The organism is Micromonospora sp. NBRC 107095 (genome assembly GCF_030269705.1).
In the GTDB taxonomy this organism is placed as follows: Bacteria; Actinomycetota; Actinomycetes; order Mycobacteriales; family Micromonosporaceae; genus Micromonospora; species Micromonospora parva.
In genome coordinates this window covers 1-115,040 of record NZ_BSTU01000008.1, presented here as the reverse complement: position 1 = coordinate 115,040, position 115,040 = coordinate 1, and the positions used below count along the sequence as shown (strand labels likewise).

Annotated in this window: 106 protein-coding genes, 1 pseudogene and 1 riboswitch (1 of these 108 running past the window's edge); of the genes and pseudogenes, 23 read left to right on the top strand and 84 right to left on the bottom strand. The window is 72.7% G+C overall.

Annotation, left to right across the window (positions count from 1 at the left end):
* Both QSK15_RS31570 and QSK15_RS31565 read left to right on the top strand, forming a co-directional pair.
* On the top strand, positions 1–689 hold the 3' portion of the coding sequence (locus QSK15_RS31570) for a hypothetical protein (protein ID WP_285797692.1). Its footprint begins 46 nt before the window's first position; 689 of the gene's 735 nt are visible here — the last part of the coding sequence; the start codon falls outside the window, past its left edge; the stop codon is at positions 687–689.
* Positions 686–1,012 (top strand): transcriptional regulator, encoded by a 327-nt coding sequence (locus QSK15_RS31565; RefSeq protein WP_285797691.1) that lies wholly within the window; start codon positions 686–688, stop codon positions 1,010–1,012. The genes QSK15_RS31570 and QSK15_RS31565 overlap by 4 nt, the downstream gene beginning before the upstream one ends.
* Positions 1,013–1,027: 15 nt before the next feature.
* On the opposite strand, the gene QSK15_RS31560 is transcribed toward QSK15_RS31565, so the two are convergent.
* Positions 1,028–1,669 (bottom strand): hypothetical protein, encoded by a 642-nt coding sequence (locus tag QSK15_RS31560; RefSeq protein ID WP_285797690.1) that lies wholly within the window; start codon positions 1,667–1,669, stop codon positions 1,028–1,030.
* A 9-nt stretch (positions 1,670–1,678) separates the two neighbouring features.
* Entirely contained in the window at positions 1,679–2,179 is a 501-nt protein-coding gene (locus QSK15_RS31555) for a GNAT family N-acetyltransferase (protein ID WP_285797689.1), read from the bottom strand.
* Positions 2,180–2,320: 141 nt separating this feature from the next.
* Between QSK15_RS31555 and ppdK the strand changes: the two genes are divergently transcribed.
* Complete coding sequence (ppdK, locus tag QSK15_RS31550) at positions 2,321–4,981, top strand: pyruvate, phosphate dikinase (protein ID WP_285797688.1); 2,661 nt, start codon at positions 2,321–2,323, stop codon at positions 4,979–4,981.
* A gap of 11 nt (positions 4,982–4,992) precedes the next feature.
* Positions 4,993–5,445, top strand: a complete 453-nt coding sequence (locus QSK15_RS31545; protein ID WP_285797687.1) for a hypothetical protein — start codon at positions 4,993–4,995, stop codon at positions 5,443–5,445.
* Positions 5,446–5,488: 43 nt separating this feature from the next.
* Here QSK15_RS31545 and QSK15_RS31540 read toward each other — a convergent pair whose 3' ends face one another.
* Complete coding sequence (locus QSK15_RS31540) at positions 5,489–6,961, bottom strand: serine hydrolase domain-containing protein (protein WP_285797686.1); 1,473 nt, start codon at positions 6,959–6,961, stop codon at positions 5,489–5,491.
* 53 nt (positions 6,962–7,014) lie between these two features.
* A complete protein-coding gene (locus QSK15_RS31535) occupies positions 7,015–7,518 on the bottom strand; it encodes an ArsR/SmtB family transcription factor (protein WP_285797685.1) in 504 nt (167 codons plus the stop codon).
* 156 nt (positions 7,519–7,674) lie between these two features.
* On the opposite strand from QSK15_RS31535, the gene QSK15_RS31530 reads away from it, so the two are divergent.
* From QSK15_RS31530 to QSK15_RS31505, 6 genes are all read left to right on the top strand, one after another.
* Entirely contained in the window at positions 7,675–8,685 is a 1,011-nt protein-coding gene (locus tag QSK15_RS31530) for an alcohol dehydrogenase catalytic domain-containing protein (RefSeq protein ID WP_285797684.1), read from the top strand.
* Positions 8,682–10,973 (top strand): formate C-acetyltransferase, encoded by a 2,292-nt coding sequence (gene pflB / locus QSK15_RS31525; protein ID WP_285797683.1) that lies wholly within the window; start codon positions 8,682–8,684, stop codon positions 10,971–10,973. The genes QSK15_RS31530 and pflB overlap by 4 nt, the downstream gene beginning before the upstream one ends.
* A gap of 65 nt (positions 10,974–11,038) precedes the next feature.
* A complete protein-coding gene (pflA, locus tag QSK15_RS31520; RefSeq protein ID WP_285797682.1) occupies positions 11,039–11,755 on the top strand; it encodes a pyruvate formate-lyase-activating protein in 717 nt (238 codons plus the stop codon).
* Positions 11,756–11,917: 162 nt separating this feature from the next.
* Positions 11,918–14,533 (top strand): cation-translocating P-type ATPase, encoded by a 2,616-nt coding sequence (locus QSK15_RS31515; protein ID WP_285797681.1) that lies wholly within the window; start codon positions 11,918–11,920, stop codon positions 14,531–14,533.
* A 54-nt stretch (positions 14,534–14,587) separates the two neighbouring features.
* Complete coding sequence (locus tag QSK15_RS31510; protein WP_285797680.1) at positions 14,588–15,478, top strand: universal stress protein; 891 nt, start codon at positions 14,588–14,590, stop codon at positions 15,476–15,478.
* A 159-nt stretch (positions 15,479–15,637) separates the two neighbouring features.
* Positions 15,638–16,516: a universal stress protein gene (locus QSK15_RS31505; protein ID WP_285797679.1), complete on the top strand. Its 879-nt coding sequence runs from the start codon at positions 15,638–15,640 to the stop codon at positions 16,514–16,516.
* Here the strand turns inward: QSK15_RS31505 and QSK15_RS31500 are convergent.
* The 5 genes from QSK15_RS31500 to QSK15_RS31480 all read right to left on the bottom strand — a co-directional run bounded on the left by QSK15_RS31500 (position 16,509) and on the right by QSK15_RS31480 (position 20,541).
* A complete protein-coding gene (locus tag QSK15_RS31500; RefSeq protein WP_285797678.1) occupies positions 16,509–17,144 on the bottom strand; it encodes an FMN reductase in 636 nt (211 codons plus the stop codon). The two genes, QSK15_RS31505 and QSK15_RS31500, sit on opposite strands and share 8 nt — an antisense overlap.
* Complete coding sequence (locus QSK15_RS31495; RefSeq protein WP_285797677.1) at positions 17,141–18,283, bottom strand: LLM class flavin-dependent oxidoreductase; 1,143 nt, start codon at positions 18,281–18,283, stop codon at positions 17,141–17,143. Before QSK15_RS31495 ends, QSK15_RS31500 begins: the two co-directional genes overlap by 4 nt.
* A gap of 164 nt (positions 18,284–18,447) precedes the next feature.
* Positions 18,448–18,723 (bottom strand): ubiquitin-like small modifier protein 1, encoded by a 276-nt coding sequence (locus QSK15_RS31490; protein WP_030335746.1) that lies wholly within the window; start codon positions 18,721–18,723, stop codon positions 18,448–18,450.
* Positions 18,724–18,725: 2 nt separating this feature from the next.
* Positions 18,726–19,811, bottom strand: coding sequence for a WD40/YVTN/BNR-like repeat-containing protein (locus QSK15_RS31485; RefSeq protein ID WP_285797676.1), 1,086 nt, complete (start codon positions 19,809–19,811; stop codon positions 18,726–18,728).
* Between the two features lie 88 nt (positions 19,812–19,899).
* Complete coding sequence (locus tag QSK15_RS31480; RefSeq protein WP_285797675.1) at positions 19,900–20,541, bottom strand: DNA-3-methyladenine glycosylase; 642 nt, start codon at positions 20,539–20,541, stop codon at positions 19,900–19,902.
* A 150-nt stretch (positions 20,542–20,691) separates the two neighbouring features.
* Between QSK15_RS31480 and QSK15_RS31475 the strand changes: the two genes are divergently transcribed.
* The gene (locus tag QSK15_RS31475) at positions 20,692–21,117 is read left to right on the top strand and encodes a DNA-binding protein (protein WP_285797674.1); all 426 of its coding nucleotides are present in this window, start codon (positions 20,692–20,694) and stop codon (positions 21,115–21,117) included.
* 70 nt (positions 21,118–21,187) lie between these two features.
* Positions 21,188–21,541, top strand: a complete 354-nt coding sequence (locus QSK15_RS31470) for an MmcQ/YjbR family DNA-binding protein (protein ID WP_285797673.1) — start codon at positions 21,188–21,190, stop codon at positions 21,539–21,541.
* Positions 21,542–21,585: 44 nt separating this feature from the next.
* Here QSK15_RS31470 and argH read toward each other — a convergent pair whose 3' ends face one another.
* The 16 genes and pseudogenes from argH to QSK15_RS31390 form a co-directional block, all read right to left on the bottom strand.
* Positions 21,586–23,049 (bottom strand): argininosuccinate lyase, encoded by a 1,464-nt coding sequence (gene argH / locus QSK15_RS31465; RefSeq protein WP_285797672.1) that lies wholly within the window; start codon positions 23,047–23,049, stop codon positions 21,586–21,588.
* Positions 23,050–23,125: 76 nt separating this feature from the next.
* Complete coding sequence (locus QSK15_RS31460) at positions 23,126–23,641, bottom strand: arginine repressor (protein ID WP_285797671.1); 516 nt, start codon at positions 23,639–23,641, stop codon at positions 23,126–23,128.
* 104 nt (positions 23,642–23,745) lie between these two features.
* Positions 23,746–24,666: pseudogene (gene argF / locus QSK15_RS31455) on the bottom strand (ornithine carbamoyltransferase); the annotation flags it as partial.
* A complete protein-coding gene (locus QSK15_RS31450; RefSeq protein WP_285797670.1) occupies positions 24,663–25,892 on the bottom strand; it encodes an acetylornithine transaminase in 1,230 nt (409 codons plus the stop codon). The gene QSK15_RS31450 and the pseudogene argF, both read right to left, overlap by 4 nt.
* A complete protein-coding gene (argB, locus tag QSK15_RS31445) occupies positions 25,889–26,794 on the bottom strand; it encodes an acetylglutamate kinase (protein WP_285797669.1) in 906 nt (301 codons plus the stop codon). Before argB ends, QSK15_RS31450 begins: the two co-directional genes overlap by 4 nt.
* Before the next feature lie 173 nt (positions 26,795–26,967).
* Positions 26,968–28,140, bottom strand: a complete 1,173-nt coding sequence (gene argJ / locus QSK15_RS31440) for a bifunctional glutamate N-acetyltransferase/amino-acid acetyltransferase ArgJ (protein ID WP_285797668.1) — start codon at positions 28,138–28,140, stop codon at positions 26,968–26,970.
* A complete protein-coding gene (gene argC, locus QSK15_RS31435) occupies positions 28,137–29,138 on the bottom strand; it encodes an N-acetyl-gamma-glutamyl-phosphate reductase (protein WP_285797667.1) in 1,002 nt (333 codons plus the stop codon). The genes argJ and argC overlap by 4 nt, the downstream gene beginning before the upstream one ends.
* Positions 29,139–29,343: 205 nt before the next feature.
* A complete protein-coding gene (gene pheT, locus QSK15_RS31430) occupies positions 29,344–31,893 on the bottom strand; it encodes a phenylalanine--tRNA ligase subunit beta (RefSeq protein WP_285797666.1) in 2,550 nt (849 codons plus the stop codon).
* Positions 31,894–31,933: 40 nt separating this feature from the next.
* Positions 31,934–33,001 carry a phenylalanine--tRNA ligase subunit alpha gene (pheS, locus tag QSK15_RS31425; RefSeq protein ID WP_285797665.1) on the bottom strand — a complete coding sequence of 356 codons (1,068 nt, stop codon included), beginning with the start codon at positions 32,999–33,001 and terminating at the stop codon, positions 31,934–31,936.
* Between the two features lie 218 nt (positions 33,002–33,219).
* A complete protein-coding gene (locus tag QSK15_RS31420) occupies positions 33,220–34,017 on the bottom strand; it encodes a TrmH family RNA methyltransferase (RefSeq protein WP_285797664.1) in 798 nt (265 codons plus the stop codon).
* An 83-nt stretch (positions 34,018–34,100) separates the two neighbouring features.
* Positions 34,101–34,493, bottom strand: coding sequence for a 50S ribosomal protein L20 (rplT, locus tag QSK15_RS31415; protein WP_091095519.1), 393 nt, complete (start codon positions 34,491–34,493; stop codon positions 34,101–34,103).
* A 32-nt stretch (positions 34,494–34,525) separates the two neighbouring features.
* A complete protein-coding gene (rpmI, locus tag QSK15_RS31410) occupies positions 34,526–34,720 on the bottom strand; it encodes a 50S ribosomal protein L35 (RefSeq protein ID WP_030488428.1) in 195 nt (64 codons plus the stop codon).
* 20 nt (positions 34,721–34,740) lie between these two features.
* On the bottom strand, positions 34,741–35,388 hold the full coding sequence (gene infC / locus QSK15_RS31405) for a translation initiation factor IF-3 (RefSeq protein WP_030335715.1): 648 nt from the start codon (positions 35,386–35,388) through the stop codon (positions 34,741–34,743).
* A 550-nt stretch (positions 35,389–35,938) separates the two neighbouring features.
* On the bottom strand, positions 35,939–36,412 hold the full coding sequence (locus tag QSK15_RS31400; protein ID WP_285797663.1) for a PH domain-containing protein: 474 nt from the start codon (positions 36,410–36,412) through the stop codon (positions 35,939–35,941).
* A 219-nt stretch (positions 36,413–36,631) separates the two neighbouring features.
* Positions 36,632–37,477 (bottom strand): ATP phosphoribosyltransferase, encoded by an 846-nt coding sequence (hisG, locus tag QSK15_RS31395; RefSeq protein WP_285797662.1) that lies wholly within the window; start codon positions 37,475–37,477, stop codon positions 36,632–36,634.
* 48 nt (positions 37,478–37,525) lie between these two features.
* Positions 37,526–37,789: a phosphoribosyl-ATP diphosphatase gene (locus QSK15_RS31390; RefSeq protein WP_030335709.1), complete on the bottom strand. Its 264-nt coding sequence runs from the start codon at positions 37,787–37,789 to the stop codon at positions 37,526–37,528.
* 133 nt (positions 37,790–37,922) lie between these two features.
* Between QSK15_RS31390 and QSK15_RS31385 the strand changes: the two genes are divergently transcribed.
* Genes QSK15_RS31385 through QSK15_RS31375 form a run of 3 tightly spaced genes read left to right on the top strand, consistent with a single transcriptional unit; the run spans position 37,923 to position 40,375 of the window.
* Positions 37,923–38,786, top strand: a complete 864-nt coding sequence (locus tag QSK15_RS31385) for an ABC transporter substrate-binding protein (RefSeq protein WP_285797661.1) — start codon at positions 37,923–37,925, stop codon at positions 38,784–38,786.
* Positions 38,783–39,628 carry an amino acid ABC transporter permease gene (locus tag QSK15_RS31380; protein ID WP_285797660.1) on the top strand — a complete coding sequence of 282 codons (846 nt, stop codon included), beginning with the start codon at positions 38,783–38,785 and terminating at the stop codon, positions 39,626–39,628. Before QSK15_RS31385 ends, QSK15_RS31380 begins: the two co-directional genes overlap by 4 nt.
* A 3-nt stretch (positions 39,629–39,631) precedes the next feature.
* Positions 39,632–40,375: an amino acid ABC transporter ATP-binding protein gene (locus QSK15_RS31375; RefSeq protein WP_285797659.1), complete on the top strand. Its 744-nt coding sequence runs from the start codon at positions 39,632–39,634 to the stop codon at positions 40,373–40,375.
* Between the two features lie 17 nt (positions 40,376–40,392).
* On the opposite strand, the gene ribH is transcribed toward QSK15_RS31375, so the two are convergent.
* From ribH to rpe, 7 genes are all read right to left on the bottom strand, one after another.
* Complete coding sequence (gene ribH / locus QSK15_RS31370) at positions 40,393–40,893, bottom strand: 6,7-dimethyl-8-ribityllumazine synthase (RefSeq protein ID WP_285797701.1); 501 nt, start codon at positions 40,891–40,893, stop codon at positions 40,393–40,395.
* 2 nt (positions 40,894–40,895) lie between these two features.
* The gene (locus QSK15_RS31365; RefSeq protein WP_285797658.1) at positions 40,896–42,161 is read right to left on the bottom strand and encodes a bifunctional 3,4-dihydroxy-2-butanone-4-phosphate synthase/GTP cyclohydrolase II; all 1,266 of its coding nucleotides are present in this window, start codon (positions 42,159–42,161) and stop codon (positions 40,896–40,898) included.
* On the bottom strand, positions 42,158–42,841 hold the full coding sequence (gene pnuC, locus QSK15_RS31360; protein ID WP_285797657.1) for a nicotinamide riboside transporter PnuC: 684 nt from the start codon (positions 42,839–42,841) through the stop codon (positions 42,158–42,160). Before pnuC ends, QSK15_RS31365 begins: the two co-directional genes overlap by 4 nt.
* On the bottom strand, positions 42,841–43,479 hold the full coding sequence (locus QSK15_RS31355; RefSeq protein WP_285797656.1) for a riboflavin synthase: 639 nt from the start codon (positions 43,477–43,479) through the stop codon (positions 42,841–42,843). The genes pnuC and QSK15_RS31355 overlap by 1 nt, the downstream gene beginning before the upstream one ends.
* 1 nt (position 43,480) lies before the next feature.
* On the bottom strand, positions 43,481–44,542 hold the full coding sequence (ribD, locus tag QSK15_RS31350) for a bifunctional diaminohydroxyphosphoribosylaminopyrimidine deaminase/5-amino-6-(5-phosphoribosylamino)uracil reductase RibD (RefSeq protein ID WP_285797655.1): 1,062 nt from the start codon (positions 44,540–44,542) through the stop codon (positions 43,481–43,483).
* Positions 44,543–44,708: 166 nt separating this feature from the next.
* Positions 44,709–44,879: riboswitch (FMN riboswitch) on the bottom strand.
* A 78-nt stretch (positions 44,880–44,957) separates the two neighbouring features.
* Positions 44,958–45,914: a response regulator gene (locus QSK15_RS31345; protein ID WP_285797654.1), complete on the bottom strand. Its 957-nt coding sequence runs from the start codon at positions 45,912–45,914 to the stop codon at positions 44,958–44,960.
* 1 nt (position 45,915) lies between these two features.
* The gene (gene rpe, locus QSK15_RS31340) at positions 45,916–46,596 is read right to left on the bottom strand and encodes a ribulose-phosphate 3-epimerase (protein ID WP_285797653.1); all 681 of its coding nucleotides are present in this window, start codon (positions 46,594–46,596) and stop codon (positions 45,916–45,918) included.
* Between the two features lie 254 nt (positions 46,597–46,850).
* Between rpe and QSK15_RS31335 the strand changes: the two genes are divergently transcribed.
* Positions 46,851–47,741 (top strand): septum formation family protein, encoded by an 891-nt coding sequence (locus QSK15_RS31335; protein WP_285797652.1) that lies wholly within the window; start codon positions 46,851–46,853, stop codon positions 47,739–47,741.
* An 82-nt stretch (positions 47,742–47,823) separates the two neighbouring features.
* Positions 47,824–48,714, top strand: coding sequence for a septum formation family protein (locus QSK15_RS31330; protein WP_285797651.1), 891 nt, complete (start codon positions 47,824–47,826; stop codon positions 48,712–48,714).
* Positions 48,715–48,753: 39 nt separating this feature from the next.
* Here the strand turns inward: QSK15_RS31330 and QSK15_RS31325 are convergent, their stop codons facing one another.
* The 4 genes from QSK15_RS31325 to QSK15_RS31310 all read right to left on the bottom strand — a co-directional run bounded on the left by QSK15_RS31325 (position 48,754) and on the right by QSK15_RS31310 (position 54,196).
* A complete protein-coding gene (locus QSK15_RS31325; protein ID WP_285797700.1) occupies positions 48,754–50,232 on the bottom strand; it encodes an RsmB/NOP family class I SAM-dependent RNA methyltransferase in 1,479 nt (492 codons plus the stop codon).
* Complete coding sequence (gene fmt / locus QSK15_RS31320; RefSeq protein WP_285797650.1) at positions 50,187–51,113, bottom strand: methionyl-tRNA formyltransferase; 927 nt, start codon at positions 51,111–51,113, stop codon at positions 50,187–50,189. Before fmt ends, QSK15_RS31325 begins: the two co-directional genes overlap by 46 nt.
* Positions 51,114–51,118: 5 nt before the next feature.
* Positions 51,119–51,676 (bottom strand): peptide deformylase, encoded by a 558-nt coding sequence (def, locus tag QSK15_RS31315; RefSeq protein ID WP_285797649.1) that lies wholly within the window; start codon positions 51,674–51,676, stop codon positions 51,119–51,121.
* Between the two features lie 111 nt (positions 51,677–51,787).
* Positions 51,788–54,196 (bottom strand): ATP-binding protein, encoded by a 2,409-nt coding sequence (locus QSK15_RS31310; RefSeq protein ID WP_285797648.1) that lies wholly within the window; start codon positions 54,194–54,196, stop codon positions 51,788–51,790.
* Between the two features lie 294 nt (positions 54,197–54,490).
* Between QSK15_RS31310 and QSK15_RS31305 the strand changes: the two genes are divergently transcribed.
* Complete coding sequence (locus QSK15_RS31305) at positions 54,491–55,771, top strand: chymotrypsin family serine protease (protein ID WP_285797647.1); 1,281 nt, start codon at positions 54,491–54,493, stop codon at positions 55,769–55,771.
* 79 nt (positions 55,772–55,850) lie between these two features.
* Here QSK15_RS31305 and QSK15_RS31300 read toward each other — a convergent pair whose 3' ends face one another.
* The 15 genes from QSK15_RS31300 to pyrR form a co-directional block, all read right to left on the bottom strand.
* On the bottom strand, positions 55,851–56,834 hold the full coding sequence (locus tag QSK15_RS31300; RefSeq protein WP_285797646.1) for an AAA family ATPase: 984 nt from the start codon (positions 56,832–56,834) through the stop codon (positions 55,851–55,853).
* Positions 56,835–57,090: 256 nt separating this feature from the next.
* Positions 57,091–59,064, bottom strand: a complete 1,974-nt coding sequence (locus QSK15_RS31295; RefSeq protein WP_285797699.1) for a primosomal protein N' — start codon at positions 59,062–59,064, stop codon at positions 57,091–57,093.
* On the bottom strand, positions 59,061–60,254 hold the full coding sequence (gene metK, locus QSK15_RS31290) for a methionine adenosyltransferase (RefSeq protein WP_030335671.1): 1,194 nt from the start codon (positions 60,252–60,254) through the stop codon (positions 59,061–59,063). Before metK ends, QSK15_RS31295 begins: the two co-directional genes overlap by 4 nt.
* An 87-nt stretch (positions 60,255–60,341) precedes the next feature.
* Positions 60,342–61,550, bottom strand: coding sequence for a bifunctional phosphopantothenoylcysteine decarboxylase/phosphopantothenate--cysteine ligase CoaBC (gene coaBC, locus QSK15_RS31285; protein WP_285797645.1), 1,209 nt, complete (start codon positions 61,548–61,550; stop codon positions 60,342–60,344).
* 14 nt (positions 61,551–61,564) lie between these two features.
* The gene (gene rpoZ / locus QSK15_RS31280) at positions 61,565–61,828 is read right to left on the bottom strand and encodes a DNA-directed RNA polymerase subunit omega (protein WP_030335666.1); all 264 of its coding nucleotides are present in this window, start codon (positions 61,826–61,828) and stop codon (positions 61,565–61,567) included.
* A gap of 63 nt (positions 61,829–61,891) precedes the next feature.
* On the bottom strand, positions 61,892–62,425 hold the full coding sequence (locus QSK15_RS31275) for a nucleoside/nucleotide kinase family protein (RefSeq protein ID WP_285797644.1): 534 nt from the start codon (positions 62,423–62,425) through the stop codon (positions 61,892–61,894).
* A 25-nt stretch (positions 62,426–62,450) separates the two neighbouring features.
* Positions 62,451–62,768 (bottom strand): integration host factor, actinobacterial type, encoded by a 318-nt coding sequence (mihF, locus tag QSK15_RS31270; protein ID WP_030335662.1) that lies wholly within the window; start codon positions 62,766–62,768, stop codon positions 62,451–62,453.
* Positions 62,769–62,946: 178 nt separating this feature from the next.
* A complete protein-coding gene (pyrF, locus tag QSK15_RS31265) occupies positions 62,947–63,783 on the bottom strand; it encodes an orotidine-5'-phosphate decarboxylase (RefSeq protein WP_285797643.1) in 837 nt (278 codons plus the stop codon).
* A gap of 72 nt (positions 63,784–63,855) precedes the next feature.
* Complete coding sequence (locus QSK15_RS31260) at positions 63,856–65,130, bottom strand: adenosylmethionine--8-amino-7-oxononanoate transaminase (RefSeq protein ID WP_285797642.1); 1,275 nt, start codon at positions 65,128–65,130, stop codon at positions 63,856–63,858.
* Between the two features lie 285 nt (positions 65,131–65,415).
* The gene (locus QSK15_RS31255; protein WP_285797641.1) at positions 65,416–66,462 is read right to left on the bottom strand and encodes a quinone-dependent dihydroorotate dehydrogenase; all 1,047 of its coding nucleotides are present in this window, start codon (positions 66,460–66,462) and stop codon (positions 65,416–65,418) included.
* On the bottom strand, positions 66,459–69,806 hold the full coding sequence (gene carB, locus QSK15_RS31250) for a carbamoyl-phosphate synthase large subunit (RefSeq protein ID WP_285797640.1): 3,348 nt from the start codon (positions 69,804–69,806) through the stop codon (positions 66,459–66,461). Before carB ends, QSK15_RS31255 begins: the two co-directional genes overlap by 4 nt.
* The gene (gene carA, locus QSK15_RS31245) at positions 69,799–70,992 is read right to left on the bottom strand and encodes a glutamine-hydrolyzing carbamoyl-phosphate synthase small subunit (RefSeq protein WP_285797639.1); all 1,194 of its coding nucleotides are present in this window, start codon (positions 70,990–70,992) and stop codon (positions 69,799–69,801) included. Before carA ends, carB begins: the two co-directional genes overlap by 8 nt.
* The gene (locus QSK15_RS31240; RefSeq protein WP_285797638.1) at positions 70,989–72,266 is read right to left on the bottom strand and encodes a dihydroorotase; all 1,278 of its coding nucleotides are present in this window, start codon (positions 72,264–72,266) and stop codon (positions 70,989–70,991) included. Before QSK15_RS31240 ends, carA begins: the two co-directional genes overlap by 4 nt.
* On the bottom strand, positions 72,263–73,189 hold the full coding sequence (locus QSK15_RS31235; RefSeq protein WP_030335650.1) for an aspartate carbamoyltransferase catalytic subunit: 927 nt from the start codon (positions 73,187–73,189) through the stop codon (positions 72,263–72,265). The genes QSK15_RS31240 and QSK15_RS31235 overlap by 4 nt, the downstream gene beginning before the upstream one ends.
* Entirely contained in the window at positions 73,186–73,770 is a 585-nt protein-coding gene (gene pyrR, locus QSK15_RS31230; protein ID WP_285797637.1) for a bifunctional pyr operon transcriptional regulator/uracil phosphoribosyltransferase PyrR, read from the bottom strand. The genes QSK15_RS31235 and pyrR overlap by 4 nt, the downstream gene beginning before the upstream one ends.
* 288 nt (positions 73,771–74,058) lie before the next feature.
* On the opposite strand from pyrR, the gene bldD reads away from it, so the two are divergent.
* Entirely contained in the window at positions 74,059–74,547 is a 489-nt protein-coding gene (gene bldD, locus QSK15_RS31225) for a transcriptional regulator BldD (protein ID WP_007458348.1), read from the top strand.
* Between the two features lie 70 nt (positions 74,548–74,617).
* Here the strand turns inward: bldD and nusB are convergent, their stop codons facing one another.
* From nusB to QSK15_RS31200, 5 genes are all read right to left on the bottom strand, one after another.
* Complete coding sequence (nusB, locus tag QSK15_RS31220; RefSeq protein ID WP_285797698.1) at positions 74,618–75,028, bottom strand: transcription antitermination factor NusB; 411 nt, start codon at positions 75,026–75,028, stop codon at positions 74,618–74,620.
* Between the two features lie 23 nt (positions 75,029–75,051).
* Complete coding sequence (efp, locus tag QSK15_RS31215) at positions 75,052–75,609, bottom strand: elongation factor P (protein WP_007458344.1); 558 nt, start codon at positions 75,607–75,609, stop codon at positions 75,052–75,054.
* Positions 75,610–75,695: 86 nt separating this feature from the next.
* Positions 75,696–76,121, bottom strand: a complete 426-nt coding sequence (aroQ, locus tag QSK15_RS31210) for a type II 3-dehydroquinate dehydratase (RefSeq protein ID WP_030488396.1) — start codon at positions 76,119–76,121, stop codon at positions 75,696–75,698.
* On the bottom strand, positions 76,118–77,200 hold the full coding sequence (aroB, locus tag QSK15_RS31205; protein WP_285797636.1) for a 3-dehydroquinate synthase: 1,083 nt from the start codon (positions 77,198–77,200) through the stop codon (positions 76,118–76,120). The genes aroQ and aroB overlap by 4 nt, the downstream gene beginning before the upstream one ends.
* Positions 77,201–77,210: 10 nt before the next feature.
* The gene (locus QSK15_RS31200) at positions 77,211–78,209 is read right to left on the bottom strand and encodes a helix-turn-helix transcriptional regulator (RefSeq protein ID WP_285797635.1); all 999 of its coding nucleotides are present in this window, start codon (positions 78,207–78,209) and stop codon (positions 77,211–77,213) included.
* Positions 78,210–78,288: 79 nt separating this feature from the next.
* Here QSK15_RS31200 and QSK15_RS31195 point away from each other — a divergent pair, with 79 nt between their 5' ends.
* A complete protein-coding gene (locus QSK15_RS31195; protein ID WP_285797634.1) occupies positions 78,289–79,017 on the top strand; it encodes an alpha/beta fold hydrolase in 729 nt (242 codons plus the stop codon).
* Positions 79,018–79,043: 26 nt separating this feature from the next.
* Here QSK15_RS31195 and QSK15_RS31190 read toward each other — a convergent pair whose 3' ends face one another.
* From QSK15_RS31190 to QSK15_RS31085, 22 genes are all read right to left on the bottom strand, one after another.
* Positions 79,044–79,547, bottom strand: a complete 504-nt coding sequence (locus QSK15_RS31190; RefSeq protein ID WP_285797633.1) for a shikimate kinase — start codon at positions 79,545–79,547, stop codon at positions 79,044–79,046.
* Positions 79,547–80,725: a chorismate synthase gene (gene aroC, locus QSK15_RS31185; RefSeq protein ID WP_285797632.1), complete on the bottom strand. Its 1,179-nt coding sequence runs from the start codon at positions 80,723–80,725 to the stop codon at positions 79,547–79,549. Before aroC ends, QSK15_RS31190 begins: the two co-directional genes overlap by 1 nt.
* A 221-nt stretch (positions 80,726–80,946) precedes the next feature.
* Positions 80,947–81,870, bottom strand: a complete 924-nt coding sequence (locus tag QSK15_RS31180) for a glycosyltransferase family 2 protein (RefSeq protein WP_285797631.1) — start codon at positions 81,868–81,870, stop codon at positions 80,947–80,949.
* Positions 81,867–82,541 carry a glycosyltransferase gene (locus QSK15_RS31175; protein WP_285797630.1) on the bottom strand — a complete coding sequence of 225 codons (675 nt, stop codon included), beginning with the start codon at positions 82,539–82,541 and terminating at the stop codon, positions 81,867–81,869. The genes QSK15_RS31180 and QSK15_RS31175 overlap by 4 nt, the downstream gene beginning before the upstream one ends.
* Positions 82,538–83,017, bottom strand: coding sequence for a glycosyltransferase family 28 protein (locus tag QSK15_RS31170; protein WP_030335627.1), 480 nt, complete (start codon positions 83,015–83,017; stop codon positions 82,538–82,540). The genes QSK15_RS31175 and QSK15_RS31170 overlap by 4 nt, the downstream gene beginning before the upstream one ends.
* Before the next feature lie 216 nt (positions 83,018–83,233).
* On the bottom strand, positions 83,234–84,496 hold the full coding sequence (locus QSK15_RS31165) for a hypothetical protein (RefSeq protein WP_285797629.1): 1,263 nt from the start codon (positions 84,494–84,496) through the stop codon (positions 83,234–83,236).
* Positions 84,493–85,395, bottom strand: coding sequence for a sulfotransferase domain-containing protein (locus QSK15_RS31160; RefSeq protein WP_285797697.1), 903 nt, complete (start codon positions 85,393–85,395; stop codon positions 84,493–84,495). The genes QSK15_RS31165 and QSK15_RS31160 overlap by 4 nt, the downstream gene beginning before the upstream one ends.
* 8 nt (positions 85,396–85,403) lie before the next feature.
* Positions 85,404–87,041 (bottom strand): lipopolysaccharide biosynthesis protein, encoded by a 1,638-nt coding sequence (locus QSK15_RS31155; protein ID WP_285797628.1) that lies wholly within the window; start codon positions 87,039–87,041, stop codon positions 85,404–85,406.
* On the bottom strand, positions 87,038–88,330 hold the full coding sequence (locus tag QSK15_RS31150) for an O-antigen ligase family protein (RefSeq protein WP_285797696.1): 1,293 nt from the start codon (positions 88,328–88,330) through the stop codon (positions 87,038–87,040). Before QSK15_RS31150 ends, QSK15_RS31155 begins: the two co-directional genes overlap by 4 nt.
* Positions 88,331–88,398: 68 nt before the next feature.
* Positions 88,399–89,997, bottom strand: coding sequence for a lipopolysaccharide biosynthesis protein (locus tag QSK15_RS31145; RefSeq protein WP_285797627.1), 1,599 nt, complete (start codon positions 89,995–89,997; stop codon positions 88,399–88,401).
* On the bottom strand, positions 89,990–90,505 hold the full coding sequence (locus QSK15_RS31140) for an acyltransferase (protein ID WP_245233720.1): 516 nt from the start codon (positions 90,503–90,505) through the stop codon (positions 89,990–89,992). The genes QSK15_RS31145 and QSK15_RS31140 overlap by 8 nt, the downstream gene beginning before the upstream one ends.
* Before the next feature lie 131 nt (positions 90,506–90,636).
* Positions 90,637–92,574, bottom strand: coding sequence for a hypothetical protein (locus QSK15_RS31135; protein WP_285797626.1), 1,938 nt, complete (start codon positions 92,572–92,574; stop codon positions 90,637–90,639).
* 222 nt (positions 92,575–92,796) lie between these two features.
* Positions 92,797–94,503, bottom strand: coding sequence for a glycoside hydrolase (locus tag QSK15_RS31130; RefSeq protein WP_285797625.1), 1,707 nt, complete (start codon positions 94,501–94,503; stop codon positions 92,797–92,799).
* A gap of 117 nt (positions 94,504–94,620) precedes the next feature.
* Positions 94,621–95,448, bottom strand: a complete 828-nt coding sequence (locus QSK15_RS31125; protein WP_285797624.1) for a shikimate dehydrogenase — start codon at positions 95,446–95,448, stop codon at positions 94,621–94,623.
* Positions 95,448–96,641: an endolytic transglycosylase MltG gene (mltG, locus tag QSK15_RS31120; protein ID WP_285797623.1), complete on the bottom strand. Its 1,194-nt coding sequence runs from the start codon at positions 96,639–96,641 to the stop codon at positions 95,448–95,450. Before mltG ends, QSK15_RS31125 begins: the two co-directional genes overlap by 1 nt.
* On the bottom strand, positions 96,641–97,099 hold the full coding sequence (ruvX, locus tag QSK15_RS31115) for a Holliday junction resolvase RuvX (protein WP_124857577.1): 459 nt from the start codon (positions 97,097–97,099) through the stop codon (positions 96,641–96,643). Before ruvX ends, mltG begins: the two co-directional genes overlap by 1 nt.
* Before the next feature lie 72 nt (positions 97,100–97,171).
* The gene (alaS, locus tag QSK15_RS31110; RefSeq protein ID WP_285797622.1) at positions 97,172–99,850 is read right to left on the bottom strand and encodes an alanine--tRNA ligase; all 2,679 of its coding nucleotides are present in this window, start codon (positions 99,848–99,850) and stop codon (positions 97,172–97,174) included.
* Complete coding sequence (locus QSK15_RS31105) at positions 99,847–100,152, bottom strand: hypothetical protein (protein WP_285797621.1); 306 nt, start codon at positions 100,150–100,152, stop codon at positions 99,847–99,849. The genes alaS and QSK15_RS31105 overlap by 4 nt, the downstream gene beginning before the upstream one ends.
* Before the next feature lie 27 nt (positions 100,153–100,179).
* Positions 100,180–100,644: a DUF948 domain-containing protein gene (locus QSK15_RS31100; RefSeq protein WP_030335603.1), complete on the bottom strand. Its 465-nt coding sequence runs from the start codon at positions 100,642–100,644 to the stop codon at positions 100,180–100,182.
* A 149-nt stretch (positions 100,645–100,793) separates the two neighbouring features.
* Complete coding sequence (locus QSK15_RS31095) at positions 100,794–101,465, bottom strand: hypothetical protein (protein WP_285797695.1); 672 nt, start codon at positions 101,463–101,465, stop codon at positions 100,794–100,796.
* A 2,489-nt stretch (positions 101,466–103,954) separates the two neighbouring features.
* Positions 103,955–105,490: a replication-associated recombination protein A gene (locus tag QSK15_RS31090; protein WP_285797620.1), complete on the bottom strand. Its 1,536-nt coding sequence runs from the start codon at positions 105,488–105,490 to the stop codon at positions 103,955–103,957.
* Between the two features lie 74 nt (positions 105,491–105,564).
* Entirely contained in the window at positions 105,565–105,777 is a 213-nt protein-coding gene (locus QSK15_RS31085; RefSeq protein WP_124855015.1) for a hypothetical protein, read from the bottom strand.
* 140 nt (positions 105,778–105,917) lie between these two features.
* On the opposite strand from QSK15_RS31085, the gene QSK15_RS31080 reads away from it, so the two are divergent.
* A complete protein-coding gene (locus QSK15_RS31080) occupies positions 105,918–106,658 on the top strand; it encodes a GNAT family N-acetyltransferase (RefSeq protein WP_285797619.1) in 741 nt (246 codons plus the stop codon).
* 34 nt (positions 106,659–106,692) lie between these two features.
* Here QSK15_RS31080 and QSK15_RS31075 read toward each other — a convergent pair whose 3' ends face one another.
* The 4 genes from QSK15_RS31075 to aspS all read right to left on the bottom strand — a co-directional run bounded on the left by QSK15_RS31075 (position 106,693) and on the right by aspS (position 111,414).
* Positions 106,693–107,979, bottom strand: coding sequence for an MFS transporter (locus tag QSK15_RS31075; protein ID WP_285797618.1), 1,287 nt, complete (start codon positions 107,977–107,979; stop codon positions 106,693–106,695).
* Between the two features lie 26 nt (positions 107,980–108,005).
* On the bottom strand, positions 108,006–108,611 hold the full coding sequence (locus QSK15_RS31070) for an ArsR/SmtB family transcription factor (protein WP_285797617.1): 606 nt from the start codon (positions 108,609–108,611) through the stop codon (positions 108,006–108,008).
* A 62-nt stretch (positions 108,612–108,673) separates the two neighbouring features.
* Complete coding sequence (locus QSK15_RS31065; RefSeq protein ID WP_285797616.1) at positions 108,674–109,486, bottom strand: SDR family oxidoreductase; 813 nt, start codon at positions 109,484–109,486, stop codon at positions 108,674–108,676.
* A 104-nt stretch (positions 109,487–109,590) separates the two neighbouring features.
* Positions 109,591–111,414: an aspartate--tRNA ligase gene (gene aspS, locus QSK15_RS31060; protein ID WP_285797615.1), complete on the bottom strand. Its 1,824-nt coding sequence runs from the start codon at positions 111,412–111,414 to the stop codon at positions 109,591–109,593.
* Positions 111,415–111,568: 154 nt separating this feature from the next.
* Here aspS and QSK15_RS31055 point away from each other — a divergent pair, with 154 nt between their 5' ends.
* Complete coding sequence (locus tag QSK15_RS31055) at positions 111,569–112,303, top strand: DUF998 domain-containing protein (RefSeq protein ID WP_285797614.1); 735 nt, start codon at positions 111,569–111,571, stop codon at positions 112,301–112,303.
* Between the two features lie 85 nt (positions 112,304–112,388).
* Here the strand turns inward: QSK15_RS31055 and QSK15_RS31050 are convergent, their stop codons facing one another.
* Together QSK15_RS31050 and QSK15_RS31045 are read right to left on the bottom strand one after the other, a co-directional pair.
* Positions 112,389–113,435, bottom strand: a complete 1,047-nt coding sequence (locus QSK15_RS31050) for a S1 family peptidase (RefSeq protein ID WP_285797613.1) — start codon at positions 113,433–113,435, stop codon at positions 112,389–112,391.
* A gap of 377 nt (positions 113,436–113,812) precedes the next feature.
* On the bottom strand, positions 113,813–114,289 hold the full coding sequence (locus QSK15_RS31045; RefSeq protein ID WP_285797612.1) for a winged helix-turn-helix transcriptional regulator: 477 nt from the start codon (positions 114,287–114,289) through the stop codon (positions 113,813–113,815).
* A 55-nt stretch (positions 114,290–114,344) separates the two neighbouring features.
* Between QSK15_RS31045 and QSK15_RS31040 the strand changes: the two genes are divergently transcribed.
* Positions 114,345–114,851, top strand: a complete 507-nt coding sequence (locus QSK15_RS31040) for a PaaI family thioesterase (protein ID WP_279518525.1) — start codon at positions 114,345–114,347, stop codon at positions 114,849–114,851.
* Positions 114,852–115,040 lie beyond the last annotated feature (189 nt).

The following is a 115,040-nucleotide window of genomic DNA, read 5'->3' as shown; positions in this document are numbered from 1 at the left end:
TGGCGGCCGTGCGCGACCTGACACGCCAGGTCCGTGTCGCCCAGCGCGGCACATGGTTTCCGCTGCTGGTCTTCGCGGTGATCACCCTGGTCGCGATACCCGTCTACCGGTACGCCCCCTACCTCGATCTATTCGACACCTGCCGATCCCGCCCGCAGCAGACGGTCTGCGTGGCGCCCAACCCGGCGGAGCTCGGGTACTGGACGGTCGCGCTGGTGCTCGCCTACGCGGCGATCGCAGGCTTCTACGTAAGACAGGCCCGACGGCGTGGCGTGGGCACCCCGATCCGCCCCTACGTCATCGTCGGCATCGCGTTGGCCATTCTGATGGCGGCCGTGTCGATCTGGCAGACGTTCCACCCGCTCATCCCCGTCCCCGCCGACCCCTTCTCCACCGACCCGGTCGAGATCGAGGTCGGGCCGGCGGCATGGCTCGTCAACGGGCTGGCCAGTCCGATAGCGGTCATCGCGCTGGCGCTGCTGGTGCTCGCGTGGGTCGAACGCAACTGGGCGCTGCTGGCGTTCAGCCTCGTCTACCTGGCGATCGTGATGGTGCAGGGCGGCCAGTCCATCCACTCGGCCTCGCCGTGGTTCTTCCTGCCGCACCTGCTCGTCCCGGCGGCGCTGCTGCTGCTCGGCAGTGCCGCGTTCGCCCTGTTCCGGCAGACCGCCGAGGTTCCGGGGCGATGACCGACCATCCCACCAACGGCCTCGACGACGTGGTCCACCAGCGCGTCCGATTGGGCATCCTGACCATCGCGCACCAGGCCCGCCGGGTCGAGTTCGGTTTCCTGCGCACCACCCTGCAGCTGACCGCAGGCAACCTCGGGCAGCACCTGACCGTCCTGGAGAAGGCCGAGCTGATCCAGATCGAGAAGGGCTACGAGGGCAAGCGCCCACGCACCTGGGTGACTCTCACCGCTGCCGGCGAGGCGGCCCTGCGCGATGAGATCGCCTACCTCAAGCAACTCATCCAACAGGTCGAACAAGCGTCTGACGAACGAGATTCATGATCCGCGAGATGGGCCCTACGCCGTCGCGGTGGTCGGTGACGCCGGGAGATCGAGGACGTACGAGTCGCCCTCCGGGCGGAAGCCGAGCCGGTGGTAGTAGGGGGCGACCATCCCGGGTGGGCTGACCACCCGGTGGAAGCCGCGTTCGGTGAACAGGTGGCTGCGCCGGTAGACGAACTCGCCCGGGGTGAAGTCACGGAACTTCGGGGTCACGTAGTCCAGGTCGATCTGGGCGACGCCGGACGCCTCGGCGTGCGACAGCACCACACCGACCACCTCGTCGGCAGTCACCACGAGGAACGCCGAGCGCCCGGACGCGTCCGGATCCCAGCGGAAGCCGGGATTGAACCGGGCGATGTCGGCGGCGTGCACCCGCAGCGTGTGCGCGAGGAACTGGTCGCCGACGCCGACCTCCACCACCTGGTACGTCTTCTCGTCGTGCCGGGTGGCGAGCATCCCGCGCAGGTACCAGATGTTGATCGCCGCGAGCACGACGTTGAGCCCGACCATGGGCCAGACCTCGATCGCGGCGTTGTAGCCGATCAGCACGACGCAGCCGACGAGATTGATCGCGCGCAGTCGCAGCACGCGCGACTGCAGCAGCGACCAGACCAGCACCGCGGAGCCGGCCCAGCCGACGAGATCCAACCAGTTCACGTCGCGAGACTAGTGCCCGCCCAGGTCAGGGGCGTCGGCGGGCAGCTCCAGCAGCCACTCCTCGACGTCTTTGCCGCGGCCGTTGGCGTACCCCGAGTCCTCACCGACCACCACGAACCCGCACTTGCGTAGCACCGCGAGCGAGGCGGCGTTGTCCTTGGCGGCGCGGGCGTGCACCGGTCGGGGCAGCTCACGCAGCAGGGCGGCCAGGGCCGCCGTGGCGTGCCCCCGGCCCCAGCGTGCCGGGTCGATCCAGTAGCTGACCTCGGTCTGGTCGTCGACCGGGAAGGCGCTCACGTAGCCGACGACGTCGCCGTCGACCTCGACGGTGCGGACCAGGTTCGCCGGGTTGGTGAGCACCCGGGCCCAGTGCGCGGCGAACTCCCGGCGGTCGGACGGGTCCTTCGGGCCGAACGCGGCCATCCGGTTGGCCTCCGGGTCCTGCTGGTGCCGGAAGAACTCGACGAGGTCGTCCTCGCGGACCGGGCGCAGCCGCACATCAAAAGTCATCGGCCGAGGGTACGCAGAGGCGGTGACAGTACGGGACCTCTGACCCGCCGGCCGTACCATCCGGCCCTGCCGACGGCCCTCGACACATTGGTACGAACAGATGGAGAGGCCCGTGCGGTAACGAAAGTGGAGGTCGGAGCCATGCCCAAGTACGTCTACGACTTCATCGAGGGTGACCGGGGCAGGGCAGACCTGCTGGGCGGCAAGGGCGCGAACCTGAGCGAGATGACCAGGCTGGGGTTGCCGGTGCCGCCGGGGTTCACCATCAGCACCGACGCCTGCCGGGCGTACCTGGCGACCGGCGCACCGCCGGACGGGCTCTTCGCCGAGGTCAATGCGCATCTTCGGGATGTGGAGGCGCGACTGGATCGGCGGCTCGGCGACCCGCGCGACCCGCTGCTGCTGGCGGTCCGTTCCGGTGGGCGGTACTCGATGCCGGGGATGATGGAGACGATCCTGGACATCGGGCTCAACGACAACACGGTCGGCGGGTTGGCGGCGCACAGCGGTGACGCCCGGTTCGCCTGGGACTCGTACCGGCGGTTGATCCAGATGTTCGGCCGAACGGTGCACGGGCTGCCGGCGGAGGAGTTCGAACGGGAGCTTGAGGCCCTGCGCGCGACGGCCGGTCCGGCCGGGCCCAACGCCGAGCAGTTGCACGACCTGGTGGAGACGTACAAGAAGATCTTCGCCGCGCGGGTGGGGCACGAGTTTCCGCAGGCCCCGCACGAGCAGCTCTACCTGGCCATCCGGTCGGTGTTCGAGTCGTGGAACTCCCAGCGGGCACGGTTGTACCGCCACCAGGAGCACATCCCGGACGACCTGGGCACGGCGGTCAACGTCATGGCGATGGTCTTCGGCAACCTCGGCCCGGACTCCGGCACCGGTGTGGCGTTCACCCGTGACCCGGCCAGCGGCGCGCCCGGCGTCTACGGCGACTATCTCGCCAACGCCCAGGGGGAGGACGTGGTGGCCGGCATCCGCAACACGGTCGGCCTGCCCGAGCTGGCGCGCATCGACCCGGTGAGTTACCGCCGGCTGACCGAGATCATGGCGACGCTGGAGCGGCACTACCGGGACCTGTGCGACATCGAGTTCACCATCGAGCGAGGTCAGCTCTGGATGCTGCAGACCCGCGTCGGCAAGCGGACCGCCGCAGCCGCGTTCGTGATCGCCGCGCAGCTGGTCGACGAGGGGCTGATCACGCTGGACGAGGCGCTGCACCGGGTCAGCGGTGCCCAGTTGGCCCAGCTGATGTTCCCCGCGTTCGACCTGGCCGGTGCGCCGCGGCCGCTGGCCGTCGGCCTCGGTGCCTCCCCCGGCGCCGCGGTGGGGCGCGTCGTCTTCGACTCGGCAGCCGCCGAGGCGGCGGACGGACCGGTGATCCTGGTCCGCCGGGAGACCAACCCGGACGACCTGCCCGGCATGATCGCCGCGGCGGGAGTGCTCACCTCGCGCGGCGGCAAGACCTCACACGCCGCCGTGGTGGCTCGGGGTATGGGGCGTACCTGCGTCTGCGGGGCGGACGCGCTGCGCATCGACGCCGAGCGCGGCGAGTTCGCCGTCGGTGACCAGGTCGTCCGGGCCGGTGAGGTGGTCTCGATCGACGGGAGCACCGGGAAGGTCTACCCCGGCGAGTTGCCGGTGCAGCCCTCGCCGGTCGCCCGCTACCTCGCGGGTGAACTGGCACCAGAGGCCGACCCGCTGGTCGTGGCGGTGCACCGGCTGCTCGAACACGCCGACGCGGTGCGCCGGCTGGGCGTGCGGGCCAACGCGGACACCGGGGCGGACGCCCGGCGGGCACGACGCCTCGGTGCCACCGGAATCGGGCTGTGCCGCACCGAGCACATGTTTCTCGGGGCCCGTCGGCAGCTGGTGGAGCGGCTGATCCTGGCCGAGGGCCCGGACGAGGTGACCGCGGCGCTGGACGCGTTGCTGCCGTTGCAGCGGGCCGACTTCGTGGAGATCCTGACCGCGATGGACGGACTACCGGTGACGATCCGCCTCATCGACCCGCCACTGCACGAGTTCCTGCCGCCGCTGCACGAGCTGACCGCGCGGGTGGCCCGCGCCGAGGCACTCGGCGAGGATCCGGGCCGCGACGGCCGGCTGCTGGTCGCCGTACGCCGGATGCACGAGGCCAACCCGATGCTCGGGCTGCGCGGTGTGCGGCTCGGGCTGGTGATCCCGGGACTGTTCGCGATGCAGGTCCGGGCGATCGCCGAGGCCGCGGCGCAGCGGATCGGCGACGGCGGCGACCCGCGCCCGGAGATCATGGTGCCGTTGGTCGGCGACGTGCGGGAACTCCGCGCGGTGCGTGCCGAGATCGAGCCGGTCCTCGCCGGGGTGCCCGACGCGCCGGAGATCCCCCTCGGGACGATGATCGAGGTGCCGAGAGCGGCGCTGACCGCCGGGGAGATCGCCGGAGCGGCGCACTTCTTCTCCTTCGGCACCAACGACCTGACCCAGACCGCGTGGGCGTTCTCGCGCGACGACGTGGAGGGCTCGTTCTTCGACGCCTACCTGGAACGGGGAATCCTCGAGCTGTCTCCGTTCGAGCGCATCGACCCCGTCGGCGTGGGCCGCCTGGTCCGGCTGGCCGTCTCGGAGGGTCGGGCGGCCCAACCGAACCTCACCATCGGGGTCTGCGGCGAGCACGGCGGCGACCCCGACTCGATCGCGTTCTTCGCCGACGCCGGCGTGGACTACGTCTCCTGCTCGCCGTACCGGGTGCCGATCGCCCGGTTGGCCGCCGGACAGGCCGCCGTCCGCGCCACCACCGGTACGTCCGACTCCCGTTAGGAGGCAGCGCCATGACCGCGATCCTCAACCCGACCGGCGCGGCACCACTGAGCCCACCCGCACCCCGGCGGGTGCCCGAACCGCCGACCGCGCCGGTGACCGGAGCGCCGGTGGGCCCGGTGCTGGAACTGCCGGGCACACCGGCGAGCGCGCTGGTGCCGGTGGTCCGCGACGGCCGGGCGGTCGGCGCGTACGTCCTCTCCGGCGGTCAGGTCCGCTACCGGCCGGTGACCGACCCGGACCGGTTGCTCGCGGCGGCGACCGGGGCCTTCACGCTCGCGGTGCTCACCGCGGCCGTCGCCGTGGTCGGCCGCCGCAAGCCGCCCGCGATCGGCGCGGTGACGATGGGGCCGGGCGGCTGGGTCAGCCTGCGGGGTGTCCGCGCGCCGGCGCTGCGCCCGGCGACGCCGCGCCCGTGGTGGGCGCGGGCGCTGCGGGCGCACCGACTGGTCGTCGAACGCTGAGCGTGGACCGCCGAGGTCGAACCGTGGCTCCGGCGGTCCACGCTCAATCGCTGACGGCCGCGACCGCCAGCACGGCGGCGACCAGGGAACTCGCCACCGACAACAGCCGACGCCACGGCACCCGCGCGTCGAGCACCGGCAGGGCACGCCACCGGGTCGCCGCCAGGGCCACCCCCGCCGCGGACAGGCCGGCCCCGAGCGGCCACAGCCACGCCGGCACCACCAACCAGTCCCCCATGCGGTGGGCCAACCCGAGGTAGGCGAACGCCCACACCGACGCCGCCAGCAGCGTCACCCGGTCCAGTTCACGGCGGCGGGCGGTGCCGAGCAGGGACAGGCCGCCGAGGAAGGTGAAGGCCACCGCGAGACCGGCACCGATCCACCCGGGCACCACCGGTGCCGCAGCCCCGGCCTCCCGCTCCGACAACCCGAGCAGCCGCCGACCGATCGGATCGACCCCCCGGTCGGTGTTGCCGAGCACCACCACCGCCCTGCCGGTGGCCCGTTCGAAGCCGACGTAGGACCGAAACCCGCTGGTGGCGCCGTTGTGCCACACCACCTCGCGGTCACCGTGGCGGGTGGTGAACCAGCCGTACCCGATGCGGGTGTCGCCATCCTCGCGGAAGCGGGCGGTGGCGGCGTCGGCGCCCGGCGCGGTGCCGGCGAGGGTCGCAGCGGCCAAGCGGGCCAGATCCTCCGCCGTCGACCAGGGGCCGATGCCGGCCGGGGCGTACCCGGCGCCCGTCCAGGGGTCGAGCGGCCGGCCGCTGGCCCGGCTGCCCTGGGCGCGGTTGGCCGGCAGGTCGTCGGTGCGGGTGGCGACGACGGTGGCGGTCATCCCGAGCGGCCGGAGCAACCGCGTGTGCAGCAGGTCGGGGTACGCAACGCCGGCCTTCGCGGCGAGCGCATGGCCCAGCACGGACACCCCGACGTTGGAGTAGTGCACCTCGCCGCGCCCGCCGTCCGGGCTGACCCGGTCGCTGGTGCCGCGGAGGGTGTCGACGTCCTGCCCGGCGTACGGGTTGCCGCCGGAGACGTTGGCCCACATCAGGTGTGCCCAGGCCAGCGGGGAGCCGAGGGCCACCCGGGGCAGACCGGCACGGTGACTGGCCAACTCGGCGAGGGTGACCTCGCGGAGGGGACCGGTGACCGCGGGCCAGGTGGATTCGAGAGCGTCGTCGGGGTGGACGACGCCGGTGGCGGCCTGGTCGGCGAGGAGCATGCCGGTGAGCGTCTTGGTGACCGAGCCGATCTCGAACGGCGTGCCGGGCTCGACGGGCCGGCCGGCGGGATCGCGGTCGCCCAGGCCGGCGGTGCGGATCCGACCGTTCTCCACCAGGGCGACGGCGAGCCCACGGTACCCGGACGGGTCGGTCACGGCTGCTCGTGCGGCGTCGGCCAGCTCCGCGTCGCCGGTGGTGTGCGGGCCGAGTCGGGGCACCCGGGGCATCAGCGCGATCCCGACCAGGCCGGCGATCAGCGCGACGACGAGGGTGGTGACGGTCGTTCGGCGCATGGTTGTTCCCTCCTGGTGGTCGTCGCGTACCCGGCCGGACCGACGGGTGTGGGTCAGCGGCCCGCCGCGGTGAGGATGGCCAGCAGGGGCACCACGCGTTCGGCCGGTACCGCGTACCGCCCCCGGCCGGCGCTACGCAGCCAGCCGGCGGCGGTGATCTGGCGCAGGTGGTGGTGCAGTTGGCCGGTGGTGCCCAACTCCTCGATCTCGGCCAGCTCGCTGGTGCTCTGCCGACCGCCGAGGATCTCCCGCAGCAGGCGCAGCCGCACCGGGTGGGCCAACGCGGAGAGGGTGCTGGCCAACTCCGTCCAGTCGGCGGCGAGCAGGTCGTCGACGGTGCGGCCGTACTGCCAGTCGTAGTGCTGGTCGGCGACGCGGACGGTGCCGGTGTAGAGGACCGCGCCCGGCGCGCGGGTCGGCAGACGTTGCTTCAGGCCGTCGAGCGCCCAGAAGGTGCCCTCGGGGGCGGGCGGCGTCGGCGGTGCGACCGCCAACCGCTCGGTCAGCGTGGCGACCTGCTCCTCGAGTGCGGCCAGCCGCTTCTCCACTGCGCTCATAGTTCGATACTACGAAGTTACGTACTTCCGTGCAAGGCGCGGGCGCGAAACCCGTGACTTTGGTCCCGGCCGGTCGCGGTCTCGTGCCCCTGCCCCGCCCCGGCACCGCAGCCCACGCTGGTTATGGAAGCGGAGAAACGAGCCAGGAGGTCCCCGATGCGCGCAACCGTCGTCACCGCGTTCGACCGTCCACTGGAGATGTTCGACCTGCCCGTACCGGAGCCCGGACCCGGCGAGCTGCTGGTCCGGATCGAGGCGAGCGGGCTGTGCCACACCGACATCCACGCCGCTCGCGGGGACTGGCCGGTCCGACCGAACCCGCCGTTCGTGCCCGGCCACGAGGGCGTCGGCATCGTGGAACGGGTCGGTCCCGGCGTCACCGAACACGCCGTCGGCGACCGGGTGGCCCTGCCCTGGCTCGGCTGGGCCTGTGGCACCTGCTCCTACTGCGTGACCGGCTGGGAGACCCTCTGCGAGTCGCAGCGCAACACCGGCTACAGCATCGACGGCGCGCACGCGGAGTACGCGGTCGCCGCCGCCCGCTACGCGGTGCGGGTGCCCGAGGGGGTGGATCCGTTCGAGGCGGCACCGTTGACCTGCGCCGGGGTCACCACCTACAAGGCCGTGAAGGTGGCCGGGGTGCGCCCCGGCGACCGGGTGGCGATCTTCGGTATCGGCGGTCTCGGCCATCTCGCGCAGCAGTACGCGCAGCTCTTCGGCGGCGAGACGATCACCGTCGACGTCACGGCCGAGAAGCTCGCCCTGGCCACCGCGCTCGGCGCCACACACACCGTGAACGCCGGCCAGGTCGACCCGGTCGACGCGATCACCCGCCTCGGTGGGGCCGACGTGGCGATCGTCCTCGCCGCGAACCCGACCGTGATCGAGCAGGCGCACCGGTGCCTGCGTCGCGGCGGGCGGCTCGTGCTGGTGTCCCTGCCCAAGGAGAACACCATCAACCTGCCGGTCTTCGAGACGGTGCTCAAGGGGATCACGGTGGTCGGCTCGATCGTCGGCACCCGCGCCGACCTGGCCGAGGTCTTCCGGCTGCACGCCGCCGGTCGCACCCGAGTCGCCTACGAGACCCGCAAGCTCGACGAGATCAACACGGCGATCGAGGACGTCCTCGCCGGCCGGGTCACCGCCCGTCTGGTCCTGCAGCCATGACCACCGTCCGACCGTCACCCCCGAGCGCCCGCGCGAAAGCAGCCGTCGTCGACACCGCACCCCGCGCGCCCTGGCGTGGTTTCACCCACGGCAGGTGGCAGGACACCGTCGACGTCGCCGACTTCATCCGCGCCAACCACGAGCCGTACACCGGCGACGGCAGCTTCCTCACCGGGCCGACCTGCCGCACCCTGGAGGTCTGGGGCGCGCTGGCCGCGCTCTTCGTCGAGGAACGCCGACGGGGGGTCTTCGACATCGACACCACCACCCCGTCGACGATCACCGCGCACACCCCGGGCTGGATCGACCGGGACCGGGAACTCATCGTCGGCCTGCAGACCGACGCGCCACTACGCCGGGCCATCATGCCGAACGGCGGACTGCGGATGGTGGAGACCGCACTGCGGGCGTACGGGTACCAGCCCGACCCGTCCGTGCACCGGATCTTCACCAGCTACCGCAAGACGCACAACGACGCGGTCTTCGACGCGTACCCGGCCGACGTGCTGGCCGCGCGGCGCTCCCACGTCATCACCGGGCTGCCCGACGCGTACGGGCGCGGAAGGATCATCGGCGACTACCGCCGGGTGGCGTTGTACGGCGTGGACCAGCTGATCGCCGAACGCCGGACGATCCGGGCGTCCCTCGACGACCGGCCGTCGACCGACGACGTGATCCGCGACCGGGAGGAGGTGGCCGAGCAGATCCGCGCCCTGGACGAGCTGAGGCGGATGGCCGCGAGTTACGGCTACGACATCTCCGGGCCGGCCACGACCGGCCGGGAGGCCATCCAGTGGTTGTACTTCGCGTATCTCGCCGCCACCAAGGAACAGAACGGCGCGGCGATGTCGCTCGGGCGCACCGCCACCTTCCTCGACGTCTACCTGCGGCGGGACCTCGCCGAGGGGCGGCTGACCGAGATGGCCGCCCAGGAGCTGATCGACGACTTCGTGATCAAGCTGCGGATCATCCGCTTCCTACGGACCCCCGAGTACGACGAACTCTTCTCCGGCGACCCCACCTGGGTCACCGAGGCACTCGGCGGAATGGGCGCGGACGGACGGCCGCTGGTCACCCGCACCAGCTTCCGCTACCTGCAGACCCTCTACAACCTGGGCCCGGCCCCGGAGCCCAACCTGACCGTCCTCTGGTCACCTCGGCTGCCCGCCGGGTTCAAGCGCTTCTGCGCGCAGGTGTCGTTGGACACCAGTGCCATCCAGTACGAGAACGACGAGCTGATCCGCCCGGCGTACGACGACGACACCGCCATCGCCTGCTGCGTGTCGGCCCTGCGCGTCGGCCGGGACATGCAGTTCTTCGGGGCGCGGGCGAACCTGGCCAAGGCGCTGCTCTACGCGATCAACGGCGGTCGGGACGAGCTGACCGGCGAACAGGTCGCCCCGCCCACAGCAGCGCTGGACGGCGAGTTCCTCGACTACGACACCGTGCTGGCCGCGTACGACCGGACGCTGGACTGGCTCGCCGAGACGTACGTCGACGCCCTGAACGTGATCCACCACCAGCACGACCGGTACGCGTACGAGCGGTTGGAGATGGCGTTGCACGACCATCCGGCGCACCGGTTCATGGCCACCGGCATCGCCGGGCTGTCGGTGGCGGTGGACAGCCTCGCCGCGATCCGCTACGGCCGGGTGAGGGTGCTGCGCGACGCCACCGGCCTCGCGGTCGACTACGTCGTCGAGGGCGAACCCCCGACGTACGGCAACAACGACGACCGGGCCGACTCCATCGCGGTGTGGCTGACCGAGGCGTTCGCGGCGAAGCTGCGCCAGCAGCGCACCTACCGCGACGCCGAGCTGACCATGTCGGTGCTCACCATCACCTCGAACGTGGTGTACGGCAAGCACACCGGCAACACCCCGGACGGCCGGCGGGCCGGCGAACCGTTCGCGCCGGGCGCGAACCCGATGAACGGACGCGACACCCACGGCCTGGTCGCGGCGGCGCTGTCGGTGGCGAAGCTGCCGTACGACGCCGCCCGCGACGGGATCTCGCTGACCGGAACGGTCACCCCGGACGGGTTGGGGCGTACCCGCCAGGAGCGCATCGACAACCTGGCCGGGGTGCTCGACGGGTACACCGACGCCGGTGGGTTCCACCTCAACGTCAACGTCCTGGACCGGGCCACCCTCGTCGACGCGATGGCGCACCCGGAGCGCTACCCGCAGTTGACCGTGCGAGTCTCCGGGTACGCGGTGAACTTCGTCCGGCTCACGCCCGAGCAGCAGCGCGACGTGGTGTCGCGTACCTTCCACGGGTCGCTGTGACCGCCCGGCCGGTGCCGCCGCCCGGGTGCCGGCCCGGGCGGACCGACGTGCCGACCGTCGGGAGCGTGCACTCCTGGGACATCTCGGTGGGGGTGGACGGGCCCGGCGTCCGCTTCGTGGCGTTCCTCGCCGGCTGCCCACTGCGCTGCCGCTACTGCCACAGCCCGGACACGTGGTACCGGCGCAGCGGCCGGACCCGCACGGTCGACGAGGTGCTGGCCGAGATCGAGCGGTACCGACGGTTCATCACCGTCGCCGGTGGCGGGGTGACCCTCAGCGGCGGCGAGCCGCTGTCACAACCCCGGTTCACCGGCGACGTGCTGCGCCGCTGCCACGACCTCGGTCTGCACACCGCGCTGGACACGTCGGGGTTCCTCGGGATACGCGCCGACGACGCCCTCCTGGACGCCACCGATCTCGTGCTGCTGGACGTCAAGTCGTGGGACCCCGCGACGTACCGAGTGGTCACCCGGACCGGGTCGGTCGCGCCGACGGTGCGCTTCGGGCGTCGGCTGGCCGAGCGGGGCACACCCATCTGGATCCGGTTCGTGCTGGTGCCCGGCCTGACCGACGCGGTGGAGAACGTCGCGGGAGTCGCGGCCTTCGCCGCCGGGCTGGCCACCGTGCAGCGCATCGAGGTGTTGCCGTTCCACCGGCTCGGCGCGCACAAGTACGCCGAGCTGGGTCTCACCTTCCCCCTGGCCGCCACCGAGCCGCCCGACCCCGAGCTGCTGGCCCGGGTGCGCGGGCAGTTCGCCGAACGAGGGCTGGCCGTCTACTGAGGCGGCCTGCCAGACCCCACCCGACCCCTCCCGGGTACGCGGTGCGAGGGCCGTTGGTCCCGGGCCGCACGGGCGCAACGCCTCTGCCCGGCGCGATCGCACGGTCCGATGGTGGGACGGGACGGCGTGCCGACGACACGCCGCGAGACGGGGAGGTCACTGGTGACGACGATCGGCGGACGGGACGGGATCCTGGTGGACCACGTCGACCGGGACGTGTCGGTGGGGCTCGACGCGGTCGAGGCAGCCGCCCGTCTGCGCGCCACCGGCCCCAACACCGTCGCTCCGCCACCGCGCCAGCCGGTGACCGCACGGGTCCTGCACCAGCTCACCGACCCGTTGGTGGCGTTGCTGCTCGCGGCGGCGGCCATCACCGCGGCGCTCGGCGACTACCCGGACACGGCGGTGATCTTCCTGGTCGTCCTGGTGAACACCGTGATCGGCGTGGTGCAGGAGGTACGCGCCGACCGCGCCATCGCCGCGCTGGACCAACTCGCCGCGCCCACCGCACGGGTGGTCCGCGACGGCCGGGAACTGGTCGTGCCCGCCGCCGACATCGTGCGGGGTGACCTGGTCCGGGTCGAGGCGGGCGACGTCGTCCCGGCCGACCTGTCACTGATCGAGGCGAGCCGGTTGCACCTGGACGAGTCCGCACTGACCGGCGAGTCGGTGACGGTCGGACGTGTCGCCGGTGAGGAGGCGCTGGCCGGGACGGTCGTCACCATCGGCCGGGCGTCCGGCACCGTGCTGCGCACGGGAGCCGCGAGCGCCCTCGGTCGGATCAGCGCCCTGGTCGCGGGCACCCGGCCGACCGGCACTCCGCTGCAACGCCGACTCTCCGCCCTGGGTCGGGTGCTCGGCCTGGTCGCGGTGGCGGTGTCCGGGTTGGTATTCGCCATCGGGGTGGTCGGCGGCCGGCCCGTTGTCGACATGGCGATCACAGCGGTGAGCCTGGTGGTCGCCGCGGTGCCCGAGTCACTCCCGGCGGTGGTGACACTGGCCCTGGCACTGGGCGCGCGTCGGATGGCTGCCGCGCACGCCATCCCCCGTCAACTGCACGCGGTCGAGACTCTCGGCTCGGTCACGGTGATCGCTTCCGACAAGACCGGCACCCTCACCGAGGGGCGGATGGCGGTGCAGCAGGCGGTCACCGGCGACGGCACCCGGTACGGGGTCACCGGCAGCGGGTACGCCCCGACCGGCACCGTGCACCGGGACGGGCAGGCGGTGGCCGTACCGGACGGGCTGCGCCAACTGGCGCGGGCCGGGCTGCTCTGCAACGACGCCGCGCTGTCGCCGCCGGACGACGAGCGACCCGAGTGGGGCGCGGTGGGTGACCCGCTCGAAGCGGCGCTCGTCGCCTTCGCCGCCCGCTGTGGCCTCGACCCGCAGGCCACCCGCGCGGCCTGGCCCCGGGTCACCGAGCATCCCTTCGACCAGGCGCAGCGCCGGATGGTCACCGTGCACCGCTCCTGTGACCAGCGCTACCTGGTGGTCTGCAAGGGCGCCCCGGAAAGTGTCCTCGGCGCACCGCTGCTCGACGCCACCGACGAGGAGATCGCCGAACTGACGAGCACCGCCCACCGGCTGGCCACCGAAGGGTTGCGGGTGCTCGCCGTCGCCGCCGCCCTGGTGGAGACCGTGCCCGACCCCGCCTCCCCCACCGGGTTGCGGCCGGTGGGACTGGTCGCCGTGGGCGACCCGCTGCGCGAGGGCGCGCCGCGGGTCGCGGACAGCTTCGACACCGCCGGGGTACGGCTGCTGCTGATCACCGGAGACCACCCGGCCACCGCTACCGCGATCGGTGGTCGTCTCGGCCTCTGGCGCGCCGGCGACCCCCTCGCCAACGGCGACGACGACCAGGCGGCGCACCCGGACACCCGGATCTTCGCCCGGACCCAGCCGCAGCAGAAGCTCGACATCATCGCCGGTCTGCAGGCCCGCGGCGAGGTGGTGGCGATGACCGGCGACGGGGTCAACGACGCGCCAGCGCTGCGCCGCGCCGACATCGGGGTGGCCATGGGAGGCGGCACCGAGGTCGCTCGGCAGGCGGCCGACCTGGTGCTCGTCGACGACGAACTGAGCACAGTGGCCAACGCGATCGGCGAGGGTCGGCGCATCTACGACAACATCCGCAGGTTCCTGCGGTACGCCCTCTCCGGTGGGGTGGCGGAGATCCTGGTGATGCTGATCGGTCCGCTGTTCGGTCTGCCCGTACCGCTGCTGCCCGCCCAGATCCTCTGGATCAACCTGCTGACCCACGGGGTCCCCGGGGTGGCACTCGGCGCGGAGCCGGCCGAGCCCGGGACACTGCGCCGAGCACCTCGCTCACCGCAGGAATCGGTGCTCGGCGCCGGGCTCGGTCGCGACGTCCTGCTCACCGGTGCGCTGATCGCCGCCGTCGTGCTCGGCGCCGGGGTGTTCGCCGCCCACCGGGAGCTGCCCTGGCAGTCGGTGGTCTTCGTGGTGCTCGGGCTCGCCCAACTCGGTGTGGCGCTGGCCGTCCGGGCACCCCGGCCGGCGGGCACGCGAAGCGGGAACCCCGGCCTGCTCGTCGCGGTCGCGGTGTCGGCGCTGCTGCAGGTCGGTGGGGTGCTGCTCGCTCCGCTGCGGGACCTGCTCGGCACCGAACCGCTGGCACCGAGCGTGCTGCTGGCCTGCGCGGCGGTCAGCGTACTGCCGGGGCTGGTGCTGCGGTTGACCCGATCGTCGGCCACCGACACCGACCGGGGCGAGGACGGGACCAACGGCCGCCGCCCCCTTACCGTCCGCCCCTGACCGTCGGGCCGGCGCGCGACGAGGATGAAGACGGACGCAACGAAGGAGGACGTGATGACCAGCAGATCCGGTGCCCCCGTGGTGGTGGCCGTGGACGGTTCGACATCCGCGCTGGAGGCGGTGCGGGTCGCCGCCCGGGAAGCCGGGACGCGAGGCCGCCCGCTGCGGGTGGTGCACGCGTTCATCTGGCCGCTCTACGACGTGTCGCTCGCGCCGGCACCGGGCGCTCCCCTGCACGCCGGGCTTCGCCGACAGGCCGAGCAGGTGGTCGCCGAGGCGGTGACCGAGGCCGGCAAGGTGATGCCGGACGTCGCCGTCACCGGCGCGGTGGTCGACGGCGCGGCCACGCCGGTGCTCCTGGCCGAGGCCCGGGACGCGGCACTGCTGGTGCTCGGAAGCCGGGGCCTGGGCGGTTTCGGCGGACTGCTGATGGGCTCGGTCGCGGTGCAGGTCTCCGCCCACGCCGACTGCCCGGTGCTCGTCGTCAAGGGTGAGGCCCGCGCCGACGGGCCGGTCCTGGTCGGGGTGGACGGCTCGCCCCGGTCCGACGAGGCACTGGGTTTCGCCTTCGACGAGGCCTCGTTGCGGGGCACCGAACTGGTCGCCGTGCACGCCTGGATCATGCCGGTCCCGCCGAGCGACCTCCTGCCGGTGGCGTACGACGTGGAAGCGCTCGCCGCCGAGGAGGAGCGGGTGCTCGCCGAAGCCCTCGCCGGCTGGTGCGAGCGATACCCGGACGTGCCGGTGCGGCGCCGCGTCACGTACGGCGGACCGGCGAAGATCCTCGTCGAGGAGTCGGCCGCCGCGCAGCTCACCGTGGTCGGGGCGCGCGGTCGGGGCGCGCTGGCCGGCATGCTGCTCGGCTCGGTGAGCCACGCGGTGCTGCATCACGCGCACAGCCCGGTGGTGGTCGTCCGGCGTCGCCGCGAGGCCCGGCAGGGCTGACACCGGATGGCCCGGCGGCGCGCACCGGTGCCCCGACGCCGGCTCAGGCGACTCCGACGCCGGCTCAGGCTCAGGCGGAGGCGGTCGCTCGGCCCGGGCCGGCGCGTTCGACGGCGCGGCGGCCGGGTAACGCCGACAATGACCTGACCGACCCAGGGAGTGCCGATGAACCGACCTGTCGTGGTGGGTGTGGACGGATCGCCGTCCAGCCTCGCCGCCGCCGAGCACGCGGCCCGGGCCGCGCAGCTCCGGTCCCGGCCGCTGCTGCTGGTGCACGGCTACCTGCATCCGTTCGGCTACGGCGTGCCGCTCAACCCGTACGAGATCGGCGTGCCGGCGCCCTCCGAGGAGGCGCAGAAGATGATGGAGCGCACCGCGGCCGAGCTGGGCGAGCGGTGGCCCGGCCTCGCCGTCGAGGCGCGTCAGGTCGCCGGGGGCCCGGGCGCCACCCTGATCGAGGAGTCCCGCCGGGCGGAGCTGGTCGTGGTGGGCAGCCGTGGCCGCGGCGGGTTCGCCGGGCTGCTCCTCGGCTCGGTCGGCGCGCAGGTGGCCGCGCACGCGCACTGCCCGGTGCTGGTGGTCCGCCCGGACGAGCAGCCGATCCCAGTGGACGGTCCGGTGCTGGTCGGCGTCGACGGGTCCGAGTCGTCAGACCTCGCCGTGAGCGTCGGCGCCGACGAGGCGGCGCTGCGGGACGTGCCGCTGGTGCTGGTGCACGTCGTTGCCACGGACGGCGGCCGGACGGTGCCGGAGGAGATCGAGGAGTCGCAGGCCGCGCACCAGGCCGAGGCGGTGTGGCTGCTGGCCGACGCCTCCGCCGTGGTGCGCGCCCGGCATCCCGATCTGGTGGTGCGGGAGCATCCGGTCCGGGCGGCCGGCGCGGCCCAGGGGCTCATCGAAGCCAGCGGCGCGGCGGCGCTGCTGGTCGTGGGCACCCGGGGCCGGGCCGGGTTCGCCGGTCTGCTGCTCGGGTCGGTGAGTCAGGCGGCGATCCAGCACGCGCACTGCCCGGTGCTGGTCGCCCACCCGGTCAGCTGACCGTCGGGCTGTCGCCCCGGCCGAGCATCTGCAGGAAGTCGGTGGTGAGGGCGAACGGGTCGGCCGGCCCGGTGGCCGGTGGCCGGCGCTCGATCTGGTCGGCCAACTCCCCGGCGGCGCGTCGGATTCGCGCGCGCAGCGCGCCGTCGGCGGTGCCGTCGGACCAGTCCTCCGGGGCGGCGAAGACCGCGGTCGGGACCACCACCGACCGGAGGTAGGCGAACATCGGGCGGACGGCGTGCTCCAGAGCGAGGGAGTGTCGGGCGGTGCCGCCGGTGGCGCCGATCAGCACCGGCCGGTCGATCAGCGACTCGGCATCCAGCACGTCGAAGAAGGACTTGAACAGCCCGTTGTACGAGGCGCTGAAGATCGGGGTGACGGCGATGATCCCGTCCGCCCCGGTCACCGTGTCGATGACCTCGCGCAGCGCCGCGGGCGCGAACCCGGTGAGCATGTTGTTCACCACGTCGTGGGCGTACTCGCGCAGGTCGACGACGTGCAGCTGCACCTCGGAGCCGCGCCGGACCAACTCGTCGCGGGTGGCCGCGGCGAGCTGGTCGGCGAGCAGCCGGGTCGACGAGGGCTGGCTCAGCCCCGCCGAGATGACGGCCAGGCTGCGGCGGGTCATCGGGCCGCCCCCTCCGGCGCCTTGCCGGTCACGTCGTCGACGGCGTGCACGGTGCTGTCCTTGGCGCCGCCGGCGGCGGCGACCAGCGAGGCGTGCGTCGGCGCGGCCGGCACGTGCGCCGGACGCAGCGAGTCGAACTCCTTGCGCAGCACCGGCACGACCTCCTCGCCGAGCAGGTCGAGCTGCTCCAGCACGGTCTTCAGCGGCAGACCCGCGTGGTCCATCAGGAACAGCTGCCGCTGGTAGTCACCGACGTACTCGCGGAAGCCGAGCGTGCGGTCGATGACCTGCTGCGGGCTGCCCACGGTCAGCGGGGTCTCCCGGGTGAACTCCTCCAACGACGGCCCGTGCCCGTAGACCGGGGCGTTGTCGAAGTAGGGCCGGAACTCCCGGACCGCGTCCTGCGAGTTGCGGCGCATGAACACCTGCCCGCCGAGGCCGACGATCGCCTGGTCGGCGGAGCCGTGGCCGTAGTGCGCGAACCGCTGGCGGTACAGCCCGATCATCCGCTGGGTGTGCTCCTTGGGCCAGAAGATGTGGTTGGCGAAGAAACCGTCACCGTAGTAGGCGGCCTGCTCGGCGATCTCCGGGCTGCGGATCGAGCCGTGCCAGACGAACGGGGGCACGCCGTCGAGCGGGCGCGGCGTCGAGGTGAACGACTGCAACGGGGTGCGGTACTTGCCCTTCCAGTCGACCACGTCCTCGCGCCACAGCCGGTGCAGCAGGTCGTAGTTCTCGATGGCCAGGGGGATGCCGGCGCGGATGTCCTTGCCGAACCACGGGTAGACCGGGCCGGTGTTGCCGCGGCCCATCATGAGGTCCACCCGGCCACCGGACAAGTGCTGGAGCATCGCGTAGTCCTCGGCGATCTTCACCGGGTCGTTGGTGGTGATCAGCGTGGTGGCGGTGGACAGCAGCAGCCGTTCGGTACGCGCCGCGATGTAGCCGAGCATGGTGGTCGGTGACGACGGCACGAACGGCGGGTTGTGGTGCTCGCCGGTGGCGAAGACGTCCAGGCCGACTTCCTCGGCCTTCAACGCGATCGCGACCATCGCCTTGATCCGCTCATGCTCGGTCGGCTCCCGACCGGTGGTCGGATCGACAGTGACGTCACCGACGGTGAAGATTCCGAACTGCATGACCAGCTCCTCGCGTGTCAACCGGGTGCCGTCGTGGTACCCGGACGCAGGCCACAACTTATTTGACAACGCAACTATTCCGTGGGCGGGACGCCCCGCAGTGGCGCCGGTCACTCGCCGCAACCCGACATCCAGGTCGACACCGCCCGTCGGTGCCGGCGCGGTCAGCCGCCCGCGACCGAGGGCAACACCTGCACCTCCGCGCCGTCGCTGACCGGGGTGGCCAGACCGCCGGAGTGCCGGCAGTCCTCCCCGTCGACGAAGACGTTGACGTAGCGGCGCAGCTCGCCACGCTCGTCGCGGATGCGCCGAGCCAGCCGGGGGTGTGCGACGGCCATTTCGTCGAGGACCGCCCGCAGCGTCCCGGCGGCGGTGACGCTCAGCCGACTCGCACCTCCGGCCTCGCCGCGCAGCGGGCCGGGCAGCAGCACGGTGACCACGCTCAGACCTCCGCGGCGCGAACGCAGAGCACGTCGGGCAGATGCGCCGCGACCGTCGACCAGGAGTCACCCTCGTCGCGGCTGGCGAAGACCGAGCCGGAGCGGGTGCCGAAGTAGACCCCGCCAGGGCTGGCGTCATCGGCGCACATCGCGTCGCGCAGCACCGCCGGATAGAACGGCCCCTCGGGCAGCCCGACCGACAGCGGCTCCCACTTGCCGCCGGCGTCGGCGGAGCGGAACACCCGGCAGCGGTGATCGGTCGGGAACCGCTCCCCGTCGGCCACCAGCGGGAAGGTCCACACCGTGCCGGCGCGCCCCGGGTGGGCCACCATCGGGAAGCCGAAGTCGCTGGGCAGCCCGTCGGCGATCGAGGACCAGGTGCGGCCGTCGTCGTCGGAACGGTAGACGCCGTGGTGGTTCTGCGCGTACAGCCGCTCGGGGTTGCCGGCGTCCCGGGCGACCTTGTGCACGCACTGGCCGAACTCCGGCCACTCGTCGGGCATGAAGTAGGCGCGGATGCCGGTGTTGCCCGGCGTCCAACTCGCCCCGCCGTCCTCCGAGCGGTAGACCCCACCGGTGGACATGGCGACCAGCAGCCGAGCCCTGTCACGCGGGTGAGGCAGCACCGTGTGCACGGCCTGACCGCCGAAGCCGGCCTCCCACTGCGGACGGTGCGGGTGGTCCCAGAGGGAACGGACCAGCTCGAAGCTGCGGCCACCGTCGGTGGACTTGAACAACGCCGAGGGCTCCGTGCCGGCCCAGACCACGTCCGGCTCGTCGGGGCCCGCCGGCATCAACTGCCAGACCCGCCCGAGGGAGACGCCGGTGTCGGCCGGGAACGCGACCGGCGCCTGGTCGGGCTCGTCCCAGGAGGCACCGAGGTCGTCGCTGCTGGCGACACTCGGGCCGAAGTGTGAGCTGGTCATGCCGGCGAGCAGTCGCGGGGTGGAGCGGCGGGTGTCGATAGCCACCGCGTAGACACCGGTCATCGGAAAGTGTGGACCGGTGATCTCCCAACTGCGCCGGTCGTCGGCGCTGGTGGCGAGAAACAACCCCTTTGCCGTGCCGATCGCGAGCAGCGTTGTCATGGCGTCCTCCGTACCGTCGGTGAGCAGGTCCGGTGATTATGGCCACACCCACTGACAGACTTCGCCGCTCACACGCCGCCAGGCGCGCTCAGCGCCGGACGCGGGGCACGTGGCGGCGGTACGCGCTGACCGTGGGATCGCCGTCCAGCCAGAACCGCCAGGGCAGGTCGTGCGCGCCGGTCACGCCCACCCGGGGACCCGCCGCCACCGCCTCCTGCGGCACCGGCCCGGCCGGCGGCCGCAGCCGGACCGGGCCGTCGCCGAGCAGGTACGCCCCGTACGCCTCGCGGTCGATGCCGAGCGCGGAGCAGAGCCGGGCGGGCCCCCGGGCCAGGTCCACGTCCCGCCGGATGGCCGGCCGGCGCTCCCGTGCGGTGGCCAGCCCGTCGACCACCTCACCGGCGCGCAGCAGCACGGCGGTGGCCGTCCCCTCCACCCCGGTGACCACGTTGACGCACCAGTGCATCCCGTAGGTGAAGTAGACGTAGGCGTACCCGGCGGGGCCGAACATCACGGCGTTGCGTGGGGTGCGGCCCCGGTGGGCGTGCGAGGCGGGATCGCCGCCGGTTCCCGCGTACGCCTCGACCTCCGTGATCCGGACGGTGACCCCGCCGGCGTGCAGCCGACAGCCCAGCAGCCCGCGCGCCGCCGGCAGCAGGGGACCGGCGAGCAGGTCAGCCAGGGCCGCCAGGTCGGGCTCGCTGGTGCGGTCACCGGACGACAGGGGCATGTCCCCGACGGTACCCATCCCGCCGACCCGGCAGCCGAGCGGGCGATCCGCGCCCCGGGGGCCGGCCGATGGGGGACGCCCGCAAGCGGACCCGCGCCAAGACTTGAACATTCTGTTGACAACCGAGCGTTGAGGGTGTGTGCTCGGGGTATGACGACGGACGATCCGTTCACCGCGCCCCACCCGGCCCGCGCCCGCGCCCACCGCACCCACGAGGCGTTGCAGCGGATCAGCGAGCGGCACGCCGGCACCGACACCCAGCGGGGCCGCTGGGCCCACCCGTACGTGCTGGACCCGTGGGAGGCGGTCGCCCTGGTCACCGCGCTGGCCGCCGGCGGGGCCGAACGCGAACCGACGGAGGAGCCGGTGGACGCCGCCGACCTGACCGCCGCGCTGACCCTGCTGCCCCACGTCCGCGCCGAGCTGGACGCCCTGGAAGCAGGCCTGTTGACGCTGGCCCGCGACCGAGGGATGACCTGGCAGGCGATCGCGTACGGGTTGGGGCTGGGCAGCGCGCAGGCGGCCCGACAGCGCTACGAGCGGGTCGCCGCCCGCTCGTCCGAGCAGACCACCTGACGACGGATCGGCGGGCCGCGACTACGACGGCGGTCGGGCGGGCACACTGTCCCACGACGAGGAGGCACCCATGGAGCGCGCGGACATGCTGGCGTACTGCCTGGCCAAGCCGGGAGCATGGTTGGACCAGCCGTGGGAGGGCGACGAGGTGGTGAAGGTGGGCAGCCGGATCTTCGCGTTCCTCGGCAGCGCCGGGGGCAAACCGACGGTCGGCATCAAGTGCGGGCCGACCCGGGAGGTGGCCGACGAGTGGCTGCACCGACACCCCGGCGATGCCAGCGTGATGGCCTACATCGGCCGGTCCGGGTGGAACACGCTGCGCCTGGACGGCGGGATCGGTGACGAGGAGCTGACCGAGGCGGTCGACTCGTCGTACGACATGGTGGTGGCAAAGCTCCCCAAGCGGGAGCGCCCGACGGCCTGAACCAGCCGTGGCGCCGGCGGCCGACGCCGACGCCACGGCACCGCTCAGCGCGGAACGACCCGCTCGGCGGCCCACTCCCGCCAACTGGCCAGCCGGTCCGCCGCGGCGGCGAGCTGGTCGGCGACCGGGCCGGGACCGGTGGACCCGGGGGTGGTCCGGGCCGCGAGAGCCGAACGGACCGAGAGCACGTCGCGCACCGACGGGTCGAGGTGCCCGCTGATCGTGGCCAGGTCCTCGTCGGAGACATCGTTCAGCTCGCACTCCCGAGCCGCGCAGAGCGCCACCAGCTGACCGGTGATCTCGTGCGCGTCCCGGAACGGCACGTTGCGTCGGACCAGCCAGTCGGCGACCTCGGTGGCGAGGGAGAAACCGACCGGGGCGGCGGCGACGAGGCGGTCCACCCGGACCGTCATCGTGGAGATCATTCCCGCGAGGGCCGGAAGCAGCAGCTCCAGGGTGTCGACCGCGTCGAAGGCCGGCTCCTTGTCCTCCTGCATGTCCCGGTCGTAGGTCATCGGCAGGCCCTTGAGCATGGTCAGCACTGTCATCAGACCGCCGACCAGCCGCCCGGACTTGCCCCGGGCCAGCTCGGCGATGTCCGCGTTCTTCTTCTGCGGCATGATCGACGAGCCGGTGGCGAACGAGTCGTCCAGCTCCACCCAGCCGAACTCGTGCGAGGTCCAGAGCACCACCTCTTCGCCGAGGCGGGACAGGTGCACCCCGATCATCGCGGTGGTGAAGAGGAACTCGGCCACGAAGTCCCGGTCGGCGACCGCGTCCATCGAGTTGGCGAACGACGTCCGGAAACCCAGCTCCTTGGCTACCGCCACCGGATCCAACGGCAGCCCGGAACCGGCCAGCGCACCCGCGCCGAGCGGGCTGATCGCCGCCCGGTGGTCCCAGTCGCGCAGCCGCTCCAGGTCGCGCAGCAGCGGCTGCACGTGCGCCAGCAGCCAGTGCCCGAAGGTGACCGGCTGGGCGTGCTGGAGGTGGGTCATGCCCGGCGCGGCGGTGTCGACGTGCCGCTCGGCCTGCTCGACGAGGGCCTCCGCCAGCTCGACCAGCCGGCTGGCCACGCCCCGGGCGTGGTCCCGCAGGTAGAGCCGCAGGTCGGTGGCGACCTGGTCGTTGCGGGACCGGCCGGCGCGCAGCTTGCCACCGAGGCTGCCGAGGCGCTCCAGCAGGCCACGCTCCAGCGCGGTGTGCACATCCTCGTCGTCGATGGTGGGCCGGAACGCCCCGGAGGCGCAGGCGGCCTCCAGGTCGTCCAGCGCGGCCAGCATCCGGCCCAGCTCCTCGGGGTCGAGCAGGCCGGCGCCGGCGAGGACCCGGGCGTGCGCCCGGGAGCCAGCGATGTCGTACGGGGCCAGGCGCCAGTCGAACTGCACGCTCACCGACAGTCGGGCGAGCGCCTCGGCGGGGCCGCCGGCGAACCGGCCACCCCAGAGGCTCGTCCGGTTGGTGGCGGCACTGTTCTCGGTCAGGCTCTTGTCGTCCACGTCGCCCATCATTGCTCTGGTTGCCTTTCGCCCGCGACTGCGGGGCTCACTCGCCGTGCCCGGTCACTCGTCACGCTCAGCCGCGTCATGAGGCGGCGGGCCCGTCGATGGTGTCGTCGCGGCGGGCCCAGCCGGCGAGCTTGTCCCCGAGCGCGGCCCCTCCGACGGCCTCACGGGCCACGACGAGGATGGTGTCGTCGCCGGCGATGGTGCCGACGATCTCCGGCAGACCCGCCCGGTCCAACGCGCTGGCCAGGTACTGGGCCGCGCCCGGCGGGGTCCGCAGCACGGCGATGTTGCCGCTGGAGTCGACCCCGTTGAGCAGTTCGCGCAGCAGCCGTACCAGCCGGGCCGGCGCGGCCTCGGCGTCGCGCAACGGTCGCTGGCCGTCCTCGGGGATCAGGTAGACGGCCGGACCGTCGCCGCCGCGCACCTTGACCGCGCCCAACTCCTCCAGGTCCCGCGACAGGGTGGCCTGGGTGACGCCCACGCCGTCGGCGGCGAGCAGGTCGGCCAGCTCGGTCTGCGACCGGATCGCCCGGTCGCGGATCAGCTCCACGATCCGGGCGTGCCGGGCCGCACGCGTCAACGGCGCGGTCATCGCGCACCCCCGGTGCCAGTGCCACCCGTCGCGGTGTCACCGGTCGCGGTGCCGCCCGTCGCGGTGCCGCCCGTCGCGGTGCCGCCCGTCGCGGTGCCGCCCGTCGCGGCGTCCAGCAGGAACGTCAGCAGCGCCTTCTGGGCGTGCAGCCGGTTCTCCGCCTGGTCGAAGACCGCGCTCTGCGGGCCGTCGAGCACCTCGTCGGTGATCTCCTCGCCGCGGTGCGCCGGCAGGCAGTGCAGCACGATCGCGTCCGGCGCGGCCTGGCCGAGCAACTCCTTGTTCACCTGGTACGGCAGGAACGGCGTGATCCGGTCCAACCCGTCGGACTCCTGCCCCATCGACGTCCAGGTGTCGGTGGCCAACACGTCGGCGTCGCGTACCGCCTGGACCGGGTCGGTCAGCACCCGCACCGACCCGCCGGTCTCGGCGGCGATCCGCGCCGCCTGGTCCACGACTGCCGGGTCGGGCGCGAAACCGGCCGGGCCGGCGACCCGCACGTGCATCCCGGCCGTCGCCCCGGCCAGCAGGTACGACTGCGCCATGTTGTTCGCGCCGTCCCCCACGTACGCCAGGGTGCGACCAGCCGTGCCACCGCACCGCTCCCGGACGGTGAGCAGGTCGGCCAGCAACTGGCACGGGTGGAAACCGTCGGTGAGCGCGTTGACCACCGGCACGCTGGCCCCCGCCGCCACCTCGGCGATCCGCTCGTCACCGTGGGTCCGCAGCACGATCGCCGCGACGTAGCGGGACAGCACGCGCCCCGCGTCCGCGAGGGACTCACCCCGCCCGAAGTGGGTGACCTGCGTGTCCACCACGAGGGGGTGCCCGCCCAGCTCGGCGATCCCGGCGTCGAACGAGATCCGGGTCCGCAGGCTCTGCTTGTCGAACAGCACCGCCACCGAGCGGGGGCCGACCAGTGGCCGGTGACCGAACCGGTCCGCTTTCATCCGGGCCGCCAGGTCGAGGACCGCTGACTGTTCGGCGGGCGAAAGGTCGTCGTCGCGCAGGAAGTGCCGGGTCATCGAGTCGTCCCCGTCGTGGTGGTCACTGTGGCTGGTGCGGTGTCCGCGCCGGCCGCTGCCGGGGCGGTCGCGTCCAGTGCGGCCGGCAGCGCCGCGAGGAAGGTGTCCGCCTGGGCGGCGGTGAGGATCAGCGGCGGCGCCAACCGGACCACACCCGGCTGCACCGGGTTGACCAGGAAGCCGGCCTCACGCAGGGCCTCGGCCAGCACCGGCGCCACCGGCGCGGTGAGCACCACGCCGAGCAGCAGACCGGCGCCGCGCACCCCGGCGATCAGTGGGTGGCCCAGCGCCTCGATGCCGCGACGCAACCGCTCACCGACCCGCTTGACGTTGTCGAGCAGGCCCTCGTTGGCGATGGTCGCCACCACGGCGAGCGCCGCCGCGCAGCTGACCGGGTTGCCGCCGAACGTGGTGCCGTGCGAGCCGGGAGTGAACAGGTCCGCGGCGGGGCCGAAGGCCAGCGTCGCCCCGATGGGCAGTCCGCCACCCAGCCCCTTGGCCAGGGTGACCACGTCCGGTTCCACGCCCTCGGCCTGGTGCGCGAACCAGTGCCCGGTGCGCCCGATGCCGGTCTGCACCTCGTCGAGGACCAGCAACGCGCCGTGCCGGGCGGTGATCCGCCGGGCCGCCGCGAGATAACCGGCCGGCGGGACGAGCACGCCGTTCTCACCCTGGACGGGTTCCAGGATCACCATGGCGGTGGCGTCGGAGACGGCCGCGTCGAGGGCGGCGACATCGCCGTAGTCGACGTGGGTCACCTCGCCGGGCAACGGTCGGAACGGATCGGCCTTCGCCGGTTGGCCGGTCAACGCGAGAGCACCCATGGTGCGGCCGTGGAAGCCACCCCTGGTGGCCACCACCTGGGTGCGGCCGGTGCGCCGGGACAGTTTGAACGCCGCCTCGTTCGCCTCCGCGCCCGAGTTGGCGAAGAAGACCCTCCCGGGTCGGCCGGCGAGCGCCAACAGCAACTCGGCGAGGGCGACCGGCGGCTCGGCCACATAGAGGTTGGAGACGTGCCCGAGGGTCGCGATCTGCTTCGACACCGCCGCCACCACCGCCGGATGGGCGTGACCGAGAGCGTTGACAGCGATGCCACCCACCAGGTCCAGGTACTCCCGGCCCGCGTCGTCGACCACCACCGCACCGGCGCCGGAGACCAACGCCAACGGCGGCGTGCCGTAGTTGTCCATCATGGACTGCTTCCACCGCTGCGCCAACGTGCTCATGTCGCGTCCGTCCCGTCTTCCGGCACCACCATCGTTCCGAACCCTTCCGAGGTGAACACCTCGAGCAACGTGGAGTGCGCCACCCGACCGTCGACGACGTGCGCGGCGGGCACTCCCCCACGCACCGCCCGCAGGCAGGCCTCCATCTTCGGCACCATCCCCGACTCCAGGGTGGGCAGCAGCTTGGCCAGGTCGTCCGCGGCGATCTCGGAGACCAGGCTGGTGGTGTCCGGCCAGTCGGCGTACAGACCGGCCACGTCGGTGAGCACGACGAGCTTGCGGGCCCGCAACGCGATCGCCAGAGCGGCGGCGGCAGTGTCCGCGTTGAGGTTGTGCAACACCCCGTCGACGTCCGGCGCGACCGTCGAGATCACCGGGATCCGGCCGGCGTCGATCAGATCCGTCACCGCCGACACGTCCACCGACTCGACGTCGCCGACCTGGCCGACGTCCACAGCCTGCCCGTCCACGTACGCCGGGCGGCGCACCGCGGTGAACAACCGGGCGTCCTCCCCCGACAGGCCGACGGCGAACGGACCATGCGAGTTGATCAAACCCACCAGCTCCCGGCCCACCTGACCGACCAGCACCATCCGGACCACGTCCATCGCCTCGGCGGTGGTCACCCGCAGACCACCCCGGAACTCACTGGCGATGCCGAGACGACCCAGCATGGCGGAGATCTGCGGACCACCGCCGTGCACCACCACGGGCTTCAGGCCCGCGTACCGCAGGAAAACCATGTCGGCCGCGAACGCCTGCTGCAAACCCGGATCGGTCATCGCGTTGCCGCCGTACTTGACCACGACCGTCGAGCCGGAGAAACGCGCCAACCACGGCAGCGCCTCGATCAGCGTCTCCGCCTTGACCTGGGCACGAGCCAGATCGCTACTGAGACTCACGGTGCCGGCCTTTCGTTCGCGACTGCGGGACTCCGCTGCGCTGCGTTCCTCGCGCTCACCAAGCTGGCCTTCCGTTCACGACTGCGGGACTCCGCTGCGCTGCGTTCCTCGCGCTCACCAAGCTGGCCTTCCGTTCACGACTGCGGGACTCCGCTGCGCTGCGTTCCTCGCGCTCACGTTGAGTACGCCGAGTTCTCGTGCACGTACGCGTGCGACAGATCGTTGGTCCAGATGGTGGCGGCCGACGTACCCGCGTGCAGGTCGATCCGGATCGTCACGTCCCGGCCGGTCAGGTCGACCTTCGAACGGTCCTCGGCGGCGGCACCGCCCCGGCACACCCACACCCCGTTGACCGCCACGTCCACCTCGTCCGGCTCGAACGCGGCAGCGGTGGTGCCGACGGCGGCCAGAATCCGACCCCAGTTGGGGTCGTTGCCGAACAGCGCCGTCTTGACCAGGTTGTTGCGCGCCACCGAACGGCCCACCTCGACCGCCTCGTCCTCGTCCGCCGCGCCGACCACGTCGATGGCGACCTGCTTCGTCGCGCCCTCGGCGTCGGCCACCAACTGCTGGGCCAGGTCGTGACAGGCCGCGGTGACCGCGGCGGCCAGTTCGGCCGGCGTCGGCTCGATGCCGCTCGCACCGCTGGCCAGCAACAGCACCGTGTCATTGGTGGACATGCAACCGTCGGAGTCGACCCGGTCGAAGGTGACCCGGGTGGCCGCCCGCAACGCCTCGTCCAGCATCGCCGGGCCGGCCACCGCGTCGGTGGTCAACACGCAGAGCATGGTGGCCATCCCCGGCGCGAGCATCCCCGCGCCCTTGGCCATGCCACCGACAGTCCATCCGCTCCCCCGGGCCACAGTGGTCTTCGACCGGGTGTCCGTGGTCATGATCGCCTCGGCGGCGGCCACGCCACCGTCGCGGGACAGCCCACGGATCGCCGAACTGACACCCGGCAGCAGCTTCGGCATCGGCAGTCGCTCACCGATCAGGCCCGTCGAGCAGACCGCGACCTCACCGGCACCGAGAATCAACCGTGGGCTCACCGAGGTCAACGCGGCGGCGGTGTGCTCGGCGGTGGCGTGCGTGTCCTGGAAGCCCGCAGGGCCCGTGCAGGCGTTGGCGCCACCGGAGTTGAGCACCACCGCGCGGACCACACCGCCCTGCACGACCTGCTGCGTCCAGAGCACCGGCGCGGCCTTGACCCGGTTCGTGGTGAAGACACCGGCCACGCCGGCGTCCGGGCCGTCGTTGACAACCAGGGCGACGTCCGCGCCGCCGCTGGCCTTGAGGCCGGCAGCCACACCCGCCGCCCGGAACCCCCGAGGGGTGGTGACACTCAAGGGGTGACTCCCCACATCGACAGGCCCGTCGTCTCCGGCAGGCCGAGCATGAGATTGGCGTTCTGTACGGCCTGACCGGCAGCGCCCTTGCCCAGGTTGTCCAATGCGCTGAGCACGATCAGACGACCCGAGTCGACATCGACGGTGGCCTGCAGGTGACACGAGTTGGAGCCCAGCGTGGCGGCGGTGTGCGGCCAGCGGCCCTCCGGGAGCACGTGCACGAACGGCGCGTCCGCGTACGCCCGAGCCAGCACCTCCTGCGGGTCGACGCCACGTGCCGGCGTCGCGGTGACAGTGGCGAGGATGCCGCGCGGCATCGGCGCCAGCACCGGGGTGAACGACAGACCCGTCGCGCCGGTGGCCTGCTTGATCTCCGGAACGTGCTGGTGGGTGCCCACCCGGTACGGCGACAGGTCGCCCATCACCTCGCTGGCCAGCAGGTGCGGCTTGGCCGCCCGACCGGCGCCGGAGGTGCCGGACGCGGCGACCACCACCACGTCGGCGGGGTTGGCCGCGCCGTCGGCGATCAGCGGCGCGAGCGCCAGGGTGATCGCTGCGGCGTAGCAGCCGGTGTTCGCCACCCGGGTGGAACCGGCGATCAGCTCCCGCTGGCCGGGCAGCTCGGGCAGCCCGTAGGTCCACTGCCCGGCGTGCGTGCCGCCGTAGTACTGCGCCCAGGCGTACGGGTCGGCCAGCCGGTGGTCAGCGCCCAGGTCGACGATCCGCACCTCGGAGGGCAGTTGCGCCGCGAGGGCCGCCGACTCACCGTGCGGCAGGGCCAGGAAGACCAGGTCCGCGTCGGCCAGAGTGCTCGGATCGGTCGCGCCGAGCACCAGGTCGAGCCCGGTGAGCTGCGGGTGCACCACGTCGACACGGTGCCCGGCCTGGCTGTGCGCGGTGGCGGCGACCAGGTCGAACTCCGGGTGCCCGGCGATCAGGCGCAGCAGCTCACCCCCGGCGTACCCGCTCGCTCCGGCGACCGCGACTCGAATCCCCATACCCACCTCCGCATGACTATGCAGCGAAGGCTAACAAGGGTGACCTGTTTCCTGCAAGTTAATACAGCCCTCTGCATGATGATGTGGGATCCTGCCCCACCCTCGCGATCGTGCACTTACTGCGCCCGGATAGCCGACCAAGGGCGCTGATCGGCAACACAGACGGCAAGATCGCGAGGGTGGGAGCGGGAGTGACTAGCGCGCGTCAGGCGCCGCGCAGGGTCGCGCCGAGGCGCTCGGCCGCGACCGCGACCGCGGCGTCGCGTGCCGCGACGGCCTCCTCGACGGTGAGCGTCCGGTCCGGTGCCCGGAAGGTCAGCTTGTACGCCAACGACCGGCGACCCTCGCCCAGCTGCGCGCCGGAGTACACGTCGAACAGCCGCACGTCCTCCAGCAGCTCGCCGGCGCCCGCCTCCAACGCCCGGCGCACCTGCTCCGCCGGCACCGAGTCGTCCACCACCAACGCCACGTCGATCAGCGCCGGCGGGAAACCGGAGACCGTCGGCGCGGGCGTCACCGGGGTCGGCGGCAGCGTGTCGAGGTTCAGCTCCATCGCGCAGGTGCGACGGGGCAGCTCCAACGCCGCGACCACCGCCGGGTGCAGCTCGCCGGCGTGTCCGACGACCACGCCGTCGACCCGCAGCTCGGCGCAGCGGCCCGGGTGCCACGGGGCGTACTCGGCGGCACGCACCTCGACCCGCTCGTCAGGGATCCCGGCGGCGGCCAGCACGTCCCGGGCCGCCTCGATGGCGTCCGCCCAGCCGGCCGGCCGACCCGGCCCCCACCAGCCGGCCGGGTCGATGTCCCCGCTGAGCACCACCGCGACATGCACCGGTTGCGCCGGCACCACCGCGTCGGCGGCCGCGAACTCCGCGTCGGTGGGCCGCCGGTCCACGCCCATCGCGGGAGGGCTGCCGGCGCCGACGCGCGGGTGGAAGACCGCGCCGATCTCGTAGAGGGCGAGGTCGCGGTGACCCCGACCAAGGTTGCGCTTGAGGGTGCCGAGCAGCGGGCCGAGCAGCGTGGTGCGCAGCAGTGGCTCCTCCTCGGACAGGGGGTTGGCCAGCCGCACCGCGGGCCGACGAGGGTCGTCGGCCGGCAGGCCGAGCTGGTCGGCCAGCTCCGGCGACACGAACGGGTGCGCGAGCACCTCCACGTACCCCCGCTCGGCCAGCGAGTCGGCGACCGCCCGGCGGCGACGCTGCCGTGGGGTCAGACCACGACCGGGGGGCGCGCTCGGCAGCACCGACGGCACCTTGTCGTACCCGTCGAGGCGGACCACCTCCTCGACCAGGTCGGCCGGGTCGGTCAGGTCGGGCCGCCAGGTCGGCGGGGTGACGCTCAGCACCGTCCCCACGCCGCTGGCCACACCGACCGTGCCCGGGTCCTCGGACAACCGGTCCGCGCCCTGCGCGACAGTGCAGCCGACCCGCTCCAGCAGCGCGACCACCCGCGCCGGCGGGTATTCGACGCCGACCCGCCGGGTGGGCAGGTCCGCCGGCAGGCTGATCGGGGTACGCGGCCGGACGTGGTCGATGTCCAGGATCTCCGCGCTCGGGGTGCCCCCGCCGTGCTCGGTGAGCAGCCGCACGGCACGCTCCAGCGCGACCAGCGCCACGGCCGGGTCGACGCCTCGCTCCCAGCGCTTCGCGGCCTCGCTGAACAGCTTGTGCCGGCGGGCGGTGCGCCCGACCATCGCCGGGTCCCAGTGCGCCGCCTCGAAGAGCACGTTCGTGGTGCCGCCGGTGACGACCTCACTGGTCTCGCCGCCCATCACCGCCGCGAGCGAGATGGGCCCGGTGTCGTCGCAGATCACCATGTCGTCGGCGGTGAGCACCCGGTTGACGCCGTCGAGGGTGGTGAGCTTCTCCCCCGCCTCGGCGCGGCGGACCACCAGCGGCCCGACGATCCGGTCGGCGTCGAACGCGTGCATCGGCTGGCCCAGCTCCAACATCACGTAGTTGGTGATGTCCACCGGCAGCGAGATGCTGCGGATGCCGGCGGTGACGAGCCGCTGCTGCATCCAGGACGGGGTGGGCGCGGTCGGGTCGACCCCGCGGACCAGGCGGGCGGTGAACCGGTCGCAGCCGACCGGGTCACGGACCTCCACCGGGTACGCGGGCGTCTCGGTGCCGCCCGGTGCCGGCGCCAGCGCCGGGTCACGCAACGGCACCTCGAACGCGTGCGACAGCTCCCGGGCCAGGCCGCGCAGGCTCAGCGCGTACCCCCGGTCGGGGGTGATCTCCAGGTCGAGCACGACGTCGTCCAGGCCGACCACCGGGCGCGCGTCGTCGCCCGGCTTGGCGGCGGCGTCCGGCGGCAGCACGATGATGCCGGAGTGGTCGTCGCCCAGGCCCAACTCCTTGGCCGAGCAGATCATGCCCGCCGAGTTGTGCCCGTACGTCTTGCGGGCGCCGATCGCGAACCCGCCGGGCAGCACGCCGCCGGGCAGGATCACCACGACCCGGTCACCGACGGCGAAGTTGCGCGCCCCGCAGACGATCTCCTGCGGCTCGCCGGTGCCGTTGGCGGCACCCACGTCGACCCGGCAGAACCGGATCGGCTTCTTGAAACCGGTCAGCTCCTCGATCTCGCGGACCTCACCGACGACCAACTGGCCGGTGACCGACGCGGCCAGGTCCACCACGGACTCGACCTCGATGCCGAGGTCGACCAGGGCCTGCTCCAGGTCGGCGGTGGGCAGGTCGGCGGGGAGGTCGACGTACTCCCGCAGCCAACTGACAGAAACTCGCATGACTTCAGACCACCGTTCCCGTGTCTCGTACCCGCATCGCCTACGCCCCGGTCCCGAGCGCGCGGCTGAACCGCACGTCGCCCTCGAAGAGATGGCGGATGTCGCTGACCCCGTGCCGGACCATCAGGGTCCGGTCGATGCCCATGCCGAAGGCGAATCCGGAGTAGACCTCCGGGTCGACGCCGCAGGCGCGCAGCACCCTCGGGTTGACCATGCCGCAGCCGCCCCACTCGACCCACTGCGGGCCGTCCCGGTGCTCCGGGAACCACACGTCGAACTCCGCCGACGGCTCGGTGAACGGGAAGTAGTGCGGCCGCCACCGGGTCTTCGCCTCCGGGCCGAACATCGCCCGGGCGAAGTGGTCGAGCGTGCCCCGCAGGTGCGCCATCGTGATGCCCTTGTCGACGACCAGACCTTCGGCCTGGTGGAACACCGGGCTGTGGGTGGCGTCGATCTCGTCGGTGCGGTAGACACGGCCCGGCACGATCACGTAGATCGGCGGCTTGCGGCTGAGCATCGTGCGGGTCTGCACCGTCGACGTGTGCGTGCGGAGCACCAGGCCGGAGCCCTCCGGCGCGATGTGGAACGTGTCCATCAACCCACGCGCCGGGTGGTCGGCGGGGATGTTCAACGCGTCGAAGTTGACCCACTCCAGGTCGACCTCGGGCCCCTCGGCCACCTCGTAGCCCATCCCGACGAAAAGGTCGCTGATCGACTCCATCAGGGTGCTCAGTGGATGCCGAGCGCCGCGCGGACGCCTGTCGTAGGGCAGCGTGACGTCCACCCGCTCCTCGACCAGCACCCGCTCGGCCTGCTCGCGCTCCACCACCTCGGCGCGCTCGGCGTACGCGGACTCGATCGCCCGGCGGGCCTCGTTGACCCGCTTGCCGGCGTCGGACTTCGCGGCCGGCGGCAGCGCGCCGATCTCCCGGCGGGCAAGGGAGACCGGTGACCGGTCACCCAGGTGCACCGAACGCAGCGCGGCCAGCGCGTCCGGGTCGGCCGCGGCCTCGAACGCCTTCGTGGCGTCCGCGACGGCCTCGGCCAGGGCAGCGGGGTCGAGCAGGGCGACCTGCTTCGGGTCGTACGGATCGTTGCGGTAGCTCATGGCGTACGGGCACTCCCTCACGGCGGCGCCAGCCCTCCACGGGCGGCTAGGCGAGTCTACGGACGCGCGGCTGTGCCGCAGCCCGCCGGTAGGAGTTACGCAGGGAGCAGGTCAGGCCCGCCGCCCGCCGACACCGGCGGGCTGGCTAAACGAACGCCGTGTCGCGTTCATCGACGGAGCATCTCCCCTGCTGTCAGTCGCGCCGGGTGTGGACACCGTCAGCGCTGTGCTCTCGCTGAAGCGTACAGGCAGACCGCGGCGGCCGCAGCCAGGTTCAGGCTCTCCGCGCGCCCGTACAGCGGCACCCGGACGCGCGCGTCGGCGGCGGCGGTCAGCTCCTCGGGCAGGCCGTGCGCCTCGGAGCCGAACAGCCAGGCGGTGGGCCCGACGAGCCGTCCGTAGTCGGTCAGGTCGTCCAGGTCGCTGTCGCCGTACCCCGTGGTGGCGAAGATCGACAGCCCGGCGGCCCGCAGCGCGTCGACCACCGTGACCGGGTCGGGGGCGCGCACCACGTCGACGTGGAAGAGGCTGCCGGCCGAGGCCCGCACGCACTTGCCGTTGTACGGGTCGACGGCGTCCCCGGCGAAGACCACCGCACCCGCACCGGCCGCGTCGGCGGTGCGCAGCACCGTGCCGGCGTTGCCCGGGTCGCGGATCTCGGCGAGCACCGCCACCAGCCGGGGCGCACCGGCGAGGGCCTGCTCCAACGGCACGTCGAGGTGCCGGCAGACGGCGACCAGCCCCTGTGGGGCGACGGTCTCGGCCAGCGCGGCGAGGGCGTCGTCGGTCACCTCGGAGACCGGCACGTCGGCGTGGGCCGCCGCGGCGGCCAACTCCGGGTGGCGGTCGAGCGCGGTGGTCGTACCGAACAGTTCGGTGACCACCCCCGGCCGCGCGAGGGCCTCGCGGACCGCCTGCGGGCCCTCGGCCAGGAAACGGCCGGTGGCGTCGCGGTCCCGGCGGCGTTGCAGGCGGCGGGCGGCGACAACCCTGGGGGTACGCGGGGTGAAGGCCATGGGGTTTGCTCCTCCGGCACGATTGAGGCGCCCCCCGGACGGCGGTGCCGACGCGGGAGACGCCTCGCTCTGGTGCGTGGGGATCAGGCGGCCTGGGCCGCCGCGCCGCCGGTGCCCTCGGCCGTGACCGCGGCCCGGGCCAGCTCGACGATCGCCGCGAAGGCGGCGGCGTCGTTGACGGCCATGTCGGCCAGGATCTTGCGGTCGACCTCGATGCCGGCCAGACGCAGGCCCTGGATCAGACGGTTGTAGGTCATCCCGTTGGCCCGGGCGCCCGCGTTGATCCGCTGGATCCACAGCTGCCGGAAGTCGCCCTTGCGGTCGCGACGGTCCCGGTAGGCGTACTGCATCGAGTGCAGCACCTGCTCCTTGGCCTTGCGGTACAGGCGGGAGCGCTGACCGCGGTAACCGCTCGCGGTCTCCAGCAGGGTACGACGCTTCTTCTGGGCGTTTACAGCCCGCTTGACGCGTGCCATCTCAACTCCTTCTTACGTAAAGGTGGCGCGCGTCAGCGGCCGAGCAGCTTCTTGATGCGCTTGACGTCGGCCTTGGCCAGCACGACCGTGCCGGTCAGCCGGCGGGTCTGGGTGGAGGGCTTCTTCTCCAGGTTGTGGCGCAGGCCGGCCTGCTGGGCAACGATCTTGCCCTTGCCGGTCACCCGGACCCGCTTACCCATACCCGTGTGGCTCTTCATCTTCGGCATGTGGAACGTCTTCTCCCCTGTTACTCGCCGCTGGTGGCGGCGGTGCCGGTGTCGCCGGCTGCTGCGGTCTCGCCGACCGCCGCGGTCTCATCGGCTGCCGGAGCGGCGGACTCGTCCCCTGCCCGGTCCCGAGGGCCACCGCGCGACGCCGTGGCGGCGACCGCGGAAGCCTTCACGGCCCGGTGCGGAGCGAGAACCATGATCATGTTTCGGCCGTCCTGCTTGGGAGCGGCCTCGACGTATCCCAGGTCCGTGATCTCGGACTCGAGCCGACGCAGGAGCCGGTAACCCAGCTCCGGGCGGCTCTGCTCGCGACCGCGGAACATGATCGTCACCTTGACCTTGTCGCCCGCCTTGAGGAACCGCACCACGTGACCCTTCTTGGTCTCGTAGTCGTGCGGGTCGATCTTCGGCCGAAGCTTCATTTCCTTGATGACGGTCTGCTGCTGGTTACGCCGCGCTTCGCGCGCCTTGAGTGCGCTCTCGTACTTGAACTTGCCGAAGTCCATGAGCTTGCACACCGGCGGGCGCGCCATCGGCGCAACCTCGACCAGGTCCAGATCGACGTCCGCGGCCAGCTGAAGAGCGCGCTCCAGCGGGACGATGCCCACCTGCTCACCCTCTGGGCCGACCAGTCGGACCTCACGTGCCCGGATCTGCTCGTTCACGCGTGGTTCGACGCTGATGGGGCCTCCTCGAGTCGTTTCTGCTCAGTTGCCGACCCCTGCGGCCCCCGGGTGGGGGTCATCCTGGAAAGCAGAAGGCCCCGGCGTATGCCAGGGCCCGCTCGACCGGTCGGCACGATCACAAGGATCGCGCATCCAGCGCCGGGACATGCCCGGAACCGGTGACCGGACCCGGCCACCGTAGCGGTGACTCAGGTGGGAGCAGGCGCTCCGCTTTCAAGGCTGCCTGCTCGCACGCGGAGACAGCCTGGTCGACTCGACAACACTACACCGGCGCCCCGGTCACCCCCAAACCGGGACACCCGGGGCAGCGTCCGGGACGCCGTGCCACCCCTGCGCGGCCCTCACGCGCCTGGCGTCGCTTCAAGATCCGCGCACGTTCCCTGAAACTGCTGCCTCCCGGCGCCGTGAGGCAGCAGTTTCAGGGAAGTTGTCCAGATCTTGGCGAGGGGTGCGCGGCATGCCTGGCCGCTGGGCGGCGACGCGAGGTCGGCGGTTCGGCCGCGGACCGGCGTGGGCGGTGTCGCTGGGGTCAGCGGCCGACGGCGCGTTCGGCGAGGCGGGCCTGGTGGGCCTCGTGCAGGCGGCGCAGCGCGCGGACCCCGTCGACTGCCGACTCCTTGTCAGCGGCCTGGAGGGCGACCATCGGCAGCAGGTCGTCGTCGTGCAGTTCCAGGCTGGCCCACGGCGCGCCCCGGTCGAAGCGCACGCCCCGGACGACCTCCCAGGGCAGCTGGTAGGAGCTGACGATGTTGCGCACCCGGATCCCCCGCGCGTCCGCCTCCACCCGGGGACGGGTGAACAGCAGGCAGCCCAGCGCTCCGAAGATGCCCAGGCCGATCATGGCGATCTGGTCGCCGCGTTGGAAGCTGCCGTAACCATCACCGGTCGGGCCACTCAGCGACGTCGCGACCAGAGCGAACACCACTACCAGGGCGACCGCCGCCGACCAGCAGACCGCGCGGATGCGGCGGGGCTTCAAGCGGACCAGCTCGGTTTCACTCACCCCACCAGTCTGCCATCCGCGCCCGCCCACCAAGCGCACCACCCGCCGAGCACTCACCCCACCCCACCCCGGCCCTGCTCCCGCCCGACCCCTGCGCGGCTGTCGAGCGAGAGCATTGCACCCGATCTTGCATTTCGGTTGCCGACTTGCGGTGATGCCCCTTATCTCTGCACCGAAAGTGCACGATCGGCGCGGCAGGGCCGGCTGGGACGCGGACGGTCAGAGGCGACAGGCGTGGATGTTGGTGACGAGGATGGCACGGGCACCCAACTCGTACAGCTCGTCCATGATGCGGTGCACGTCGTCGCGGAGCACCATCGCCTGCACCGCCACCCAGCCCTCCCGGTGCAGCGGCGACACGGTGGGCGACTCGATGCCCGGGGTGAGCCCGCTGGCCCGGTCCAGCAGACCGGCCGGCACGTCGTAGGCGAGCATCACGTAACGGCGGGCCACCAGCACCCCGTGCAGGCGGCGCAGCAACTGCTCGGCCTGCGCGTGTGCGGGCGCGCCGGTCCGCCGGACCAGCACCGCCGACGAGCGCAGCAGCGGCTCACCGAAGACCACCAGGCCCGCCTGGCGCAGGGTCGCGCCGGTCTCCACCACGTCCGCGATCACGTCGGCGACGCCGAGGCGTACGGCGTTCTCCACCGCGCCGTCGAGACGGATCACGTCGGCCTTGACCCCCACCTCGCCGAGGTGCCGCTCGACCAGCCCCGGGTACGCGGTGGCGATCCGGTGACCGCCCAACTCCTGGACGGAGGCGATGTCGTCGGGGCGGGCGGCAAACCGGAAGGTGGCCCGGCCGAAGGCCAGGTCGACGACCTCCTCGGCCGGCGCGGCCGAGTCGATCAGCAGGTCCCGGCCGGTGATCCCGAGGTCGAGGTCACCGGAGCCGACGTAGGTGGCGATGTCCTTCGGGCGCAGGTAGAAGAATTCGACGTCGTTGGCCTCGTCCCGGCAGACCAGGTCCTTCGGGTCGGTGCGCTGGCGGTAGCCCGCCTCGCGCAGCATCTGGGCGGCCGGTTCGGCCAGGGTGCCCTTGTTGGGAATGGCGACACGCAGCATGACGGAGTGCTCCTTCGATCCGGATGGCGATCAACGGGGTGGGGGCACTCACAGATGTCGGTAGACGTCCTTGAGCTCGAGACCACTGGCGAGCATCAGCACCTGGACCTGGTAGAGCAGCTGGGAGATCTCCTCGGCGGTGCGCTCCGGACCCTCGTGCTCGGCGGCCATCCACGACTCGGCCGCCTCCTCGACGACCTTCTTGCCGATGAAGTGCACGCCCTTGTCCAGCGCGGCGACGGTGCCCGAGCCCGGGGTGCCGGCGGCGGCCTTGGCCTGCAGCTCGGCGAACAACTCCTCGAACGTCTTCACGGGAAGCGATTCTTCCAGCCACCCGGGCAGGGCCCCGCGTCCGGGTCCGCCCGAATCCAGCAAACGGACAATTCCCTACCAACATGGTGGGACAATTGTCGATCGATGCTCATGGAGCCCTACGCTGTCGGCCATGGCCAGCAGATCACGTCTTCTCGCGCTCCCCCTCGCCGGCGCCGTCGTGGTAGCCACCGCCGGATGCGCGCCACAGGACGAGGAACCCACCCCCACTGTCACCGCCACGGCGTCCTGCGCCAAGGACAGCCTGCCCACCCGTACGCCGGGCAAGCTGACCATCGCCACCGACCAGCCCGCGTACGAGCCGTGGTTCTCCGACGACAAGCCGGACAACGGCGAGGGCTTCGAATCCGCCGTCGCGTATGCGGTCGCCGAGCAGCTCGGGTACGCCCGCGCCGACGTCACCTGGACGCGGATCAAGTTCGACAGCGCGATCGCGCCCGGCCCGAAGGACTTCGACTTCGACATCAACCAGTTCTCCATCACCGAGGAACGCAAGCAGGCGGTCGACTTCTCCGCGCCGTACTACCTGGTGCGGCAGACCGTCATCGCGTTGAAGTCCTCGAAGATCGCCGGCAGGACGTCGCTGGCCGAGCTCCGCGACGCCCGGCTCGGCGCGCAGGTCGGCACCACCAGCTACCAGGCGATCACCGACGTGATCAAGCCGACCGCGAAGCCGCAGGTCTACAACAGCAACGACGACGCCAAGAAGGCCCTGCAGAACGGGCAGCTGGACGGTCTGGTGGTGGATCTGCCGACCGCCTTCTACATCACCGGCGCGGAGATCACCGACGCGACGATCGTCGGGCAGGTGCCGCAGGTCGGTACGCCCGAGGCGTTCGGATTGCTGCTGGACAAGAACTCCCCACTGACGCCGTGTGTGAGCGACGCGGTCGGTCAGCTCAGCGCGGCGGGCACGCTGAAGCAGTTGGAGCAGAAGTGGCTCGCTCAGGTGGCGGGGGCGGCCGAGCTGCGGTGACACTTCTGGATCATGTGCCGTCCGAGGCGCAGCTGCGGCGCTCGGCGTACCGGCGTCGGCAGACCGTCTACAGCGTGCTCGTCGCGGCCTGCTCGACGGCGGCGCTCGGCACGCTGCTGGTGATCGCGGTGACCGGGGCGCCGGGCTGGGACCGGGTCCGGCGCTCGTTCCTGGATCCGGAGATCGCCCGCGACGCGCTGCCGACGGTGCTGAGCGGGCTCTGGCTCAACGTCCGGCTGCTGGTGTGCTGCGCGCTCGGCGCGCTGCTGCTCGGGCTGGTGATCGCCGTGCTGCGGACGCTGCGCGGGCCGGTCTTCTTCCCGGTCCGCGCGCTGGCCGCCGGCTACACCTACACCTTCCGGGGCCTGCCGCTGATCATCGTGCTCTACCTGCTCACCCTCGGCGTGCCGGGGCTGCGGTTGCAGGGCATGCCGCCGGTGCTGGTGCTGGGCGGGATCGCGTTGGTCCTCACCTACGGCGGCTACCTCGCCGAGGTGTTCCGCGCCGGCATCGAGTCGGTGCATCACAGCCAGCTCGCGGCGGCCCGCTCGTTGGGGCTGACCCACCGGCAGACGATGCGCCACGTGGTCCTGCCGCAGGCCGTCCGCCGGGTGGCGCCACCGCTGCTCAACGACGTGGTGGCGTTGCAGAAGGACGTGGGGCTGGTGTCGCTCGCCGGGCCGATCGACGCGGTCCGCGCCGCGCAGATCGCCACCGCACAGACCTTCAACTACACGCCGTACATCGTGGCGGGGGTGCTCTTCGTGCTGCTCGCGATCCCGCTGATCGCGGTCACCGACTGGGTGACGCTGCGCGCGGCCCGCCGACAGTCGGGGGGCTGAGCCGTGGCACTGCTGCGCTGTCGGGGCCTGCGCAAGGAGTTCGGCGGGCACACCGTGCTCGACCAGCTCGACCTGACCGTCACCGAGCACCAGGTGGTGGCGGTGATCGGCGCGTCCGGGTCCGGCAAGTCGACACTGCTGCGCTGCGTCAACCTGCTGGAGGAACTCGACGACGGCACCATCGAGTTGGACGGGGAGGACATCTCCGATCCCCGGGTGGACCCGGACCAGGTCCGTCGGCGCATCGGCATGGTGTTCCAGGCGTACAACCTCTTTCCGCACCTGAGCGTGTTGGACAACATCACCCTCGCGCCGCGGCGCGTACACCGTCGGGGCCGCGCGGAGGCCGAGGCGCAGGCCCGGGAGTTGCTCGACCGGGTGGGGCTCGGCGCGAAGGCGGACGCCTACCCGGACCGGCTCTCCGGCGGGCAGCAGCAGAGGGTGGCGATCGTCCGGGCGCTGGCGAACTCACCCCGCCTGATGCTGCTGGACGAGATCACGTCCGCGCTGGACCCGGAGCTGGTCGGCGAGGTGCTGGCGATGGTCCGCGACCTGAAGGCCGACGGGATGACGATGGTGTTGGCCACCCACGAGATGGGCTTCGCCCGGGAGGTCGCCGACGAGGTGTGCTTTCTCGACGCCGGGCGGGTCGTCGAGAGCGGCCCGCCGGAGCAGGTGCTCGGTGAGCCGACCCAGCCCCGGACCCGGCAGTTCCTGCGCCGGATCATCGAGGCGGGTCGGCTCTGAGGGCGGAAGGCGGTGCCTCAGCCGCCGAAGCCGACCCGTTGGGCGTTGCCCGTCGCCACGGTCCGCACGGCCAACGCCGCGTCGAGGGCCGCGACCGTGGCGGCCCAGCCCTTGTCCTCCGCCGAACCGGGCAGACCGGCCCGGTCGCGGGCCTGCTCGATGGTCTCCACCGTCAACACCCCGTGCGCCACCGGCTTGCCCTCGTCCAACGCCACCCGGGTCAATCCGTCGGTGACCGAGCGGCAGACGTAGTCGAAGTGGGCGGTGGCGCCACGGACCACCACGCCGAGGGCGACCACCACGTCGCAGCGGCGGGCCAGGGCCTGCGCCACCACCGGCAGCTCGACCGAGCCGGCGACCCGGGCGACCACGGAACGAGCGCCGCACGCCTCGGCGGCGGCCACCGCCCGCTCCAGCATGTGGTCGGTCAGCTCACCGTGCCAGCGGGCGGCGACGACCCCGACCGTCAGCCCCGCGGCGTCGACCGCCTCGACCCCCGGCTCACCGAAACCCGCCATCGTCATGCTCCGATCTCGTCGTTGGCGACCGGACGCCCCAGCGGCGCCTCGGACTCCTCGTCCAACTCGTCCAGCAGGTGACCCATCCGGTCCCGCTTGGTGCGCAGGTAGCGCATGTTCTCCGGGTGCGCGCCGACCGGCAGGCTCTCCCGGCCGGTGATGGTCAACCCGTACCCCTCCAGCCCGGCCCGCTTGGCCGGATTGTTGGTCAGCAACCGCATCGACCGCACGCCCAGGTCGTAGAGGATCTGCGCGCCGGTGCCGTAGTCGCGGGCGTCGGCCGGCAGGCCCAGGTCGAGGTTGGCGTCGACGGTGTCGCGGCCCAGGTCCTGCAACTGGTACGCCTGCAGCTTGTGCAGCAGCCCGATGCCGCGCCCCTCGTGCCCACGGACGTAGAGCACCACGCCCCGGCCTTCCTGCCCGACCCGGGCCAGCGCGGCGTCCAACTGCGGCCCGCAGTCGCAGCGCAGCGAGCCGAACACGTCCCCGGTCAGGCACTCGGAGTGCACCCGGACCAGCACGTCCTGGCCGTCACCGAGGTCACCCAGCACCATCGCGACGTGTTCGGCCGGGTCGTGCTCGGCGCGGTAGCCGAGCGCCCGGAACACCCCGTGCCGGGTCGGCATCCGGGCGTCGGCGACCTGTTCGACCTGCTTCTCGGTACGCCGCCGGTAGGCGATCAGGTCGGCGATGGTGACCAACGTGAGGCCGTGCTCGGCGGAGAACTTCTCCAGGTCCGGCAGGCGCATCATGGTGCCGTCGTCGTTGACCAGCTCGCAGAGCACGCCGGCCGGCCGCAGCCCGGCCAGCCGGGTCAGGTCGATGCCCGCCTCGGTGTGCCCCGGCCGGCGCAGCACCCCGCCCTCGCGGGCGCGCAGCGGCACCACGTGCCCGGGGCGGGCCAGGTCGGTCGGGTCGGTCGTCGCGGCGGCGAGCAGCCGGCTGGTGTGCGCGCGGTCGGCCGCGGAGATGCCGGTGCTGACCCCTTCGCGGGCGTCCACCGTCACCGTGTACGCGGTGCCGCGCCGGTCCTGGTTGGTGTGGTGCATCGGCGGCAGGTCGAGCCGGTCGGCTTCGCTCTCGGTCAGCGCCACGCAGACGTACCCGGAGGTGTAGCGCACCATGAACGCCATGAGCTCCGGCGTGGCCAACTCGGCCGCGAAGATCAGGTCGCCCTCGTTCTCCCGGTCCGCGTCGTCGACCACCACGACCGGCCGGCCGGCCGCGATGTCCGCGATCGCCTGCTCGATGTCCCCAAAGCTGGTCATGCGACGGCCTCCCGGTAGATGGGCTGACGGACGGTGGCCGTGGCACGCGAGGTGCGCCACCAGGCGGCGAAGCCCCAGACGCAGAGGGCGCCGTAGATCAGGTACATGACTGCCGACGGGTAGAACCCGCCGCGCAGCAGCAGCGGCACGCCGACCGCGTCCACCGCGATCCAGAGCAGCCAGAACTCCACCCACCCGCGGGCCATGCCGTAGGTGGCCAGCAGGCTGCCGGTGAGGATCCAGGCGTCGGGCAGCGGACCCCACGAGCCCAGGGCCTTGAGCAGCGGGTACGCCGCGGCGGTGCCGAGCACGGCGGCCACCAGCAGCAGTAGTCGCTCCCGTCCGGTGGCCCAGCGCGGGACGACCGCCGCCTGCCCGGCGTCGCCGCGGCGGTTGCGCTGCCAGCGCCACCAGCCGTAGACGCTGACCGCGAAGAAGAACACCTGTCGGCCGGCCTGCCCGTACAGGTCGTGCGCCTGCGGGGTGGTGAACACCCCGCCGAGGAAGACGGTGAGCAGCAACGCGTTACCGATCATGCCGACCGGCCACGCCCAGACCAGCCGGCGCAGCCCGAGCAGCGCCGAGATCAGCCCGAACGCGTTGCCGACGATCTCCCGGGCCAGCACCGGCGAGCCGGCGACGTGCACCTGGGCGTCCAGTAGCCAGCTGAGCGGGCCCATCAGGCCACCCCGCCCGAGTTCGAGTCCGCCTGGCGAGCGTCGGTGAGCCGGTCGCCGAGCAGCCGTTCGACGTACTTGGCCAGCACGTCGACCTCCAGGTTGACCGGGTCTCCGACGCCCTTGGCGCCGAGCGTGGTCAGCTTCAGCGTGGTCGGGATCAGCCCGACGGCGAACTCGTCCGCACCGACGGCGGCCACCGTCAACGAGACGCCGTCGATGGTGATCGAGCCCTTCTCCACCACGTACCGGGACAGGCCGGCGGGCAGCCGGAAGCGGACCGTCTCCCACTGCTCGGCCGGTTCCCGGGAGATCAGTTCACCGACGCCGTCGACGTGGCCCTGCACCAGGTGCCCGCCGAGCCGGCTGCCGAGCGCGGCGGCCCGCTCCAGGTTGACCGGGTCGCCGGGGCGCAGCGCGCCCAGCGCGGAGCGGCGCAGCGTCTCCCCCATCACGTCGGCGGTGAAGACCCCGTCGGCCACCTCCACGACGGTCAGGCAGACACCGTTGACGGCGATCGAGTCGCCGTGCCGGGCGTCGGAGGTGACCAGTGGGCCGCGGACGCCGAGCAGCGCCGAATCGCCAGCCGTGGGCGCCACCTGGACGATCTCGCCCATTTCCTCGATAATGCCGGTGAACATCTCAGCCCTCCCTTTTGCGGGGCAAAGCGGTGATCCGGAGATCCGGACCGATCTGCGTAACGTCGACGAACTCCAGATCGATGGCCTCAGCGATGGTGGTCACTCCCGCGTCCACCAGAGCGGTCGGGCCGGCGCCGAGCAACCGCGGCGCGACGTACCCGACGATCTTGTCGACCAGGCCGGCGGCCAGGAACGCCCCGGCCAGCCGGGGGCCGCCCTCCAGCAGCACCGCGCGGACCCCGCGCTGGTGCAGCGCCGCGAGCAGCGCCGGCAGGTCGACCCGGCCGTCCGCGTCGGCGCCGACCTCGTCGGCGGTCGCGATCCACGTCCGTGCCGCGCCGTCGCGGACCCGGGCGTCAGCCGGGGTACGCCCCGAGCTGTCCACCACCACCCGCAGCGGCTGCCGGATGGCCAGGCTGCCGTCGCGCAGGTTGCGGGCGGTCAACCGGGGGTCGTCGGCGAGCACGGTGCCCACCCCGGCGATGACCGCGTCGACAGTGCCGCGCAGCGCGTGCACGTCGATCCGGGCCGCCTCCGACGTGATCCACATGCTGGTGCCGTCCGCCGCGGCGGACCGCCCGTCGAGCGTGGCGGCGTACTTCCAGATCACGTACGGCCAGCCCCGGCGCATCGAGGTCAGCCACGCGATGTTGCCGGCCTCGGCCTCCTCGCCGCGTACCCCCAGATCGACCCGCACCCCGGCGGCGCGCAAGGTGGCGGCGCCCCCGGACGCGACCGGGTTGGGGTCGGGCACGGCGATGACCACCCGACCCACCCCGGCCTGGACGAGCGCGGAACTGCAGGGGCCGGTGCGGCCGGTGTGGTCGCAGGGTTCCAGAGTGACGACAGCGGTGCCACCCTTGGCCCGCCGGCCGGCCTGCGCCAGGGCGACGATCTCGGCGTGCGGGCCACCGGCGTACGCGTGGAAGCCCTCGCCCACGACCTCGCCGTCGGAGTCGAGCAGCACGCAGCCGACCACCGGGTTGGGGCTGGTGGTGCCGAGCCCGCGCGCCGCCAACTCGATCGCACGCCGCATCGCCTCGTCAACGGAGACGCTGGCCATCGCCCTGCCCCTGCCCTCTCACTCGCCGGTCCGCGCGCGGGCGGTCAGGGAGGCGGTGGCCATGGGGCCACGGGCAGGCGGTGGCGGAATCCGGGAACGGCACAGCCGCCCCCGGGGGTCGGCACGGCACGCTGACGCCAGCGGTCGGCTCGGACCCGTCCGTCCCGCGCGCTGTCTCCCATCCGGACTGTCTGGGCGCGGACGAACCGCCCCCAACCGTCGGCCCCGGATTTTCACCAGGTCCACCGGGCGGCAGAGCCGTCCGGGTCGCGGGCTGACCACGGTTGGACCGTGGATCACCGCCGGTTCGGAATTTCACCGAGTCCCGCCAGCGCGTGGTGGGTACACGGGAAGTCTTACACGCCGATCCGGCTCCGCCGCCACCTAGGCGAGCTACTTCACAGCGGTATCACGCTCAGGTGACGCCGCGACGCCGGTCCACCGCCACGTACGAGCCCGGTTGACTCTTGGCGACCGTCTTCATCTCCGAGGCCATCGCGATCGCCTCGAGGGGGTCGGAGAACCGCTTGCCGGCGTCGGAGAGGGAGACCCCGATGGAGAGGGTGACCAGGGCGGCGCGCCGGATGTTGCCCCGCCGGTCCTTCAACTCGACGAAGCCGCGCTCCCGGTCGGTCGGGTCGTAGAGCGTGTCGGCGGCGTTCTCGAAGTCGACCACCGCCTGGGAGGTGAGCGGGCGCACCTGGTCCGGGGCGCAGACGATGACGAAGTCGTCACCGCCGACGTGACCGAGGAAGGCCGGTGGCAGCCCGACGCCCACCACCGCCCGGTGCAGGCTGCGGGCCAGCGCGGAGATGAAGTCGTCGCCACGGACGAAGCCGTACCGGTCGTTGACGCTCTTGAACCGGTCGATGTCGACGTAGCCGACCGCGTAGTCCACGCCCTGTCGGACCCGGTCGCTGATCTCCCGACGGATCCGGCTGTTGCCGGGCAGCCCGGTCAGCGGGGAGACCTCCCGGAACTCCTTGTTACGGCGCAACGTGGACGACACCCGGGCCACCAGTTCGGCGGTGTCGAACGGCTTGACCAGGTAGTCGTCCGCGCCGGCGCTGAGCCCGTGCACCTTGTCGACGGTCATTCCCTTGGCCGTCAGCATGATCACCGGAAGGGCGGAGGTCATCGGGTCGGCGCGCAGCCGCCGGGTCAGCTCCAGCCCGTCGATCCGGGGCATCATGAGGTCGACCACCGCCAGATCCGGCCGCTGGCGCTCGATGACCTCCAGAGCCTCCTGGCCGTCGCTGGCGTGGATCACCTCGAAGCCGTGCAGCCGCAGGTTGAAGTCGACGAAACGTGCGATGTCCTCGTCGTCGTCCACGACGAGGATGACGTCCTTGCGGTCGGCCTCGGGCTCCACCTCAGGCCCCGGGAGCCGCGCGTTCCGCCAGTGCCCGCAGGTGCCGTACCGCCTCTGCCGGGTCGGCGGCCCCGTACACGGCGGTGCCGGCCACGAACGCGTCGGCGCCCGCCGCGGCCGCCTGCTCGATGGTGTCGGCGGCGATCCCGCCGTCCACCTCGATGCGCAGTTCCAGGTGCCCGGCCGACACGTGTCGCCGGGCCGTCCGCACCTTGTCCAGCAGCTGCGGAATGAACCGCTGCCCACCGAACCCCGCCTTGATCGTCATGATCAGCAGGGTGTCGAAGCTGGGCAGCAGGTCCAGATAGGGCTCGATCGGGGTGTCCCGGTCGATGGCCAGGCCCGCCTTCGCACCGGCCGAGCGCAGGTCCTTGGCCAGCGCCACCGGGTCGTCGGACGCCTCCGCGTGGAAGGTGACGTTGTACGCCCCGGCGTCGGCGTACCCGGGCGCCCACCGGCGCGGGTCCTCGATCATCAGGTGCACGTCGAACGGCATCGCCGTGACAGCCCGCAGGCTCTGCACCACGGGCAGCCCAATGGTCAGGTTCGGCACGAAGTGGTTGTCCATCACGTCGACGTGCAACCAGTCCGCGGCGTCCTCGACGGCACGGACCTCTTCGGCGAGGCGGGCGAAATCGGCGGCCAGGATGCTCGGCGCGACGATCGGCGGCGGTACGGTCACCGGGCCAGTGTACGAACGTGGCCGCCCGCCACCGGCATCGCGGCACCAACTCCGACGCACTGTGACCCGGCAGTGACCAGTGGTGCAGAATGGGACGCTCCGGATTCCTGAATCCGGACGAACAGACATCGGCGGCTGGCCGAACGACGGAAACGCGACGACACTCCAAGCGGGACGGTGCCGTAGGCTGCACGCCCGCCGGGGTCTCGCCGCGGGACGCGGTGACCGGCCGCCAGCTCCCGGGAGGGCAGACGATGCGACGGTGGCTTCCAGCGCTGGTGCTGGCCGGCGTCACGACGATGCTGCTGACCGGCTGCACGCCGGCCCGGGGCGCGGACGGTGACCTCACCGACGACTGGCCGACGTTACGGGTGCCCAAGCCGTTCACCCCCGCCACCGACACCTGCCTACCGCGGATCGCCACCGTCGTGCAGGCCAGCACGTACGAGACGGTGGACTGCGCGCGCAACCACCTGGCCGAGACCATCCACGTCGGCACCTTCGTCGGCCCCGACGCGCTGACCGAGACCCGACCGGAACCCGGATCGTCGGCGCTGCACACGGCCCGCGCCGAATGCGACCAGCGGGCCCGCGAGGTGCTCGGCGGCGACTGGCACACCGCCCGACTCGCGCTGTCCCTCGCGCTGCCGTCCGCGCCCGCCTGGTCCGGCGGCGCCCGCTGGTTCCGCTGCGACCTCAGCGAGACCGGCAGCATCGACAACACCCGCCCGGTGAACCGCACCGGCAGCCTGCGTGGAGCGTTGATCGGCGACGCGCCCCTGACGCACCGCTGCTTCGACCCGAAGCTGATCGGCGACAACCTGAACTACATGGCGCCGGTGCTCTGCACCGAGCCGCACCGCGCCGAGTTCGTCGGCGTCTACCAGGAGCGGGACATGAGCTGGGCGGAGTTCACCAGGTCCGCCGAGCAGGCGCACCAGCGCTGCATGGCGTTGATCGCCGAGTACGCGGCGGTGCCCAACAACAGCGAGCTGCCGTACCGGGCCGGGTCCATCTACTACCCGCCCTCGCAGCGGGAGTGGGAGGAGGGCGACCGTGGAGTGCGCTGTTTCCTGTGGAGCGACGACCGCAAACTCACCCGCTCGATGCGGGGCGTCGGCCCCGAGGGACTGCCCGCGATCTGAGCATCGGTGCCGTATGCTGCTGCGCCGTGGCGCTACCGACCGGTTGGGTCCGGTCGGGGGCCACCGGCGGCGGGAGGTCGGGATGCGACGGTGGTTGGCGGCGTTGGCCGGGGGCGGGGCGCTGGCCCTGGCGCTGGCCGGGTGCGGCGCACCCGCCGGAGTCGACAGTGACCTCACCGACGACTGGCCGGCGCCCGTCGCGGCGCAACAGTTCGTCCCCGCCGCCGACGTCTGCCACCAGAGCTCCCAGCAGGTCGGCTTCCTGACCGGTTACAACCCGACGCCGTGCACCGAGGCGCACCGGGTGGAGACCATGCACGTCGGCACCCTCACCGGCCCGGGCGCCGACGGCGGCACGCCCCCGAAGCCCGGCTCGGCCGGCATGCGGGCCGCGCAGGCCGGGTGCGACACCGCGGTCAACAAGGCGGTCGGCGCCGACTGGCGTTCCGGGCGGCTCGGCCTGACCGTCGTGCTGCCGTCCCCGCAGGCCTGGTCGGGCGGGGCCCGCTGGTACCGCTGCGACGTCACCGAGATCGCCAGCATCGACGACACCGCCGTCGACCTGCGCACCGGCAGCCTCCGGGGCGCGTTGTCCGGCGCGGCGCCGCTGGCGTACCGCTGCTTCAACCCGAAGATGGTCAAGGACGACATCGACGAGATGGTGCCGGTCTCCTGCACCGCCAAGCACCACGCCGAGTTCGTCGGCGTCTGGCAGGCCCCGGACGTCAGCTACGCCACGTTCACCGGCGACGTCAAGCGGACCCACCGGGCCTGCCAGACGATGATCGCCAAGTACGCCAAGGTTCCGGACAACTCCCAGCTGGACTTCCGCGCCGGGACGATCTACTACCAGCCGTACGAGGAGGAGTGGCGCAACGGCAACCGGGGCGTCCAGTGCTTCCTCTGGATCTCCGACCGGAACCTGACCCGGTCGATGAAGAACGCCGGCACCAAGGGCCTTCCGGTCACCTAGTCCGGCCGGTCGGGTGACCGGCCGGACGTGTGGGTCGGATCAGCCCCGGCGCAGGACGGCGAGGAACATCGCGTCGGTGCCGTGGCGGTGTGGCCACAGCTGCACCGTCGGCCCGTCGCCGAGACCGGGCATGCCGGCCGGCAACAGCGGCCGGGCGTCCACGAAATCCACCGGAACACCGCTGCGGCGGGCCGCCTCGGTCACCGTCACGTGCGTCTCGACGGTGTGCGGCGAGCAGGTGACGTAGGCGACCAGGCCGCCCGGGCGGACCGCCCGCAGCGCCGCGCCGAGCAACTCCCGTTGCAGCCGGGTCAGCGGCGGCAGGTCGGACGGCTGGCGACGCCAGCGCGACTCCGGCCGACGACGCAGCGAGCCCAGCCCTGTGCACGGCGCGTCCACCAGCACCCGGTCGAAGTGCTGCTCCGGCACCTTCGGGTCGCCGCCGACATCCCGGCCGTCCATGGTCAGCACGGCCACCGGCAGGTCCCGGGTGGCCAGCGAGACCAGCCGGGCGCGGTGCTCGGCCACCTCCACCGCTGTCACCCGGGCACCCCGCTGCGCCGCCAGGGCACCCAGCAGCCCGGCCTTGCCGCCCGGGCCGGCGCACAGGTCCAACCACCGGCCGTCCGGGCCGTCCAACGGAGCGTCGGCCAGCGCGGCGGCCACCAACTGCGAGCCCTCGTCCTGGACGTGGGCGCGGCCGTCGGCCACCGCCGGGATGTCACCCGGCGCGCCACCGGGCAGATAGACGGCGTACGGCGAGAAGGCCCCGGGCGCACCGCCGACCTGGTCGGCCAGCTCGACCGGGTCGATCAGGCCGGGCCGGGCGCACAGGTGCACCGGCGGGCGCTCATTGTCCTCGATCAGGAGGCGGGCCGTCTCCCCCAGGTCGCCGCCGAGCGCCTCGGAGAAGGCCCGCACGATCCACTGCGGATGGCTGTACGCCAACGCGAGATGCCCGACCGGGTCGGTCTCCATCGGCGGGGCGAGCTTCGCCACCCAGGCGTCCGCGTCACGGCTGGACACCTCACGCAGCACCGCGTTGGCGAAGCCGGTGGCCCCCGGTGCGACCGAACGGACCAGGTCCACCGTGGACGAGACCGCGGCGTGCGCCGGCACCCGGGTGTGCAGGAGTTGGTACGCCCCGAGACGCAGCGCGTCGCGGACCGGCGGGTCGATCCGGGCCACGTCCCGGCCGGCCGCGTCGGTCAGGATCGCGTCCAGCGTGCCCAGGTTGCGCAGGGTGCCGTAGGTCAGCTCGGTGGCGAAGGCCGCGTCCCGACCGAACAGCCCCTCCTCGCGCAGGATGGTCGGCAGCACCAGGTTGGCGAACGCGTCGTCCCGGTGCACCGCCGCCACCGCTTCGTACGCGGCGCGACGCGGTCGGTCCAGTGGTGGCCGGGCCGGGCGGCGATCCCCGCCCCGGCCGGTCGACGGGCCGGAGCGCGTCGGGCGGGTTCCCTCCGGTGCCGTCACGCGAATTCCTCTCCGGCGCCGACCCGGACGCCGCGCGCCCAGTCGGTCGCGCCCATGGCCCGCTTGCCCGCGGCGCGGACCTCGCCGAGACGGACCGGCACTGTCGCCGTGCCGACCAGCACCCGGGACTTCTCCACCAGCAACTGCCCCGGCTTCAGCTCGGGGCCGTCAGGCACCGGGGCCACCGGGCCGAGCTTCACCCGCTCGTCGCGGAAGGTGGTCCAGCCGCCCGGCGCGGGCGTGCAGGCCCGGATCCGCCGGTCCACGGCGAAGGCCGGGTCGCCCCAGCGCACCCGCGCGTCATCCACTGTCAGCTTCGGCGCCAGCGACACCCCGTCGGCGGGCTGCGGCTCGGCGCGGGCGGTGCCGTCGGCGATCGCGTCGAGCACCGCCACCAGCAGCCCGGCGCCGGAGTCGGCGAGCCGCTCCAGCAGGTCACCGGAGGTGTCGGCGGCGCGGATCTCGTCGGTCAGGGTGCCGTAGACCGGGCCGGTGTCCAGGCCCTGCTCCAGCTGGAAGACGCTGGCCCCGGTCAGCTCGTCACCGTGCAGCACGGCGTGCTGCACGGGCGCGGCGCCACGCCACGCGGGCAGCAGCGAGAAGTGCAGGTTGATCCAGCCGTGCCGGGGAATCTCCAGCGCCGCCGGCGGCACCAGCGCGCCGTAGGCGACCACCGGCACGCAGTCCGGCGCCAACTCGCGCAGCCGGTCGAGGAACTCCGGGTCGCGGGGGCGGGCCGGGGTGAGCACCTCCACGCCATGCTCGTCGGCCCAGGCGCCGACCGGGGAGCGGGACAGACCGCGGCCACGCCCGGCGGGCGCGTCGGGCCGGGTGACCACGGCCACCAGCTCGTGCCGGGAGGCGGCGACGGCGGCCAGGGCGGGCACGGCGACGGCCGGCGTACCGGCGAAGATCACGCGCATCCGGGTCAGCGCCCCAGACCGAAGGGGTCGCTGATGTGCGGGCTGAGCTTGACCGTGGGCGGGGCCGCCGCGTCGTACCACTCGGCCTGGCGGATCGCCTTCATGGCTTCCTTGCGCCCCTGCGGGTCCAGCCGGTCCAGGAAGAGCACCCCGTCGAGGTGGTCGGTCTCGTGCTGCACGCAGCGCGCCATCAGGCCGGTGCCGACGATCTGCACCGGGTCGCCGAACGAGCTGAAGCCCTTGGCGACCACGTTCTGCCGGCGCTTGGTGTCGAAGTACAGCCCGGGGATCGACAGACAGCCCTCGGGGCCGTCCTGTTCCTCCTCGTCGGGGAACTCCAGCACCGGGTTGATCAGGTGCCCGAGGACGTCGTCGACGTCGAAGGTGAACACCCGCAGGCTCACGCCGAGCTGCGGCGCGGCCAGGCCGGCGCCGTTCTGCTCACGCATCGTGTCGGTGAGGTCGGCGACGAGCCGGCGCAGCTCCGCGTCGAAGTCGACCACCGGATCGGCCGGCGTGCGCAGCACCGGATCCCCAAACAGACGGATGGGCTGGACGGTCACGCGGGACGGCTCCTTCTTCGGGGTGGACGAGCGGTGCCGTACCAGTCTACGGAGTGCCCGGCCGGACGCCGGGCGGCGCACCTCGATCAACCACCACCGGTGTGCCCAGCGTCACCGCCGGGTTGCCCGGACCAACAGCTCACGCACCCGCTCGGCGTCCGGGTGGCCGAGATCGTCGAGGATGCCCAGGGCCCGCCGCCAGGTGCGCGCGGCGCCGGCCGCGTCCCCCACCGCCTGGCGGCTCTCGCCGAGCCGGGACAGGGTGTCCGCCTCGTCGTAGCGGTCGCTGACCCGCCGGTACAGCCCGAGCGCCCGCTGGAAGCAGTGGATCGCCGCCCGGTGCTCACCGAGCCGGGCGTGGATGAAGCCGAGGCTGTCCCAGGTGTTCGCCTCACCGTGCCGGTCGCCTGTCGTCCGCAGCAGCGCCAACGCCTCCCGGCAGTGGCTGAGCGCGGGCGGGTAGCGGCCGAGCTGGGCGTACGCCCATCCCACCGCGTTGCGGGCGCTGGCCTCCCCGGCGAGGTGACCGGCGCTGCGGTACAGCGCCAGGGCGCGCTCGCTCTGCTCCAGCGACTCGGCGTGCCGGCCGAGCCCGTCGAGCATCGCGCCGAACGCCCGGTGGGTGCGCGCCTGCCCGGTGTGGTCGCCCAGCTCGGCGAAGATCGCCAGGGCCTGCCGGTAGTTCCTCGCCGCCTCGTTCACCCGACCCAGCCGGGACAGCACCCGGGCGAGGTCGCGGTGGGCGTTCGCCTGCCCGGGTCGGTCGCCGCTGCGCTGCGCCCCGGCCAGGGCGTTGCGCTGGGCCACGGCCAGGTCCGGCCACCGCCCCCGACGTTGCAGGAAGTCCACGAGCGTCCAGGCCAGCTGCCAGGCGTGGCCGTCGAACCCGGTCCGCCTCGCGTGGGCGACCGCCGCCAGCAGCACCGGGTACTCGGCGGTGAACCAGGCGAGCGCCGCAGCGAGGTCGCTGATCTCCTCGGGCACCACGCCCGGTGCCGCGGCGGCGAGGGTGACGGGATCCCGGCCCGGTTGCAGCAGCAGTGCCGCCGCGTGCGCGGTGTGCAGGTAGTGGTCCAGCCCCCGCCGGATCGCGGCCCGCCGGGCCGGCGCCGGTTCGAGCCGTTCGACCTGCTCGGCCGCGTACGCCCGGAGCAGGTCGTGCGCGCCGAACCGGCCGGGGGCGTGCTCGGTGACGAGGTGGGCGTGGGCCAGCTCCGCCAGCAGTCGGGGCACCTGCGCCCGGGGCAGCCCGGCCAGGCTGGCCGCCGCCGCGAACCCGATGTCCGGTCCGGGATGGCAGCCGATGAGTCGGAACAGCCGCGCCGCCGCCGGGGTGAGACTCCGGTACGACCAGGAGAAGACGGCCTGCACGTCGGTGCCGGCGTCCCCACCGTCGAACGAGTCGAGTGGTCGCGGCGCCGCCCGCAGCTCGGCGGCGAGCACGGCCAGGGGGAACTCCGGCTTCTCCGCGCCTCTCGCGGCGAGCACCGCCAGCGCCAGCGGCAGCCGGGCGCACCGTTCGATGATCTCGTCCACCGCCTGCGGCTCGGCCGCCAACCGGTCCGCGCCGAGCCGCCGGGCCAACAGTTGCCAGGCCTCGGCGGTGCTGAGCAGGTCGACGCCGATCGGCCGGGCACCGTCAGCGGCGATCAGGCCGGCGAGCCGGTTACGGCTGGTGACCAGGACCAGGCAGCTCGGACTGCCGACCAGCAGGGGCCGGACCTGGTCGGCGTCGCGGGCGTTGTCCAGCAGCACCAGCATCCGGCGGCCCGCGAGCAGGCTGCGGTAGAGGCCCACCTGCGCGGGCAGGTGGGTGGGGATGCGTTCGGGCGGCACCTCAAGTGCCTCCAGGAAGCCCCGAACCGCCTCGACGGCCGTCACCACCGTCCCCGTGGAGTCGAACCCGCGCAGGTCGACGTAGAGCTGACCGTCCGGGAAGCGATCGGCGACCCGGTGCGCCCAGTTGACGGCGAGGGTCGTCTTGCCGACCCCGGCGGTGCCGGACACCGTCAGGACGGTGACCGGGGCCACCGCGTCGTCGCCCGCCACGGTCCCGGCGCACTCGGCATCGAGCTGCGCGAGTTGGGTCGCGCGTCCGACGAACCCGGGCAGCGCCGGGGGCAGTTGACGGGGCACCGGGAACCGGGGGGACGCCGTTGCGGTGCGCGGGCCGCCGGCCCTGGCCCGAACGACCGACCGGCCGGTGGTGGCGTGCTCCCGGTTCGGGCGTCGGCGGCGCTCCTCGATGCGGTCCCGCGCGGTGGCCAGCACCCCCTGCTCGGCGGGGGTCGCCCCGAGCAGTCGGATGAGGACGTCGAACCGTTCCGGCGGCGGCAGGATGTTGCCGGCGAAGTACTCCCCGATGATCCCGCGTGACCAGCCGGTCTTCGCTGCCAACTGCCGGTACGTCAGCAGGGTCTCGCCCTGCTGACGCGCCTCGCGCCGACGCAGCTGGCGCAGCACCCCGGCCAACTCCGGCAGGGTCTGCGCCTCGGCTGCGGCACGGGCAAGCTCGAACACCCGCAGCGACCCATGTGACGTGTGATGAGCACCGGAAGGTACCCACTGGTCAGACATGCGGCCCCCACCCCCGGTCGTCCGGCCCCCGGATACGCACGGGCAGGGTAAATCCGCCCCCTCGCCAGTCGATAGACACTTGCCAATCTATGACAGTTCCACTGCGGACCGTCACCGGCCGGCGCTGTCCAGCGGTGTCCAGTCCCGTCCAGGATCCGCCCCGCGACGCGGATGCCAGTGCCACCGTCCTGGTGCGGGCACGGCCCGCTCCACGACCCCTGGGGGAAGAGGTACCCGATGATCCGTCCACACCCGACCACCCGACGCCCGGTGGCGCTGCTGCGTCGCGTCGCCGTCACCGCGATCGGTCTCACGCTGCTCGCCGCGGGCCTGACCACCACCCCGGCCGCCGCCGCACCGGGCGGCAAGGCCACCACCGCCGGATCCTTCGTCGACAGCACACCGGTGCCCGGCGGCTTCGCCTCCTGGTCGGAGCTGCTCCGGTTGCAGCAGCGCATGAACACCGCCGCGGCGCGGATCACCAACGCGGCCCAACGCAGCGCGAACTCCGGCTTCGCCGGCATCGTCGCAGACCCCACCACCCGCCAGCTCCAGGTCTACTGGAAGGGTGAGCCGCCCGCCAACCTGGTGGCCACCGCCCGCGCCACCGTCGCCACCCAGGTGCTGCCCGCCGCGTACTCGCAGCGGGAACTCCTCGTCGCGGCCGACCGGCTGCGCGCCTCGGCCGGCGACAAGATCACCACGGTCGGCCCGCGCGCCGACGGGGCCGGCCTGCTCGTCGGCACGCAGGACGGGCTGCTCGGCGCGACGGCTCTCGCCGGCGTACCGGTGACCGTGCAGACCGGGGTCGCCGCCGCGCCCGCGACCCGATGGGACGACACCGCACCGTGGTGGGGCGGCGCCGCCTGGCGCAACGCCACCACCGGCGGCGGCTGCTCCACCGGCTTCGGCGTCTTCCAGGGCGGGGCCGCGCGGATCCTCTCCGCCGCGCACTGCGGCAACATCAACAACGTCGCGACCGACCCGACCGGGCAGTCGATGGGCATAGTCGGCACCCGCAACGCCGGCACCGACACCCTGCTGCTGTCCGGCAGCTCCGGCGGCCGGGTCTTCAACAACAGCACCGACGCGGCCGGCAACGTGGTCAGTGAGTTCAGCAACCAGGTGATCGGGGCGTCGGCCAGCCAGGTCGGCAACTGGGTGTGCACCTCCGGCGCGTACTCCGGCACCCGCTGCTCGATCCAGGTGAAGGCGCGCAACCTCTGCATCAACGTGCGCAACTTCGGCCAGGTCTGCGGTCAGGTCCAGGCGGAGAACACCACCCGCACCAACGCCGTCGGTCAGGGCGACAGCGGTGGCCCGGTGGAGATCGTGAACGCGGCCAACACGCTCCAGGTCTGGGCGACCGGCACCAACACCGCCATCGACGACACCTTCACGTCGACGGCCTGCACCGGCTACGTGACCACCGGTCGGGTCTGCGCCTGGCGGTTCTACTACGAGGACATCTTCTCCGGCATGGCGGGAGTCGGCGCCTCGGGCGTCGTCCTCGGCTGAGACGTCGCGGCGACCGCCGTACGACTCGGTGGGCGGGCCGGCGCGCGCACCCCGCGCGTCGGCCCGGTCTCGCGCCGGGTCAGACGCTGGCGCCGGGGTCGCCCGCGAGCACCGCGTCGCCACGCAGCAGCGCGGGCTCGGGCAGCGGCAGTTGGATCTTGTGAGCCGACTCCCAGTCGTAGATCAGACCGGGGCGTACCTGCGCGGCGAAGTAGTCGATCGCCGTCATGCCACCCACCACCGGCTCGTCGACCTCGGCGACCAACTGGGCCGGGACCAGGGAGAACCCGTTCTGCAGCGCGGCGCTGAGGCGACGGTGACCGTCGACGACGAAGAAGTACTCACCAGTGAACCCGATCTTCAGCGGTTCGAGGGCCTCGTCGCCCGCCTCGGCCACCCCACCGACGAAGTCGGTGTCCCACAGACCCCGCAGGGTGGCGATGTCCTCGGTCGGGTAGACCCGGGCCGGGTCCAGCAGCAGCAGGGGCGGCGCGTCCCGCAGCACCTCGGCGCCGAGGGTGCCCTCGTACGCGGCCACGATGTGTTCGATCACCTCGGCGGCGGACGCCCGGGTGGTGTCGCAGATCAGGTCATAGTTGCGCAGCCGGGCCTTGTCGACCCCGTACCGGATGATGAACCGGCTCCGCTCGCTCGCGCTGCGCTCACGGAGCTTGGCCTTGGCCTCCTCCAGGGAGGCGTAGCTCTCCGCCGGCCCGGACGGCCGGGCGAGCACCCGGCGGGCCGCCTCACCCGGCTCGGTGATCATGTGAACCTTGAGCGCGTCGGTGAAGAAGTGCCAGGCCAACCGGGAGTCCATGATGAGGCGCTCACCGGAGGCGGCGATGTCCCGCTGGAGCTGGTCGACGTAGCCGTCGACGGCCTGGTCCAGCTCGGCGTGCAGGTTGAGCTGCAGAGCGGTCATCTGCCGCTGCTGCGCCATCTCCCGGTAGAGGTCCCCCACGCTGACCCGGCGCATACCGAGCCGCTTGGCGATCTCGACCGACACGGTGCTCTTGCCGCTGCCGAGGTCGCCGTTGAAGACGATCGATTGTCCAACGGTCACGACTGGTCCACCCCTGATCACCGGCTCATTGACATCATCGACCTCGCGCCCGACGGACGCGTTCCCGCCATCGTCGCGCCATCCCGCGGCGACTCCAGCTCGGCGCGGCTGACGCCCCCTCGCGACCTGGAGCCCGTCGTACGCCTCGGCATGACGGGCGATGCTACCACTCGGCCGCCACCACTTTGCCGGACGCGGTGTGCGAGAGCACACCCGGCGGGCCAGCCCTCCCACCGCCGGCACCGGCCGAAACTCCTCAGAACAGGCTCAGCGGATCGACCTGGAGACGAACCGGATCGGCGGCCTTGCGGGCGGCCCGCGCGCCGGCCGCCGAATGCAACGCCTCCGCGAGCGCGCCAGCCCGGGCCCTGGGCACCCGGACCAGCATCCGCTCCCGACCCTCCTCGGCCGGCACCGGCCCGAGCACCTCGGCGTCGTCCGGCAGCCGGGCCGCGGCCAGCAGGTCCGCCACCGCCTCGGCCGGGCCGGTGACACTCGCCATCCGCACGGCCGGTGGAAAGCCCAGCTCGCGGCGCTCGGCCAACTCCCGGCCGGCGAACCAGCCGGCGTCCCAGCGCAGCAGCGCCTGCACGGGGGCGAGCGCGCCGTCGGCGACCACCACCACCCGACCGGCCGGCGCCGGGCGGGCCAGCGCCGCCGCCGCCAGCCAGCGGCGCAGCGCCTCCTCACCGGCGCGCAGGTCGGCCCGGGTCAGCAGGGCCCACGAGTCGAGCAGCAGCACCGCGCCGTAGCCACCCTCGGCGACCGGCTCGGCACCCGGGGTGGCCACCACCAGGGCGGCGCCACCGGGCACGTCGGTCAGCACCTCCTCGCGCCCCGAGGTGCGCACCGGGACGCCGGGGAACGCCCGACCCAGCTCCTCGGCGGTACGCCGGGCGCCGGTCACCGCGGCCCGCAGCCGCCGCCCACCGCACTGCGGGCAGGCGTACGCAGCCGCCACCCGGGCGCACCACCGGCAGGCCGGGGTGCCGCCGGCGGCGGGCAGCGCGAGCGGGCCGGCGCAGTGCGCGCAGCGGGCCGGAGTGCGGCACTCGGCGCAGGAGATCGACGGCAGGTAGCCGCGTCGGGGCACCTGCACCAGCACCGGCAGGTCCTGGCGCAGCGCGTCGCGGGCAGCCGTCCAGGCCAGGCTGGGCAGCCGGGCGGTGGCCGCCCCGGGGTCACGGGCCAGTTGGGGGTCGTCCCCGGTCGGCGCGATGGCCGGGACCCGCGCCCGCACGGTGCTCCGGTCGGCGACGACCTCCCGCGCCCAACCGGTCTCCACCAGCAGCTGCCCCTCGGCCGTGCGGGCGTACCCGCCGACCAACGCGCCGGCCTCGGCGAGGTGGACGCGGGTGAGCAGCACGTCGCGGGCGTGCGGGTAGGGCGCCCGGGGCTCGGAGTGCAGGTCGTCACCGTCGTCCCAGATGGCCACGAGGCCGAGCCGGGCCACCGGGGCGAACATCGCCGCCCGGGTGCCGATCACCACCGGCACCTGGCCCCGGCGGGCGGCGAGGAACGCCCGGTACCGCCGGGCCGGACCGAGGGCCGCGGAGAGGCTGACGTGCCGCCCCGGGCCGAGCACGGTGGTGAGCGCGGCGTCGAGCCGGTCGAGGTCCCGTGCGTCGGGCACCACGACCACCGCGCCGCGCCCACCGGCGACGGTGGCCGCCACCGCGTCGGCGTAGCGGGCCGCCCAGTCCTCGCCGGGCAACGCCGACCAGACCGCGCGGGGCGCCCGGCCGTCGGCGAGGGCGCGCAGCATCGCCGGGCCGGTCGGGTAGTCACTCCACCCGCGCGGGTCGACCGCCCCGGTGGGGGCCGGCGGGGTGGGCTGCTCGTCGCGGGGCTCCTTCTCCACCCGCGCGTGCCGGGGTGGCACGGCGAGCCGGAGCACGTCGGCGAGACTGCCCGCGTAGCGGTCGGCGACCGCCCGGGCCAGCCGGGCGATCTCGGGGGCCAGCACCGGCTCCGGCGAGACCACCTTCTCCAGGTACGCGAGCCGGCCGGTGTGCCCGGAGTCGTCGGCGCGCGACAGCAGCCACCCGTCGACGAGTTGCCCGGCGAAGCGCACCTTCACCCGGGTCCCGGGCACCGCCACCTCGTCCAGCTCCGCCGGCACCAGGTAGTCGAACGGCCGGTCCAGGTGCGCCAGGCCGACATCCACGCAGACGCGCGCGACCGGCGACCCATCCGCGGGTCGCCGGTCGCTGCGCTTGGTGGTGGTCAGGCTCCCGCGGCCGACTTGAGGTCGGCGGCCCGGTCGGTGCTCTCCCAGGTCAGGTCCGGCAACTCCCGGCCGAAGTGGCCGTACGCGGCGGTCTGCTGGTAGATCGGGCGGAGCAGGTTGAGGTCCCGGATGATCGCGGCCGGACGCAGGTCGAACACCTCGCCGACGGCCTTCTCGATCGAGGCGACGGGCACGGTCTCGGTGCCGAACGTCTCGATGAAGAGGCTCACCGGGTGCGCCTTGCCGATGGCATAGGCGACCTGCGCCTCGCACCGCTCGGCCAGGCCGGCGGCGACCACGTTCTTGGCCACCCAGCGCATCGCGTACGCGGCCGAGCGGTCCACCTTGGACGGGTCCTTGCCGGAGAACGCGCCACCGCCGTGGCGGGCGTACCCGCCGTAGGTGTCGACGATGATCTTGCGGCCGGTCAGCCCGGCGTCACCCATCGGGCCGCCGATCTCGAACCGGCCGGTCGGGTTGACCAGCAGTCGGTAGCCGTCGGTGTCCAGACCGAGGCTCTCCAGCTCCGGGGCGATCACGTGGTCGCGGACGTCGGGGGTGAGCAGCGAGTCCAACGAGATGTCGGCGGCGTGCTGGCTGGACACGACCACGGTGTTCAGCCGGACCGGGCGCAGCCCCTCGTACTCGATCGTGACCTGGGTCTTGCCGTCCGGCCGCAGGTACGGGATCGTGCCGTCCTTGCGCACCGCCGAGAGGCGACGGGCCAGCCGGTGGGCGAGCGCGATCGGCAGCGGCATCAGCTCGGGCGTCTCCGAGCAGGCGAAGCCGAACATCATGCCCTGGTCGCCGGCGCCCTGCGCGTCCAGCGCGCTCTCCGACGCCCCGGTCCGCAGCTCGAAGGCGTTGTCCACGCCCTGCGCGATGTCCTCGGACTGCGCGCCGATGGAGACGCTGACGCCGCAGGAGGCGCCGTCGAAGCCCTTCTTCGACGAGTCGTAGCCGATGTCGAGGATGGTCCGGCGGACGATCGTCGGGATGTCGGCGTACGCCTTGGTGGTCACCTCACCGGCGATGTGCACCTGACCGGTGGTGATCATGGTCTCCACCGCCACGCGGCTGTGGGGGTCCTCGGTCAGCAGCGCGTCGAGGATGCCATCGCTGATCTGGTCAGCGATCTTGTCCGGGTGGCCTTCCGTGACCGATTCGGACGTGAAGAGACGGCGTGTCACGGCACTCCTAAGCGTGTGAGGTCGTTCCGCGGCAGTCTAATCACCACTGCGGCCCGTGTCGGGATCGGTCGCGTCCTGTTCCACCCGTCAGGAGCGGCCGGGCAGCCGCGCCACGACGAGATCCCACACGGCGTCGGCCACTGCCTCCTTGGCCTGCTCGGGCAGCCGGCTGACCGAGCCGTCCGCGCCGATGACCGTCACCGTGTTGGTGTCGGCGCCGAAGACCAGGTCCGGACCGACCTCGTTGATCACGATCAGGTCGGCCCGCTTCCGGGCGAGTTTCGCCCGGCCGTTGGCCTCGGCGTCGCCGGTCTCGGCGGCGAACACCACCAGCACCTGCTCCGGTCGTTTGCGCTGGCCGAGCTCCGCCGCGATGTCCGGATTCGTGACGAGCTCGATGGTGGGCGCGACACCGTCGTCCGACTTCTTGATTTTGCCAGGCGCGTACGTCGCGGGCCGGAAATCGGCCGGAGCCGCCGCCATGACCACCGCGTCGGCGTCGACGGCGGCCTTGACCGTCGCCTCCCGCAGCTCGGCGGTGGTGCCCACCCGGATCAGGTCGACGCCGGCCGGGTCGGCGAGGTCGACGTTGGCCGCGACCACCGTGACCCGGGCACCCCGGGCGACCGCCGCGCGGGCGAACGCGTACCCCTGCTTGCCCGACGAGCGGTTGCCCAGGAAGCGGACCGGGTCCAGGGGCTCGCGGGTGCCACCGGCGGTGACGACCACCCGGCGACCGGCCAGGTCGGCAGGGGCCGCGTCACCACGGGCCAGGAGCCGCCCGGCGACGGCGAAGATCTCCGCCGGGTCGGGCAGCCGACCCTTGCCGGTGTCGGCGCCGGTGAGCCGGCCGACGGCGGGTTCGATGACCCGCACCCCCCGGGAGCGCAGCGTGGCGACGTTGGCCACGGTGGCGGGGTGCTCCCACATCTCGGTGTGCATGGCCGGGGCCAGCAGGACCGGACAACGGGCCGTCAGCAGGGTGTTGGTGAGCAGGTCGTCGGCGAGGCCGTGGGCGGCCTTGGCGAGCAGGTCGGTGGTGGTCGGCGCGACCACCACCAGGTCGGCCTGCTTACCGAGGCGGACGTGCGGCACCTCATGGACGTCGGTCCAGACGTCGTCGGCGACGGGTTGACCGGAGAGCGCGGCCCAGGTCGGCGCTCCCACGAACCGGAGCGCCGACGCGGTGGGCACGACCCGAACCCGGTGACCGGATTCGGTGAAGAGTCGCAGCAGCTCGCACGCCTTGTAGGCGGCGATGCCGCCACCGACCCCGAGGACGATCGAGGCGGACATCGGCCAGCGGGGGCTTACGGCTGGTCGGTCGGCTCGGCGGTGAGCAGGCCCGAGTTGATCTCGCGCATGGCGATCGAGAGGGGCTTCTCCTGCGGGGTGGTCTCGACGAGCGGACCGACGTACTCCAGCAGACCCTCACCGAGCTGGCTGTAGTAGGCGTTGACCTGGCGCGCGCGCTTGGCGGCGAAGATGACCAGCGCGTACTTCGACGTCGTCTTCTCGAGGAGCTCGTCGATCGGCGGGTTGGTGATGCCTTCGGGGTTGGCGATGGATCCCACGAATTAACCTCTGCGTCTTTCGAGCCGCGCGGACGCGGTGCTGAGTCTCAACGGCGGCCGGCGTCAGCCACGCACGCGCGACCAGGCCGGATCCGGATAAGAAGAACCGAGTAAGCCTACCAGCTCTTCAGCCACCCGCTCGGTGTGGTCGTGGGTCAGCGTGTGCTCGACGGTGGCGGCCACCGTGGCGTCCGGCGCGTACCCGGGTGGGCTCAGCAGCACCAGCCGAGCGTCGGGCAGGCGCGCGCGGACCAGTGGGGTGCCGCGCAGGTCGAGCGGGAGCAGCACCGGCTGCCCGGCGTCGAGCCGGGCGCGCAGCGGCGGGTACGGGGTGCCCCGGCGGTAGGAACCGATCCGGGACCATTCCAGCAGCTCACCGTCGACGATCCGGCGGTCGAACTCGGCGGGGGCGAGGAAGACGCGGTCCACCCCGTCGATCTCCGACTCCCGGCGCGGCCTGGTGGTTGCCACGACCGGGATCCACACGGACGGAGAACGCGCCCGGACGAGCTCGACGACACTCTCCCTGCCGGATCCCGAAGGTCCAGCCAGGACAGTGAGCCGAGCCGCCGGGCGCGCCTCGTCATCCGTGCTCACTGCTTGTTTCTACACGCTGCCAGGTTCAGTTGGCGGCGAACTCTCCAAGCAGTGCCTTGCGCTGCTGCTCGCCGAGGCCACGCAGGCGACGGCTGTCGGCGATCTTGAGCTTCTCCATGATCTGGGTAGCCCGGATCTTGCCGATGCCCGGCATGGCCTGCAGGACGGCCGACACCTTGAGCTTGCCGACGACGTCGTCGCTCTCGGCCCGCTCGAGGACGGCACCGAGAGTGGTCTTGCCCTGCTTGAGCTGCTCCTTCAGCTGAGCACGGGCCTTGCGGATCTCCGCGGCCTTCTCGAGCGCGGCAGCGCGTTGTTCGGGGGTCAGTGACGGGAGCGGCACCAGTTCTCCTCAGGTCCCTATCGCGGCGGGCGGGGCGCACCGCCGCATCTGTGAAACGTGGTGTCGCTGTGAACCAAGGGGTCCATGGTTCCCAGCGCGGGGAAAACTAGCGGCCAACGGAGCTTTCGGCAACGTGGGGGCCGCATGATCACCGTAGAGTGACCGACCCGTCAGTCAGTCACCGGGCAGGCAGAACGGCCCGGCAGTCACCCAGAACGCGGTCCGCGGCGGCCCGCAGCGCGGCCACATCGGGGCCCGCCGAGAGCACTTCCCGGGAGTACGACGGGAGCACGGAGGCGAGGCTGGAACCGAAGACGGTACGCAGATCGGCTGCCCCGGCACCCTGCGCGCCGAGCCCCGGAGCGAGCAGTGGGCCCCCCACCCCGGACAGGTCGTGACCGGTGTCACCGATGGTCGCGCCGACCACCAGCCCGAAGCTCCCGAGCGGTGACGCACCCCTGTTGAGCTGGGAAATCTCGTCAATCACGGTCTGCGCCACGGTCCGGCCGTCGGCGGTGACGGCCCGCTGCACGGCCGCGCCCTCGGGGTTGGAGGTGAGGGCCAGCACGAACACCCCGCCGCCGTGCTCGGCGGCCAACTCGAACATCGGCGCCAGCGAGCCGACGCCGAGGTAGGGGCTCGCGGTGACCGCGTCGACATAGACAGGGCTGGATGGGTCGAGGTACGCGGCGGCGTACGCGCTCACCGTCGAGCCGATGTCGCCGCGCTTGACGTCGAGCAGAACGAGCGAGCCGGCATCTCGTAACTGTCGGATAGTTGACTCAAGAATCGCCACACCTCGGGATCCGAATCGCTCGAAAAAGGCCGACTGAGGCTTGACCACCGCAACCCGGTCACCGAGCGCTTCAACGACGGTTCGGCTGAACCGGTCGAGGCCGTGCACGTCGTCCGGAAGGCCCCACTGCGCCAGCAGACCGGGATGCGGGTCGATGCCCACACAGAGTGGGCCCCGTTCGGTGATCGCCCGGTGCAACCGGGTACCGAAGCTCTCCATGGGAGTGTTCCCCTCTTCTCGTCCGGACGGCTGCCCCGCCCGGGTAACCGTCGACCCGGCGACCGGGCCGACTCAGCCGGCCGCCACCGCCGCCGCGACCCCGGTGGCGATCCGAGCCAGGTCGACGTCATCGGTGACGTACGGCGGCATCGTGTAGATCAGGTCGCGGAACGGACGCAGCCACACCCCCTGGGCAACGGCGGCGGCGGTGGCCGCGCCGAGGTCGACCTCGTGATCGAGCTGGACCACGCCGATCGCGCCGAGCACCCGTACGTCGGCCACGCCCGGCGTGCCCCGCAGCGGCTCCAGGCCGGCGCGCAGGCCGGCGCCGATCCTGGCGACCTGGCCGGCCCAGTCTCCGGCCCGTAGCAGCCCGATGGAGGCGTTCGCCACCGCGCAGGCCAGGGGGTTGCCCATGAACGTGGGCCCGTGCGCCAGCACGCCGGTAGCCGAGATACCCCGGGCGACCTCCGGGGTGCACACCGTCGCCGCGAGGGTCAGGTACCCGCCCGTCAACGCCTTGCCCACGCACAACACGTCCGGCGTCACACCGGCGTGCCCGGCGGCGAACATCTCACCGGTCCGGCCGAAGCCGGTGGCGATCTCGTCGAAGATCAGGAGAATTCCGTGCGCGCGGGTCACCTCACGCAGCACCCGCAGGTAGCCCGGATGGTGGAAGCGCATTCCGCCGGCGCCCTGGACGACCGGCTCGACGATCACGGCGGCCAGCTCGTCGGCGTGCCGTTCGACGGTCTCCACCAACGCCGCCACGTACGCGTCGTCAGGCGGATCGGTGAAGCCGCCGGGCGGCACCGGGGCGAACACCTGCCGGGGCAGCACGTCGCCCCACAGGTGGTGCATCCCGCCCTCCGGGTCGCAGACGCTCATCGGGTGGAACGTGTCGCCGTGGTAACCACCTCGCCAGGTGGCCAGCCGGCGTCGCTGGGGCCGGCCGACAGCCCGCTGGTACTGCAGGCACATCTTCACCGCCACCTCGACGCTGACCGAGCCGGAGTCGGCCAGGAACACGTGCTCCAGGCCGTCCGGGGTCAGCTCGACCAGGGTGCGGGCGAGCTGCACGGCGGGTTCGTGGGTGAGCCCGCCGAACATCACGTGGCTCATCCGGCCGAGCTGGTCGGTCACCGCCGCGTCCAGCACCGGGTGCCGGTACCCGTGGATCGCCGCCCACCAGGACGACATCCCGTCCACCAGCTCCCGCCCGTCGGCCAGCCGCAGCCGTACGCCCTCGGCGCTGCGCACCACGTACGGCGGGTTCGCTGGCGGCAGCGCGGCGTACGGATGCCAGACGTGGGCTCGGTCGGCGGCCAGGATCTCCTCGGGGGTCACGCGTACTCCTCTCGGGGGGACCGGGACGGACGGCGGACGTCCGGCGGCCCGGTCGAACCACTGCTACGCCGCCTTTGCTCTGCACCCACCGGTGCGACACCCGGACGGCGCGATCCCGGACGGCGTGGTTTCGGGCGGGTGGTGCGCCCGTGGGTGCAGAGCAAAGGGTCGACAACGGGGTCGGGCACCCGGCGCCGCGCCACACCGAGCCGCCTCAGCACGAACCGGCCCGGCAGAGTCGGGCCGGCGCGAAACCGGCCCGACCCGAAGCCTGGCCGGATCCGGTCACCGGCCGACGACCGGATCCGGTGCCGCCGTCGTGGCCGTCGCGCGGGCGGCGGCACGGACCAGGGCCGGGCCCCGGTAGATGAAGCCGGTGTAGAGCTGCACCAGGGCGGCGCCGGCATCGAACATCCGGGCCGCGTCGTCCGGGTCCAGCACACCGCCGACGCCGATGATCGGCAGCCGGCCGCCGGTCTCGGCGTGCACGAAGGCCACCACGTCGCGGGCCCGCCCGGTGAGGGGTCGACCGGAGAGACCACCGGCCTGCGCGCCGCGCTCGACGTCGACGCCGGCGAGCCCGTCGCGCGACAGGGTGGTGTTGGTGGCGATCACCCCGGCGGCGCCCCGGGCCAGGCAGACCTCCAGCAGCTCGGCGATCGCCGCCTCGGTCAGGTCCGGCGCGATCTTGACCAGCACCGGTTTCTCCCCCACCAGCGCGCCGAGCAGCGCGTCCAGGTGGGCGCGGTCCTGCAACGACCGCAGACCCGGGGTGTTCGGTGAGGACACGTTCACCGCGAAGTAGTCACCGTGCCCGCGCAGCGCCCGGTACGAGGCGAGGTAGTCCTCGACCGCCTCGTCGAGCGGTGTCACCTTGGACTTGCCCAGCGAGATGCCCAACGGCACCCCGAGCGGGCGCGGCAGCGCCGCCAGCCGGGCGGCCAGCGCGGCCGCCCCGGCGTTGTTGAAGCCCATCCGGTTGACCACCGCCTCGCTGGCCGGCAGCCGGAACAGCCGGGGCCGGGGGTTGCCCGGCTGGGCGTGCGCGGTGACCGTGCCGACCTCCACGAACCCGAAGCCGAGCGCCGGCCAGGCCGGCAACGCCGCGCCGTCCTTGTCCATGCCGGCGGCCAGGCCGACCGGGTTGGGGAAGCGCACCCCGAACACCGTGCGCGGCGCGGCGACCGCGTACCGGGCCCGCAGCGCGGCCAGCGCGGCCGGCCGCCGCGACACTGCCGCCAGCCGCCGCAGCGTCCACTCGTGCGCCGTCTCGGCGTCCCCGCCGCCGAGCCGGAACAACCACGGCCGTACCGCCCGCTCGAACACTGTCACTGGGCCGCCCGCAGGGTGGCGTGCAGGTCCTGCAGGGGACGGACCCGCATGTCGCCGCGGATACGCGCCTCGATGCCCATCACCGCCGCCGCCGCGCCGGGAACGGTGGTGATGCAGGGGATGTCCGCGGTGACCGCCGCGCTGCGGATCTCGTAGCCGTCGGAGCGGGCGCTGGCACCGGAGCCCTGCGGGGTGTTGATCACGAGCGCCACGTGGCCGCCGCCGATCAGCGACACCGCGTCGTCGCCCGCACCGGCCTGGTAGTGCTTGCGGATCTGCTCACAGGCGATGCCGTGGCGGCGCAGCACCTCGGCCGTGCCGGCGGTGGCGACGATCTCGAAGCCCAGGTCCGCAAGCCGCTTGATCGGGAAGATCATGCCGCGCTTGTCGCGGTTGGCCACCGAGACGAAGATCTTCCCGGCGGTCGGCAACGACCCGTACGCGGCCGACTGACTCTTGGCGAAGGCGTGCCCGAAGTTGGTGTCGATGCCCATCACCTCGCCGGTCGACTTCATCTCCGGCCCGAGCAGCGAGTCGATCCCCTTGCCCGCGCGGGTCCGGAAACGCTTGAACGGCAGCACCGCCTCCTTCACCGCGACCGGGGCGTCAGCGGGCATCGTGCCACCGTCCCCGGTGGCCGGCAGCAGGCCCTCGGCGCGCAGCTCGGCGATGCTCGCCCCGAGCGCGATCCGGGCCGCCGCCTTGGCCAGCGGCACCGCCGTGGCCTTGGAGACGAACGGAACGGTCCGCGACGCGCGCGGGTTGGCCTCCAGCACGTAGAGCACGTCGTCCTTGAGGGCGTACTGCACGTTGAGCAGGCCGCGCACGCCGACGCCGCGGGCGATGGCCTCGGTGTAGCGGCGCACCTCCGCGAGGTGCGAGCCAGCGAGGGTGATCGGCGGCAGCGCGCAGGACGAGTCGCCGGAGTGGATGCCGGCCTCCTCGATGTGCTCCATCACCCCGCCGATGTAGACCTCGCCGTCGGCGTCGCAGAGCGCGTCCACGTCGATCTCGATGGCGTCGTCGAGGAACCGGTCCACCAGCACCGGGTGGTCCGGGGAGATGTCAGTGGCGCGGCCGATGTAGTCGCGCAGCGTCGGATCGTCGTAGACGATCTCCATGCCCCGACCGCCCAGCACGTACGACGGCCGGACCAGCACCGGGTAGCCGATCTCGTCGGCGATGGCCTTCGCCTCGTCGTACGAGGTGGCCATGCCGTGCGACGGCGCGCGCAGCCCGGCGCGGGCCAGCACCGCGCCGAACGCGCCCCGCTCCTCGGCCAGGTGGATCGACTCCGGGGAGGTGCCGACGATCGGCACACCGGCGTTCTTGAGCCGCTGTGCCAACCCCAGCGGGGTCTGCCCGCCGAGCTGCACGACCACCCCGACCACCCCCGGCCCGCCGGCCGCCCGGCCGGACGAGTCCTCCGCGTGCCAGACCTCCAGCACGTCCTCGAAGGTCAGCGGCTCGAAGTAGAGCCGGTCGGCGGTGTCGTAGTCGGTGGAGACCGTCTCCGGGTTGCAGTTGACCATCACGGTCTCGTAACCGGCCGTCCGCAACGCTTGCACGGCGTGCACGCAGGAGTAGTCGAACTCGATGCCCTGCCCGATCCGGTTCGGGCCGGAGCCCAGGATCAGCACCTTCGGCCGGTCCGACGGCACGACCTCGGTCTCCAGGTCGTACGTCGAGTAGTGGTACGGCGTGGTCGCCTCGAACTCGGCCGCGCAGGTGTCCACGGTCTTGTAGACCGGGCGCACGTCGAGGCGGTGCCGCAGGGTCCGGACGCCGTCCTCGGCGGCCAGCTCCGGACGGAGCGCGGCGAGCTGCCGGTCGGACAGACCGGCCCGCTTGGCGCGGCGCAACAGGTCGGCGTCGAGCACCGGCGCGTCGACGATCTCGGCGCGCAACTCGATCAGCGCGGCGATCTGGTCCAGGAACCACGGGTCGATCCCGCCGGACGCCTCGGCCACCTCGGCGATCGACGCGCCCAGGCGCAGCGCCCGCTCGACTGTGTACAGCCGGCCGTCGTGCGGGATCCGCAGCGCGGCGAGAGTGTCGGCGAGGGTGACGCCCGCCGGGTCCGGCACGGTCCAGAAACCGGCCGACTTCGTCTCCATCGAGCGCATCGCCTTGTTCAGCGCCTCGGTGAAGTTACGCCCGAGGCTCATCGCCTCGCCCACCGACTTCATCGTGGTGGTCAGCTCCGGGTCCGCGCCGGGGAACTTCTCGAACGCGAACCGGGGGATCTTCACCACCACGTAGTCCAGGGACGGCTCGAACGCCGCCGGAGTCTTCAACGTGATGTCGTTGGGGATCTCGTCGAGGGTGTAGCCGATGGCCAACTTGGCGGCGATCTTCGCGATCGGGAAACCGGTCGCCTTGGAGGCCAGCGCCGAGGACCGCGACACCCGGGGGTTCATCTCGATCACGACGATCCGGCCGTCGACCGGGTTGACCGCGAACTGGATGTTGCAGCCGCCGGTGTCCACCCCGACCTCGCGCAGCACGGCGATGCCCAGGTCACGCAGGCGCTGGTACTCCCGGTCGGTGAGCGTCATGGCCGGGGCCACTGTGACGCTGTCGCCGGTGTGCACACCCATCGGGTCGATGTTCTCGATCGAGCAGACCACCACCACGTTGTCGTGCCGGTCGCGCATCAGCTCGAGCTCGTACTCCTTCCAGCCGAGCACGCTCTCCTCGATGAGCACCTCGTGCACCGGGCTGGCGGCCAGACCGTCACCGGCGATGCGGGCCAGGTCCTCCGGGGTGTGCGCCATGCCGGAGCCCAGGCCACCCATGGTGAACGACGGCCGGATCACCACCGGCAGGCCCAGCTCGGCGACGGTCGCCTCGACCTCCTCCATCGAGTGGCAGACCCGGGAGCGGGGCACCAGGCCCGCCGGGTCCTCGACACCCAGGCGTACGCCGGCCTTGGCGACGATCTCCTTGAACAGCTGGCGGTCCTCGCCCCGGTTGATGGCGTCGATGTTCGCGCCGATCAACTCGACGCCGTACTTCTCCAGGACGCCGTTCTCGTGCAGGGCGACGGCGGTGTTCAGCGCGGTCTGCCCGCCGAGGGTCGCGAGGATCGCGTCCGGGCGCTCCTTGGCGATGACCAGTTCCACGAACTCCGGGGTGATCGGCTCGACGTACGTCGCGTCGGCGAACTCCGGGTCCGTCATGATCGTCGCCGGGTTGGAGTTGACCAGGCTGACCCGGATCCCTTCGCTGCGCAGGACCCGGCAGGCCTGGGTGCCGGAGTAGTCGAACTCGCAGGCCTGCCCGATGACGATCGGCCCGGAGCCGATCACCAGGATGTGCTTGAGATCGGTCCGCTTAGGCATTGCTGCGCCCCTTGCTGTGGTTCCGGCCCTCACTGGGCTGCCGGTCGAGGGCACGGCCCTCGATCAGCTCGGCGAATCGGTCGAAGAGGTAGTCCGCGTCGTGCGGGCCGGCTGCCGCCTCCGGGTGGTACTGGACGGTGAACGCGGGCACGTCGATCGCCCGCAGCCCCTCGACCACGTTGTCATTGAGGCAGACGTGGGACACCTGAACGCCACCGAAGTCGGTGTCGATCACCTGGTCGGGGACGACAGCGCCGACGCCGGCGCCCGGCACCTGGACGGCGAAGCCGTGGTTGTGGCTGGTCACCTCGACCTTGCCGGTGACCCGGTCGAGCACCGGCTGGTTGATCCCCCGGTGGCCGTAGCCCAGCTTGTAGGTGCCGAAGCCGAGCGCCCGACCGAGGATCTGGCTGCCGAAGCAGATGCCGAACAGCGGCACCTCCCGCCGCAGCGCCTCCCGGGCCAGCGCCACCGGCGCGTCGGCGGTGGCCGGGTCGCCCGGGCCCGGCGACAGGAAGATCGCGTCGGCGCCGGTGGCGAGCATCTCGTCGATGGTCGACGACGCCGGCAGCACGTGGGTGGTCACCCCGCGGGTGGCCAGCCGCCGCGGCACGTTGCGCTTGATGCCCAGGTCCAGCGCGGCCACCGTGAACCGGTGCTCGCCCACTGCCTGCACGACGTACGGCTCGGCGGTGGTCACCTCGGCGGACAGGTCCGCGCCGACCATCTGCGGTGACTGCCGGACCCGGGCCAGCAGGCTCTGCGGGTCCTTCTCGACGCTGGAGATGCCCACCCGCATGGCGCCGCGCTCGCGCAGGTGCCGGGTCAGGGCCCGGGTGTCCACCCCGCTGATGCCGACCACACCCTCGGTGGCGAGGCGGTCCTCCAGCGAGCCGGTGGCGCGCCAGTTCGAGCCGATCCGGGCCGGGTCGCGCACCACGTAGCCGGCCACCCAGATCCGGCCGGACTCGTCGTCCTCGCCGTTGACGCCGGTGTTGCCGATGTGCGGCGCGGTCTGCACCACCACCTGACGGTGGTACGACGGGTCGGTCAGCGTCTCCTGGTAACCGGTCATGCCGGTGGTGAAGACCGCCTCGCCGAAGGTCTCTCCGACACTCCCGTACGCCTCACCGGGGAACGTGCGCCCGTCCTCCAGTACGAGGATCGCGGAACGTCTGCGCGTCACTTGGTTGCCTTTCCGTCCAGGACCGTCGGCTCGCCACGCAGGAAGGTCGCCACGATGCGACCTGGCAGCGTCATGCGGGCGTACGGGGTGTTGCGACTGCGACTGGCCAACTCCGCCGGCTCGATGGTGCGGCGGGCGGCCGGGTCGATCACTGTCAGGTTCGCCGGCACACCCGGCGCGGGGTCGACGCCGTGCCCGGTGAGGCCGGCGATCCGTGCGGGGGTGCGCGACATCCGCTCGGCGATCAGGTCCCACTCGGGACCGAGCACGTCCAGCGCGATGGAGAGGGCCGTCTCCAGACCGAGCATGCCCGGCCGGGCGTACGCCCACTCGCACTCCTTGTCCTCCACCGCGTGCGGGGCGTGGTCGGTGGCGATCACGTCGATCACCCCGTCGGCGAGGGCGGCGCGCAGCGCGGTGACGTCAGCGGCCGTCCGCAACGGCGGGTTGACCTTGAAGACCGGGTCGTAGGTCTCGGCCTTGACGTCGGTGAGCAGCAGGTGGTGCGGGGTCACCTCGGCGGTCACCCGTACTCCGCGTGCCTTCGCCTGGCGCAGCACCTCGACGCTGCCGGCGGTGGAGACGTGGCAGACGTGCAGTCGGCTGCCCACGTGCTCGGCGAGCAGCACGTCCCGGGCGATGATCGCCTCCTCGGCGACCGCCGGCCAGCCGATCAGGCCGAGCCGGGTGGAGACCTCGCCCTCGTGCATCTGGGCGCCCTCGGTGAGCCGGGGCTCCTCAGCGTGCTGGGCGATGATCCCGTCGAACGCCTTGACGTACTCCAACGCCCGGCGCATCAGCTTCGGGTCGGCGACGCAGTGCCCGTCGTCGGAGAAGATCCGCACCCGGGCCGCCGAGTCGGCCATGGCGCCCAGCTCGGCCAGCCGTTCGCCGGCCAGCCCGACGGTGACCGCGCCGATCGGCTGCACGTCGACCAGGTTGGCTTCCCGGCCGAGCCGCCAGACCTGCTCGACCACACCGGCGGTGTCCGCCACCGGGGAGGTGTTGGCCATCGCGCAGACGGCCGTGTAGCCGCCCAGCGCCGCCGCCCGGGAACCGGACTCGACGGTCTCGGCGTCCTCCCGGCCGGGCTCGCGCAGGTGGGTGTGCAGGTCGACCAGGCCGGGCAGGGCGACCAGGCCGGTGCCGTCGATGACTGTGGCGTCCGGCGCGGTCAGGCCGGGACCGACTTCGGCGACCACGCCGTCGCGGATCAGCAGGTCGGTCGGCGCGGCGCCGAGGACGCTCACGCTGGTGATCAGGTACGCGCTCACCGGTTGTTCCCTCCGAGCAGCAGGTAAAGGACAGCCATCCGCACGGAGACCCCGTTGGTGACCTGTTCGACGATGGTGGAGCGGGGTGAGTCGGCGACCTCGGGGGTGATCTCCATCCCCCGGTTCATCGGGCCGGGGTGCATGACGATCGCGTGCTCGGGCAGCCGGCGCATCCGCGGCCCGTCCAGCCCGTAGCGGCGGGCGTACTCGCGGGCGGAGGGGAAGTAGGAGTCGTTCATCCGCTCCCGCTGCACTCGCAGCATCATCACCACGTCCACGTTGGGCAGGACGGAGTCGAGGTCGTAGGAGACGTCGGTGCCGGGGGCGAGCGCGCCCGCGATGTCGACCGGGATGAGGGTCGGCGGGCCGACCAGGGTGACCTTGGCACCGAGGGTGGAGAGCAGCAGCACGTTGGAGCGGGCGACCCGGGAGTGCAGCACGTCCCCGACCACCGCCACCGACAGGCCGGCGAGTCGGCCCAGCCGGGCCCGCATGGTGTACGCGTCCAGCAGCGCCTGGGTGGGATGCTCGTGGGTGCCGTCGCCGGCGTTGACCACCGACCCGTCCACCCAGTTGGCCAGCCGGTGCGGCGCGCCGGAGGCGGGGTGTCGGACGACGACGGCGTCCGCGCCCATGGCCTGCAGGGTCAACGCGGTGTCCTTCAGGCTCTCGCCCTTGGTGACGCTGGACCCCTTCGCGGAAAAGTTGATCACGTCGGCGCTGAGTCGCTTCGCCGCCGCCTCGAAGGAGATCCGGGTCCGCGTGGAGTCCTCGTAGAAGAGGTTCACCACGGTCCGCCCGCGCAGCGCGGGAAGCTTCTTGATCTCCCGGCCGGCGACGGTGGCCATCTCGGCGGCGGTGTCCAGGATCTCGGTGGCGGTGTCGGCGTCCAGGTCCCCGCCGGAGAGCAGGTGCTTGATCATGAAGGTGCCCCCCCGTAGAGCTTGACCTCGTCGACGCCGTCGGTCTCGGCGAGCGTCACCTTCACGCTCTCCGCGAGCGAGGTCGGGATGTTCTTGCCGACGTAGTCGGCGCGGATCGGCAGCTCCCGGTGACCCCGGTCGACCAGGACGGCGAGTTGCACCGACGCCGGGCGGCCCACGTCGTTGAGCGCGTCGAGGGCGGCCCGGACAGTGCGGCCGGAGAAGAGCACGTCGTCGACGAGGATGACCCGCTTGCCGTCGATCCCGCCGGAGGGCAGCTCGGTCGGGCCCACCGCGCGGGTGGCATGGCGACGGAGGTCGTCGCGGTACAGAGTGATGTCGAGCACACCCACCGGGACGACGACGTCCTCGAAGGTGCTGATCCGGTCGGCGAGGCGCCGGGCGAGGGGGGTGCCCCGGGTGGGGATCCCCAGCAGCACCGTGTTCGCGGCGCCCTGGGTCTTCTCCAGGATCTGGTGGGCGATGCGGTCGACCACGCGTTGCACGTCGGCGCTGGCGAGGATCACCTTCACCGAGGGTTGTCGCGGTGGTGACGAGCGGGCAGCCGGTGGGTATGCCACGGCGGACCTCCTTCCCCGCCTCACGGGACGGGTCGTTAAAGGATGTCGGGCACCTCCGGCCGGACCGCCGAGCAGACCTGGGCCGGGGCTTCCGCCACGTTACCAGTGGTCACCGGGCCGATGGACGGCGGCTGCTGACCACCGGGTCAGGCGTCGGAAAAGGGGATAACTTCCCGGACGCTCCCCAACGGTAGGGTCACGACCACTTGACCACGTGTCGCATTCCCCGTACCGTCACGCTCCGTAGCGATCGACGGGAGAACCCCGAGCAGCACTGGGAGTGTCCGAATGCCCTCTGAATACGCCAAGTCTCTGGGCGCCCGCCTGCGCTCCATCCGCCAGCAGCAGGGTCTCTCCCTGCAGGGTGTGGAGGAGAAGTCGAATGGGCGGTGGAAGGCCGTGGTGGTCGGCTCGTACGAGCGTGGCGACCGGGCCGTGACGGTGTCCCGTCTGGCCGAGCTGGCCGAGTTCTACCGCGTACCCGTCTCGGAGCTGCTGCCTGACGGCAGTGGCGTCCGTCACGAGCCCACCAGCAAGATTGTCCTGGACCTGGAGCGGCTCTACGACGAGGCCTCCGAGGACCTGGCCTACGTGGCCCGCTACGCCCGCGCCATCCAGCAGCAGCGCGGCGACTACAACGGCCGGGTGCTCTCCATCCGCGCCGACGACCTGCGGGCCCTCGCGATCGTCTACGACGCTTCACCGTCGGGTCTGATCGAGCGGCTCACCGAGCACGGCGTGCTGGTGGCCGACCCCCGGGCGTTCTTCGCCTCCTGAGCTGTCGCTTCACCCGAAAGGGCCCGTGCCAGACGGCACGGGCCCTTTCGGTGTCGCGGGTGCGTGAGCCTCAGCGGGTGGCGTACTCGGCGATCCGGCCGAGCACCCCGTTGAGGAAGCGCGGCGAATCGTCGGTCGACATCTGCCGGGCCAACTCCACGGCCTCGCTGATCGCCACCGCGTCGTCGATCTCGTCGACGTAGAGCAACTCGTACACGGCGATCCGGGCCAGATTGCGGTCGACGACCGGCATCCGGTCGAGGGTCCACCCCTCGGCGTAGCTGGCGATCAGCTCGTCGATCCGGTCGAGGTGCTCGGCGACACCCTCGACCAGGCTGACGGCGTAGCCGAGGTGCTCCGGCCGGGGCTGCTCGATCCGCTGCACGTAGCCGGCGAGCACCTCCACCGGAGGCTTGTCCCTGAGGTCGGCCTCGTAGAGGACATCCAGCGCCCGCTTGCGCGCCTTGCGGCGCGCCGGCATCTGCTGCTTGGCACCCTCAGCCATCAGGCGCGGCCGAGGTAACGGCCGTCGCGGGTGTCGACCTTGATCTTCTCGCCGGTGGTGATGAACAGCGGAACCGGCACGGTGGCGCCGGTCTCCACGGTCGCCGGCTTGGTGCCGCCGGTCGAACGGTCGCCCTGCAGGCCCGGCTCGGTGTAGGTGACCTCCAGCACGACGCTGGTGGGCAGCTCGATGTAGAGCGGCACACCCTCGTGCTGGGCGACGGTCGCCTCCGCCTCGGGGAGCAGGTAGTTGGCTGCCTCACCGACGGTGCCACCGGGCACGGTGATCTGGTCGAAGGTCTCCAGATCCATGAAGACGAAGTCCTCGCCGTCGGCGTACAGGTACTGCATCGTGCGCTTGTCAACGGTCGCGGTCTCGACCTTGGTGCCCGCGTTGAAGGTCTTGTCGACCACCTTCCCGGACAGCACGTTCTTCAGCGTGGTGCGCACGAAGGCACCACCCTTACCGGGCTTGACGTGCTGGAACTCGACGACGGCCCAGAGCTCGCCGTCCAGGTTGAGTACCAGGCCGTTTTTGAGGTCGTTGGTGGAGGCCATTTCCTGCCTTGATCATCAATTGGCGGACAGACCTTGAGAGTCTACTAGCTGCGTCGAATCGCCCGGCCCCCGCTCGGGGCGGGCTCTCAGCGGGCGGCCAGATGGTGCAGGGCGAGACGATAACCGTCAATACCCAGCCCGCAGATCACCCCGGTCGCCACCGCCGACACCACCGAGTGGTGCCGGAACTCCTCGCGGGTGTGGATGTTGGAGATGTGCACCTCCACAAGCGGCCCCCGCAGCATGGCGCACGCGTCCCGCACCGCGTACGAGTAGTGCGACCAGGCGGCCGGGTTGAGCACCACCGCGGCGCCCTCGTCGGCGGCGGTGTGCAGCCACCCGAGCAGTTCGTGCTCGGCGTCGGTCTGCCGGACCGTCACCTCCAGCCCCAGCTCCCGGCCGGTGGCCTCGCAGAGCGCCACCAGGTCGGCGTAGGTGGTCGCGCCGTACACGTCGGGCTCGCGGGTGCCCAGCCGACCCAGGTTCGGCCCGTTCAGGACGTAGACCTTCATAGGCTGGCAGCCACCTCCTGGTACGCCGCCGCCAGCAACGTGTCGTCCGGACCCTCCAGCATCGCCGGGCGGGCCAGCCCGTCGAGCACCACGAAGCGCAGCCGACTGCCCCGGGTCTTCTTGTCCACCCGCATCGCTGCCAACAGCTGCGGCCAGGCGTCAGCCGGGTAGCTCACCGGCAGGCCCAGCGCGGTCAACGTGACCCGGTGCCGGTCGGCGGTCGGCGCGTCCAGTCGACCGGCGAGGCGGGCCAGCCTGGCCGCGTACACCAGGCCGACGGCGACGGCGTGACCGTGCCGCCAGCGGTAGCCCTCGTTCTGCTCGATGGCGTGGGCCAGGGTGTGACCGTAGTTGAGCACCTCCCGCAGGCCCGACTCGCGCAGGTCGCCAGCGACCACGTCGGCCTTGACCCGGATCGCCCGTTCGATCAGCTCCCGGCTCACCGGCCCACGCGGGTCGGTGGCGGCCGCCGGGTCAGCCTCGACGAGATCCAGGATGGTCGGGTCGGCGATGAACCCGCACTTGACGACCTCGGCCAACCCGGCCGCCAGGTCGACAGCGGGCAGGCTGTCCAGCGTGGCCAGGTCGGCCAGCACCCCGACCGGCGGGTGGAAGGCACCCACCAGGTTCTTGCCGGCGGCCGTGTTGATGCCCGTCTTGCCGCCCACCGCGGCGTCGACCATGCCCAGCAGCGAGGTCGCCACCGGCACCCAACGCACCCCCCGCAACCAACAGGCCGCGACGAAGCCGGCCAGGTCGGTGACCGCGCCGCCGCCCACCCCGACCACCGCGTCGGTACGGGTGAAGCCGGCCGCTCCCAGCCGGTCCCAGCAGGCGGAGGCCACGTCGATGTGTTTGCCCGACTCGGCGTCGGGGACCTCGATCGGCAGTGGCTCGACGCCGGCGGCGCGCAGCCGCTCGCCGAGCGCGTCCGCGAGGGCCTTGAGCGGAGGCGCGTGCAGCACCGCCACCCGCGTCGCGCCGGGCAGCAGGCCAGGCAGCGCGCCCAGCAGGTCACGTCCCACCAAGACGTCGTACGGCCGCTCGCCGCCGACCGGAATCCGGGTCACCTCGTCCATCGCCGGCAGCCTAGTCCAGTGGGCGGCGCGGCGACGGCGGCTGTCCACCTGCTGGCCGGTCCGCCCAGTCGGCCAACCGGCGGGCGTGCTCGGCCACCGCGACGCGCAGCGCGTCCGGACGCCGCACGGTGAACGGGCAGCCCAGCCCGGCGAGCAGCGCGGCCATCCCGGGCAGGCTCTCCGCCCGGGCCCGCAGCAGCACCCCGTCGGTGGTGGCGGCCAACTCGGCCACGCTGGGCGGGATCCGGCGACGGGCGGCCACCAGGTCGGTCTCCAGCACCACCTCGACCTCGTGTGGGTACGGCACCCCGGCCAGCGACCGGGTCACCCAGGCCACCGCCTCGAAACCGTCCGGCACGGTGAACGTCGCCACGCCGGGCGTCACCGCGCCGATCCGGTCCAGCCGGAAGGTGCGGACCTCGCCGCGCCGGTGGTCGTGGCCGGTGACGTACCAGCGGCCGGCGTGGAAGACCAACCCGTACGGGTCGAGTTCGCGGTGCGACAGCTCGCCCCGCCAGGAGCGGTAGTCCAGCGCCACCCGCTGCCGGTGCCGGGTGGCCGAGGCCAGCGCGAGCAGGGTGCCCGACGCCGGCCCGGGTTTTGGGTCCGGGCGACGCAGGGTGAAGCCCAGATGCTCCTGGACGGCGGCGAGCCGGTCGGCGAGCGCCGCCGGCAGCACCCGGCGGATCTTCGCCAGCGCGCTGGCGGTGGCAGGCTGCTCGGTGGCGAGCCCGACCCGTTCGGCGACGACGAGGCCGAGCAGCACGGCCACCGCCTCGTCGTCGGTGAGCATCAGCGGCGGCAGTTTGTAGCCGGGGTGCAGCCGGTAGCCGCCGTGGCGACCCCGGTCGGCGGTGACGGGGATGCCCAGCTCGACAAGCGTTGTCGCGTACCGGCGCACGGTCCGCTCGTCCACCCCGAGCTGGCCGGCGAGGTCGGCGGCCGTCGAGCGGTGCCGGGTCTGCAGCAGCTCCAGCAGGGCCAGCACCCGACCTGCGGGATGTGACACGGGCCACTCCTCCAAACCGGGCGGATCCTGTCCGGATTCGATCGTACGGTCTAGCGGTAACCGAGCAAAGGAGCGAGAGATGGCGACATTCGTGCTGGTGCCGGGGTTCTGGCTGGGCGCCTGGGCGTGGCGGGACGTGACCGCCGCGCTGCGGTCGCAGGGGCACGAGGTCCATCCGATGACACTCACCGGGTTGGCCGAACGCGACCACCTCGCCGGGCCCCAGGTCAGCCTGGACACGCACACCACCGACATCGTCCGGCTGATCGAGGTCGAGGACCTGCGCGACGTCCTGCTGGTCGGGCACTCCGGCGGCGGGATGCCGGCAGCCCAGGCGGCGGACCGCGCCCCGGACCGGATCGCCCGGGTCGTCTATGTGGAGAGTGGGCCGCTACCGGACGGCACGGCGCAGTTCGACACGGTGCCGCCGGAGGAGCAGCGGCGGCTGCGCGACGCGATCGGCACCGGGCACCTGCTGCCGCCGCCCGCCTGGGACCCGGCCGCCGACCCGACCAACCTGGCCGGCCTCGACGAGCCGACGCTCGCGCTGCTGCGCACCCGGGCCACCCCGCAGCCGCTGCGGACCGCCACCGACCCGGTCCGCCGCACCGGCGGGCACCCGGTGCCGACCGCGCTGGTCGCCAGCACCTTCCCGCTCGCCCTGGTGCAGCAGATGATCAGGGAGGAGCACCCGTTCTTCACCGGTCTGGCCGACGGCCAACTCCATGAGCTGCCCACCGGACACTGGCCGATGCTCAGCGAGCCGAAGGCCCTGGCCGACATCCTCGACCTGATCGCCCACAGCTGACAAACGACGCCGGGCCGGGCCGGGTGTCAGCGCGGGAGCAGGGCGGTGAGCTCGGCGACGACCTCGGCCGGGGTCCGGCCGTCGGTGACCACCGTCTCGGTGGCCACCTCGGCGTACAGCGGCCGGCGCTGGTCCAGCAGGTGCTTGAGGGTGGCCCGCGGGTTGAGCGCCAACAGCGGCCGACCGGCGCCGAGCCCGACCCGCTTCACCGCGTCGGGAAGCTCGACCGAGAGGTGCACCACCCGGTGCCCGATCAGCGCCGCCCGTGTCTCCTCGGCCAGCACCGCGCCGCCGCCGAGGGCGAGCACGCCCGTGCCGCCGGCCAGCGCCGCGGCCACGGCGGCCCGTTCCAAGGTACGGAAGTGCGCCTCACCCTCGTCGATGAAGATCTCCGGGATCGGCTTACCGGCCATCTGCTCGATGTCGATGTCGGTGTCCCGGAACTCCACGCCGAGCGTCGCGGCGAGCGCCCGCCCGACGGTGGTCTTGCCGCAACCGGGCGCGCCGACCAGCACGACCACCGGTGCCATCAGCGGATCACCAGCGCGTCGAGGTAACCGGCCACGTTGCGACGGATCTCGGTGACCGAGTCACCGCCGAACTTCTCGGTGGCGGCCTCAGCGAGCACCAGCGCCACCATCGCCTCGGCGACCACGGCCGCGGCGGGCACCGCGCACACGTCGGAGCGCTGGTTGATGGCGGTGGCCGGCTCGCCGGTGGCGACGTCCACGGTGGCCAGCGCCCGGTTCAGCGAGGAGATCGGCTTCATCGCGGCGCGGACCCGCAGCGGCTCACCGGTGGTGATGCCGCCCTCCAGCCCGCCGGCCCGGTCGGTGACCCGACGCACGCCGGTCGCCGACGGAATGATCTCGTCGTGCGCCTCCGAGCCACGGGATCGGGCCTGCTGCCAGCCGTCACCGATCTCCACACCCTTGATCGCCTGAATGGACATCAGCGCGGTGGCCAGCCGGGCGTCGAGCTTGCGGTCCCACTGCACGTGGCTGCCCAACCCCGGCGGCACCCCGTACGCCAGCACCTCGACCACGCCACCGAGGGTGTCGGCGGCCTTCTTCGCGGCGTCGACCTCGGCGACCATCAGGGCGCTGGCCTCCGGGTCGAGGCAGCGCAGCGGGTCGGCGTCGATCCGGGCGGTGTCCGACGGCGTGGGGCGCAGCCCCGGCTTCGCGGCCACCGGGCCCAACTCGAGGACGTGCGAGACGATCTCGATGCCGAGCGCCTGCCGGATCAGCGCCTTGGCGACAGTGCCGACCGCGACCCGGGCGGCCGTCTCCCGGGCGCTGGCGCGTTCCAGGATCGGCCGGGCGTCGGTGTGGCCGTACTTCTGCATGCCGGCCAGGTCCGCGTGGCCCGGCCGCGGGCGGGTCAGCGGGGCGTTGCGCGCCTGCCGGGCCAGCTCGTCGCTGTCGACCGGGTCGGCGGCCATCACGGTCTGCCACTTCGGCCACTCGGAGTTGCCGACCCGGATCGCCACCGGGCTGCCCAGGGTGACGCCGTGCCGCAGGCCGCCGAGCAGCTCGACCTCGTCCCGCTCGAACGACATCCGGGCACCCCGGCCGTAGCCCAGCCGGCGACGGGCCAGCTCGTCGGCGATCTCGGTGGTGGTCACCTCGATGCCGGCCGGCACCCCCTCCAGCATCGCGACGAGGGCGGGACCGTGCGATTCACCTGCAGTCAGCCAACGCAACACAGCGGTCAGTCTGTCACGGCCTGCCACCGGCGCGGCACGCCGCCCGGGGCGTCCCGCCCAGCGGACGCCGCCGCCCGCTGACCCCGGCGTCCTTTGCTCTGCGCCCACCCAGGCGACGCCCCACGGTCAGCGCGACGCCGCCGTCAGCGCGACCCAGCCGTCAGCGCGACCCAGCCGTCAGCGCGACGCCGCCGTCAGCGACTGCGCCCGCCGACGGCGGCTCAGATCCCCCGACCGCGCTTGTGCAGGGTGCGCAGCACCGCGTCGGCCCGGACCACCCGACCGGCGACGGCGAGGGCCAGGTAGGCGCGCGGCTCCCGGGGGTTGCTGCGCAGGGTGCGCCGGGCCCAGCGCAGCGCGCCCCGGCGGTCGCCGGCGGCGGCCTGGGCGAACGCGATCTGCCCGGCCACCCGGGCTTCGCCGGCCGGTTGACCGGCGAACTCCGGATAACGGCGCAGCAACCACTGCAACGCTTCTGAGATGGTGTCCCAGCGCTGCGCGAAGTACGAGCGCTTGTGCCAGCGGACCAGCACCGACGGCGTCCGCAGGTTGATCAGCGGCGCGCTGCGCGCGGCCCGCAGCAGGAACTCGTAGTCCTCCGCGTAGCTGCCCGGGATCTCCTCGTCGACCAGCCCGAACCCGTCGCGCAGCGCGGTGGCGCGGATCAGGAAGGTCGACGGGTGCAGCTCCGTCATCCGGTCGCGCAACAGGTCGTCCAGGGTGATCCGGTCCTTGTCGAGCACCCGGTCGACGGTGTGCCCGTCGTAGGTGACCCGGATGCCGCAGCAGACGAACTCGGCGCCCGGATCACCGGCCAACGCGTCGACCTGGGCGGTCAGCTTGCCGGGCAGCCACTCGTCGTCGTCGTCGCAGAACGCGACCAGCTCACCCTCGGCGGCGAGGGTGCCGCTGTTGCGCGCCCCGGCCAACCCGGCGGTACGGCTGTTGCTGATCACGCGTACCACGCGGGCCGGGTCGCTGCCCAGCGCTGTCAACGACTCGTCGGGCGCGGACTGGTCGAACACCACCACGACCTCGATCGGGCCCGGGTAGTCCTGCGCCAGGATCGCGCGCACCGCGGCCCGCAGCAGCTCGGGGCGGTCCCGGGTGGGCACCACGACGCTGACGCTCGGCTGCTGGGTCATCGAATCTCCTCCGTACCCGGACGCGGCCGGGACCAGGCCCACCACCGGGGTGGGCGCGGGGTCGAACGGGCCACCAGGTCGTCGATGATCTGCCCGACCCGGGCCACCGCCGCCCGTTGTGCCTCGTGTGCCTGCGGGTCGGCGGCCACCGCGTACCGGGACGGGTCGGCCACCCCTGCGGCCAGCGCGTCGTGCAGCGCCTCCCGGGTCTCGCAGAGCGCCACCAGCCCGGCGGCGCCGAGCCGGCGAGCGAAGAGAAGCTGGTGGTTGTCGACGTGCTCACCGCGAGCCGGGTCGCGGGGCACCACGATGGGCAGGTGGCCGTGCCGGCGGGCCTCCAGGATGGTCGCCGGACCACCGTGGCAGACCACCAGGTGCGCGTCGCTCATCGCCTGTTGCAACGCGTCGTGACCGAGGAACGCCACCGCGCCGGGCACCTGGGGCGCGCGGGTGTGCCCGTGCTGGACGGTCAGCCCGATCGGGCCGGCGGCCTGCGTGTGCCACTGCGCCAGCCAGTCCACCAGCCGGTCGAAGGGGTGCTTGTCGGTGCCCACCGCCACCAGCAGTCGCAGCTGGGCGACCGCCGAGCTGTCACGCTGGCGCGGCAGGCGGGCCGCCTCGGTGCTCGGCTGCGGTTGCGGACGCCGGGCGGTGCCCGTCTCCCCCGTCACAGCAGCGTCCCGACGACTGTCGCCTCGGGGTACTGCCGGCGCTGCTCGTCCCACTGCACGAGCATCGCGGACAGGAACGGCCGGCAGAGCCGGGCGGTGAGCGTCGGGGTGTCGATCCGGTCGTACACCTCGATGTAGACGGTCGGGATGCGCCGCAGCCGGGCCAGCACCACGAACGGCACCGCCACCCCGGCACCGGTGGTGACCACGGCGGCGACCCGCCGCGCCCGCAGCACCCGCCAGGCCAGCAGCGCGTTGCGCAGCAGGTTCGGCACGTTGCGGGTGGTCGGGTGGTGTGCCGGCACCAGGTCCTCGCCGGCCAGCAGCGACACCGCCTCCGGGGTGTCGAAGGTGACCCAGCAGCGCCGCCACCGTTCGTACCAGGGCCGCAGGGCCAGTAGTTGGGCCAGGTGCCCGCCGCTGGAGCCGACCAGCAGCAGCACCGGTGCCCCACTGTCGTCGTTGTTCGTGTCCACGCGACTCCCCACAAGTTCGCTTGGAATTTCAGTTCACGCCACGCAGAAGCAGATCACACGACCCCCCGGTCGTTGAATAGAGCGACCGGCCGAGATGACGATCTCCGCAGCAGGTGGTGCGGGCGCACCGAACGTCCGAGGTCCATCGATCGTCATGACCACCTGCGATTTTGTCGTTACTCTGCGACGCGCCTGCGCCGCCGCGATTCCTCCCGATCAGCCGCTATGTCTTTTCTCGATGACGTCCAACAGTGCGGGATGCAGTGCGGGGTTCCAGCCCGCGCCCGCGTCGGCCAGCCGCCAGGTCCGCAACCACATCTCCACCAGGTACGCGTCGGCGACGAGCCGGCGCTGCGCCGCGTCGAGACCGAGCCGCTCACCGTGCCGGCTCAGATACCCGTCGACGGCCGACGCGGCGACCTCCGCCGGCTCCCCCCGCAGCACGAGCGCGCGCTGGAACGCGTCGTGCGCCAGGTCGAAGCCGACCGGCACGTCCGGCCCGCTGTGCTCCCAGTCCCAGGCGACCAACCGGCCGGCGTGCCAGCCCAGGTTCCACGGCACCCAGTCGCCGTGCCAGTGGCCGAACTCGACACTGGTGTCGCCGTGCCGGCGGGCCAGCGCGCGGACCGCGGCGACCGCCCGCGCACCGCCCGGCTCGGTCGCCGCGGCCCGGCCGGCCTGATCGACCAGCCGGTGCAGGAAGGCCGAGTCGAGCAGTGGACGAGGGGTGCGCCCCGGGCCGCCGCGCCGGGCGACGGCGAGCAGCGCGGCGATCCGTGGCGGATCGTCCACCGGCACACCGCGTACCGCGGGAGGCAACGGCTCGATCACCGCGACCACCTGGCCCGCCCACGACACCTCGGCGAGCAGCCTCGGCGGCGTCGGGTGGTCGGCGACGTCGGCCACCGCGCGCAACGCCCGCAGCGCCGCCGCCTCCGCGCTGACCAGCGCGCGGGTCGCGTCGTTCCAGCCGATCTTCGCATAGCCACGCGGACGCCCGTCGGCGTCGAAGAGTTGCAGGGTGGGCTTGCCGTTCGGGTCGGGTGGTCGGACCCCGAAAGCGGCCAGCAGCGGCGTGTCACCCAGGTCGGCGGAGAGCCGCTCGCTCAGCAGCAGCTCCGCGGCGGGCACCCCGGCCGGCACGGAGACGGTCAACGTCGGGAAGGGCGCGAGCCCCACGCGGCCCAACCGGGCCAACCCGCCGAGCACCGCCCGCAGCGCGCGCACCTTCGGTGGCCGCAGGGCGTTGTACGCCAACAGGGACGCCGCCCCGGCCCGGGGGGCGCCCAACGGCACCAGGAACCGGGCCCGGGCGACCGACGGCACCACCGCGTAGCGGGCCACCGCCCGGTGACCGGCCGGCGGGGCGCCCGCCACCGTCAGGCCCACCCGGTCGTCCGGGAAGACCGCGCGGCTCACCCAACCCAGGCCGTCCACCCGGGAGCGCGGGTCGGTGGCCGGGCCCGCCTGGGTCGTCACGCCGCCCGGTCCGCCCAGTCGAGGTCCAGCCCGAGCCGCTGGCGCAACGCGTCGTTGTACGGCCGGTAGTAGTCGGTCAGCTCCGCGCGGACCGTCGGCTCCAACGGCGCCGAACGCCGATCGTTGTAGACCTTGAAGTTGGGCAGGTCGTACGCCGGCAGACCGAGGAAGTCCAGGGTGCGCCGGTAGGTCGCGCGAGAGTCGCGGTACAGGTCCTCGCTGGGCAGGAAGAGGATCTGCTGCCGGTCGAAACGCTCCAGCCACGGCTCCAGGTGCTCCAGGTAGCGCCCCCGGGCCCGGTACGTGTACCAGTCGTACGGCTCGCTGAAGAACTCCGGTTCGGCGATCAGCCGCTCCCGCTCCCCCGCCGTACGCTCCGGCTCGGCGGCGAGCGCGGCGGCGAAGTCCAGTGGTTCGATGCCGTGGGTACGGCGTTCCTTCCAGTGCGAGTACGCCCGCTCCACCGGGTCTCGCAGCAGCACGATGAGCTTCACCGTCGGCATCAACGCGGCGACCCGCTGCGCGGCGAGCGGGTGGAACATGTACAGCGGGGCGGCCTCACCGACCCGGACCGGTCCGCCGTGCCGCCTGGCCAGGGCCTCGCGGTGCCGCTCGGTCGGGAAATGCGAGCGGTACCAGGATTCGCCGCGCCCCCAGTGCTCCTCGAAGTAGTGCGCCGACTTGGTGTTCCACGCGGGGAAGAGCCGGGGCACCAGCGGATGCTGGATGAGGTAGTTCCACAGGGAGGTGGTGCCGCCCCGTTTGGTCCCGATGATCAGGAAGTCCGGCAGCGGCCGGCGATCGCTGGTGCGAACGCCGTAGTCGACGAGCGACTCCTTCACCCGGGTGGTCACCTGGGTCGGAACCAACTGCTTGACCCGGTCACGCATGGACACCACGACCGACCTCACCTGCCTCTCGTCGATGCCGGGGCGGGTCCGGCGGCCGCGGCCGCGTCGTTCCCTCCCCGGATCTGCCTCATGGTCCCCCGGATACCGGCGCGTACCCGGGGCAACGTCAACATGCCGACGCAGCCGGCCAGCAGCACCACCAGCGCCACCGCGAGGCCGGGCAGACCGCGACCGCCCACCAGTGCGCCCACGCCGGCGGCCAGGCCCACACCCGCGACGGTGGCCACCGCGGCACGCACCATCGCGGCGTCGAACAGCGGCTCCCGGACCACCGACCTGGCGAACCCGGCGGCGGTGAGGTTCTCGGTGGCGATCCCGGCCGCCCAGGCCACCGCCGCGCCCGTCGCGCCGTACCGGGGGATCAGCCAGAGGCCCAGCGAGACGGTCACCGTCAACCCGGCCACGGCAGCGACCAGGTGCAACCCGCTGCGCCCGCCCATCAGCAGCAGGCTCTGCACGTTGCCCACTCCGGTGTTGACCAGCATCGCCAGCGCGAGCACCGTCATCGCCGGCACACCGGCGGTGAACTCCGGCCCGAACAGCTGGAGGAAGGCCAAGGCGAAGACCGCCAGCAGCAGGTACACCGGCCAGGACAGCACCAGACCCCAGGTGGTCAACTGCCGGTGCACCGCCGCCGCGGCGGCCCGCTCGCCCCGCCCGAGCAGTCGGGACAACTGCGGGGACACCGCCACCCGCAGCCCCTGCATGGCCAACTGACCGGCCAGCACGTACCGGCCGACGGCCCCGAACACGCCGGCGTCCGCAGGCCCGGCCAGCGCCGAGGTGAGCAGCACCCCCACCCACATGCTGCCGGCGTCGATGGCCGCCGAGGCGGCCCGGGGCAGCGCGAAGCGCCAGAACGTCGACCAGTCGGCGCGGCCCGGCCGCAGCGTCGCTCCCCGGCCCAGCCCGAGCGGGCCGGCGACGAGGGTGAGGCAGACCAGCAGCGCCAACGCCGCCGGCACCAACCAGCCGGTCATGCCGGCGAGCAGACCACCACCGGCCAGCGCGGCGGCGCCGACCAGCACCGGGCGGGCGACCGGCAGCAGCAGGAACTGCACCCCGACGTACGCCCGGATGGGCCGTACGCAGCGCAGCGCGGCCAGCAGCAGGGTCATCGCCACCACCACCGGCACCGCGGCGAACGTGACGGTGAGCAGTGTGTCGCCGCTCGTGCCGGAGCCCTCCAGCAGCCGGGGCGCGAGCGCGTCGGCGGCCAGCACGCCCACACCGGCCACCAGGAGCCCGGCCAGCAGCGGCGGAATCAGCGCCACCGGGAGTATCCGGGCCGCGTCACCGCGCACACCGGCGGTGCGCCGGGGCAGCGCCCACATCAGACCGGTCTCCGCGCCGAGGGTGCAGATCGCGGTGGCCACGGTGACGACACCGATCGCGGCGAAGAACGCGCCCGCGCCGGCGGTGCCGTACCCCCGGGTGATCACGACGGCCAGCACGAACCCGAACAACCCGCTGGTGGCCGCGCCCAGCAGTCCGGCCACCCCGCTGCGCGCGCTACGGCGGGTCTCGGCCGTGCCGACGTCCCCGGAGGGCGACGGTGTGGCCTGGTCCCGGGCGGGGCCGGACGGCGGCGGGCCCTCGTCGGCACCGGCCGGTGGTCGGGTGGCGGCGGTCATGCGGGCACCGTCGCGGTGCGCGGAGCCGCCGGGGACGCCCCGACCAACCGGGTCAGCCGTTCGCGTTCGGTCAGCGCCATCGCGAAGGCGACAGCGAAGAACGCGACCGCCAGGTTCTGGTTCGCCATGCCATAGAACGGGATCTGCACGAGGCAGACCACCGGCACCACCGCCAACCACTGCCCGGCCGCCGATGTCGCCCGTGCGCAGATCACCGCGGCGGCCACGAACCACGCCAGGAAGCAGAGAAGCGCGGGTACACCATGGCTGAACAGCACCATCCACAACTGCCCCTGCGTGCCGATGGGCGCGGCCGCCGACACGGTGTCGACGTTCACCGGAGCGCCGTAGCCCAACCACGGTGACTCCTGCACCCGGCGGATCACCTCGGTGTAGAGCGAGAGCCGGTCGGTGTTGGTGTCACTGGAGTCGACCCGTCTGCTGATCAGCTCGGTGATGGGAATGAACAGTGTGGCCAGCCCGCCGATCACCACCACCCCGACGATCGACGCGGCCACCCGGACGTTGCCGCGCAGGCTGGCCCGCACTCCGAGCACCGCCAGCCCGGCTCCGAGGCTGAGGAACATCGCCCGGTTGAGGGTGAGGAACGCCGGTGCCAGCGACAGCGGCAGCGACGCCAGCAGCGCCCAGCGCAGCAACCCACGCGGGCGCAGCATGGCGAAGGCCACCACGCAGGGAAGGGTCATGGCGTACGCGCTGCCGTAGTTGTTGGTGTACGCGAACGGCGCCGCCGGCCGGTAGATCGGGTTCAGCGAGCGGGCGCTGTATTCCGCTGTGGTGAGGTGCACCATGTCCTGGATGAACGGGGTGCCGGCCACCCCGCCGGGCAGCAGCACCTCCATCGGGGTCGTCATGGCCAGCCGGGGCACCAGCACCCCGAGCCAGCCCAGCGCCACCAGCCCGAACCAGAACGCGCAGAGCGGGGTGAGCACCGCCACCAGGCTGGCGCGTTCCCGGGCGGCGGCGTAGACGTAGACGCCGACCACCAGCGCGGTCAGGTAGAAGGCCAGGCGCAGGGCGAAGGTGAGCAGCGAGGCCGGCGACGACAGTTGGGTGGCGCTGACCACCACGATGGCGAGGAAGAGCAGCCAGATGCCGGCCGCCGGCGGCAGCGGCACCCGCCCCCGGGTGAGCAGCAACGCGAACAGCAGCGCGCCCAAGAGCGGCCAGCCGAGGTAGAACGCACCGAGCAGCCACCAGAGTGGCACCAGGCCGAACATCATCGTCAACGGCCAGAGCGGCAGCTGCGGTGGCGCGGACGGCGGCAGCGGCGCGGCCTGTTCCGGAGCGCCTCCGGACGGTGGTTCGGTGGCCGGGGCGCGGGTCACCGACACGCTCAGGCCCGGCCGTTTCGGGTGAGCACGAAGCCCAGCGGGGTGACGCCGGCGGCGCGCAGCCGCTCCACGAGGCGTCGCAGGTCGCTCTGCCGGGTGCGGTCCCGCTCGACGACCACCACCGCGCTGCCCTGCCGGGCGACGGCCACGCCACGCTCGTCGGACTCGGCCGGAGGGGCGTTGAACAGGACCAGACCGTGATCGGCGCCCTGTCGCCAGGTGCCGAACCGGACACTGCCCACTCCCACGGCAACCTCGTCCGGGGCGACGACGCGATTGTTCTCCGGGCGGGCGGACGACACCCGGGGCAGGGTCAGCGTGGCGTCCGGGTCGGTGGACGGGCGGGCGCCGGGCGGGTGCGGGGAGGGCCGGCGGGCGGGTGCGCCGTCAGTGGTGGCACCGGCGGTCGGTGTGCTGCCGGCCGGTCGGGGCTTGGGCACCAGCGGCCGGGAGGGGTCGATGGGCAGTCGTCCCCGGTCGGCGAGCACACTGGCCCGCAGCCGCTCGATCCGGCCGCTGTCGTCGGCGACGAAGACCTCCCGGCCGTCGACGGCGAGCGCCACCGCGAGCCCGGCGGTGAGCGCGGTGGCGTCCTCCCGCGCGCTGAGCAGCGCCACCCGGGCGGGCTGCCGGACCCGCTCGGCGACCGCCATCGCCACGTACCGGACGTCGGCGTCGACCGCCCGGGGGCTGCCCCGGAACGCCGGTCGGCGCACCGTGCCGAGCAACGGCAGGCCGGAGGCCTCCCGGCCGTCGGCGATCGAGCGGACCCTCCGGTCGGTCGACTCCCACAGGTAGGCCAGCACGATGCCGACCAGGGCGCCACCGAGCAGGCCGGCGACCATGTAGAGCGGCCGGTGCCCGGCGGAGGTGACCAGCGCCTTCTCGGCGGTCTGGGTGACCCAGCCGGGGTTGACGTCGACGGCCGCGATCTCGGTACGGGCGGCGTTGAGCTGGGTGAGCTGGTTGTTGATCCCGGCCAGCTCGGCCACCAGCGCGTCGCCGGCCGCGGTGTCCTTGGCGGTGTTCGCCCGCTTCTGCAACGCGGTCTGCTGGGCAACGACCTTGGTGATGCTCTCGTCGTAGGAACGCAGCATCTCGGCGCGCTGCTGCTCGTACATGGCCCGGCGCACGTTCAGGTAGGCCTCGGCGGCCATGTTGGCGCTCTGCACCGCCCGGTGCGCGTCGCGCGCCTGGTAGGTGAAGCGCAGGATCTGCCCGCCGGTGGGCACCTCGACCTCGAGCGCGTTGCGGATGTCGCGCGGGTCGCCGCCGGCCGACTCGGCGAGCCGCTGCACCACCTCGGTGCCGGTGGCGATGCCGCTCTCCACGTTCATGTTGACCGCGCGGTCGGCGCCCGCGCCGCTGGGGGTGAAGGCGTCGGTCACCACCGGTCGGACCGCGACCACCGCGCTCGCGGACAGCGCCGGCGGCACCAGCAGCACGTAGCTGAGCGCGGCGAGCAGACCGACCAGGGCGACCGCCGCCACCAACCGCAACCGGTGCATCGGCACCCGCAGCAGGTCGGTCAGTGTCACGGCCCGGGAGGTGCCGGAGGACGGGCCGTCCGTGGGCCAGGAAGCGGGCGCTGCGTCAGTCATGGAACTTCTTCACCGTCTGTTGAGGATTGCCGACGACCACGACGCCGGGTGGTACGTCCGTGCGGACCACCGTCGCCGCGCCGACGACGCTGTCGCGGCCGACCCGCACGCCCTTCAGGACCAGGGCGTGCGCACCGACCCAGACGTTGTCCTCAAGGACGATCGGGGCCCGGGTGAGCGGGCCCGGCGGTGCGTGCCGCTGTTCGGGGGGCAGGTTGTGGAAGTCGTTGTCGAGCAGCTCGCAGTCCGACAGGAGGCACCGGTCCCCCACCGTCACCGACGTCCAGGTGCCGATCCAGGTGGCGTTGAGCAGGCAGTCCGCGCCGACGCGCACCTCGCCGGGGCCGGCGAAGCGGACGAGCTTGTTCAACCGGGTGCGGTCACCGATGGTCACCCGCACGCCGCGGCGCAGCCGGATCCGGCCACGGATCTCCACGTCCCGGCCGAGCGTCAACCGCCGGTAGCGGAGCCGGTACCAGCCGCGTTTGACCGCGAAGACCAGACGCACCGCGCGTCTCGTTCGGATGCCAGCGGCGCCGAGCAACGAGCCTCCCCCACGTCGCGGGGCCGGTGGCGGCGGTAGCCGCCACCGGCCCTACGTGAACAATCTACCGATCCTCCGTTACGAACGGTTGACCGTTACTCTACGGAGAAGAACGTCGATGGGGTAGACCAGGACAACTCGGGCGTCGCGGTGCTGACCACGAAGCCGGTGGCACCACTGACCACGGCGGCCGGCGCGGCCGTCGGATCGAACGCCACACTGCGCAGGTTGCCATCGGTGGCCCCGTAGACGATCCGACCGTTCACCCAGGCCATCCCCCGCACACCGGACCAGTTCTGCCCGGTGCTCGGCAGTGTGAACTCGGTGGCGCCGAGGTAGTTGCCGTCGATCTCGAAGTAGCGGTAGAAGAGACTGTTCGCCCCGGTACGGGTGTAGTAGAGCCTGCCGTCGAGGAAGAAGGCACCGGTCAGCAACGCCGGGTTGTACCAGTCGTTGTAGCCGGACGCCTCCCACGGCGAACCGATCGCGCCCCCGTTGAAGAGCGAGACGTCGATCCGGCTACCGGTGGGCGTGCCGGCCACCGTGTGCGACCAGTAGATCCGGTCGTCCACCCGCCACGTCGCACCGGCCGCCGTGTACGCGGGCTGGCTGACAGTGGTCGCGGTGCCCAGCGTGGTGCCGTCGAACGGCACCTTCGCCACGGTGCCCGGGGCGGTGCTCAGGTAGAGGTTGCCGCTGGCGGCCGACGGCGGGTTCTTCGGGGCGATCGTGCGCCCGCCGGCCAGCGGGAACATGCCCAGCCGGCCGTGGTACTCGTCACCCATGCCGTCGGAGTTGTGCCCGAAGTAGAGGCCGTCCGAGCCGCGCCACAACACCGGTACCGACGAACCCCACGCGGTGGTGCCGGCGGGCATCGACGCGCTGCCGCTGCGGCGCGGGTTCCAGTTCACCGGCATGCCGGTCGCCGGGGTGACGGCGGCGATGCCGAGCCGGTCGATCGCCCCGTTGCCGGCCTTGTCGCTGGCGTTCGGGTTGTTCAGCCAGCGGAAGTGCCCGCCCAGGTAGATGACGTTGTCCGCCACCTCCACCGAGGTGATGGTGTCGTTACCGGTGAAGTCGACCCACGTGGCGAGCTGGCCACTGCCCCGCGCGGCGGTCTCGAAGCGGACCAGGGCGTCGCAGTAGGCGGACGGCCAGCCCGCGCCACCGTTGGTGCCGACCACGAACCAACTGCCGTCGCCACCGAACTTCACGTCCTGCACGTAGTGCACGAAGGTCGCCGGCGAGGCGCACGGCGCGACGAACTTGTCGCTGCTCCAGTCCAGCACCGTGGGCGTCCCGGAGACGTCCACCAACGCCATCTGGTTGCGCGGCAGGTCGTTGACGAGCGTGAAGTTGCCGCCGACGACCAGGGTGTTGCCGTCCGGCGCGACGTCGATGGTCCAGACGTACGACGTGGTGCTGTGCCGCCCCACCGTGGCGTCGATGCTGAAGTTCGGGTCGATCGCGCCGGTGGTCGCGTTGAGCCGGCCCAGACCCACGTGCGCGGTGCCGTTGAGCCAGTTGAACGCACCGGCCACGTACAGCCAGTTGCCGGACAGCGCCAGGTCGCGGACCGTGCCACCGTCGGAACGCCCGACCCAGCTGTCGATGATCGCGCCGGTCGACGGGTTGAGCGCCACCAGGTTCTTCCGGGAGACGCCGTTGACGTTCTTGAAGGCGCCGCCGACGATCAACGTGCCACCGGGGCCGGCGATGAGGGTGTTGACAGCGCCGTCGAGCACCGGCAGGAACGTGGTCGACATGGTGCCGGTGGTCCGGTCGTACGCGAACAGGTAGCGCTGCGTGATCCACGCGGAACTGGCGGTCTGCCGGAGCTGGGTGAAGCTGCCGCCGACGAAGACCGTGTTGCCCACCTGCGCGAAGGCGCGGGTTTCACCGTCCCGCGCGTGCGGGGTCGCGTCGGCGGGGTTCGCCGACACCAGCGTCGCCGTCGTCGGGGCCGGTACCACAGCGGCCGACGCGGTGGTGGGCACGCCCAGAGCTGCGGCGATGATCGCCAACGCGACCATCCCCGCCCGAGTACGACGTCGTCCTGCGGAACGCCACAAGTGCGGAAGTATGGGCACGCTGCGCCTCCAGATTGGATGAGAACCCGGGGTAGCGTGCCTCGTCCAGCCTGGTTAACAAAATCCGCCGATTGGGCGGTGCATGAATCCGCAAGCCGACAGAACGCCGGAGGATCGGTTGCGCGACCCCCCGACGAACGCCGTCCGGTCAGTTCACTCGGGTCGTCAGCGGCTACCTCCGGTGGGTTGCCGCAGGTAGGCGTCCTTGCCGGCCTGCGTGAAGCCCGCAATTGCCGCGGCGTCGTGGTTCATCGTCATGTCGCAGGTCGACGTGCGGCTGGTCATACCGGCCGAGTTGAAGTAGATGGCCGCCTTGATCTTCGGGTGCGCCTTCAGCGCCGCCGGGAACTCCTGGAACCAGCGCTGCTTGGCACCCGGGTCGGCGGAGTTGAAGTTGGTGCCGAACTCGGCGAGCATCCGAGGCTTGCCGGCGCCGATGCCGTTGTCGTCCAACCAGCGGTAGAAGCCGCCAATCGTCGTGCTCGGGCTCTTCCACACCGTGCTGCCGTTGCAGACGTGGAAGTTGTACGGGTCGTAGGCGACCCAGTCGACGTACCGGTCACCGGGGTACAGGCCGGCGTACCGGGAGTAGTGCCCCGACCAGCCCATCATCGTCCAGACCCAGACCGCGTTGGTCGCGCCGGCGCTGGCGAACCGCTCGTGGACGTAGCGCCAGGCCCGTACGAAGTCGGCGTCGCTGCCCTTGTTCGGCTCGTCCTCCGGCTCGTGGTCGAAGCCGATGAACACCGGTACGCCGGTGGCCCGGATCCGGCCGGCGACCGCGTCGATCGTCGCGTCCTGCTTGCCTCCGTAGACATCGGACCACTTGAGGGTGGTGCCGGCGGAGAAGTCGCGGGACTCCCAGGCGAAGAACATCAGGCGGCCTTCGCGCATCTGCTGCTGTTCGTACACGTCGGGGAAGGCGCCGTTACTGCCGGAGTTGGAGAAGTCGTGGTAGCGGTGCACGATGTCGAACTTGCGCCCGACCTGCGCCTCCACGTCCGCGACGGCCTTGCCGTGGTCCCAGCCGCCGGCCGCTCCGGCCGGCGAGTACATGCCCCACCAGGCGCCACAGGACGGGACGAGCTTGTCCGAGACGGACCCACACTTGCCGGCCGGAAGGGTGCCGGTGGGGCTCGGGGTCGCCGTCCGGGTCGGGGCGATGGTCGGCGACGGCTTCGGCGCGGCGGTGGTCGGTGACGCGCTCGGCGCCGGCGGCGGCGCCGGCCGGGTGGTCGTCACCGGCGACGGCCGGGACCCGAGGTCATAGCTGATCACCAGGCTGGGTCGCAGGTCCGGGTTGCGGTTCTCGACCGACGCCCAGTAGATCCGGCTCTCCAGGCCACTCTGCGCCAGCGAGACCGTCCAGGTGCCGTTGCCGGTGACCAGCTTGGAGACGTCCCACTCGTTGACGCCCTTGGACACGCTGGTCACGCTGTCCAACGCTGCGCCGGCCGGCGTCAGCGGAGGCCGCGACTCGCGGGCGCTCAACGGCGACGCGTGCGCCGTCACCGTGGCGGCGAACTGCTGCCAGGCATGCATCCGCAGCGTCGCCCGGACGTTGACCGCGGCGGCCGGCACGGTGGTCACCGCGAACTCGATGACCGCCTCGCGGGCACCGCGCGGGTTGCCGTCGCAGCGCGTCGCGCAGGTCGCGAGGGTCGTCTTGGCCGCGTTGTCACCGTCCTGCGTCACCGCGGTCGCGGTGGTGTCCGCCGCCGCCCGGATCGACAGGTCGTCGCTGGCCAGCAGCGGCATCATGGTCGCCACGATGCCGGCCACCACCGAACCGCCGACCACGCCGATGGCAATCGCCTTACGCCGGGGTCCGGAACGGAACCGGGTGATGCGGTGCAGTCCGTGCCTGGTCAAGGAAACTCCCTGTGTCTGCGTCCATAACGGTGAGCAGCGTATCGATGACCAGCACAGGTCGCAGGTAGGACAGTTTTCCGTAAGCGCGTCTTAACCGTCAGCTAAGGTGTGGACGCTTCAGCCGGCGCGAGCCGTCGCCAGCGCGGCGGCCATCGCTGCCCTCGGCGCGGCCACTCCGGTGAACTGCTCGAACTGCCCGACCGCCTGGGCCAGCAGCAGATCCAGGCCCGAGACGATCCGGCAGCCTGCCGCGTCGGCGGCGGTCGCCAGCGGTGTCGGCCACGGGTCGTAGAGCGCGTCGAAGAGCACCGTGCCCGGCCGCCAGGCCACCGTGCCGGCCAGCGGGTCGGCGACTCCTTTCGGCACTGTGGAGACGACCACGTCGGCGGTCGAGAGGCGCCGGGGCGCATCGGACCATGGAGCGGGCGTCAGCGTGACACCCAGCTCGTCGGCCACCGGTCGTAGCTCGTCGACCGCCTCCGGTCGGCGGGCCACCACCGTCACCGCCGAACAGGCCAGCTGCGCGGCGGCGGCGAGCGCGGCGCGGGCCGTCCCACCGGCACCGAGCACCGTCACGGCGGCACCGGCGCTCACCCCGGCGTCGGTGAGGACGTCCACCATGCCGGCGACGTCGGTGTTGTCCGCGTACCAGGAGCCGTCCGGACGGCGTACCAACGTGTTGGCCGCGCCGACGGCGGCGGCGACCGGCGAGGCGGCGTCGGCCACCGCGAGCGCCGCCTCCTTGCCCGGCATGGTCACCGACAACCCGGCCCACTCCGGGCCCAGGCCGGCGACCAGATCCGGCAGCTCCGCCGCCGCGCACTCGATCCGGGTGTACGACCACCCGGTCAGCCCCGCCGCCGCGTAGCCCGCGTTGTGGATCACCGGGGAGAGGGAGTGCGCGATCGGTGTGCCGAGCACCGCCGCCCGCCGTCGAGACTCCATCAGATGATGCCGGCCTCCTTGGCCCTGGCCTCGTTACGCTTCTGCTCCTCGTACGTCTCGGCGAAGGCGGAGTGGCCCTCCTTGTCGATCGCCACGAAGAAGAGCCACTTGCCCGGCGGCGTGTTCATCGCCCCTTCCAGGGCCTCCTTGCCGGGGTTGTTGATCGGGGTCGGGATCATTCCGGGCAGCTTGCGGTTGTACGGGTTCTTCGGGTCGTCCAGCTCGGCCGCGGTCATCTGCTTGGACGACTTGGTCGGCTTGCCGATCGACTCCAGGTAGTAGTTGACGGTGACGTCCATCTCCAGGCAGTTGCACGGGAAGTCGCCGTACGCCCGGTTGTAGGCCACCCGGGCGACCTTGCCCAGGTCGTCCTTGTTGCCGGCCTCGGCCTGGGCCAGGGAGGCCACGATCAGCGCCTCGTACGGGCTGACCTTGCGCTTCTCCTGCACCTGGTCGGCGAACTTCATCTCTCCGGTGACGGAGAGGAAGCGATTCACCATCAGCTTGAGGATGCTCTCGGCGGTGGACTTCGGCGGAATCTCGTAGGTGTCCGGGAAGAGGAAGCCCTCGACGGACTTGACGATCTTCTTGCCGTCGTCGCGCTTGAACCACCAGTCCGGGACGCCGAGCGCCTCCGGGTCCTTCGCGGCGGCCTGGAAGTCCTTGACCGGGATCTTGGTCTTCTCGGAGAGCAGCTTGTAGATGTTGAAGCTCGTGCGGCCCTCGGGGATCGTCAACCCGTTGACGATCTTGTTCTTCAGGTCCAGCATCGCGGCGACGGCGTTCTCACCGCTCATCTGCTTGCGCAGCTTGTACGTGCCCGGCTGGATGTTCTTGCTGCGGGAGTTGGCCTCGGCCGCCTCGATGAAGGCCTTCTGGCTCTTCACCACGTCGGCCGCCACCAGGGCGTCGGCCATGTCGGCGAGCAGCGCGCCGTTCTTGATCTCGACGGTGATCTCACCGGCCCCGCTGCCGTCGTAGTCGGGGGTGACGAAGTAGTTCTGGATCCGGTCGAAGCCGTAGAACGCGCCGCCGCCGATCGCGCCCAACAGGACCAGGGCCATCAGCAGTGCCAGGAATGTCTTGCCTCGGCCGCCGCCGGACCCGCTCTTGCGCTTGCGGAAGCCGCGCCGGTGCCGACCCTTCTCCCCCCGCTCTGGCTCGTCGAACCCAAGGTCCAGATCGTCGATCATTACGTCCGCCTCCGCTGCGCGTCCAGCCAGCTCTGCAGGATCTCCACCGCGGCCGCCTGATCGACAACCGCACGTTGACGTTTACCTCGGACGCCACGCTCGGCAAGCCTACGAGAAGCGACCACGGTCGACATCCTCTCGTCAGTGAGCGTTACCGGGACAGGCGCTATCACATCGACCAGTCGGTCAGCGTACGCCTTCACGTGGGCGGCCGCAGGGCCGTGCTTGCCGGCGAGATTGACCGGAAGGCCGACGACAACCCCCACCGCCTCGTGCTCGGCCACCAACGCGGCCAGCTCGGCGAGGTCGCTCGGCACCGCGTCCGGCGCCGCCGTGAGATCGCGGGCCAGGGTGACCAGCGGCGTTGCCAGGATCCCGTCCGGGTCCGAGCGGGAGACACCCACCCGCACCTGACCGACATCCACGCCGATCCGTACCCCACGCGTCAACTCAGCCACCGACGGTCACCACCGGCCGGGTACGAACCAGGGCGGACCAGATGGCCCGCCCTGACCCACAGTAATGGTCGATCACGCCTCGGTGATCGCCTTCTCGACGGTGAGCAGCAGGTTCGGCGCCTCGGCCGCGGGCAGACCGCCGCCCTGCGCCAGGTCCGGGCTGCCACCGCCGCGCCCCGAGAACGCCGCCTTCACCAGATCCGACGCCGCCAGGCCCCGGCCGCGCGCCGCCGCGTTGACCGCCACCACCAGGGACGCCTTGCCGTTCGACCGGGCCGCCACCGCGACCACCGCCGGCCGCGCCGGGTCGATCTTGCCGCGGATCTCCTGGGCCAGGGTCCGCACGTCGTTGCCGGCCGCGCCCTCCGGTGCCTCGGTGCCCACGTACGCGACCCCGCGCACGTCCTTGGCCTGCGCCGCGAGCGCCGCCGCGCCACCCAGCACCAGCTGGGCGCGCAGCTTCTCCAGCTCCTTCTCGGCGTCGCGAAGCTGGGTGACGGTCTGCTCCACCCGGTCGGCGACCTGGTCGTTGGGCACCCGGTACAGCTCGGCCAACCGGGAGACCAACAGGTGCTCCTTGGCCAGGAAACCGAACGCGTCCATGCCGACCAACGCCTCGACCCGGCGGACACCGGAACCGATCGACGACTCGGAGAGGATCTTCACGAGGCCGAGCTGGGCCGAGCGGGCCACGTGCGTGCCGCCGCACAGCTCCCGGGCGTAGTCACCCACCTCGACGACCCGCACCTCCTCGCCGTACTTCTCGCCGAACAGCGCCATCGCGCCGATCCGCCGCGCCTCCTCCAACGAGGTGATGAAGGCGTGCACCTCAAGGTCGGCCAGGAGCACCTCGTTGACCTGCTGCTCCACGTCACGCAGGACGCTCGGAGACACCCCCGTCGGGGTGTTGAAGTCGAACCGGAGCCGACCGGGGGCGTTCAGCGACCCGGCCTGGGTGGCCGACTCACCGAGGAAGTTCCGCATCGTCTGGTGCACCAGGTGGGTGGCGGTGTGCGACCGGGAGATCGCCCGCCGCCGGGTCGTGTCGATCTCGGCGAAGCCGGCCTCACCGGCGCGCACCTCACCCCGGATCACCCGGGCCCGGTGCACGATCAGACCGGGCACCGGCTGCTGCACGTCGAGCACCTCGACCTGCCCGCCACCGACCGTGATCATGCCCTGGTCGGGCTGCTGGCCACCACCCTCGGCGTAGAACGGGGTGGTGTCCAGCACCAGCTCGATGGTGTCGCCCTCGGTCGCCGCCTGGCGCGGGCCGTCGACGCCGAGCAGCGCCCGCACCGTCGACTCGCGGGACACCTCGCTGTAACCGGTGAACGTCACCGGCCCACCCGCGTCGAGCACCGAGCGGTACGCCGACAGGTCCACATGCCCCGTCTTGCGGGCCTGCGCGTCCGCCTTCGCCCGGGTCCGCTGGTCGGCCATCAACCGCCGGAAACCCTCGTCGTCGACGGTGAGGCCCTGCTCGGCGGCGATCTCCAGGGTCAGATCGATCGGGAAGCCGTACGTGTCGTGCAGCTGGAACGCCTTCGCCCCGGACAGCGCGGAGCCGCCCGCCGTGCGGGTCTCCGCGATCGCGGTGTCCAGGATCGTCGTCCCCGCCCGCAGGGTGGACAGGAACGCCTCCTCCTCCGCGTACGCGTAGTCCGCGATCCGGTCGAAGTCGGTCGCCAGCTCCGGGTACGACGGGGACATGCAGTCGCGGGCCACCGGCAGCAGCTCGGGCAGCGCCCGGTCCTGCCAGCCGAGCAGTCGGATCGACCGGATCGCCCGACGCATGATGCGGCGCAGCACGTACCCGCGGCCCTCGTTCGACGGGGTCACCCCGTCGCCGATCAGCATCAACGCCGTCCGCACGTGATCGGCGATCACCCGCAGCCGGACGTCGTCCGGGTGCGACTCGCTGGCCACGTGCCCGGAGTGCGCGCCGTACCGCTTACCGGTCAGCTCCGCCGCCCGGGTCAGGATCGGCCGGACCTCGTCGATCTCGTACAGGTTGTCGACGCCCTGCAGGATCGAGGCCATCCGCTCCAGGCCCATGCCGGTGTCGATGTTCTTCGCCGGCAGGTCACCCAGGATCGGGTAGTCCTCCTTGGTCGTACCCGGGCCCCGCTCGAACTGCATGAAGACGAGGTTCCAGTACTCCATGTAGCGGTCCTCGTCGACCGCCGGCCCACCCTCACGGCCGTACTCCGGGCCCCGGTCGTAGAACAGCTCCGACGACGGGCCGCACGGCCCGGGAATGCCCATCGACCAGAAGTTGTCCGCCTTGCCCCGGCGAACGATCCGCTCGGCGGGCACCCCCACCGACCGCCAGATCTCGTACGCCTCGTCGTCGTCGAGGTAGATCGTCGGCCAGATCCGGTCCGGATCGAGCCCGTAACCACCCTCGGCGATCGGCTTCGTGGACAACTCCCACGCCAGCGGAATCGCCCCGGCCTTGAAGTAGTCACCGAAGGAGAAGTTGCCGTTCATCTGGAAGAACGTGCCGTGCCGGCTGGTCTTGCCGACCTCGTCGATGTCCGGCGTGCGGATGCACTTCTGCACGCTGACCGCCCGCTGGTACGCGGGAGTCTGCTGACCCAGGAAGTACGGGACGAACTGCACCATGCCGGCGTTGACGAACAGCAGGTTCGGGTCGCTGATGGCGGGCAGCGGAGCGGACGGCACCACGGTGTGGCCATTCGCCTCGAAGTGCGCGAGGTACCGCCGCTTGATCTCCGCCGTCTTCATCGCTGGTGTTCCTCCGGAAAGATTTCTCGATCGCCGATCCGCGGGTCTTCCCGCAGCTCGGCGAACTGATCGTCGAACGCCTCGCCCTGGGCGAACGCCTGGTGGATCTCCTGCTCGCGTTCGGCCATCCCGACCCGGACGTCCTCCACGAAACTACGCAGCGACTCAACGAGGCCGCCAGCGGATTCCGTCAGCGAGTTGGCGATGCCGGCCGGCGTGTACGCCTGCGCGGTCCGGGTCGCCCTGCGCACCACGATCACGCCGACGGCCACCCCGATGCCGAGCCAGAACAAGCGCCTCATGTCCCGCTACCCTCCTGGTCCGGCCGGTCAGCTGTTGCCGCGTCGCGCGGCCCGTCGCTGCTGCTTGATGGTGTCGCGCACCTGGCGCTCGGTCTCGGCGTGCCGACGGCCGGCGGCGGCCTTCCGCACGCCGTAGCCGAACGCGGCCACCTTGACCAACGGGTTGGCGGCCGCGGCGGAGACGACGGTGGCCAGGTTGGCGACGTTGGCGGTGACGTTCTGCGCGTGGCTGGTCATGGTGTCGACCTTCGCCAACTGCAGGTTCACCCCGTCGAGCGAGGTCTGCACCTGCTCCAGCGCGGTGTTGACGTTCTTCACCGTGGTGTTCACGTCACCGAGCAGCGGCGCGGTCCGATCGTTGAGGTCGTTGATCATGCGGGTGGTGGCGTCAACCGTGTGCCGCAGCCGCAGGATGGGCAGCGTCAGGATGAGCACCAGCACCGCGAACGCGGATGCCGCGATCAGCGCCGCGATCGCTCCAATGTCGCCCATGCCTGTCCTCCTCATGCAGAGTTCCGCAGGACCCGACGTCCCCGGAACGCACAACCATGACACCCGTACCGGCCGCCGAGCCGTCGGCGTTCACCGGCGGCGGGCGTGCCCGCCAGCCCCAGACCCTACCGTCCGTGATGGAGACCGGCTCAGGACGGTGAGGGTGTCAGCTCGCCCAGCGGATCCGCACTGACGGTGGGGAACGGATCCTCACCGGTCAGTGACGGGTCGGTGGTCGGCTGCGGCCTGGTCCGCTCGTCGTCGATCGCATTGCGCACCTTCACCGACACCAACGAGCCGGTGCACTCGGTCGCAGCGGCCGACGGGTCACCGGACGGCACGACTGCCGGCTCGCCGTCCACCGGCGGTGGCACGCAGGTCGGCTCGCGGACCCACAGGTCGAGGGTCAGCTCGTCGCGACGCCAGCAGGTGTAGCTGCCCTTCGTCTCCTGCTCCGGACAGCGGCTCACCTTCCACGGCCGCCACCCGTCCGCACGCAGCGCGTCCTCGTAGACCCGCGCGGTCTCCTCGGGCGCCTTCTCCGAGGTCACGGTCCGCTCCCGCAACCGGCAGTCGATCAGGCACCACCGGCTGCCGCTGACGTCGTCGACGGTCTTAGCGGCCGCCCAACCGGGCACGTTGAGCTGGTCCAGGTTGTCGAAGACCGGGTCACGGCTCAGCGTCCGGAGGCCGAAGAAGAGCGGCACCGCGCCGAGCAGCACGACGCTGACCAGCACCAACACCGCCGCGCGTAGCCGGCGCCGCTCCCGGGTCTGTCGGCGTTCCTCGGAACGGGCACCGGGCGCGGCGTCGTCCGGCACGTCCTGGCCGGCCGCGCGCAGCGCCGGTCCGTCGGTGGGCTCCGGCGCCGGCCGGTCGACCGGAGCGGACGCGGAGGGCACCACCACGGCGGCGCGCGCCACGCCGACGGGCTCGCCGGCGCGTGCGGGCGGCGGCACCGGCGCGACACCGCTCGGTTCGGCACGACCGGGCTCCCGATGCGGGGGCAGGGCCCGCCCGGCGGCGCGGTCGGCCGGCGAGGGTCGGCCGACCGGCGCGCCGCCACGGGCCGAACCCGCCGGCCCCGGTTCACCGGTGGTCCGCTCGTCGGTGGGCGGCTGCGCACCGGGCGGACGGACGGCGGCGCGAGCCGGACCGTCGGGACGTGAGCGTGGCGGACCGTCCCCAGCCGGCGGCACCGCCGCACGGGCAGGACCGTCCGGACGGGTCGCGGCCGCCTCCACACCCGGGCCGGGGCGCACCGGGCCGTCAACGCCCCGACGTCCGGTCCCGGGTGCCGGCGCGTCGCCGGGGATGGGCCTCGCCCGGCCGGGTGGGGTGGATCGGGCGGCGCCCCGAGCCGCGGAACCGACGCCGGGGGCGGGTCGCCCACCGCCGTAGGTGTCCTCGCCGGTGTCGTTGGCGGGCCCGGGTCGACCGGGACCGGCCGTACCGTCGGGACCGGGCTCGGCTGCCGGACGACGTCGTCGGCCGGTCGGGTCCGGGGTGGGCGCTGCGTCCGGACCGGGCCCCGCCGCGGCCCGGCCGCGCCGGACGGTGGGGTCGGGAGTGGGTACGGCCGCGGCGCCCCGACCACGGGCGGGCCGCTCGCCGGGGGCCGGCGGATAGGGCGAAGCCTGCTCTCCGGTCGATCCCAGCGGATCGGGCCGGACGCCGCGACGACCGGTGGGTGCGTCAGCGCCCGGATCGACCGGCGGGCCGGCGGGCCGGCGGGCAGCGGTGCGCTCGGCGGCCGGGTCCGGCACGGCGAGACGACCGGACGCCTGGTCGGCGTGCTCTCCCGGCCCGGTGGGCGACGCCGGACGGCGCGCTCCGGCCGGAGGGCTGCCCTCTCGGCGGTTGACCACCGGCAGGCCCGGGTCGGTGTGCGGCAGGCGGCCGGCCTGGCGCAGCCAGTCCGCCGGCCGCTCCGGCCGGTCCACGCGGGGTTCGCCACGGGGTGGCGTTCGGCGTTCCGGTTCGTCGGAGACGACCCGACGCCGACCGGTGCCGTCGGCGGGGCCGACGGTGGGCAGGGCGCCGCTGTGTGCGCCGGGCGCCTCGGGCATCGACGACGCGCTGCCCGAGCGGGGCCCGGGCGGCACCTCGCCCGCACGCGGCACGGGCGGCGCGTTTCCTGAGCGGGGCACCGGTGGCGCGTTGCCCGAGCGGGGCACCGGTGGCTCGTCGGGTTCCGCGGCGCGGCGACGGCCGCCGGCTGCCGGACGGGGACGCTCGGCGGCGGGCCGTTCGACGGGCTCGGCGGCACCGGGGTCGCCCGGGCCGGGACGACGCCGGGCGGCGCGCGGCCCACGATCGACGGCGGGGTCGGGCCGCGGGCCGTCCATGGTCGGCGGCACCACGCCAGCCGGCGCGCCGTCGAAGCGGGTCGGCCCGCCGGTGGTGGGTGCTCCGGCGGCCAGCGCCGGGTCGGGTGTCGGGCCGGCGGCTCGTCGACCGGCGGGCATGCCGTCGGCGGGCGGCCGGGCACGGCCGGGCTCGACCGGCTGCTCCGGGCCGGGTCGGCGGACCGGCGGGCCGGCGTCCGGACGGCGCAGCGGCGGCATCGCGTCGGGATGTCCGCCGGGCCCGGTGGTGTCCGGACGACGCCCCGGCGCAACAGCGGCGTCCGGACGACGACCGGCCGGCGCGCCGGAGACCGGTGGGCCCACGGGTGGGCCAGGAGGGGCTGCCGCACCGCGAGAACGAGCCGGGCCGCCGGGCGCGTCGGGTGCCGGGCGGGGCCCCTGCGGGCCGGGCGGGTCACCCCCGCCCGGGCGGGCGGTGGGTGGCGACGGCGGTACGGCGGCGCGGGCGCCGGGCACCGGCTGCACGCCGCGGCGCGGTGGCTGCCCGGGTGCGCCGGGTACCGGGGCGGGTGGCCGGTCATCCGGGCGGCGGCCCGCTGGTGGCGTCTCCCCCGGCCAGGGGCCGTCGACCGGCCGACGGGCGGCGACGCCCGGCTCACCCTGGCGTGGGGTCGGCGGCGCCGAGGCCTCCGGCCCACCGCCACGCGCTCCGGGCGGCTCTGCCGGCGTACGCGGGGTGGCCTGGACCGGCGGCCCGGCCGGGTCTGCGGGCGGCATGCCGCCACGGGGACGGTTCGGCTCCGCCGGTGCGCCGTCCGGGCCCAGTTCGGTGCGTTGCTGCTTGGCGGAGCGCAGGTCGTCGATCCAGCCGAACTCCTCGCCGGCGACCGGCTCCTCCGGCTCCGGCTCGGCCGCCCGGCCACGACCCCAACGGCGGGTCTTGGCACGCGGATCGCGCCGCTCGTCCGGGCCCTCGTCCGGGCGGTCCCCACCACGCGATCTCACTGTTGACCCTCTCCTGCGGCCTCGGTGCCGCTGTCCTGCATCATGCCGGGGGCGCCCGTGTCCGTCGTCGGACGGGCGACCCCCGGGGATAGCGCTGGCGCGTTCTGCGCCGTTACGGACGGCTCGGATGCCGGCGTCGGCCGCGCGGCCGGGGCCGGCAGACCACGCACGATCCGGCGCAGCAGCGGCAGCCGGCCGGCCACCGACCGCTCCGCGCCGTGCGGGCTGGGCTGGTAGTAGTCGGTCCCCACCAGGTCGTCCGGAACATACTGCTGGGTGACCACGCCGCGCTGGTCGTCGTGCGGGTAGCGGTAGCCGGTCCCGTGGCCCAACCCACGGGCACCGGCGTAGTGCGCGTCGCGCAGCCCCCGGGGCACCGGGCCACCGCGACCGGCCCGGACGTCGGCGATCGCGGCGCCGATGGCGGTGGTGGCCGAGTTCGACTTCGGCGCGGTGGCCAGGTGGATCACCGCTTGGGCCAGGTTGAGCTGCGCCTCGGGCAGGCCCACGTACTCGACAGCGTGCGCGGCGGCGGTGGCGACGCTCAACGCGGTCGGGTCGGCCATGCCCACGTCCTCGCTGGCGAAGATGACCAGGCGACGGGCGATGAACCGGGCGTCCTCACCGGCGACCAGCATGCGGGCCAGCCAGTGCACCGCGGCGTCCACGTCCGAGCCGCGCATGCTCTTGATGAAGGCGCTGACCACGTCGTAGTGGGCGTCGCCGTCACGGTCGTAGCGCACCGCCGCCACGTCGACCGCCTGCTCGGCGGTGGCCAGGTCGATCCGCCCGCCGCCGAGGGCCGTGGCGGAGGCCGCCGCCGCCTCCAGGGCGGTGAGGGCCTTGCGGACGTCACCGGCGGCCAGCCGGACCAGGTGGTCCTCGGCCTCGGCGGTGAGGGCCAGCGCACCGTCCAGGCCACGCTTGTCGGTGACAGCGCGGCGCAACAGGCCCCGCACCGCCTCGTCGTCCAAGGGTTGCAGGGTGAGCAGCACGCACCGCGACAGCAACGGTGAGATGACCGAGAAGTACGGATTCTCCGTGGTCGCCGCCAGCAGGGTGACCGTGCGGTCCTCGACGGCGGCGAGCAGCGAATCCTGTTGGGTCTTGCTGAACCGGTGCACCTCGTCGATGAAGAGCACTGTCTGCGGGCCGCCGGAACGACGCTGGCGGCGGGCCGTCTCGATCACCGCCCGGACGTCCTTCACCCCGGCGGAGAGCGCCGACATGGCCACGAAGCGGCGGTCGGTGGCCCCGGCCACCAGGTGCGCGATGGTGGTCTTTCCGCTGCCCGGCGGGCCCCAGAGGATCACCGACATCGGTGCCCCGCCGGAGACCAGTTGCCGCAGCGGTGCACCGGGAGCGAGCAGGTGCTCCTGCCCGACCAACTCGTCGAGGGTGACCGGGCGCATCCGGACCGGCAGGGGCGAATCGTCGGCCACCGCGGTGAAGCCGTCGACACCGGCGGGACCGTCGGGCGCGCTGCGCGACCCGGTCGGTTCACCGAGGGAGAAGAGGGCGTCGGACTCCATCACGAAGACAGTACCGGGCCGGGCCCACGACGCCGGAATCGCGCCGTGGGCCCGCTGCCAGTGATCGGTTCCGGTCAGCCACGCCCGGGACGCCGGCCCCGGTACCAGCGGCCGCCGCCACCACCGCGCGGGCCGCTGCCCACGCCGGCCAGGTAGAGCGAGAGCAGCAGCAACCCGATCAGGACGAGGGTGTTCCAGTTGAACAGGTCCGGCGCTCCGAAGTCGGTGCCGAGCAGGTCGAGCAGCAGGGCGAAGCCAAAGACGATGGCCGCGAGAATGGCGAGCATGTCGGTCCTCCGGTGGGGGTTCCCAGTAGGTCGGCGCGTGATGTACCCAATCGGTCGGCTCGCCAATCTCCACCGTGGATGCACCCGCGCCACGACGGCCCGACGCCGGCACTCCGGGACCGGCTTCTAGGCTGGGCAGCATGATCATCGACGACCAGGTGCTCCAGGACCGGAGCGCCATTCTGGCCGCCGTCGCGCACCACCCGTTCGCCCGGCACGCGCTCGGTGCACGCCCGCCGGTGCGTGGCTATCGGCGCGACGGTGCCGTGCTGTGGCTGGTCCCGCCCGAGCAGGGACCGGCCGGCTGCGCGATCGGCCCGGTCGAGCCGGCACTGGAGATCTGCGTCGCGCTCACCGCCGACGGGGCGCTGCGCTCGGGGCACCGGCTGCACCTGCCCCGCCACGATCGCGCTCTGCTGGCCGACCGGCTGGCGGTCGCCGAGCACAGCGACTGGGACTTCCACTGGACCACCGCGCCACCGCCGGCCCAGCCGGACGAGCAGCTGGTGGTCCGCCTCACCGACGCCGACCAGCCGGAACTGGCGGCGCTGGTCGATCAGTCGTTCCCCAGCAGCACCTCCCGACCCGGCGACCCACGGGTGGTGGACTGGTACGGCATCCGGGTCGGCGACCGGCTGGTCGCGTGCGGCGCGGACCGCAGCCAGGGCGACATCGGTTTCCTCGCCGGGCTGACCGTCGCCCCCGACCAGCGGGGCCGAGGGCTGGGCGCGTCCCTGACCGCGGGGATGACCCGGGCGCTGCTGGCGCGCCACGACACCGTGGGGCTCGGCGTCTACACGCACAACGTCGGCGCGGCCCGGCTCTACCGTCGGCTCGGCTTCACCGACACCCTCCCGCTCAGCTCGATCCGCCTCGCCTGACCGGCGATCCGGCCGGTCAGGCGAGGTGTCTTCGCTAACGGTCGGCGGCGGGAACCGGGACCGCTGTCGGCTCGACCGCGGGCGCGGCCCGACGCCCGGCCCGCCAGGCGGGCAGGTACAGCGGGGCGGCGACGGCCAGCACCACAGCGCCGACCACCATCGCGGTGCCGACGCTGGTGGCGGCGGCCAGTGCGGTGAGCACCACCCCGCCGAGCGCGGCGGCAGGCTGCGCCATCATCGAGTTCAGCGAGAGCACGCTGGTCCGGTACGGGCCGTCGACCTGCCGGTGCAGCAGCCCACTGTGCAACGGGTTGGACGCGCCGTGCACGGCGTAGCAGGCCAGGTAGGCCACGAGCACCCCGACCGGCCCGGCGAGCAGCCCCATCCCGACCACCGTCACGCCCTGCAGGACGCGCAGCAGGGCGGCACTGGGTGCCGCGCCGAACCAGCGCAGCAGCAGCGGGGTGAGCGCCGCTCCGGCGGCCGAGGCGAGCCAGGCGGCCGAGTTGGCCGGCCCGAGCACCGCGGCGGCGCGTTCCGGGTCACCGATCACCTCGGCGAGTCGCACCGGCAGCAGCGACTCGAAGGTGATCATGCCGAAGCCCCAGAACAGCTCGACGGACACCAGCGCCAGCAGCACGCGGGACCGGCGCAGCAGCCCGATCGCCTCGCCGATCATCCGGGGCGCCTGGGCCACCGACGCCCGCACGGCGACGAATCCGGTCGCCGGCCGCCGCTCGACCAGCAGGGCGAGCAACGCGACCAGCGCGAGCGCCTGCGCGACGATCGCGGCCAGCACGGGCACGGTGAGCGCGCTGATCGGACCCATCGGGCCCAGCGCGACGAGGCCACCGCCGATCAGTGCGCCGCCACCGATCGCCGCACCGGAGACAGCGCCGGCGTGCCCGAGGCCCCGCTCGTACTCGGCGGTCGGGTCGGCGGCCAGTGTGGCGTCGACGTACCAGGACTCCAGCGGGCCGCTGTCCAGCGCCCGGTAGATCCCCTGAACCGCGTAGACCAGGAAGAACATCCAGAACGACTCGGCCACCGCGAACAACGACAACGAGACCAGGCTGAGCACCCCGGCGACGATCAGCACCGGACGGCGACCGAGGGCGTCCGCGAAGCCGCCGGTGGGCAGTTCCAGCGCCAGGACCAGCAGGCCCTGCGCTGTGTAGACCAGGCCGATCTGCGGCAGCGACAGGCCGCGTTCCTGCATCAGCAGGATCATGACCGGGATCATCAGGCCGGTGGGCAGCCAGCGCAGGCCGTAGAGGGTGAGGTAGCGACGCCGCACCTGGCGTACGGTCAGCGCGCTCATGACACCACCTCTGTCACTCCTCGCGCTCACTGGAGGCCCTCGCGCAGCGGATAGGCGGCCAGGAAGACCTGCACCGGGCGGGCCTCCGGGTCGGTGGCGACGGGCTCGGCCTCGCGGTGGTAGCGCTCCAGCACCTGCCACACCTCCGCCTTGAGTTCCTCCAGTCGGTCGGGCGGGATGGTCATGAAGATGTCGCCCATGCCGAAGCCGTCCCGCCAGGCGGGTGACCACTCGTGCTGGGTGGCGAACCAGCGCTCGGCGGTCTCGACGAGGAGACGCACCTGGTCGCCCTGGATCCACTCGATCGCGGCACGTGCGTCGGGATCGTCGTCGAAGTCGCTCGGCTCCCAGTTGGTGACGTCGTGCGCCGCCCGCCACCACCGTTGCCGCCCGCTGCCCCGGTCGTGGTCCTCGACGACGAGCCCGACCTCGGCGAGTTGGCGCAGGTGGTAGCTGGTCGCGCCGGTGTTGGTGCCGAGTAGTTCGGCGAGGGCGGTGGCGGTGGCGGGCCCCTTCACACGCAGGGCGCCAACCAGCCGCATTCGCAGCGGGTGCGCCAGGACCCGGACCTGCCGCTTGTCGATGCGGACCTCACGTAGTGCCGCCCGCGGCACGTCCTCGTCGTTCGCCATATCTGCACACTATCTCTGCACACTTTCTATGCACAAGTGTTGTGCATAGAAAGTGTGCACGATCAGCGGGCGAGAACTTCGCGTACTCCCCGCAGTCGGGTGCGCAGCAGGCCGGCGGCACGGGTGGAGTCGAGGCGTACGTCCAGGGGACGGACCACACCGGTGGCCGCGCTGGTGGTGGTCTTCAACCCGGCCGGATCCAGGCCGTACCGCTCGGCGACCAGCAGACCCAGCTCGACTCGGCTGACCGCGTCCGCGCCGGCCACGTTGAGCAGACCGGCGTACGACGAGACGACCAGCTCCAGCACGGCGTCGGCCAGGTCGGTGACGTCGATCGGGCAGCGCAGCTCGTCGCTGAACAGGGTGGCCCGGCCGGCGAGCGCGTCCCGGCAGAGCTGGATCTGCTTGCTGCCCTCGCCCAGGATCAGCGAGGTCCGCACCACTGCCGCGCCGGGGTCGATCGCCCGCACGGCGGTCTCGGCGGCGGCCTTCGCGGCCCCGTAGGCGTGCACCGGCGTGGGTGGTTCGTCGTCGAGGTACGGCACGGGTCGTCCGGCGTGCAGCGCATCACTGGACAGGTGCACCAGCCGGGCACCCACCTCGGCGGCGGCGAGCGCCACGTGCGCGGCCCCGTCGGCGGTCACCGCCCAGTCCTCGTACCGGTAGGGGGTCGCGACCACGGCGTCCGGCCGCACCTGGGCGACCAGCGCACGCACGGCGGCCCGGTCGGTCACGTCCAGTCGACGCGCCGCGACACCCGGCACCGTGATCTCACCGGAGTGAAACGTCCCGACCACCGAGAACCCGGCGTCGACCCCCCGCCGACAAACCTCTCGACCCAGTAACCCGCTACCCCCGACGACAAGCACCCGCATCCAGTCCCACTTCCCCACAGACGATCAAGAGGTTTGCGTCATCTCGCGGGGCGATGATGACGCAAACCTCTTGATCAACCAAGCGAAGGGCGGACGGAGATGGCTCAGACCGGGTCGGCTACCGGGGCTGCCGGGCCCGCGGTGCCGGTGTGGGCCGCCGCGGCCGGCTTGGGCTTGGCGTCGATGCCGGCCTCGGCGCGCTGCTGGGCGGTGATCGGGGTGGGAGCACTGGTCAGCGGGTCGAAGCCACCCCGGGTCTTCGGGAACGCGATGACCTCCCGGATCGAGTCCGCGCCGGCGAGCAGCATGCAGACCCGGTCCCAGCCGAAGGCGATACCGCCGTGCGGCGGGGCGCCGTACTTGAACGCCTCCAGCAGGAAGCCGAACTTGTCCTGCGCCTCCTCGGCGGTGATGCCGAGCAGGTCGAAGACCCGCTTCTGCACGTCACCCCGGTGGATACGGATCGACCCGCCGCCGATCTCGTTGCCGTTGCAGACGATGTCGTACGCGTACGCCAGGGCCCGGTCCGGAGCCTCCTCGAACCGGTCGACCCACTCCGCGTTCGGCGAGGTGAACGGGTGGTGCACGGCCGTCCAGCCACCCGCCCGGCCGTTCTCCTGGTCGGAGGCCGGCTCGAACATCGGCGCGTCGACCACCCAGCAGAACGCCCAGGCGCTCTCATCGATCAGGCCGGACCGCTTGGCGATCTCGACCCGGGCCGCCCCGAGCAGCTCCTGCGCGTCGCGGGTGTTCGTGCTCGCCGCGAAGAAGACCGCGTCGCCCGGCTTGGCGCCGACCGCGTCGGCGAGCCCGCCCAGGTGCTCGGCGGACAGGTTCTTCGCCACCGGGCCGCGCGCCTCGCCGGTCTCGGCGTCCAGCACCACGTACGCCAGGCCCCGGGCGCCACGCGCCTTCGCCCAGTCCTGCCAGCCGTCCAACTCCTTGCGGCTCTGCGCCGCGCCGCCCGGCATGACCACCGCGCCGACGTAGCCGCCCGCGTCGATCGCCCCGGCGAACACCCGGAACTCGGTGCCGCGCAGGTACTCGGTCAACTCGGTCAGCTCCACGCCGTAGCGCAGGTCCGGCTTGTCCGAGCCGTACCGGGCCATCGCGTCGTGCCAGGTGATACGCGGGATCGGCCGGCTGATCTCGTGCCCGGCCAGGTCCTTCCACAGCGCCGAGACGATCGCCTCGCCGAGGTCGATCACGTCGTCCTCGGTGACGAACGACATCTCGATGTCGAGCTGGGTGAACTCCGGCTGTCGGTCGGCGCGGAAGTCCTCGTCGCGGTAGCAGCGGGCGATCTGGTAGTACCGCTCCATGCCGCCGACCATCAGCAGCTGCTTGAACAGCTGCGGCGACTGCGGCAGCGCGTACCAGCTGCCGGGCTGCAGGCGCACCGGCACCAGGAAGTCGCGGGCGCCCTCCGGCGTCGAACGGGTCAGCGTCGGGGTCTCGATCTCCAAGAAGTCCCGCTCGTGCAGCACACCCCTGGCGAGCTGGCTGGCGCGCGAGCGCAGCCGCAGCGCGTTCGCCGGGCCGCTGCGCCGCAGGTCCAGGTAGCGGTACCGCAGTCGGATGTCGTCGCCGGCCTCGATCTGGTCGTCCACCGGCAGCGGCAGCGGCGCCGCCTCGGAAAGCACCTCCAGCTCGGCGGCGGTCACCTCGACCTCGCCGGTGGGCAGCTCCGGGTTCTCGTTGCCGGCCGGACGGCGGGTCACCTCGCCGACGACCTTCACGCAGAACTCGTTGCGCAGCGCGTGCGCGTCCTCCTCGCGGAACACCACCTGGACAACACCGGAACCGTCGCGCAGGTCGACGAAGATGACCCCGCCGTGGTCGCGGCGGCGGGCCACCCAGCCGGCGAGCGTCACCGTCGAGCCGGCGTCCGCGGCGCGCAGGCTTCCGGCATTGTGGGTACGGATCACGGCTGGCAACTCCTCATCGTGGAACAGTCCTCACCCGCATTCTGTCAGGGGTGGCCGCTTCGCCTCCGAGCACCCGGCAGGCCGGCACGATTCGCTGGTGGGGTGGACCGGCGAACCCGACTCCCCCGGCAGCCGCGCCGGTTAACGTGGCGAAATGCGGCCCGTACCGAACTGGGCCGTCGCCACGGCGGCGGCGGCGCCCGTGTTGCTGGTGGCCGGTTGGACGGTGGCGGAGTCCCGACAGCCCGTCGGGTACGACCCGGTCCGGGACACCATCAGCGAGCTGGCGGGGCAGGACGCCACCGACGCCTGGATCATGGTGGTGGCCCTCGTGCTGCTCGGTTGCTGCTACCTGTCCGTCGCCGCCGTCCTGCACGCGGCCGGGCTGCCCAGCCGCTTCCTGCTCGCGATCGGCGGCGTGGCCACCATCGCGCTCGTCGCCTTCCCCCGGCCGCCGGTCGGCGGCTCGGTCAGTCACGGCGTCACGGCGACGGTCGCCGTCCTCGCCCTGGTGCTCTGGCCGGCCGGTTCGGCACTGCGGCTTCCGCGCGGCCACGACACCGAACACCCCGCCCGGCCGGAGCCACCCTGGGCGTTCCGCCGGTCGGTGGGGTTGAGCGCCACGCTCGTGCTGCTCGCGCTCTTCGGCTGGTGCGCGTTCGAGGTGACCAGTGGGTCCCGCACCGGGTTGGCCGAGCGGGTGACGGCGGTGGCGGTCTCCCTCTGGCCGCTGCTGGCGGTTCTCTCCGCCCGGCGGGCGCACCTCGCCTGGTCTGCCGGCGGCACCGTGCGGGTGGGCCCGGACCTGCCGACCATCGGCGTCGTACCCCCGGACCCGCTCGGACCGCCGAGCGGGCCGGCTCCCGGGCGACCCGACCGGCTGCCGTGAGTCGCCGCCGCGCCGGCGGGTTCGGTGGCCGCGAACGCGACGCGGGCCGCCGGAGTGTTCCGGCGGCCCGCGATCGGTGCGTGGATCAGAAGACGCTGACGCCGTAGCGGCTGAGCGCCTCGGTGACCGGCTGGAAGAAGGTCGTGCCGCCGGTGCGGCAGTTGCCGCTGCCACCGGAGGTCAGGCCCAGCGCGGTGGTGTTGGCGAACAGCGAGCCGCCGCTGTCGCCCGGCTCGGCGCAGACGTTGGTGCGGATCAGGCCGGAGACCGAGCCCTCGGCGTAGTTCACCGTGGCGTTGGTCGCGGTCACCGAGCCGCTGCGCAGGCCGGTGGTGCTGCCGGAGCGCTGCACCGCCTGGCCGACCGACGCGTTGCCGGCGCCGGTGATGTCCCGGAAGCTGCCGTTGTAGAGGGAGACGTTACCGGCGGCGTTGGCCGAGTTGTTGTGCCGCACGATGCCGTAGTCGTTGCCCGGGAAGCTGGTGCCGGTCCGGGTGCCCAGCAGCGCGGTCTGGGCGGAGTTCGAGTACCAGCTCGACGAGATGTTGGTGCAGTGCCCGGCCGTCAGGAACGAGTAGGTGCTGCCGCTGCGCACGTTGAAGCCGAGCGAGCAACGCCCGCCGCCACCGGCGTAGATGGCCTGGCCACCGGAGATGCGGGTGCTCAGCACGCCCGCCTCGGCCTCGATCCGGACCGCGCCGTTGGCCCGCGCGGCGGCGGCCTTGACCTGCTCCAGCTTGGCCCCGGTGACGGTGCTGTCGACGGAGACGACGACCTGGTTGGTGACCGGGTCGCTCCACCAGGCGGTGCCCGGGATCTTCGCGGAGCGCTCCAGCTCGGCGGTGGCCCGGTTGAGCTCGGCCGCGCCGCGGCTGACGTAGCGGACGACGGCGCCGGCCTTGCTGGCCTTGCTGGCGGCGGCCGCGTCGGTCACCGTGACGACGGATTTTCCGCTGGCGTCGATGTACGAGCCGGCGGAGCGGTCGCCGAGTTCCGCGGCGATCGCGGCGGCGGCATCGGGCGACGCGGCGGGAGCGGCCTGAGCCGGCGCGCCGATCAGCGAGCCGACGACCAGGCTTCCGGAAACGGCGACGGTAGCCGCAACACGGAATGAGGACCTCGTGGGTCGCATGTAACAACCTCCAGGGCGGGGGAGCGGGTCTCACCGGGGGCGGCTGACCCGAGGGCAACCCGGCCGATCTGGGGAAACCGGCCGACTGAGACTGAAGTATTCACATACTTAAGATCATTAACAAGGCTTGAATTCGCCCGAATTCACCGTCCTTGATCGGCCACACGGCCGCAACACCCTCGACACGCTGGTGAACAGGTACCGTCACACCCGTCCGGCATCCGGTCCATCGAGGAGTGAACAACCATCGATGCGTTGCCGCGCGCCGGGCATGGCGTGCACCGCCCTCCGGGACGGGCACGACGGCGAGCGCCGGGTGGTGGGCGCGACCCGGTGAGCGCGCCGCGTGATCGGCGCGGCGCGACGAGCGCCGTCGGTCAGGGGGTACGGCGACGGGCGCCGGGACCCGGGCTGGGCACCACGTCGCGTGGCCGACCGACGTCGTGCCCGTCGGCGCAGCGCAACTCGGCGCGCACCTCGGCGCCGCAGTCGCGGTGGGAGACGCTCAGCGGTGGGCCGTCCGCGTCGGCGAGGTACCGGTCACCCCAGCCGAGGACGGCGACCAACACCGGCCACAGATCCAGACCCTTCTCCGTCAGCCGGTACTCGTGGCGCAGGCGACTGCCGGGCTCCCGGTACGGCTCGCGACTGAGCACGCCCTGCTCCACCAGGCTGGCGAGCCGGTTGGTCAGCACCTGGCGCGGAATGCCGGTACGCACCCGCATGTCGTCGAAGCGGCGCACGCCGGTGAACACCTCGCGCAGGACCACCAGCGTCCACCGCTCACCGAGGATCTCCATCGCGCGGGCGATGGTGCAGTTCTCCACTGACCAGTCCAGAGCCGTGGGTCGCATCCGACCAGGCTAAGTCTCGTTGACAGACTCAGCAACCGGCTGCCAGGCTGCGTCCATGACGCAGACGCAGGAACCAGCGCGAAGTCGTACCTTCACCTGGGCGGACCCGTCGGTCAACGCCGCCCAGGTCGGTCGACGCAGCGGCCTGGACATGCTCCGGGCGATGATCGCCGGCGAACTGGCCGCGCCGCCGGTGATGCACCTTCTCGACATGAGCCGGATGGAAGCCGACGAGGGCCGGGTCGTGGTCGAACTGACCCCGCAGGAGTTCCACTACAACCCGCTCGGCAGCGTCCACGGTGGCGTGCTCTCCACCCTGCTGGACACCGCCGCGGGGTGTGCCGTGCACACCACCCTGCCGGCCGGCGTCGGCTACACGTCGCTGGACCTCAACGTGAAGTTCCTCCGCCCCGTCACCGTCGACAGCGGCACCCTGCGCTGCGAGGGCACGGTGCTGCAACGCGGTCGCCGCACGGCCCTGGCCGAGGCCCGCGTCACCGACGCCGCCGGCCGCCTGACAGCCCACGCCACCAGCACCTGCCTCCTCCTCCCCCTCCCCTAACCCCTGAACCTCCTACCCCCCATCCCCACCCACTCCCACCCATCCCCGCCGAGTTGATCATGAAGTTGTTGCCCCGACACGCCGACGCGGGTGGCAACAACTTCATGATCAACCAGAGGGGGTTACCAGCTGGTGGGGAGGGGCATTCCTTCGGTGAAGCCGGCGGCGCTCTGCACGCCGACGATCGCC

Coding starts and splice junctions, on each gene's coding strand:
- QSK15_RS31565 (WP_285797691.1), top strand. CDS start 686: ATGACCGACCATCCCACCAACGGCCTCGACGACGTGGTCCACCAGCGC.
- QSK15_RS31555 (WP_285797689.1), bottom strand. CDS start 2,179: ATGACTTTTGATGTGCGGCTGCGCCCGGTCCGCGAGGACGACCTCGTC.
- ppdK (WP_285797688.1), top strand. CDS start 2,321: ATGCCCAAGTACGTCTACGACTTCATCGAGGGTGACCGGGGCAGGGCA.
- QSK15_RS31545 (WP_285797687.1), top strand. CDS start 4,993: ATGACCGCGATCCTCAACCCGACCGGCGCGGCACCACTGAGCCCACCC.
- QSK15_RS31540 (WP_285797686.1), bottom strand. CDS start 6,961: ATGCGCCGAACGACCGTCACCACCCTCGTCGTCGCGCTGATCGCCGGC.
- QSK15_RS31535 (WP_285797685.1), bottom strand. CDS start 7,518: ATGAGCGCAGTGGAGAAGCGGCTGGCCGCACTCGAGGAGCAGGTCGCC.
- QSK15_RS31530 (WP_285797684.1), top strand. CDS start 7,675: ATGCGCGCAACCGTCGTCACCGCGTTCGACCGTCCACTGGAGATGTTC.
- pflB (WP_285797683.1), top strand. CDS start 8,682: ATGACCACCGTCCGACCGTCACCCCCGAGCGCCCGCGCGAAAGCAGCC.
- QSK15_RS31510 (WP_285797680.1), top strand. CDS start 14,588: ATGACCAGCAGATCCGGTGCCCCCGTGGTGGTGGCCGTGGACGGTTCG.
- QSK15_RS31500 (WP_285797678.1), bottom strand. CDS start 17,144: ATGACCCGCCGCAGCCTGGCCGTCATCTCGGCGGGGCTGAGCCAGCCC.
- QSK15_RS31495 (WP_285797677.1), bottom strand. CDS start 18,283: ATGCAGTTCGGAATCTTCACCGTCGGTGACGTCACTGTCGATCCGACC.
- QSK15_RS31485 (WP_285797676.1), bottom strand. CDS start 19,811: ATGACAACGCTGCTCGCGATCGGCACGGCAAAGGGGTTGTTTCTCGCC.
- QSK15_RS31480 (WP_285797675.1), bottom strand. CDS start 20,541: ATGCCCCTGTCGTCCGGTGACCGCACCAGCGAGCCCGACCTGGCGGCC.
- QSK15_RS31475 (WP_285797674.1), top strand. CDS start 20,692: ATGACGACGGACGATCCGTTCACCGCGCCCCACCCGGCCCGCGCCCGC.
- QSK15_RS31470 (WP_285797673.1), top strand. CDS start 21,188: ATGGAGCGCGCGGACATGCTGGCGTACTGCCTGGCCAAGCCGGGAGCA.
- argH (WP_285797672.1), bottom strand. CDS start 23,049: ATGGGCGACGTGGACGACAAGAGCCTGACCGAGAACAGTGCCGCCACC.
- QSK15_RS31460 (WP_285797671.1), bottom strand. CDS start 23,641: ATGACCGCGCCGTTGACGCGTGCGGCCCGGCACGCCCGGATCGTGGAG.
- QSK15_RS31450 (WP_285797670.1), bottom strand. CDS start 25,892: ATGAGCACGTTGGCGCAGCGGTGGAAGCAGTCCATGATGGACAACTAC.
- argC (WP_285797667.1), bottom strand. CDS start 29,138: ATGGGGATTCGAGTCGCGGTCGCCGGAGCGAGCGGGTACGCCGGGGGT.
- pheT (WP_285797666.1), bottom strand. CDS start 31,893: ATGCGAGTTTCTGTCAGTTGGCTGCGGGAGTACGTCGACCTCCCCGCC.
- pheS (WP_285797665.1), bottom strand. CDS start 33,001: ATGAGCTACCGCAACGATCCGTACGACCCGAAGCAGGTCGCCCTGCTC.
- QSK15_RS31420 (WP_285797664.1), bottom strand. CDS start 34,017: ATGGCCTTCACCCCGCGTACCCCCAGGGTTGTCGCCGCCCGCCGCCTG.
- rplT (WP_091095519.1), bottom strand. CDS start 34,493: ATGGCACGCGTCAAGCGGGCTGTAAACGCCCAGAAGAAGCGTCGTACC.
- rpmI (WP_030488428.1), bottom strand. CDS start 34,720: ATGCCGAAGATGAAGAGCCACACGGGTATGGGTAAGCGGGTCCGGGTG.
- hisG (WP_285797662.1), bottom strand. CDS start 37,477: ATGCTGCGTGTCGCCATTCCCAACAAGGGCACCCTGGCCGAACCGGCC.
- QSK15_RS31385 (WP_285797661.1), top strand. CDS start 37,923: ATGGCCAGCAGATCACGTCTTCTCGCGCTCCCCCTCGCCGGCGCCGTC.
- ribH (WP_285797701.1), bottom strand. CDS start 40,893: ATGGCGGGTTTCGGTGAGCCGGGGGTCGAGGCGGTCGACGCCGCGGGG.
- QSK15_RS31365 (WP_285797658.1), bottom strand. CDS start 42,161: ATGACCAGCTTTGGGGACATCGAGCAGGCGATCGCGGACATCGCGGCC.
- pnuC (WP_285797657.1), bottom strand. CDS start 42,841: ATGGGCCCGCTCAGCTGGCTACTGGACGCCCAGGTGCACGTCGCCGGC.
- QSK15_RS31355 (WP_285797656.1), bottom strand. CDS start 43,479: ATGTTCACCGGCATTATCGAGGAAATGGGCGAGATCGTCCAGGTGGCG.
- ribD (WP_285797655.1), bottom strand. CDS start 44,542: ATGGCCAGCGTCTCCGTTGACGAGGCGATGCGGCGTGCGATCGAGTTG.
- QSK15_RS31335 (WP_285797652.1), top strand. CDS start 46,851: ATGCGACGGTGGCTTCCAGCGCTGGTGCTGGCCGGCGTCACGACGATG.
- QSK15_RS31330 (WP_285797651.1), top strand. CDS start 47,824: ATGCGACGGTGGTTGGCGGCGTTGGCCGGGGGCGGGGCGCTGGCCCTG.
- fmt (WP_285797650.1), bottom strand. CDS start 51,113: ATGCGCGTGATCTTCGCCGGTACGCCGGCCGTCGCCGTGCCCGCCCTG.
- QSK15_RS31305 (WP_285797647.1), top strand. CDS start 54,491: ATGATCCGTCCACACCCGACCACCCGACGCCCGGTGGCGCTGCTGCGT.
- coaBC (WP_285797645.1), bottom strand. CDS start 61,550: ATGTCCGCCTCGATCGTCCTCGGGGTCGGTGGCGGCATCGCCGCCTAC.
- pyrF (WP_285797643.1), bottom strand. CDS start 63,783: ATGGAGAGCTTCGGTACCCGGTTGCACCGGGCGATCACCGAACGGGGC.
- carB (WP_285797640.1), bottom strand. CDS start 69,806: ATGCCTAAGCGGACCGATCTCAAGCACATCCTGGTGATCGGCTCCGGG.
- QSK15_RS31235 (WP_030335650.1), bottom strand. CDS start 73,189: ATGATCAAGCACCTGCTCTCCGGCGGGGACCTGGACGCCGACACCGCC.
- bldD (WP_007458348.1), top strand. CDS start 74,059: ATGCCCTCTGAATACGCCAAGTCTCTGGGCGCCCGCCTGCGCTCCATC.
- nusB (WP_285797698.1), bottom strand. CDS start 75,028: ATGCCGGCGCGCCGCAAGGCGCGCAAGCGGGCGCTGGATGTCCTCTAC.
- efp (WP_007458344.1), bottom strand. CDS start 75,609: ATGGCCTCCACCAACGACCTCAAAAACGGCCTGGTACTCAACCTGGAC.
- aroQ (WP_030488396.1), bottom strand. CDS start 76,121: ATGAAGGTCTACGTCCTGAACGGGCCGAACCTGGGTCGGCTGGGCACC.
- aroB (WP_285797636.1), bottom strand. CDS start 77,200: ATGGACGAGGTGACCCGGATTCCGGTCGGCGGCGAGCGGCCGTACGAC.
- QSK15_RS31195 (WP_285797634.1), top strand. CDS start 78,289: ATGGCGACATTCGTGCTGGTGCCGGGGTTCTGGCTGGGCGCCTGGGCG.
- QSK15_RS31190 (WP_285797633.1), bottom strand. CDS start 79,547: ATGGCACCGGTGGTCGTGCTGGTCGGCGCGCCCGGTTGCGGCAAGACC.
- QSK15_RS31180 (WP_285797631.1), bottom strand. CDS start 81,870: ATGACCCAGCAGCCGAGCGTCAGCGTCGTGGTGCCCACCCGGGACCGC.
- QSK15_RS31155 (WP_285797628.1), bottom strand. CDS start 87,041: ATGACCGCCGCCACCCGACCACCGGCCGGTGCCGACGAGGGCCCGCCG.
- QSK15_RS31145 (WP_285797627.1), bottom strand. CDS start 89,997: ATGACTGACGCAGCGCCCGCTTCCTGGCCCACGGACGGCCCGTCCTCC.
- QSK15_RS31135 (WP_285797626.1), bottom strand. CDS start 92,574: ATGGTCGCGTTGGCGATCATCGCCGCAGCTCTGGGCGTGCCCACCACC.
- QSK15_RS31125 (WP_285797624.1), bottom strand. CDS start 95,448: ATGGAGTCTCGACGGCGGGCGGCGGTGCTCGGCACACCGATCGCGCAC.
- mltG (WP_285797623.1), bottom strand. CDS start 96,641: ATGATCGACGATCTGGACCTTGGGTTCGACGAGCCAGAGCGGGGGGAG.
- alaS (WP_285797622.1), bottom strand. CDS start 99,850: ATGAAGACGGCGGAGATCAAGCGGCGGTACCTCGCGCACTTCGAGGCG.
- QSK15_RS31105 (WP_285797621.1), bottom strand. CDS start 100,152: ATGAGGCGCTTGTTCTGGCTCGGCATCGGGGTGGCCGTCGGCGTGATC.
- QSK15_RS31100 (WP_030335603.1), bottom strand. CDS start 100,644: ATGGGCGACATTGGAGCGATCGCGGCGCTGATCGCGGCATCCGCGTTC.
- QSK15_RS31090 (WP_285797620.1), bottom strand. CDS start 105,490: ATGGAGTCCGACGCCCTCTTCTCCCTCGGTGAACCGACCGGGTCGCGC.
- QSK15_RS31085 (WP_124855015.1), bottom strand. CDS start 105,777: ATGCTCGCCATTCTCGCGGCCATCGTCTTTGGCTTCGCCCTGCTGCTC.
- QSK15_RS31080 (WP_285797619.1), top strand. CDS start 105,918: ATGATCATCGACGACCAGGTGCTCCAGGACCGGAGCGCCATTCTGGCC.
- QSK15_RS31075 (WP_285797618.1), bottom strand. CDS start 107,979: ATGAGCGCGCTGACCGTACGCCAGGTGCGGCGTCGCTACCTCACCCTC.
- QSK15_RS31070 (WP_285797617.1), bottom strand. CDS start 108,611: ATGGCGAACGACGAGGACGTGCCGCGGGCGGCACTACGTGAGGTCCGC.
- QSK15_RS31065 (WP_285797616.1), bottom strand. CDS start 109,486: ATGCGGGTGCTTGTCGTCGGGGGTAGCGGGTTACTGGGTCGAGAGGTT.
- QSK15_RS31055 (WP_285797614.1), top strand. CDS start 111,569: ATGCGGCCCGTACCGAACTGGGCCGTCGCCACGGCGGCGGCGGCGCCC.
- QSK15_RS31050 (WP_285797613.1), bottom strand. CDS start 113,435: ATGCGACCCACGAGGTCCTCATTCCGTGTTGCGGCTACCGTCGCCGTT.
- QSK15_RS31045 (WP_285797612.1), bottom strand. CDS start 114,289: ATGCGACCCACGGCTCTGGACTGGTCAGTGGAGAACTGCACCATCGCC.
- QSK15_RS31040 (WP_279518525.1), top strand. CDS start 114,345: ATGACGCAGACGCAGGAACCAGCGCGAAGTCGTACCTTCACCTGGGCG.